At 68.8% G+C, this 115,343-nt stretch carries 97 protein-coding genes, 11 pseudogenes and 1 riboswitch (1 of these 109 running past the window's edge); of the genes and pseudogenes, 76 read left to right on the top strand and 32 right to left on the bottom strand.

Features of this window, described 5'->3' with window-relative positions; all coding sequences use genetic code 11:
- The 8 genes and pseudogenes from AC2W7K_RS07910 to AC2W7K_RS07875 form a co-directional block, all read left to right on the top strand.
- On the top strand, positions 1–542 hold the 3' portion of the coding sequence (locus AC2W7K_RS07910) for an HpcH/HpaI aldolase/citrate lyase family protein (RefSeq protein ID WP_198500703.1). 262 nt of this gene lie to the left of the window's left edge; 542 of the gene's 804 nt are visible here — the last part of the coding sequence; its start codon lies beyond the left edge, outside the window; the stop codon is at positions 540–542.
- A 23-nt stretch (positions 543–565) separates the two neighbouring features.
- A complete protein-coding gene (locus tag AC2W7K_RS07905) occupies positions 566–1,231 on the top strand; it encodes a peptide deformylase (RefSeq protein WP_198500704.1) in 666 nt (221 codons plus the stop codon).
- 80 nt (positions 1,232–1,311) lie between these two features.
- Positions 1,312–2,475 (top strand): hypothetical protein, encoded by a 1,164-nt coding sequence (locus AC2W7K_RS07900; protein ID WP_198500705.1) that lies wholly within the window; start codon positions 1,312–1,314, stop codon positions 2,473–2,475.
- 173 nt (positions 2,476–2,648) lie between these two features.
- Positions 2,649–3,179: a peptide-methionine (S)-S-oxide reductase MsrA gene (msrA, locus tag AC2W7K_RS07895; RefSeq protein WP_198500706.1), complete on the top strand. Its 531-nt coding sequence runs from the start codon at positions 2,649–2,651 to the stop codon at positions 3,177–3,179.
- Positions 3,180–4,028, top strand: a complete 849-nt coding sequence (locus AC2W7K_RS07890; RefSeq protein ID WP_232623853.1) for a nitroreductase family protein — start codon at positions 3,180–3,182, stop codon at positions 4,026–4,028. It begins immediately after the preceding gene.
- Between the two features lie 112 nt (positions 4,029–4,140).
- Positions 4,141–5,310, top strand: a complete 1,170-nt coding sequence (locus tag AC2W7K_RS07885) for an MFS transporter (RefSeq protein WP_486005965.1) — start codon at positions 4,141–4,143, stop codon at positions 5,308–5,310.
- 568 nt (positions 5,311–5,878) lie between these two features.
- Positions 5,879–9,609 (top strand): annotated as a pseudogene (locus tag AC2W7K_RS07880) (efflux RND transporter permease subunit).
- A gap of 29 nt (positions 9,610–9,638) precedes the next feature.
- Positions 9,639–10,400, top strand: coding sequence for a CPBP family intramembrane glutamic endopeptidase (locus AC2W7K_RS07875; protein ID WP_198500895.1), 762 nt, complete (start codon positions 9,639–9,641; stop codon positions 10,398–10,400).
- Between the two features lie 337 nt (positions 10,401–10,737).
- Here AC2W7K_RS07875 and AC2W7K_RS07870 read toward each other — a convergent pair whose 3' ends face one another.
- A complete protein-coding gene (locus AC2W7K_RS07870; RefSeq protein ID WP_486005964.1) occupies positions 10,738–11,382 on the bottom strand; it encodes a VOC family protein in 645 nt (214 codons plus the stop codon).
- A gap of 184 nt (positions 11,383–11,566) precedes the next feature.
- Here AC2W7K_RS07870 and AC2W7K_RS07865 point away from each other — a divergent pair, with 184 nt between their 5' ends.
- From AC2W7K_RS07865 to AC2W7K_RS07850, 4 genes are read left to right on the top strand one after another with little or no spacing between them, the layout of a single operon-like run.
- Complete coding sequence (locus tag AC2W7K_RS07865; protein WP_486005963.1) at positions 11,567–12,058, top strand: hypothetical protein; 492 nt, start codon at positions 11,567–11,569, stop codon at positions 12,056–12,058.
- A complete protein-coding gene (gene lysX, locus AC2W7K_RS07860) occupies positions 11,968–14,775 on the top strand; it encodes a bifunctional lysylphosphatidylglycerol synthetase/lysine--tRNA ligase LysX (RefSeq protein WP_486005962.1) in 2,808 nt (935 codons plus the stop codon). Before AC2W7K_RS07865 ends, lysX begins: the two co-directional genes overlap by 91 nt.
- Before the next feature lie 2 nt (positions 14,776–14,777).
- On the top strand, positions 14,778–15,482 hold the full coding sequence (locus AC2W7K_RS07855) for a DUF998 domain-containing protein (protein ID WP_486005961.1): 705 nt from the start codon (positions 14,778–14,780) through the stop codon (positions 15,480–15,482).
- The gene (locus tag AC2W7K_RS07850) at positions 15,472–16,365 is read left to right on the top strand and encodes an alpha/beta fold hydrolase (RefSeq protein ID WP_486005960.1); all 894 of its coding nucleotides are present in this window, start codon (positions 15,472–15,474) and stop codon (positions 16,363–16,365) included. Before AC2W7K_RS07855 ends, AC2W7K_RS07850 begins: the two co-directional genes overlap by 11 nt.
- Positions 16,366–16,412: 47 nt before the next feature.
- Here the strand turns inward: AC2W7K_RS07850 and AC2W7K_RS07845 are convergent.
- Positions 16,413–16,900: pseudogene (locus AC2W7K_RS07845) on the bottom strand (inorganic diphosphatase).
- 147 nt (positions 16,901–17,047) lie between these two features.
- Here AC2W7K_RS07845 and dacB point away from each other — a divergent pair.
- From dacB to tilS, 3 genes are all read left to right on the top strand, one after another.
- Positions 17,048–18,637 (top strand): D-alanyl-D-alanine carboxypeptidase/D-alanyl-D-alanine endopeptidase, encoded by a 1,590-nt coding sequence (gene dacB, locus AC2W7K_RS07840; RefSeq protein ID WP_486005959.1) that lies wholly within the window; start codon positions 17,048–17,050, stop codon positions 18,635–18,637.
- A complete protein-coding gene (locus AC2W7K_RS07835; RefSeq protein WP_198500713.1) occupies positions 18,634–19,650 on the top strand; it encodes a zinc-dependent metalloprotease in 1,017 nt (338 codons plus the stop codon). The genes dacB and AC2W7K_RS07835 overlap by 4 nt, the downstream gene beginning before the upstream one ends.
- A gap of 264 nt (positions 19,651–19,914) precedes the next feature.
- The gene (gene tilS, locus AC2W7K_RS07830) at positions 19,915–20,838 is read left to right on the top strand and encodes a tRNA lysidine(34) synthetase TilS (protein ID WP_486005958.1); all 924 of its coding nucleotides are present in this window, start codon (positions 19,915–19,917) and stop codon (positions 20,836–20,838) included.
- A 597-nt stretch (positions 20,839–21,435) separates the two neighbouring features.
- Here the strand turns inward: tilS and AC2W7K_RS07825 are convergent.
- The gene (locus AC2W7K_RS07825) at positions 21,436–22,776 is read right to left on the bottom strand and encodes an amidohydrolase family protein (protein ID WP_486005957.1); all 1,341 of its coding nucleotides are present in this window, start codon (positions 22,774–22,776) and stop codon (positions 21,436–21,438) included.
- A 304-nt stretch (positions 22,777–23,080) separates the two neighbouring features.
- Between AC2W7K_RS07825 and AC2W7K_RS07820 the strand changes: the two genes are divergently transcribed.
- The 14 genes and pseudogenes from AC2W7K_RS07820 to AC2W7K_RS07755 all read left to right on the top strand — a co-directional run bounded on the left by AC2W7K_RS07820 (position 23,081) and on the right by AC2W7K_RS07755 (position 39,728).
- A complete protein-coding gene (locus AC2W7K_RS07820; protein ID WP_486005956.1) occupies positions 23,081–24,340 on the top strand; it encodes an MFS transporter in 1,260 nt (419 codons plus the stop codon).
- A gap of 77 nt (positions 24,341–24,417) precedes the next feature.
- Positions 24,418–24,969: a hypoxanthine phosphoribosyltransferase gene (gene hpt, locus AC2W7K_RS07815; RefSeq protein ID WP_009380922.1), complete on the top strand. Its 552-nt coding sequence runs from the start codon at positions 24,418–24,420 to the stop codon at positions 24,967–24,969.
- Between the two features lie 171 nt (positions 24,970–25,140).
- Positions 25,141–27,213, top strand: coding sequence for an ATP-dependent zinc metalloprotease FtsH (gene ftsH / locus AC2W7K_RS07810; protein WP_486005955.1), 2,073 nt, complete (start codon positions 25,141–25,143; stop codon positions 27,211–27,213).
- Positions 27,214–27,303: 90 nt separating this feature from the next.
- The gene (gene folE, locus AC2W7K_RS07805) at positions 27,304–27,918 is read left to right on the top strand and encodes a GTP cyclohydrolase I FolE (protein WP_344251384.1); all 615 of its coding nucleotides are present in this window, start codon (positions 27,304–27,306) and stop codon (positions 27,916–27,918) included.
- A gap of 3 nt (positions 27,919–27,921) precedes the next feature.
- Complete coding sequence (folP, locus tag AC2W7K_RS07800; protein WP_486005954.1) at positions 27,922–29,742, top strand: dihydropteroate synthase; 1,821 nt, start codon at positions 27,922–27,924, stop codon at positions 29,740–29,742.
- Positions 29,743–29,755: 13 nt separating this feature from the next.
- A complete protein-coding gene (locus tag AC2W7K_RS07795; RefSeq protein WP_198500720.1) occupies positions 29,756–30,217 on the top strand; it encodes a DUF3180 domain-containing protein in 462 nt (153 codons plus the stop codon).
- Positions 30,214–30,684, top strand: a complete 471-nt coding sequence (locus tag AC2W7K_RS07790; protein WP_198500721.1) for a PH domain-containing protein — start codon at positions 30,214–30,216, stop codon at positions 30,682–30,684. Before AC2W7K_RS07795 ends, AC2W7K_RS07790 begins: the two co-directional genes overlap by 4 nt.
- 2 nt (positions 30,685–30,686) lie before the next feature.
- A complete protein-coding gene (locus AC2W7K_RS07785; protein ID WP_198500722.1) occupies positions 30,687–32,552 on the top strand; it encodes a PH domain-containing protein in 1,866 nt (621 codons plus the stop codon).
- Positions 32,549–33,445: a Rossmann-like and DUF2520 domain-containing protein gene (locus tag AC2W7K_RS07780; RefSeq protein ID WP_198500723.1), complete on the top strand. Its 897-nt coding sequence runs from the start codon at positions 32,549–32,551 to the stop codon at positions 33,443–33,445. Before AC2W7K_RS07785 ends, AC2W7K_RS07780 begins: the two co-directional genes overlap by 4 nt.
- A 114-nt stretch (positions 33,446–33,559) precedes the next feature.
- Positions 33,560–35,119, top strand: coding sequence for a lysine--tRNA ligase (gene lysS, locus AC2W7K_RS07775; protein WP_198500724.1), 1,560 nt, complete (start codon positions 33,560–33,562; stop codon positions 35,117–35,119).
- 4 nt (positions 35,120–35,123) lie between these two features.
- Positions 35,124–35,369: a hypothetical protein gene (locus AC2W7K_RS07770; RefSeq protein ID WP_171006995.1), complete on the top strand. Its 246-nt coding sequence runs from the start codon at positions 35,124–35,126 to the stop codon at positions 35,367–35,369.
- The gene (locus AC2W7K_RS07765) at positions 35,335–35,670 is read left to right on the top strand and encodes a histone-like nucleoid-structuring protein Lsr2 (RefSeq protein ID WP_137824891.1); all 336 of its coding nucleotides are present in this window, start codon (positions 35,335–35,337) and stop codon (positions 35,668–35,670) included. Before AC2W7K_RS07770 ends, AC2W7K_RS07765 begins: the two co-directional genes overlap by 35 nt.
- Positions 35,671–36,364: 694 nt before the next feature.
- A pseudogene (locus AC2W7K_RS07760) lies at positions 36,365–38,898 on the top strand (ATP-dependent Clp protease ATP-binding subunit).
- Positions 38,899–39,150: 252 nt separating this feature from the next.
- A pseudogene (locus AC2W7K_RS07755) lies at positions 39,151–39,728 on the top strand (amino-acid N-acetyltransferase).
- 35 nt (positions 39,729–39,763) lie between these two features.
- Here AC2W7K_RS07755 and AC2W7K_RS07750 read toward each other — a convergent pair.
- The gene (locus tag AC2W7K_RS07750; protein ID WP_332839544.1) at positions 39,764–40,855 is read right to left on the bottom strand and encodes an A/G-specific adenine glycosylase; all 1,092 of its coding nucleotides are present in this window, start codon (positions 40,853–40,855) and stop codon (positions 39,764–39,766) included.
- A gap of 195 nt (positions 40,856–41,050) precedes the next feature.
- On the opposite strand from AC2W7K_RS07750, the gene AC2W7K_RS07745 reads away from it, so the two are divergent.
- On the top strand, positions 41,051–41,725 hold the full coding sequence (locus AC2W7K_RS07745) for a hypothetical protein (protein ID WP_198500898.1): 675 nt from the start codon (positions 41,051–41,053) through the stop codon (positions 41,723–41,725).
- Between the two features lie 5 nt (positions 41,726–41,730).
- On the opposite strand, the gene AC2W7K_RS07740 is transcribed toward AC2W7K_RS07745, so the two are convergent.
- From AC2W7K_RS07740 to AC2W7K_RS07725, 4 genes and pseudogenes are all read right to left on the bottom strand, one after another.
- Positions 41,731–42,123 carry a VOC family protein gene (locus tag AC2W7K_RS07740; RefSeq protein ID WP_232623857.1) on the bottom strand — a complete coding sequence of 131 codons (393 nt, stop codon included), beginning with the start codon at positions 42,121–42,123 and terminating at the stop codon, positions 41,731–41,733.
- A gap of 152 nt (positions 42,124–42,275) precedes the next feature.
- A pseudogene (gene radA, locus AC2W7K_RS07735) lies at positions 42,276–43,633 on the bottom strand (DNA repair protein RadA).
- Positions 43,634–43,719: 86 nt separating this feature from the next.
- Complete coding sequence (gene map / locus AC2W7K_RS07730; RefSeq protein WP_198500728.1) at positions 43,720–44,487, bottom strand: type I methionyl aminopeptidase; 768 nt, start codon at positions 44,485–44,487, stop codon at positions 43,720–43,722.
- A 71-nt stretch (positions 44,488–44,558) separates the two neighbouring features.
- Positions 44,559–44,819, bottom strand: a complete 261-nt coding sequence (locus tag AC2W7K_RS07725) for a hypothetical protein (protein ID WP_198500729.1) — start codon at positions 44,817–44,819, stop codon at positions 44,559–44,561.
- On the opposite strand from AC2W7K_RS07725, the gene AC2W7K_RS07720 reads away from it, so the two are divergent.
- Positions 44,783–45,082, top strand: a complete 300-nt coding sequence (locus AC2W7K_RS07720; protein ID WP_198500900.1) for a MerR family transcriptional regulator — start codon at positions 44,783–44,785, stop codon at positions 45,080–45,082. The genes AC2W7K_RS07725 and AC2W7K_RS07720 overlap by 37 nt on opposite strands.
- 26 nt (positions 45,083–45,108) lie before the next feature.
- On the opposite strand, the gene amaB is transcribed toward AC2W7K_RS07720, so the two are convergent.
- Positions 45,109–46,665, bottom strand: coding sequence for an L-piperidine-6-carboxylate dehydrogenase (gene amaB, locus AC2W7K_RS07715; protein WP_198500901.1), 1,557 nt, complete (start codon positions 46,663–46,665; stop codon positions 45,109–45,111).
- 108 nt (positions 46,666–46,773) lie between these two features.
- On the bottom strand, positions 46,774–47,925 hold the full coding sequence (locus tag AC2W7K_RS07710; RefSeq protein WP_232623858.1) for an NAD(P)/FAD-dependent oxidoreductase: 1,152 nt from the start codon (positions 47,923–47,925) through the stop codon (positions 46,774–46,776).
- 134 nt (positions 47,926–48,059) lie between these two features.
- Between AC2W7K_RS07710 and AC2W7K_RS07705 the strand changes: the two genes are divergently transcribed.
- From AC2W7K_RS07705 to AC2W7K_RS07685, 5 genes are all read left to right on the top strand, one after another.
- Positions 48,060–48,995 carry a LysR family transcriptional regulator gene (locus AC2W7K_RS07705; RefSeq protein WP_486005953.1) on the top strand — a complete coding sequence of 312 codons (936 nt, stop codon included), beginning with the start codon at positions 48,060–48,062 and terminating at the stop codon, positions 48,993–48,995.
- A 6-nt stretch (positions 48,996–49,001) separates the two neighbouring features.
- On the top strand, positions 49,002–49,646 hold the full coding sequence (locus AC2W7K_RS07700; RefSeq protein ID WP_198500732.1) for a helix-turn-helix domain-containing protein: 645 nt from the start codon (positions 49,002–49,004) through the stop codon (positions 49,644–49,646).
- Positions 49,647–49,650: 4 nt separating this feature from the next.
- On the top strand, positions 49,651–50,253 hold the full coding sequence (locus AC2W7K_RS07695) for a class I SAM-dependent methyltransferase (protein ID WP_198500733.1): 603 nt from the start codon (positions 49,651–49,653) through the stop codon (positions 50,251–50,253).
- 298 nt (positions 50,254–50,551) lie between these two features.
- Positions 50,552–50,728: a cytochrome c-type biogenesis protein gene (locus AC2W7K_RS07690; protein WP_198500734.1), complete on the top strand. Its 177-nt coding sequence runs from the start codon at positions 50,552–50,554 to the stop codon at positions 50,726–50,728.
- A 165-nt stretch (positions 50,729–50,893) separates the two neighbouring features.
- Complete coding sequence (locus AC2W7K_RS07685; RefSeq protein WP_198500735.1) at positions 50,894–51,214, top strand: putative quinol monooxygenase; 321 nt, start codon at positions 50,894–50,896, stop codon at positions 51,212–51,214.
- A 10-nt stretch (positions 51,215–51,224) separates the two neighbouring features.
- Here the strand turns inward: AC2W7K_RS07685 and AC2W7K_RS07680 are convergent, their stop codons facing one another.
- On the bottom strand, positions 51,225–51,530 hold the full coding sequence (locus tag AC2W7K_RS07680) for a biopolymer transporter Tol (RefSeq protein WP_376871616.1): 306 nt from the start codon (positions 51,528–51,530) through the stop codon (positions 51,225–51,227).
- A gap of 72 nt (positions 51,531–51,602) precedes the next feature.
- Here AC2W7K_RS07680 and AC2W7K_RS07675 point away from each other — a divergent pair, with 72 nt between their 5' ends.
- Positions 51,603–52,145, top strand: coding sequence for a hypothetical protein (locus AC2W7K_RS07675; RefSeq protein WP_198500736.1), 543 nt, complete (start codon positions 51,603–51,605; stop codon positions 52,143–52,145).
- Positions 52,146–52,149: 4 nt separating this feature from the next.
- Here the strand turns inward: AC2W7K_RS07675 and AC2W7K_RS07670 are convergent, their stop codons facing one another.
- From AC2W7K_RS07670 to AC2W7K_RS07650, 5 genes are all read right to left on the bottom strand, one after another.
- Positions 52,150–52,998 (bottom strand): energy-coupling factor transporter transmembrane component T family protein, encoded by an 849-nt coding sequence (locus AC2W7K_RS07670; protein ID WP_232623859.1) that lies wholly within the window; start codon positions 52,996–52,998, stop codon positions 52,150–52,152.
- On the bottom strand, positions 52,982–54,484 hold the full coding sequence (locus AC2W7K_RS07665; protein ID WP_198500737.1) for an ABC transporter ATP-binding protein: 1,503 nt from the start codon (positions 54,482–54,484) through the stop codon (positions 52,982–52,984). Before AC2W7K_RS07665 ends, AC2W7K_RS07670 begins: the two co-directional genes overlap by 17 nt.
- Positions 54,484–55,113: an ECF transporter S component gene (locus AC2W7K_RS07660; protein ID WP_198500738.1), complete on the bottom strand. Its 630-nt coding sequence runs from the start codon at positions 55,111–55,113 to the stop codon at positions 54,484–54,486. The genes AC2W7K_RS07665 and AC2W7K_RS07660 overlap by 1 nt, the downstream gene beginning before the upstream one ends.
- A 25-nt stretch (positions 55,114–55,138) precedes the next feature.
- A riboswitch (TPP riboswitch) is annotated at positions 55,139–55,247 on the bottom strand.
- 72 nt (positions 55,248–55,319) lie between these two features.
- A complete protein-coding gene (locus AC2W7K_RS07655) occupies positions 55,320–56,282 on the bottom strand; it encodes a universal stress protein (protein ID WP_198500739.1) in 963 nt (320 codons plus the stop codon).
- 201 nt (positions 56,283–56,483) lie between these two features.
- Positions 56,484–57,023: a DUF4916 domain-containing protein gene (locus tag AC2W7K_RS07650; protein ID WP_198500740.1), complete on the bottom strand. Its 540-nt coding sequence runs from the start codon at positions 57,021–57,023 to the stop codon at positions 56,484–56,486.
- A 323-nt stretch (positions 57,024–57,346) separates the two neighbouring features.
- Between AC2W7K_RS07650 and AC2W7K_RS07645 the strand changes: the two genes are divergently transcribed.
- The 9 genes and pseudogenes from AC2W7K_RS07645 to glpK all read left to right on the top strand — a co-directional run bounded on the left by AC2W7K_RS07645 (position 57,347) and on the right by glpK (position 68,604).
- Positions 57,347–58,843: an MmgE/PrpD family protein gene (locus AC2W7K_RS07645; protein WP_198500741.1), complete on the top strand. Its 1,497-nt coding sequence runs from the start codon at positions 57,347–57,349 to the stop codon at positions 58,841–58,843.
- Positions 58,843–59,747, top strand: a pseudogene (prpB, locus tag AC2W7K_RS07640) (methylisocitrate lyase). Before AC2W7K_RS07645 ends, prpB begins: the two are co-directional and overlap by 1 nt.
- A complete protein-coding gene (locus AC2W7K_RS07635; RefSeq protein WP_198500743.1) occupies positions 59,744–60,865 on the top strand; it encodes a bifunctional 2-methylcitrate synthase/citrate synthase in 1,122 nt (373 codons plus the stop codon). Before prpB ends, AC2W7K_RS07635 begins: the two are co-directional and overlap by 4 nt.
- Positions 60,866–60,867: 2 nt before the next feature.
- A complete protein-coding gene (locus tag AC2W7K_RS07630; RefSeq protein ID WP_198500744.1) occupies positions 60,868–61,656 on the top strand; it encodes an enoyl-CoA hydratase/isomerase family protein in 789 nt (262 codons plus the stop codon).
- 901 nt (positions 61,657–62,557) lie between these two features.
- Complete coding sequence (locus AC2W7K_RS07625; RefSeq protein WP_198500746.1) at positions 62,558–63,319, top strand: hypothetical protein; 762 nt, start codon at positions 62,558–62,560, stop codon at positions 63,317–63,319.
- A 30-nt stretch (positions 63,320–63,349) separates the two neighbouring features.
- Entirely contained in the window at positions 63,350–64,315 is a 966-nt protein-coding gene (locus AC2W7K_RS07620) for a Ppx/GppA phosphatase family protein (protein WP_198500747.1), read from the top strand.
- A 148-nt stretch (positions 64,316–64,463) separates the two neighbouring features.
- Positions 64,464–66,196: pseudogene (locus AC2W7K_RS07615) on the top strand (glycerol-3-phosphate dehydrogenase/oxidase).
- 48 nt (positions 66,197–66,244) lie between these two features.
- Positions 66,245–66,967 (top strand): MIP/aquaporin family protein, encoded by a 723-nt coding sequence (locus AC2W7K_RS07610; RefSeq protein ID WP_198500905.1) that lies wholly within the window; start codon positions 66,245–66,247, stop codon positions 66,965–66,967.
- Positions 66,968–67,071: 104 nt separating this feature from the next.
- Positions 67,072–68,604: a glycerol kinase GlpK gene (glpK, locus tag AC2W7K_RS07605; protein WP_198500748.1), complete on the top strand. Its 1,533-nt coding sequence runs from the start codon at positions 67,072–67,074 to the stop codon at positions 68,602–68,604.
- 93 nt (positions 68,605–68,697) lie between these two features.
- Here glpK and AC2W7K_RS07600 read toward each other — a convergent pair whose 3' ends face one another.
- Positions 68,698–69,231: a GNAT family N-acetyltransferase gene (locus AC2W7K_RS07600; RefSeq protein ID WP_198500749.1), complete on the bottom strand. Its 534-nt coding sequence runs from the start codon at positions 69,229–69,231 to the stop codon at positions 68,698–68,700.
- Between the two features lie 104 nt (positions 69,232–69,335).
- Between AC2W7K_RS07600 and AC2W7K_RS07595 the strand changes: the two genes are divergently transcribed.
- Positions 69,336–70,397 (top strand): sugar phosphate isomerase/epimerase family protein, encoded by a 1,062-nt coding sequence (locus AC2W7K_RS07595; RefSeq protein WP_232623860.1) that lies wholly within the window; start codon positions 69,336–69,338, stop codon positions 70,395–70,397.
- Positions 70,398–70,499: 102 nt separating this feature from the next.
- On the top strand, positions 70,500–71,336 hold the full coding sequence (gene proC / locus AC2W7K_RS07590) for a pyrroline-5-carboxylate reductase (RefSeq protein WP_198500750.1): 837 nt from the start codon (positions 70,500–70,502) through the stop codon (positions 71,334–71,336).
- 6 nt (positions 71,337–71,342) lie between these two features.
- Here the strand turns inward: proC and AC2W7K_RS07585 are convergent, their stop codons facing one another.
- Positions 71,343–72,236 carry a helix-turn-helix transcriptional regulator gene (locus tag AC2W7K_RS07585; protein WP_198500751.1) on the bottom strand — a complete coding sequence of 298 codons (894 nt, stop codon included), beginning with the start codon at positions 72,234–72,236 and terminating at the stop codon, positions 71,343–71,345.
- Between the two features lie 111 nt (positions 72,237–72,347).
- On the opposite strand from AC2W7K_RS07585, the gene AC2W7K_RS07580 reads away from it, so the two are divergent.
- Both AC2W7K_RS07580 and AC2W7K_RS07575 read left to right on the top strand, forming a co-directional pair.
- Entirely contained in the window at positions 72,348–72,689 is a 342-nt protein-coding gene (locus tag AC2W7K_RS07580) for a DUF485 domain-containing protein (protein ID WP_198500752.1), read from the top strand.
- Positions 72,686–74,302: a solute symporter family protein gene (locus AC2W7K_RS07575; RefSeq protein WP_198500753.1), complete on the top strand. Its 1,617-nt coding sequence runs from the start codon at positions 72,686–72,688 to the stop codon at positions 74,300–74,302. The genes AC2W7K_RS07580 and AC2W7K_RS07575 overlap by 4 nt, the downstream gene beginning before the upstream one ends.
- A gap of 303 nt (positions 74,303–74,605) precedes the next feature.
- Here the strand turns inward: AC2W7K_RS07575 and AC2W7K_RS07570 are convergent, their stop codons facing one another.
- The 3 genes from AC2W7K_RS07570 to AC2W7K_RS07560 form a co-directional block, all read right to left on the bottom strand.
- Entirely contained in the window at positions 74,606–75,661 is a 1,056-nt protein-coding gene (locus AC2W7K_RS07570; RefSeq protein WP_486005952.1) for a DUF559 domain-containing protein, read from the bottom strand.
- Between the two features lie 628 nt (positions 75,662–76,289).
- Positions 76,290–76,952 (bottom strand): potassium channel family protein, encoded by a 663-nt coding sequence (locus AC2W7K_RS07565; RefSeq protein ID WP_198500755.1) that lies wholly within the window; start codon positions 76,950–76,952, stop codon positions 76,290–76,292.
- Complete coding sequence (locus AC2W7K_RS07560) at positions 76,945–78,348, bottom strand: TrkH family potassium uptake protein (RefSeq protein WP_232623861.1); 1,404 nt, start codon at positions 78,346–78,348, stop codon at positions 76,945–76,947. The genes AC2W7K_RS07565 and AC2W7K_RS07560 overlap by 8 nt, the downstream gene beginning before the upstream one ends.
- Positions 78,349–78,420: 72 nt before the next feature.
- Here AC2W7K_RS07560 and AC2W7K_RS07555 point away from each other — a divergent pair, with 72 nt between their 5' ends.
- The 16 genes and pseudogenes from AC2W7K_RS07555 to ccsB all read left to right on the top strand — a co-directional run bounded on the left by AC2W7K_RS07555 (position 78,421) and on the right by ccsB (position 92,751).
- Positions 78,421–79,617 (top strand): acetoin utilization protein AcuC, encoded by a 1,197-nt coding sequence (locus AC2W7K_RS07555; protein ID WP_198500756.1) that lies wholly within the window; start codon positions 78,421–78,423, stop codon positions 79,615–79,617.
- A 149-nt stretch (positions 79,618–79,766) separates the two neighbouring features.
- Positions 79,767–79,865: a 30S ribosomal protein bS22 gene (locus AC2W7K_RS07550; RefSeq protein WP_005504750.1), complete on the top strand. Its 99-nt coding sequence runs from the start codon at positions 79,767–79,769 to the stop codon at positions 79,863–79,865.
- Between the two features lie 76 nt (positions 79,866–79,941).
- Positions 79,942–80,187, top strand: coding sequence for a glutaredoxin family protein (locus AC2W7K_RS07545; protein WP_198500757.1), 246 nt, complete (start codon positions 79,942–79,944; stop codon positions 80,185–80,187).
- 62 nt (positions 80,188–80,249) lie between these two features.
- Positions 80,250–80,690: pseudogene (locus AC2W7K_RS07540) on the top strand (redox-sensing transcriptional repressor Rex); the annotation flags it as partial.
- An 11-nt stretch (positions 80,691–80,701) separates the two neighbouring features.
- Positions 80,702–80,941, top strand: coding sequence for a hypothetical protein (locus AC2W7K_RS07535; RefSeq protein WP_486005972.1), 240 nt, complete (start codon positions 80,702–80,704; stop codon positions 80,939–80,941).
- 44 nt (positions 80,942–80,985) lie between these two features.
- A pseudogene (gene hemA / locus AC2W7K_RS07530) lies at positions 80,986–82,919 on the top strand (glutamyl-tRNA reductase); the annotation flags it as partial.
- An 84-nt stretch (positions 82,920–83,003) separates the two neighbouring features.
- Positions 83,004–83,432 carry a hypothetical protein gene (locus AC2W7K_RS07525; protein WP_486005971.1) on the top strand — a complete coding sequence of 143 codons (429 nt, stop codon included), beginning with the start codon at positions 83,004–83,006 and terminating at the stop codon, positions 83,430–83,432.
- Positions 83,429–85,042 carry a bifunctional uroporphyrinogen-III C-methyltransferase/uroporphyrinogen-III synthase gene (locus tag AC2W7K_RS07520; protein WP_137825359.1) on the top strand — a complete coding sequence of 538 codons (1,614 nt, stop codon included), beginning with the start codon at positions 83,429–83,431 and terminating at the stop codon, positions 85,040–85,042. Before AC2W7K_RS07525 ends, AC2W7K_RS07520 begins: the two co-directional genes overlap by 4 nt.
- A gap of 1 nt (position 85,043) precedes the next feature.
- On the top strand, positions 85,044–86,027 hold the full coding sequence (hemB, locus tag AC2W7K_RS07515; protein WP_137825360.1) for a porphobilinogen synthase: 984 nt from the start codon (positions 85,044–85,046) through the stop codon (positions 86,025–86,027).
- A complete protein-coding gene (locus AC2W7K_RS07510; RefSeq protein WP_137825361.1) occupies positions 86,024–86,491 on the top strand; it encodes a MarR family winged helix-turn-helix transcriptional regulator in 468 nt (155 codons plus the stop codon). Before hemB ends, AC2W7K_RS07510 begins: the two co-directional genes overlap by 4 nt.
- On the top strand, positions 86,488–87,840 hold the full coding sequence (hemL, locus tag AC2W7K_RS07505) for a glutamate-1-semialdehyde 2,1-aminomutase (protein ID WP_198500759.1): 1,353 nt from the start codon (positions 86,488–86,490) through the stop codon (positions 87,838–87,840). Before AC2W7K_RS07510 ends, hemL begins: the two co-directional genes overlap by 4 nt.
- Positions 87,837–88,478: a histidine phosphatase family protein gene (locus tag AC2W7K_RS07500; RefSeq protein ID WP_137825363.1), complete on the top strand. Its 642-nt coding sequence runs from the start codon at positions 87,837–87,839 to the stop codon at positions 88,476–88,478. Before hemL ends, AC2W7K_RS07500 begins: the two co-directional genes overlap by 4 nt.
- Positions 88,475–88,954, top strand: a pseudogene (locus AC2W7K_RS07495) (TlpA family protein disulfide reductase); the annotation flags it as partial. The gene AC2W7K_RS07500 and the pseudogene AC2W7K_RS07495, both read left to right, overlap by 4 nt.
- 121 nt (positions 88,955–89,075) lie before the next feature.
- Positions 89,076–89,831, top strand: coding sequence for a cytochrome c biogenesis CcdA family protein (locus AC2W7K_RS07490; RefSeq protein WP_137825380.1), 756 nt, complete (start codon positions 89,076–89,078; stop codon positions 89,829–89,831).
- Positions 89,831–91,666, top strand: a complete 1,836-nt coding sequence (gene resB / locus AC2W7K_RS07485) for a cytochrome c biogenesis protein ResB (protein WP_486005951.1) — start codon at positions 89,831–89,833, stop codon at positions 91,664–91,666. Before AC2W7K_RS07490 ends, resB begins: the two co-directional genes overlap by 1 nt.
- Positions 91,667–91,725: 59 nt before the next feature.
- On the top strand, positions 91,726–92,751 hold the full coding sequence (gene ccsB, locus AC2W7K_RS07480; protein WP_140955508.1) for a c-type cytochrome biogenesis protein CcsB: 1,026 nt from the start codon (positions 91,726–91,728) through the stop codon (positions 92,749–92,751).
- A gap of 644 nt (positions 92,752–93,395) precedes the next feature.
- Here ccsB and AC2W7K_RS07475 read toward each other — a convergent pair.
- On the bottom strand, positions 93,396–93,830 hold the full coding sequence (locus tag AC2W7K_RS07475; RefSeq protein ID WP_140955509.1) for a PLDc N-terminal domain-containing protein: 435 nt from the start codon (positions 93,828–93,830) through the stop codon (positions 93,396–93,398).
- A 156-nt stretch (positions 93,831–93,986) separates the two neighbouring features.
- Between AC2W7K_RS07475 and AC2W7K_RS07470 the strand changes: the two genes are divergently transcribed.
- Positions 93,987–94,508: a DUF4229 domain-containing protein gene (locus AC2W7K_RS07470; RefSeq protein ID WP_232623864.1), complete on the top strand. Its 522-nt coding sequence runs from the start codon at positions 93,987–93,989 to the stop codon at positions 94,506–94,508.
- Positions 94,509–94,576: 68 nt separating this feature from the next.
- On the opposite strand, the gene AC2W7K_RS07465 is transcribed toward AC2W7K_RS07470, so the two are convergent.
- From AC2W7K_RS07465 to AC2W7K_RS07455, 3 genes are all read right to left on the bottom strand, one after another.
- Positions 94,577–95,509, bottom strand: a complete 933-nt coding sequence (locus tag AC2W7K_RS07465; protein WP_486005950.1) for a 1,4-dihydroxy-2-naphthoate polyprenyltransferase — start codon at positions 95,507–95,509, stop codon at positions 94,577–94,579.
- A 70-nt stretch (positions 95,510–95,579) separates the two neighbouring features.
- On the bottom strand, positions 95,580–96,779 hold the full coding sequence (locus AC2W7K_RS07460) for an AMP-binding protein (RefSeq protein ID WP_486005949.1): 1,200 nt from the start codon (positions 96,777–96,779) through the stop codon (positions 95,580–95,582).
- Positions 96,780–96,789: 10 nt separating this feature from the next.
- Positions 96,790–97,707: a 1,4-dihydroxy-2-naphthoyl-CoA synthase gene (locus AC2W7K_RS07455; RefSeq protein ID WP_486005948.1), complete on the bottom strand. Its 918-nt coding sequence runs from the start codon at positions 97,705–97,707 to the stop codon at positions 96,790–96,792.
- A gap of 91 nt (positions 97,708–97,798) precedes the next feature.
- On the opposite strand from AC2W7K_RS07455, the gene AC2W7K_RS07450 reads away from it, so the two are divergent.
- On the top strand, positions 97,799–98,884 hold the full coding sequence (locus AC2W7K_RS07450) for an o-succinylbenzoate synthase (protein WP_486005947.1): 1,086 nt from the start codon (positions 97,799–97,801) through the stop codon (positions 98,882–98,884).
- 6 nt (positions 98,885–98,890) lie between these two features.
- Here AC2W7K_RS07450 and AC2W7K_RS07445 read toward each other — a convergent pair whose 3' ends face one another.
- Positions 98,891–99,598, bottom strand: coding sequence for a hypothetical protein (locus AC2W7K_RS07445; protein WP_486005946.1), 708 nt, complete (start codon positions 99,596–99,598; stop codon positions 98,891–98,893).
- Between the two features lie 220 nt (positions 99,599–99,818).
- Positions 99,819–101,240 (bottom strand): alpha/beta hydrolase, encoded by a 1,422-nt coding sequence (locus AC2W7K_RS07440; protein ID WP_486005945.1) that lies wholly within the window; start codon positions 101,238–101,240, stop codon positions 99,819–99,821.
- Between the two features lie 59 nt (positions 101,241–101,299).
- Here AC2W7K_RS07440 and AC2W7K_RS07435 point away from each other — a divergent pair, with 59 nt between their 5' ends.
- Complete coding sequence (locus AC2W7K_RS07435) at positions 101,300–101,959, top strand: thiamine pyrophosphate-binding protein (RefSeq protein ID WP_486005944.1); 660 nt, start codon at positions 101,300–101,302, stop codon at positions 101,957–101,959.
- A 29-nt stretch (positions 101,960–101,988) separates the two neighbouring features.
- On the top strand, positions 101,989–103,080 hold the full coding sequence (locus AC2W7K_RS07430) for a thiamine pyrophosphate-dependent enzyme (RefSeq protein WP_486005943.1): 1,092 nt from the start codon (positions 101,989–101,991) through the stop codon (positions 103,078–103,080).
- A gap of 125 nt (positions 103,081–103,205) precedes the next feature.
- Here the strand turns inward: AC2W7K_RS07430 and AC2W7K_RS07425 are convergent, their stop codons facing one another.
- Complete coding sequence (locus tag AC2W7K_RS07425) at positions 103,206–104,693, bottom strand: HNH endonuclease (RefSeq protein ID WP_486005942.1); 1,488 nt, start codon at positions 104,691–104,693, stop codon at positions 103,206–103,208.
- 67 nt (positions 104,694–104,760) lie between these two features.
- Complete coding sequence (locus AC2W7K_RS07420; RefSeq protein WP_486005941.1) at positions 104,761–105,585, bottom strand: isochorismate synthase; 825 nt, start codon at positions 105,583–105,585, stop codon at positions 104,761–104,763.
- A gap of 676 nt (positions 105,586–106,261) precedes the next feature.
- Between AC2W7K_RS07420 and AC2W7K_RS07415 the strand changes: the two genes are divergently transcribed.
- From AC2W7K_RS07415 to AC2W7K_RS07405, 3 genes and pseudogenes are all read left to right on the top strand, one after another.
- Positions 106,262–106,954 (top strand): demethylmenaquinone methyltransferase, encoded by a 693-nt coding sequence (locus tag AC2W7K_RS07415; protein WP_137826845.1) that lies wholly within the window; start codon positions 106,262–106,264, stop codon positions 106,952–106,954.
- Positions 106,951–108,251: pseudogene (locus AC2W7K_RS07410) on the top strand (geranylgeranyl reductase family protein). The gene AC2W7K_RS07415 and the pseudogene AC2W7K_RS07410 overlap by 4 nt, the downstream one beginning before the upstream one ends.
- 44 nt (positions 108,252–108,295) lie before the next feature.
- Complete coding sequence (locus tag AC2W7K_RS07405; protein ID WP_486005940.1) at positions 108,296–109,306, top strand: polyprenyl synthetase family protein; 1,011 nt, start codon at positions 108,296–108,298, stop codon at positions 109,304–109,306.
- On the opposite strand, the gene rarD is transcribed toward AC2W7K_RS07405, so the two are convergent.
- The gene (gene rarD / locus AC2W7K_RS07400; protein ID WP_211978016.1) at positions 109,307–110,230 is read right to left on the bottom strand and encodes an EamA family transporter RarD; all 924 of its coding nucleotides are present in this window, start codon (positions 110,228–110,230) and stop codon (positions 109,307–109,309) included.
- Positions 110,231–110,405: 175 nt separating this feature from the next.
- On the opposite strand from rarD, the gene AC2W7K_RS07395 reads away from it, so the two are divergent.
- Positions 110,406–111,818 (top strand): FAD-dependent oxidoreductase, encoded by a 1,413-nt coding sequence (locus AC2W7K_RS07395; RefSeq protein WP_486005939.1) that lies wholly within the window; start codon positions 110,406–110,408, stop codon positions 111,816–111,818.
- 11 nt (positions 111,819–111,829) lie between these two features.
- The gene (locus AC2W7K_RS07390) at positions 111,830–112,759 is read left to right on the top strand and encodes a GTP pyrophosphokinase (RefSeq protein WP_486005938.1); all 930 of its coding nucleotides are present in this window, start codon (positions 111,830–111,832) and stop codon (positions 112,757–112,759) included.
- A 1-nt stretch (position 112,760) separates the two neighbouring features.
- Here AC2W7K_RS07390 and AC2W7K_RS07385 read toward each other — a convergent pair whose 3' ends face one another.
- Positions 112,761–113,546 carry an alpha/beta fold hydrolase gene (locus AC2W7K_RS07385; protein ID WP_486005937.1) on the bottom strand — a complete coding sequence of 262 codons (786 nt, stop codon included), beginning with the start codon at positions 113,544–113,546 and terminating at the stop codon, positions 112,761–112,763.
- 45 nt (positions 113,547–113,591) lie between these two features.
- On the opposite strand from AC2W7K_RS07385, the gene AC2W7K_RS07380 reads away from it, so the two are divergent.
- Positions 113,592–114,200, top strand: coding sequence for a TetR/AcrR family transcriptional regulator (locus AC2W7K_RS07380; RefSeq protein WP_486005936.1), 609 nt, complete (start codon positions 113,592–113,594; stop codon positions 114,198–114,200).
- Between the two features lie 18 nt (positions 114,201–114,218).
- Here AC2W7K_RS07380 and metE read toward each other — a convergent pair.
- A partial coding sequence (metE, locus tag AC2W7K_RS07375) for a 5-methyltetrahydropteroyltriglutamate--homocysteine S-methyltransferase (RefSeq protein ID WP_486005935.1) occupies positions 114,219–115,343 on the bottom strand: 1,125 nt, incomplete at its 5' end.

The raw sequence follows: 115,343 nt of genomic DNA, 5'->3' as shown, positions 1-115,343 counted from the left end.
TGCTGCCGAAGACGGAGTCGGCCGACGATCTGACGATCCTCGCCGGGTTCGAGGTCATCGCCCTCATCGAAACCGCGCTCGGCGCCCTGCACGTCGCCGAGATCGCCGCCGCCGACAACACCTACGGCCTGATGTGGGGCTCCGAGGACCTCATCGCCGACCTCGGCGGGGGCTCCTCCCGCCGGGCAGACGGGACGTGGCGTGACGTCGTCGCCCACGTGCGCAGCTCGACCCTGCTCGCCGCCCGCGCCCACGGGAAGTACGCGCTCGATTCGATCTGGGCCGACATCCCCGACCACGACGGTCTCGCCGCCGAAGCCGACGACGCCGTCGAATCCGGATTCAGCGGCAAGGTCTCCATCCACCCCAACCACGTGCCCGTCGTCCGCGAGGCCTTCCGCCCCAGCGACGACCAGCTCACCTGGGCCAACGCCGTCCTCGAGCGTGCGAAGACGGAGAAGGGCGCGTTCGCCTACGAGGGCAAGATGATCGACGCCCCGCTGCTCAAGCACGCCGAGCTCATCGTCGCCCGCGCCCGCTGACCCCACGCATTCAGGAGAACCCAGTGCAGCTCACCGACCGTCTCGTCGCCGACCAGATCCATGCCGTCCTCGCGGCCGCCGAGGCGGGCGGCGGCATCGCCCCCATCGTCGATGCCGGCGACCCGATCCTGCGGACCCCGGTGCTGCCGTTTACCGGACAGGTCGACGATGCGACGCTGGCCCGCCTCGCCGAGGTGATGCGAGCGACCATGCGCGCCGCCCCGGGCGTCGGACTCGCCGGCCCCCAGGTCGGTGTCGGGCTGTCCCTCTTCGTCGCCGAGGACCCCGCCGCCATCAGCCCCGAAGCCGCTGCGGTGCGCGAGCGGGAGCCGCTTCCGTTCCGCACCATTGTCAACGCCTCCTACGAGCCGTCTACGTCAGAGCGGGTCGCCTTCTACGAAGGCTGCCTGTCGATCCCCGGCTACCAGGCCGTCGTCGCCCGCCCGCGGACGATCGCCCTGCGCGGTGAAGAGCTCGACGGCACCCCCTTCGCCGAGGAGGTCACCGGCTGGTCAGCGCGCATCGTCGCCCACGAGACCGACCACCTCGGCGGGATCCTCTTCCTCGACAAGGCCGAGATGCGGTCGCTGGCGACGAACGAGGCGGTCGCGCGGCTGTGGAACCAGCCCTCGACGCAGACGGCCGCCGCGGAACTCGGATTCACCCTGCCGAGCTCGCTCGTGCTCTGAGCCTTCGCCGTCCGGCGAGCGTCGCCGTCCGGCCAGCGAGTTCACACCCGCGCTTCAGGTGCGCGTGATTCGATGTGGACATGCGCCTCCCCGATATCCCCCAACGCCATCGCCTCCTCGTCCGCGCCGTCTCCACGCTCGGCTCCGGAGCGCAGAGCATCGTCCGCCGCCGTGACTTCACCGCCGGTCAGGAACCCGTGGTCCGCGCCGCCTACGCAGTGGCCACGGCCGCCCTGACCTGGCTCGGAGGCACGAAGGCATTCGCCGACCAGGACTCCGCGTTCGCCGATGACGACACGGCATTCGGGCAGCTCGATGTCGACGGTGAGGATTCCGAGGCGTGGACGGTCGAGGCCGATACATGGAAGTCGCAGGCCGTGCTCAACGTTGCCGCCGCGGTCGCCGCCGGAGTCGCGAGCTGGGCCCTGTGGACGCCGATCCAGGACATCAAGGACCGCTGGGATGCGAAGCTGCCGACCGGCGTCGGCCGGGGGCTCAACGCCGCGGTGAACTCGACGGTCATGGCCGTCACCGCGTTCGCCCTCGACAAGGCCGAGGAGTTCGTCGCGGCCGAGGCGATCGACGGACACACCGCCTTCGCCCCCGTCGAGATCGAACTGCCCCCTCACATCCGGGCCTCCGTCGAGGCGATCCTCGACCAGCCGCACCCGCAGTCCCAGGACGTCGCCGAGGTGGTCCGGGCCCAACTCGAGCACGCCCGGTTCTTCGTGTGGGTGCCGTACTCGACGAAGCAGTTCCCCGGCAGCGATCCGATCGAGCTCAGTGACGAGGATCTGGCGGCACTGCTCGCCGAGGAGGACATCACGAGCATCGACGTCTACCTCGACTCGGACGCGCCCGCTGCGGTGCCCGCCACCCAGACCTACCCCGTCGTCGGCGTCGTCGAGGCCGGGGAGGCGCTGACCGGTGCGACCGGCGACGACGAACCCACGGGGCTCGAACTCAGCCTCGAGATCTCCGAGGGACTGCTCGCGCGCATCGAGCTCCTCGCCGCCGAGGACGGCGAGGACCTCGTCCTGGCTGCGGAGACCGCCGAGCGCCTCGACGCCTCAGCACCGGGGACCCTCCACCCCGACGGCGTGGAAGGCTACCCGGACACCTTCGATGACGAGGACCTCGACGGCGTTGCGGTGGTCGTCGACGACGCCCCGGAACCACCGCCGCTCACGCTCGCCGACTGGCCGCGACCGGCTGACCTGACGTTCCGCACCGACCGCAGCTGAGCGATCAGCACCGAGCCGTCGAGCACCGAGTCGTCGGGTCCCACGCCGTCGGACTCCACGTTCTCGAACCGCGGGCCGTCGAGCACCACGCCGTCGGCTACACTGCTGAACGATCCCGGGCGCCCCGAACGCGGGCCCGGGAATACGCTGAACCGAAAGCCGTTGTACCAACTATGAGCGAACTTCGCACCCTCACGCTCGGCGCCGGATGCTTCTGGTGCCTCGATGCCGTCTACCAGCGCACCAAGGGCGTCACCTCGGTGGTCTCCGGATACACCGGCGGCGACACCCCCGACCCGCACTACCGTGAAGTCGCCGGCGGAACGACCGGCCACGCGGAGGCCCTCCAGGTCACCTTCGATCCGGAAATCGTGCCCGAGAGCATCATCCTCGGCCTCTTCTTCACCGGTCACGACCCGACGAGCCTCAACCGCCAGGGCTACGACGTCGGCACCCAGTACCGGTCGGCGATGTTCTACCGCGACGACGAGGAGAAGGCCGAGTTCGAGAAGGCGATCGCCGAAGCCCAGGAGTACTTCGACGACCCGATCGTCACGACCCTCGAACCGCTCGGCACCTACTACCCGGCCGAGACCGTCCACCAGGACTTCTACACGAACAACCCCGACAACGGCTACTGCCGGGTGATCATCGACCCGAAGCTGTCGAAGGCGCGGAAGGCCTACGCGAACTGGGTGAGCTGAGTGGGGAGCAAGAAGAAGTCCGGCTGTGGGAAGAAGGCGGCCAAGAAGCCGAAGCGCTCGACCGCCGAGCGTGAGCTCGCGCGCACCCATTTCCTCGACGGAGAGACCGGTCCGTGGGCGAAGAGACTCGCCGCCCAGGCCGTGAGAACCGCCGCCGGACCGTCGGGCGAGACTATGCCCACCGATTCCGGGGATCCGTTCCCGACCGCGGTGGGGCCCACCCTCGCCGAGGCGGGGGAGGAGTCGCGCACGGGACCGGACTATTCGCAGCCGAGTTCGATCGACGCGCTCACCGACCCGGTCCTCCACGCCCTGGCGACACGGCGCTCGATCTCGAAGGTCGACTCGGAGACCCCGAGCGACTCCGATCTGCGGGAGATCATCCGCATCATCTCCTCCGTCGCCGACCACAAGGCGCTCAAGCCGTGGCGGTTCGTCATCATCCGCGGGGACGACCGCCTCCGCCTCGGCGCCGCCCTCGACGAGGCCGCGGGCGTCACCCGCGCGCCCGGTGAGGTCAACACGAAGCCCCTGCGCGCCGAACTCCTCCTCGCGCTCGTCGCCTCGCCGACACCGCACCCTAAGGTCCCCGAATGGGAGCAGCACGCGACCGCGGCCGGTGCCGGACACCTGCTCGAACTCGCCCTCTGGCAGGCCGGCTGGGGTGTGATGTGGCGCAGCGGCACCCTGACGAACGAACCCGCCGTCCGCCGCCTCCACCGGCTGACCGACAGTGAGCTGCTCATGGGCTGGTTCTACATCGGGGCCGTGCCCGAGCGCTATCGGGCCCGTCTGACGACGAGCACCCGCCCCCTGCCCGACCCCGATCAGTTCCTCGACACCCTGTGAGAGGCGAGGAGGGGCAGCGCGACGAGGCGGCCGCCGATCCGGACAGCGCCCCACTCGCTGCCGATCGCCGCCTGCCGAAGGAGATCTACGTCCTCGTCGCGCCGCGTTCATCGTGGCGCTGGGCTACGGCATCATCGCCCCCGTCCTCCCGCAGTTCGCGGCGAGCTTCGACTTCGGGGTGACGGCGGCGACGATCGTCGTCTCCTCCTTCGCGTTCTTCCGGTTCGTCTTCTCCCCGACCTCCGGCCGCCTCGTCGACGCCTTCGGGGAACGGCGAATCTACATCACCGGGCTCCTCGTCGTCGCCGCCTCCACGGCGGCGGTCGCGTTCGCCCAGAACTACTGGCAGCTGCTGATCTTCCGCGGCCTCGGCGGCATCGGCTCGACGATGTTCACCGTCTCCGCGATGGCGCTCATCATCCGTCTCGCCCCCGTCGATGCCAGGGCGAAGGCGTCGAGCACCTATGCCACCGCGTTCCTCGTCGGCGGCATCGCCGGCCCCGTGCTCGGCGGACTCATGGCCGGGTGGGGGATGCGCCTGCCCTTCCTCATCTACGCGATCGGCCTCGTCATCGCCGCCGGCGTCGTGCGCGTGTTCCTCGCCTCGACCGCCTCGGCGGGGTCGGCGACGAAGTCCGGGCGGGCCCGGCGCGAGGCCGCACAGGACGAGCGCGTTCAGGAGGTCATGACGTTCCGGCAGGCGTGGCGGGACTCCGCCTACCGTGCGGCGCTCGTCTCCGCGTTCGTCCAGGGCTGGTCGGCGATGGGCATCCGCGTGGCCATCTACCCGCTCTTCGCGATCCAGATCCTGCGCGCCGATACCGCCGTGGCGGGACTGGCGCTGACGATGTTCGCGATCGGCAACGCCTCGGCCGTCGCCGTCGTCGGCCGCTTCGCCGACACGTACGGCCGCAAGCCGTTCATCCTCTGGGGCCTCACCGTCCTCGGGGTCTCGACCGCGGCCCTGGCATTCACGGAGACGATCTGGCTCTTCTTCGTCCTCTCGATCATCGCAGGCATCGGCTCGGGTCTCGCCAATCCCGCCCAGCAGGCCGCGGTCGCCGACGTCATCGGCCGTGACCGCAAGGGCGGCCGGGTGCTCGCGAAGTACCAGATGGCCCTCGACGGCGGGGCGATCCTCGGCCCCGTCATCGCCGGCGTCGTCATCGACCACGCGAGCTATTCCGCCGCGTTCCTCCTCACCGGTGCCCTCGGCCTCATCGCCGCAGCCGTCTGGCTCACCGGCCGCGAGACCCGCCCGCGAACGACGGCCGCCGAGTAGGCGCGTTCGCGGTCTGCGCCGGCGCCCTCGCCGCCGCCATCGACGCCCCCAACCGACAAATACGCTCTCAACCGGCACCCTCGCCACCGTCGCCGCCGACACCGACGCCCCCAACCGACAGTTACGCGCTCAACCGACACCCTCGCCAGCGGCCCCGTCGCCATCGACGCCCCCAACCGACAAATACGCCCTGCACTAAGGGCGTATTTGCCGGTTCAGTGCGTCGGTGGGAATTCAGGGCGTCAGTGCAGGTTCACGGCGTTGGTGCGGCAGGGGCTGGTCGACGGCGTCGGCGGGGACTCAGCGTCGTCGCGCCACCGACGCCCTCACCCGACAAATACGCCCTCAACCACCACCCTCACTAGCGGCGCCATCGACATCGACGCCCTCAACCGACAAATACGCTCTGCGCTAACGGCGTATTTGTCGGTTCAGTGCGTCGGTGGGAACTCGGGGCGTCGGTGCGGATTCACGGCGTCGGAGCGGATTCGCGGGGTCGGCGCGGCGGGCCGGGCGACCTCGTCGGGCGAGCTCACAGTCCCGGTCACTAGGATGACCGTGGTGTCGTATGTCGCGGCTCCGGTCGGCTTCCCGAGAAGAAAGTCCACGAGTGAGTTTTCTGACCCGCCTGAGTCTGAAGAACCGTGCGCTCATCGCACTCATCTCCGTCGTCGCCGTGATCTTCGGCGTCATCGGGGCCGGAGCGCTCAAGCAGGAGCTCTTCCCCTCCCTCGACAATCCGCAGGCCACGGTCACCGCGACGTACGAAGGTGCGACCCCGCAGGCGGTCGAGTCCGAAGTCACCGACCCGCTCGAAGGAGCGCTCGCCCCGCTCTCCGAGGTCGAGGACATGACCTCGGTGTCCTCAGCCGGGTCGTCGACGATCACCGTGAGCACGAAATACGGGGTGAACTCCGACGACATCGTCCGCACCCTGCAGCGCGCCGTGTCCCAGGTGCAGTCGCAGCTGCCCGAGGGCGTCGAACCCAATGTGCTGACCCTGAGCACCGACGACATCCCCGTCCTCGCGCTGTCGGTGACCTCGGACGCCGATGAGGACCGGCTCGCCGCTGACCTCAACGACATCGTCGAACCCGAGCTGTCGAAGGTCGACGGCGTCTCCCAGGTCCAGATCGCCGGGGCCCGGACGAAGCAGGTCGACATCCGCATCCGCCAGGACGACCTCGAGGACGAGGGCGCCAGCGTCGACGAGATCGCCTCGCTTCTCCAGTCCAACGGCATCCCCACCTCGGCGGGTGACCTCAACAGCAGCCAGGGCACGGCACCGGTCGAGGTCGGCAGCCGCGTGCGCTCGGTCGAAGCGATCGAGAACCTCGCGATCAACGGCAGCGACGGACCGATCACACTCGGCGACGTCGCCGATGTCGCGATCGCCGACGCTCCCGTCGAATCGATCTCGCGGACCAACGGCCAGCCGTCGCTGTCGGTGTCGGTGATGAAGGAATCCGACGCGAACACCGTCGACGTCTCCCACGCGGTGGCGGAGCGGCTGCCCGACCTCGAGGGGACGATGGGCGACAACACGCAGTTCGTCTCCGCGTTCGATCAGGCCCCCTTCATCGAGCAGTCGATCGAGGACCTGCTCAACGAGGGCATGCTCGGCCTCATCTTCGCCGTCCTCGTCATCCTCGTCTTCCTCCTGTCCGTGCGCGCGACGATCATCACCGCGATCTCGATCCCGCTCTCCCTCCTCATCGCCCTCATCGGCCTGTGGATGGGCGGGGAGACGCTCAACATGCTCACCCTCGGTGCGCTGACGATCTCCGTCGGCCGCGTCGTCGACGATTCGATCGTCGTCATCGAGGCGATCCGTCGTCGGCATGCCGCCGGCGGTGACAAGTTCGCCAACATCCTCGCCGCCGTCGCCGAGGTGGCCGGAGCCATCACCGCCTCGACCCTGACGACGGTCGCCGTCTTCCTCCCGCTCGCGTTCGTCACCGGGCAGACGGGGGAGATGTTCCGTCCCTTCGCGCTCACCGCGACGATCGCCCTGCTCTCGAGCCTCTTCGTCGCGCTGACGATCGTGCCGGTCCTCGCGTACTGGTTCCTCCGGCAGCGGGAGTCGACCGTCAAGCTCACCCGGGAGGAGAAAGCGGAGATCCGCCGCAGCCGCAGGCAGATGCTCGGGCAGTGGCGCACCGAGCGGAGAGCGGCGCGCAAGGCGGCGAAGAAGCAGAGCATCCTCACCGCCGGACGCTACGACGCCGGCGGCGCCGTCGAGACCGACGACGGACTCGTGCCCGCGGGGTCGGGAGCCGTCGGTGGGGGATCGCGGGCGAGGTCAGGGTCCGGGGGAGTCTCCGCGTCCGGTGCCGCGGGGTCGGCATCGTCGGCCTCAGCGGGGCGCGAAGCGGCGGAGGTCGACGAACTCGCCGCCCTCCACTCCCCGGTCACGCGCCTGCAGAAGACGTACATGCCGGTGATCTCGTTCTCCACCAAGCATCCGGTCATCATGATCCTCGCCGCGGTCATCATCCTCGTCGGCACCGGATTCATGGTGCCGCAGCTGAAGACCGAGCTCTTCGGCGACACCGGCCAGGAGCAGCTGCAGGTGAGCCAGACCTTCGAACCCGGCACCGACCTCACCGAGGCCTCCGACCAGGCGCGGCAGGTCGAGGACATCCTCGCCGGTGATGAGAACATCGAGTCCTATCAGGTGTCGATCGGCGGGTCGAACTTCGGCTTCGTCGACGATTCGGGCCTGACGGGCACGTACATCGTCAACGCGAAGGACGGTGTCTCGGCGCAGTCGATCACGACCGAGCTGCAGAACGCGTTCGACGCCTCGAGGGCGTGGGGCAGGTCGAGGTCGAAGATCAGAGTTCGACACCGGGTGCGCAGACGATCGACGTCACCCTGACGTCGACCGACACGCAGGTCCTCGAGGAGACGACGCAGACCGTCGCCGACCGGCTCGAGCAGGTGCCCGGCACCCAGTCCGTGACGAGCGACGTCGAGGCCGTCCAACCGGTCATCGAGGTCACGATCGACTCGGAGCGGGCCGCCGAGGAGAACCTCACCGAGGCGGCGATCGGCCAGTACGTCCAGCGGGCGATGCGCGGGCAGACGATCGGCGACGTCGTCATCGACGACGTCACCCATTCCGTCCTCCTCTTCGACCGCGAGGCGACGACGGTCGACGAGCTGCGCAGCCTCGAGATCCCCGCCGCACCCGAGACGCCGACCGCCCCCGGTGGTGCCGGAGCTGGAGCCGGCGCCGGAGCGGGAACGGGAGCCGGTGCGGGCGCTGGCACCGATGCTGGTGCAGGCACCGGGGCGGCGGCGCCGGCCGAACCGCAGTACATCGAACTCGACGAGGTCGCCGACGTCAACGAGGTGAGGACCGCACCGAACATCCGCCACACGAACAGTCAGCGTTCGACGACGGTGTCGGTCACCCCCTCCGGAGACGACCTCGGCACGCTGTCCGCCGATGTGCAGGCGGCGCTCGGCGAGGTCGACATCCCCGACGGCGTCACCGTCGACACCGGCGGTGCCACCGAGGAGCAGGAGGACGCGTTCTCCCAGCTGGGGCTGGCGATGCTCGCAGCGATCCTCATCGTCTTCGTCATCATGGTCGCGACCTTCAAGTCGCTGCTCCAGCCGCTCATCCTCCTCGTCTCGATCCCGTTCGCGGCGACCGGTTCGATCGCGCTGCTCCTCCTCACCGACACCGCGATGGGGCTCACGGCGATGATCGGCCTGCTCATGCTCATCGGCATCGTCGTGACGAACGCGATCGTCCTCATCGACCTCATCAACCACTTCCGCGCCCGCGGGGTCGAGCTGCGGCCGGCGATCGTCGGCGGCGCGCGCCTGCGCTACCGGCCGATCCTCATGACCGCGGCGGCGACGATCTTCGCGCTCGTCCCGATGGCGCTCGGGCTCACCGGCGGGGGCGTGTTCATCTCGAAGCCGCTCGCGATCGTCGTCATCGGCGGACTCGTCAGCTCGACGATCCTCACGCTCATCCTCGTCCCCGTCCTCTACCTGCTCCTCGAAGGGGCCAAGGAGCGCCGGGCCGAGAAGCGGCACGTGAAGAACATGGCCCGCGGTCAGGTCCTCGACGTCGCCGAGGCGCGCGCCGCCGACCGTGAGACCGCGACGGTGGGCGCCCCGGCCGGGTCCTCGTCGGACGGTCCGCCATCGACCGGCTCGACGTCCGGCGGGTCAGCGTCAACCGGTTCCGCGCCGACAGACGCAGCGTCGACTGGATCCGAGTCCGAGGCGGGTCCGCAGGCGGGTCCCGCCGAGGGCCGCGACGAACCGAAGCACTGACAACGAGACGGAGGAGAACGACGGTGAGCATGGAGACCGCGACCGACCCGCGGGAGCGCAGGCGCCTGTGGATCGAGCTCGGGCTCGTCGCCGCCCTCTCCCTCGGCCAGTCCGCGGTCTACGCGGTCGTGCGGTTGGCCGACATCATCACCCGCGGCCCCATCAGCGACGCCGAGGCGAAGCTCAACACCTCCCTCAATCCGCGGCCGTTCTTCGACCTCGTCTACCAGCTCCTCGACATCGGGTTCTCCCTCGTCCCCGTCGCGCTCGCCCTCTACCTCCTCACCCGCGACTCCGACCGGCGGCCCCTGAGCGAACGCCTCGGCGTCCAGGGGCACCGAGTCCGCGACTTCGCTCAGGGTGCGGGCCTCCTCCTCGTCATCGGGATCGGGACCCTGGGGATTTACGCGGGCGGCAGGGCACTCGGGATCACCGCCGAGGTGCAGCCAGCCAACCTCGGCGACCATTGGTGGACGATCCCCGTGCTCATCCTCGCGGCGGCGAAGAACGGGATCCTCGAAGAGGTCCTCCTCTTCGGATTCGGCGCCGAGCGTCTCCGGGAACTCGGCTATCGGCCGTGGACGATCATCATCGCCCTCGCCCTCTTCCGCGCGAGCTACCACCTCTATCAGGGGATCGGGCCGTTCCTCGGGAACTTCGCGATGGGCATCATCTTCGGGTGGTTCTTCATGCGCACCGGCCGACTCATGCCGCTCGTGTGGGCCCACACCCTCATCGACGTCGTCGGATTCCTCGCCCCCGGGGTGCTCGCCCTCGTCGACCCTCGGTGATCCGGCGCGGATCCTGCGGCATCCACCTCGCGTTCGCCGTTGCGTCGGCTGGTCGTCGCGTCGGCTGAATGACGATCGGCGCTGGGGCCCCACCCCGGTCTGAGGACGCGTTCGTGATCACAGAACCGAGGGATTCGAGCCGATTCAGCGCAATCACCTCGGCGATGTGACCGCAAACGGGCAGCCGGACAGGCAGCGCGGCGGGGACATGACACAGCCGCGCACGGCCCGATCGGGGGCTGTGCGCGGCTGCTCTGTGGGGCGGGCAGACCTCTCTCATCGTCTGCTGAGTCTGCGGAGGTTCGGAAGCGCCCGGGGCGATGTCGAAGCGCCCGGGTCAGATCGTGACGAGGCCGTGCTTCTCGGTCTCGAACGTCACCGACATGATGCCGGGGGCGCCGTGCGGGGCCGACCAGTCGATGTGGATCTCCGGGATCGGCTTGGCATCGTCGGTGCCGAGCCAGTCGCGCAGGCGATCACGGTCGCCCGCGATCTGGAGGGTGTCGATCGAGACATCCTCATTGGTCTTGTACGAGGAGGGATGCTGAGACGAATCGGCGGACCACTTGATGAAGAACGGCAGCTGGGGATCGGCGATGAGCCCCTTGACTCCGATCTGCAGCCACTTGAGCTCTTCTCCCGACTCGGGCGTGCGATTGCCGTCGACGGCCTTGCGTTCGAGGCGCGTCTCGACCTCGGAGAGATCGTCGACGGACACGCACCAGCCCATCCAACCGCCGCCGAGTTCGGAGCGCGTCCGCACAGCTTGGCCGAAGGGGGTCGAGAGAGCGGCCGGGTGCTCCAAGGCTTCGACGACTTCGAGGTAATGGCCGCCCGCAAGCGGGAAGATGAGATTCCGGGTACCGAAACGCGGATGCACCCCGCCGTCGTAGGGAACCACACCGAGCTGGTCCGAGATGCGCTCGGCAGTCGCTCGATAGCCGTCAGGTTCACTGGCGAAGGACACATGGTCGAGTTTCATGTCACGAGAATTGCACACCCTGGCCCACACTTCTCATTAGGGTAACCTAATCTGAAAACTCACGGTCGTCCGTCACTGCAAGCGGGCTTTCCTGTGACACCATATGTGACCTGGGCAACAGGAGTGATGTGGTGCGGCTCGCACCTGAGGGTCCAGGTCGGAGCAGTGTGAAAGGATTCCCCCTATGCCCCCCTCAGACATCTCCTCGGCGAAGGGCACCCCGTTCTTCGTGCGCTGGCTGCCGCGCGTGCTCACCATCCTCGCCGTGCTCATGCTCATCAACCTCATCACTCCCGAGGACAGCTGGCTCGGCCGAGTCCTCAGCTTCGTCTTCGACTGGATCGTCCCGATCACCCCGGTCGACTTCGTCTCCTCGGTCATCCTCTTCCTCCTCGCGGCCGCCCTGAACATCCGCAAGCGCCTGGCGTGGTGGATCCTCCTCGTGTTCCTGGCCGTCATCCTCCTCCTCTACATCCTCATCGTCATCGCGGTGTACTTCACCGCCCCCGACCTCCTCGCCTGGGACCTCGCCACCGGCATCGCCGTGCCGGTGATCGTCATCATCACCCTCCTCGTCTACCGCCGGTGGTACGTCGCGAAGACCCAGCGCGCGGCTTCCTCAAGGCGCTCGTCGTCCTCGCCGCTGGCCTCGTCCTCACCGTGCTCATCGTGCTGACCTGCCAGTACGTCACCGGCGGCCTGACGATGATCCAAGCCCGCCAGATCCTCGCCGAGCTCTTCGGCGTCCGGCAGAACACCGCGTCGAGCTGGATGATCACCCTCTTCGGCTTCGGTTCCGGAGCGAGCATCATCCTCGCCTTCTGGACCCTGCTGCGGTCCTCGCGCGATGCCGAGCGCATCGACATCGACCAGGAGCGCCAGGTCCGCGAGGGCCTGGCCGACCATCCCTCGGACTCGCTCGGCTACTTCTCGACGCGGCGGGACCGGTCGGCGTTCTTCGCCGACGACTGCGTGCTCACCTACCGCGTCCAGGCCGGCGTCTGCCTCGTCGCGAGCGACCCGATCGGACCGCCCTCGCAGTGGGCGAGTGCCGCCCGCGGGTTCGTCAACTACGCCGAATCCTACGGCTGGGTGCCCGCCGTCCTCGCCGCCTCGAAGCAGGGTGCGCAGGCCTATCACGAGGCCGGACTCAAGGTCCTCCACGTCGGCGACGAGGCTGTGCTCTACACGAAGGACTTCATCCTCTCCTCGCTGCCCGAGGTGCAGCGGGCCGTCTCGAAGCTCTCCGGCCTCGGCTACACGCTCCGCATCCGCCGGCAGGGAGAGATCCCCGCCGACGAGCTCGCAGGCCTCTCCCGGTTCGCCGACGAATGGCGTGACGGGGACACCGAACGCGGCTTCTCGATGGCGCTCGGGCGCTTCGGCGACCCCGCCGACTCCGACGGGATCGTCGTCGAAGCGCTCTTCCCCGCCGACGCGGGAACGCTGGCCGAGACCACGGCGGGACTGCTCTGCTTCGTGCCGTGGGGCCGCTCGGGAGCCTCCCTCGACCTCATGCGCCGCCACCCGTTCGCGGAGAACGGCGTCACCGAGTTCATGGTCGCCGGCCTCATGCGCGAGGCACCCGATCAGGGGATCGCCGAGGTCTCACTCAACTTCGCCGTCTTCCGGTCCGCCTTCGAACAGGGCAAGGAACTCGGGGCCGGGCCGATCAAGCGGCTGTGGCGCAACGTCCTCCTCTACCTCTCCCGGTTCTGGCAGCTCGAGTCCCTCTACCGGTCCAACGAGAAGTACCACCCGACGTGGGTGCCCCGGATGCTCTGCTACCCGGAGGGCTCGGACCTCGCCCGCATCGGCCTCGCCGTGAGCATCGCCGAAGGGTTCCTCACCCCGCCGAAGATCTTCGGCAAAGGCCAGCACGAACAGCCGATCTACACACCCGAGGAAGCGGCCCCGCTGCTCGGGATCACCGCCTCGGCGCCGGCCTCGGACACCGCGTCGCGGATCCCCGATCAGGTCCGCCACCGTCTCGACGTGCGCGAGCGGATGCTCGCCTCCGGGGTCGAGCCCTATCCCGCCGAGGCGGCCGCCGACGCCGTGCCCGGCACCGTCATCGACGGGCGGGTGCTCGGCATCCGCGACCACGGCGGCGTCGTCTTCCTCGACCTGCGCACGCAGGGCCACGACGTCCAGCTCGTCTGCGAACGGGACAACCTCGGTGCGGAATCGCTCTCCCAGCTGCAGTCGTGGCTCTCCCGCGGTGACCGGATCTCCGTGACCGGCTACGACGGCGTCTCCCGCACCGGCACCCCGTCGTTCATCGTCACCGGGTGGACGATGACGGCGAAGTCGCTGCGCCCGTGGCCGAGCCTCCACGAGGGGCTGACCGACCCCGAGGCGAAGGTGCGCCAGCGCTACCTCGACTTCACGATGAACACCGGCCAGCGCGACCTCATGGTCGTCCGCTCGCTAGCGTTCCAGACGATCAGGGAGACCCTGCAGTCGCGTGACTTCCTCGAGGTCGAGACCCCGATCCTCCAGACCGTCCACGGCGGAGCGAACGCGCGACCGTTCCTCACCCACATCAACGCCTACAACCTCGATCTCTACCTCCGCATCGCCCCGGAGCTCTACCTCAAGAGGCTCCTCGTCGGCGGCTTCGACCGGGTGTTCGAGATCGGGCGGAACTTCCGCAACGAGGGCGTCGACGCGACCCACAACCCGGAGTTCTCGATGCTCGAGGCCTACCAGGCCGGTGGTGACTACACCACGATGCGCGAGCTCACCCGCACGATGGTCATCAACGCCGCCCAGGCGTCGCTCGGGACGACGATCGTGCGCGGGACCGTCGACGGCGTCGAACACGAGATCGACCTCGCCGACGAATGGACGACGATCTCGCTCACCGACGTCGTCTCGCAGACAATGGGCGAGGAGGTCACGACCGACACCTCGATCGAGGCGCTGCGCACCCTGGCGCGGAAGGCCGGGGTCACCGTCAACCCGAAGTGGGGGTGGGGCATGCTGCTCCAGGAGATCTACGAGGAGGTCGCGGAGTCCCAGACGGTCGCCCCGACCTTCTACACGGACTTCCCCGCCGAGACCTCACCGCTGACCCGGCAGCACCGGACGGACCCGATGCTCGCCGAGAAGTGGGACCTCATCATCTTCGGCTCCGAGCTCGGCACCGCGTACTCCGAACTCGTCGACCCCGTCGTCCAGCGGCAGCGGCTCACCGCACAGTCGCTGGCCGCGGCCGGCGGCGACCCCGAGGCGATGGAGCTCGACGAGGACTTCCTCCGGGCCCTCGAGTACGGCATGCCGCCGGCCGGTGGGCTCGGGATGGGGCTCGACAGGCTCGTCATGCTCTTCACGCAGCAGACGATCCGGTCGACGATCACCTTCCCGCTGGCCAAACCGCGCGGATACTGAGCATGCGCCGCACCCTTGCCGTCCTCCTCGCCGCGGCCGTCCTGCTGTCCTACGACTCGTGGGTCCTGCTGGCACTGAGCCCGCAGCCGTACCCGCTGGCCGGGTACGTCTCCGAACTCGCCGCGGCCGATCAGCCGTACTCTTGGGTCTTCCGCACCGGTGATGCGATCGCCGGGACCCTCATGGTCCTCATCGCGGGCCTCGGGGTGCGGGGGTGGCGGGCGCGCTTCGGGCGGATGTCGGTCTGGGTGGCGGTCGCCGTGGCGGTCACGGGGCTGGGCACGATCGGCGATTCCATCGCCGCGCTGCCGTGCGCGCAGAGCTTCGACGACGTCTGCTACGCCGAGTACACCGCGAACCCGCTGCGGCCCGACTTCCTCCTCCACACGATCGCGTCCTCCCTCGTCGCATTCGGGGCCATGGCGAGCATGGTGCTCGCCTTCCTCGCCCTGCGCCGGCAGGGGAGGGGGCGCACGGCGTACGCCCGCGGCGTCGTCATCATGCTCGCTGCCCTCTTTGCGACGAATGTGTCCTCGGTCGTCATCGAGACGCTGTGGCGGACCGGGCAGGGCTACGTCCAGGCCATCGCCGTGCTCCTCATCGCCGCGTGGGCCGCGCACCTCGGCTACGTCGCCGTCATCGACCGCGGCACGGCAGGGCAGAAGGGCGCCGAGGCGGTCGCCGGTGAGGGCAGCCGTGTCAGCTGAGAGCCGGTTCGCAGATCTCACGACGACCGTCATCGACGGGTACACGGTCTATCGGCGCCCGGGCACCGCCTCGGTGGGGGAGTCGGCTGCCGGGGCCGCCCTGCCGGTGCTGCTGCTCAACGGCTGCGCGATCGCGGCGGCGAGCTGGGTCCCGGTCATCGAGGCGATGCCCGACCGCGAGGTCATCGCCATCGACCGCCCGGGCTTCGCGGGCACGCCCTGGCCGGGTGTCCTGCCCGACCTCGCCACGGAGGTCGCTGCGATGGAGCGGGCGATCGGCGAGCACGACGAGGTCGTCATCGTCGCCCATTCGATGGCGTCGTTCCGCGCCGAGGCGTTCGCCCGGCTGCACCCGGAGCGCGTGGCCGGCATCGTCCTCGTCGACCCCTCGATCGAGGACTACCGGTACCGCGGCAGCGCCGGGGCGCTCTCACGGGCGACGCTGCTGCCCGTCCTCGGAGCACTGACGACGCGCAGCGAGATCGGACAGCTCGCCTCGCTGGTCTCCCACCGCGGATTCTCCAGGCAGTCGGGGTCGGGGCGCGCGCTCGACCAGGCGGCATTCAAGGACCCCTACGCCGACCCTGACACCCTCAAGGCCTCGCTGGCGGAATGGCTGAGCTACCGCAGCCAGGGGGCTGACCTGCAGGCCCTGCGGACGTCGACGGACCCGGTGGCCGCACCCACCTCGGCGCTCGAGGCACCTCCGCTGTCGAACCTGCGGCGCGAACGGATCCTCGGTCAGGCGTTTGCGGATCTGCGGAAGCGGGAGGTCCTCGACTCCCGGCACCTCATGATGATCGACCGCCCCGACGTGATCGTCGAGGCGGTCGATGAGGTCAGCCGTGAGGCGCGCGCCGCAGGGGCCGGTTCGAAGGACTGAGCCGCGGGGCTCAGTTCGAAAGGACTGAAGCCGCGGTCAGCGCCGACTCAGTGGTCGCTGGTCTTGAAGCGCTCGATCGAGGCGTTGACCTCGGCTTCGGCCTCGGCGCGGCCGACCCAGTTCGATCCCTTGACGAACTTGCCGGGCTCGAGGTCCTTGTAGCGGGTGAAGAAGTGCTCGATCTCGTCGAGGGTGAACTGATTGACATCGGCGATGTCCTGGTAGGAGTCCCAGCGCGGATCGCCTGCGGGCACGGCGAGAACCTTGTCGTCGCCACCGGCTTCGTCCTCCATCTGGAACATGCCGATCGGGCGGACGTCGACCTGCACACCCGGGAACAGGGGCTCGGTGAGCAGCACGAGCACATCGAGGGGATCCCCGTCGTTGCCGAGGGTGTCCTCGATGAAGCCGTAGTCCGCGGGGTACTGCATCGAGGTGAAGAGGTAGCGGTCGAGCTTGACCGGCCGGTCTCATGGTCGACTTCGTACTTGTTGCGCGAACCGCGGGGGATCTCGATCGTGGCCAAGAGTTCCATAGTGCTCCTTACGCGTTAGGGTGGCATCACTAGGATAGTGCCTATGCGTCCCCACCGCCGACACGCCTCGACCCTCCCCAGCAGGCCCCCGCGCCGGCACCAGATGCGAGGGCGGACGTGCCCGATGACACGAACAGGAGCCCGCGTTTGACCCCCACGACGCCGCAGGACTCTCAGCCCCAGGAGGAACCGCGGGCAGGTTCGGGATCGGCAGGTGCTGGTTCGACGAGCACGGGATCGACGGGCACGGGCGGTGCGGGTTCACGCGGTGAGCGGAAGCGGTCGGGCAAGCGGCTCGCCGCCGGCATCACCGCAGGCGTCCTCCTCGCCGGTGCCCTCGGGTACGGGGTCGCCGACGCCGCCGACGTCGTCCCCGGCTTCCTCACCACGGAACCGGCGATCGAGGTCGACCCGGTGCCGCAGCCGGTCGCGGCCGGACAGGACGTGCCCGCCCCCGCCTCGGCGCTCACCGACTCCGCCCCGATCCCGACGAACGCCGGCGGCGAACTCGAGCGCATCCTCGGCGAGTCCGAGGTCAAGGGATTCGGCGTCGAGGTCCGCGACGCCCTGACCGACCAGGTGCTCTTCGCCACCGACGAGAACCGCGCGCGGACACCGGCCTCGGTGACGAAGGTGCTCACCGCCTCGGCCGCGCTGCTCGCCATCGGCGGTGAGCAGCGACTGTCGACGACGACCGCCTTCGACCCGGCGACGTCGACGGTCACGCTCGTCGGCGGTGGGGACGCCCTCCTCGGCGCCGGCGAATCCCAGCCCGGTGCCGTCAACGGGCACGCGGGGCTTACGACCCTGGCGGAGGAGACCGCGGCGGCGCTCAAGGACCGGCAGGTCACCGAGGTGGCGCTCGCCGTGGACACGAGCCGCTACCCGGGCAATGACTTCAACCCGAGCTGGGAGCGGGCGGACATCGCCAAGGGCGTCATCACCCCGATCCAGCCGCTCATGGTCGACAGCGGATACGTCGGGGATCCGTCCGCGGCGTGGCGGGGCCGCAGCGAGAACCCGTCCGCGGACGCCCTCGCCGCGTTCCGCAACGCCCTTGAGACCGCGGGGATCACCGTCACCGATCAGCCGGCAACCCCCAGCGCCGCGGACACTGCGGGGACGACACCGAACCCGACGGACACCTCGGCGGCAGCGACGAACACCGAGGAACCCGCGACGCTCGCGGCGGTGGAATCGGCGACGATCTCCGAGATCGTCGAGTACGCCCTCGTCCACAGTGACAACGTCGTCGCCGAGGTGCTCGGCAATGAGGTCGCGATCGCCGAGGGCATGCCCGGCAGCCTCGAGAACGGACCGAAGGCCGTCGTCGCCGCTCTCGAGGACACCGTCGACCTCGGGCAGACGCAGCTCTATGACACCTCGGGACTCGACTACGGCAACCGGATCAGTCCGCACGATCTCACGACGGTCCTCCAGGCCTCGGTCGTCGCCAAGGACTCGCTCTCGAGCCTCATCAGCTATTTTCCCGTCGGCGGGCTGACCGGCACGCTCACCGACCGGTTCGGCAACGACCCCAACGCCGCGGGCGCCGTGCACGCGAAGACGGGAACCCTGTCGACGGTGACCTCGCTGGCCGGGGGAGTCCTCGACGCCGACGGCCGCTACCTCGTCTTCAGCCTCCAGATCGACGGGGTCGACCGGGCGAAGATCCTCGAGGCCCGCAAGACCGTCGACGACGCCGTGTCCGCGCTGGCAGATTGTGGGTGCTCATGATCATCGACGAGAACTTCGCCGTCCGCACGGCCCGCGAGGTCGTCTCCGCTCCGAAGCCGCCGGCGGCGGGCAGACTCGAGGAGCTCGTCGGCGGGATGAAGGACAATGCGCTGACCGCGCAGGACCTCGTCGTCGATTCGTTCCTGCTGGCCCCCGACCACGCCGACGACGTCCGCACCCGCCTGGCGGCAGGGTCCGTGCTCGTCCTCGACCAGGTCGGCTGGATCAAGGCGAACGCCGAGTCTCTCAACGGGATGGTCGACGTGACCGCCCTGCCGGGGGTCCCCGGTCCGGCCTCGCAGCGGGCCGCCGCCGTCGAGGTGGCGAGTGTCCTCTCCCTGCTCTCGACGCGCGTGCTCGGCCAGTTCGATCCCTTCGCCCGGGAGTCCGGGCGGCTGATGTTCATCGCCCCGTCGGTGCTCATCGCAGAAGAGGCGATGAAGGTCGACCCCCGGGACTTCCGGATGTGGGTCGCCCTCCACGAAGCCACCCACCAGGTCCAGTTCGCCACCGCGCCGTGGCTGCGCGAGCACATGCGCGGGCTGCTCTCGCAGTTCGTCTCGACCCCGCTCTCGACTCCGGGATGGTCGACCGTCGCCGAGGTGTTCGCCACCTTCGGACGCATCATCCGCGGTCAGGCGAGCATGGTCGACCTCATCACGAACGAGGGGATGAAGACGGCACTCACCGACGCCTCGGCGATCCTCAGCCTGCTCGAAGGCCATGCCGACGTCGTCATGGACGAGGTCGGCATCGGCGTCATCCCCAGCGTGCGCAAGCTGCGCCGCCGGTTCGAGGCGCGTCGGGACGCCGGACAGGGAGGGTTCCTCTCGAATCTGCTGGGGATGAACCTCAAGCTCGCGCAGTACCGGGACGGGGCGAAGTTCGTCCGCGAGGTCCGGTCCGCCGTCGGCCAGTCCGGGTTCGGCGCGGTCTACGCGAGCGCGGAGAACCTGCCCACGGCCCCGGAGATCCAGACGCCGAGGCTGTGGCTCGACCGCGTCCACGGGTGAGGGGGCGGCGAGAGTGACTCGAGTGAGTGGCGACGCGAGTGAGCCGGGGCGTTGGCGTGACTGAGGCAGGGCGACGCTGTGGCTGAAGCGGGGCATCGGCCGACGCTCGACTCGGCGAGTGCCGCGATCCGCGCCGCTGTGCGCGCGACGCTGGCAGGCGCAGGGGCTCGTGGGCGGTCTGGAGCGCGCGGGGAGTCACGTGAGTCCGGCGAATCGCTGGCTTCCGGGGAGTCGCATCTGTCCGGACAACCGCGCGGGTCAGCTGTGCCGCGTCTCATCGTCGCGGTCTCCGGGGGCGCCGATTCGATGGCGCTGCTCCACGCGTGCGCCTTCCTCCATCGCCGCGGCGAGGTCGAGGTGCTCGCCGTCACCGTCGACCACGGCCTGCAGGCGGAGTCCGCCGAGGTGACCGCGACCGTGACGGGCACCGCCGAGTCGTGGGGAGTGCCCGCGAGGATCGCCGCCGTCACCGTCACACCCGGAGCCGACGGCATCGAGGCCGCGGCGAGAGATGCCCGCTATGCCGCGCTCGAGACCGCCCGGGCAGCGCATGCGGCGGACTGGATCCTCACCGCCCACACCCGCAGCGATCAGGCCGAGACGGTGCTGCTCGGCCTGCTCCGCGGTTCGGGCACCCGGTCGCTGGCCGGCATGGCGGTGCGGTCCGGGCGTGTGCTGCGCCCCCTGCTCGACATCGACCGGGCCGCGACCGAAGCCGCGTGCCGGGCACAGGGGATCACCGTGTGGGACGATCCGATGAATGCCGATGCCGCGTTCGCCAGGGTGCGGGCGCGCAGTCTGCTCGGCACGCTCGAGTCCGAGCTCGGCCAGCCGGTCACCGACAATCTCGCCCGGACGGCGGAGCTCTGCCGCGCCGATGCAGACTTTCTCGACGCGACTGCCGCGGACGTCCTCGCCGAGATCCGGGGAGCGTCCGAGATTCCGCTCGACCGCCTCGGCGATCATCCCGATGCGATCCTCTCCCGCGTGCTGCGCGGGTGGCTGCTCTCACTCGGAGTGCCCGCGCAGTCCTTCGGGTCGACCCGGATCCGCGATCTCATGGCGCTCATCAGGGAGGATGCCGGGGCCGGTCGGGTGGGCCGTCTGTCCTTCCCGGGCGATACGGAGGTCGTCGTCAGTCGCGGCACCGTGCGCTTCGGCTTCGCCGCCAAGCACCCGGACTCGTAGCGTCCGTAACTCCACTGTGGACCGCCGCTGTCCCGCAGGTATTCCTGAGCCTCACGCACAACCTCGCGCTCCACCCGCAACCCGCAGCTCTGCAAACACAACCCCGAGCCTTGCGCACTACGTGCAGCTCCGCACGCACTACGCTCGGTCGCGAATCCGCCGCGTGCACAGGTTGTGCAACGAGCTGCGCGTGCGGGATTCGCGGCGACGGATCTCAGCACGCTGGTTTCGGGCGTGCTCACACTCCGCGGAGCGCGACATCGCCGGTGCGCCGGCACACACAACCCCGAGGCTCACGCACTACCCGCGAGCTCCGCACGCACTCCACTCAGTCGCTAATCCGCCGCGTGCACAGGTTGTGCAACGAGCTGCGTGTGTGGGATTCGCGGCTACGGATACCGGGACGCTGGTCTCGGGCGTGCTCGCACTCCGCGGAGCGCGATATCGCCGGTGCGGCGGCACGCACAACCCCGAGGCTTACGCACTACCCGCAGCTCCGCACGCACAACGCCCAGTCGCGAATCCGCCGCGTGCACGGGTTGTGCGTGACGCTCAAGGTGCCGGTGGGGGAGCGGCGACGCCAGTGGACGCCGCCGCTCAGCAGGGGAGTAGAGCGCGCGGCGGCGGATGGGGGAGAACGCCGCGCCGCTGGTGGGGAGTCGCCGTGTCAGCGGAGGCCGCCGAGGAGCTCACCGCCGGAGGCGACGAGCCTCCCGCCCTTGTAGACGTCGCGCTCGAGGGGCAGTCCATGATCGCCGAGGTGACCGTGTCGGCGTCGAGGAGCAGGAAGTCCGCAGGCGCCCCGACTCCGAGGCCGTGGATCGCATCGTCGGTGAGCGCGGTGCCGTCGGGCCGCGTCCCGGCCATCACCTGGGCACCTCCGCGGGAGGCGATGTCGAGGCAGTGCTCGATGTCCTCATCGCGACGGAAGCCGTTGGTGAACGCCAGCTGCCACGTCCGTCGCAGCAGGTCACCGTCACCGTAGGGACTCCAGTAGTCCCGCTGCCCGTCCTCGCCGAGGCCGATCGCCACCCGCTGCCTACCGAGGATGTCCTGCGGCAGGCTGCCCTTCTGCGGGGCCACGGTCGTCACGGAGATGCCCGCCTCGGCGAGGAGTTCGGCGAGGCGACGGACGACGGGTTCGGGGTTCGTGTTGAGGGCGAAGGCATGCGAGATCGTCACCTTCCCCTGCAGGCCGAGTGTCCGCGTCCGGTGCGCGATCTCCTCGAACGAGAAGACACCGGCCGTGCCGCCCTCGTGGAGGTGGATGTCGACGCCTTTGCCGTGCCTCTCGGCGAGGTCGAAGACGATGTCGAGATGCGTCTTCGGGTCGCGATCGTACTGGACGGGGTCGAGGCCGCCGACGAGATCAGCGCCCTCGGACAGGGCCGCATCGAGAAGATCCCGAACGCCCTTCTCCCGCACGATGCCCGCCTGCGGGAACGCGACGATCTGCGAATCGAGGACATCGGCATGAGCGGCGAGGGCATCGCGGACCCCGGTGAAGCGCTCGAGCCCGGTGTCGGAGTCGATCTGCGCGTGCGAGCGGATCCGCGACCCACCCGAGGCGATGATCGCGGCGATCGCGAAGCTCGCCTGGTCGCGCACCGACCGTTCGCCGCTGCGCCAGTTCGCGCGGTCGTTCATGATGTAGCCGTGCAGCGTGCCGTCGGCGGTGTGCGGGCGGAAGGTCTGCCCGAGGCGGTTCGAATCGAGGTGCGCATGGACATCCCCGAGCCCCGGCAGCAGCACTCGTCCGCGCCCCTCGACGACCTCGTCGGACGCTGCGGCGCCCGTCTCGCCGGCCCCGGCACCGGCGCCGCCGGCCTCGCCGGCAGGCGTGATCGCCGCGATCCGACCGCCGGCGACGACGACGTCGACGGCCGCCTCGTCCGGATAGCGCGGGAAGAGGCGGACATCGGTGAACGTGGTGGCCATGGGCTGCCTCGGCTTTCTCTCTGCTCTCCGACGATCGCGAAGAGCGCTCTGATGGTCGGGGAGAACACTCTGCGGGTGGGAGAGGTCTCTGCGGATGGGAGACGGTGAGCTGAGGGCCCGGTCGGAGCCCTCGACTCAAACGGTATACCATTGTTCGGGCGGCTGCCCACCCCGGCCCCACCCGTGAAGCCGCCCGCCCACCAGTGAACCCCCTTCCGGGACCCAGGAGTGAGAGACCGACGGGTGTGAGACCGAGGGGTGAGAGACCGACGAACGACGGCACACCGTCTGAGAGGATGACCGCATGAGCACGACTTCCGGGACCGCGAGCGCCACCGGCCCGCGGATGGGCCCGGGCCTCGACGTGCTCGCCCTCATCTGCCTCGTCCTCATCGCCTCCTCGCTGCGTCCCGCGGCCTCCTCACTCGGCCCCGTCCTCGCCGAGGTCAAGACCGCCTTCGGCCTCGCCGAATGGCAGACCGGCCTGCTCACCGCCCTGCCCGGTCTCATCTTCGCCGTCTGCGGCTTCCTCGCCGTCCCGCTCCTGCGGCGCGTCGGCCTCTTCACCTCGCTGACGATCGCCTGCGTGCTCATCGCCGGCGGCATCGGCGCCCGCGTCCTCGTCGACTCATGGGTGGCCTTCGCCGCCCTGACGATCGCCGCCCTGGCCGGGATGTCGTTCGGCAACGTCATCCTCCCCGTCTTCGTCAAGACCCGCTTCCCGCACCGGGCCCACCTCGGCGCGACCGCGTTCACCGTCTCCCTCGGCCTCGGCGCGATGTTCCCCGCCCTCCTCACCGCGCCCCTGACCGAGCACTTCGATGACTGGCGGGTCGGCCTCGGCGCCTGGGTGCTCGTCCCGCTCGCCGCCCTGGCCACATGGATCGTCCTGCGCGGCCTCGGCTCCGTGCCCGTCTTCCGCGCCCCCGGAACCGACCGCACCCCCGGAACCGAGCGCAGCGCGACACCGGCACCGAGGCGGCACATCCACACGACCGCGAAGGCGCGGTACATGGCGATGTTCTTCGGCCTCCAGTCCGTCAACGCCTACGTCCAGTTCGGGTGGCTGCCGCAGATCTACCGGGACGCCGGACTCGACCCCGTCGCCGCCGGCGTGATGCTCACGATCGTCACCCTCGGCGGTCTGCCCGGAGGCTTCCTCGCCCCGCAGATCATCATGCGCGGCATCGCACCCCGCGCATTCCTCGTCTCCTTCGCCGTCAGCGCCGTCGCCGGCTACACCGGCCTCCTCCTCGCCCCCGCCTCGGCGCCGGTGCTCTGGGCAGTGCTCCTCTCCTACGGCGGATTCGCATTCCCCGCCGCCCTGGCCCTCATCACCAGCCGCACGCGAGACGTCTCGGTCACCGCCCGCACCTCGGCGTTCGTCCAGTCCTCTGGCTATGTGCTCGCCGCCCTCGGCCCGCTCGCCGTCGGCGGACTGCTCGGCCTCAGCGGCGCCTGGACCCTGCCGCTCATCCTCATGATCGCCGTCTCCGTGCTCATGGGCATCACCGGCCACCTCTCCGCGGCACCGGGCACCGTCGACGACGAGCTGACCCGGTGACCGCGCGGGTGGCTCCGCGGCCGTCCCGTCGCCCATAATGGAGTCACAGCCACCCCACACGAGGAGAATCGACACCAGTGGACATCAACGATCTCGGCAATGACATCGAAGAAGTGCTCGTCTCGGAAGAACAGATAGCCGCCCGACTCGTTGAACTGGCCGCCGCCATCGATGAAGACTACAAGGACAAGGACATCCTCCTCGTCGGCGTCCTCAAAGGCGCGGTCATGGTCATGGCCGACCTCGCCCGCGCCCTGCACTCGCCGGTGACGATGGACTGGATGGCCGTCTCCTCCTACGGCTCGGGCACGAAGTCCTCCGGCGTCGTGCGGATCCTCAAAGACCTCGACACCGACCTCACCGGCCGCCACGTGCTCATCGTCGAGGACATCATCGACTCCGGGCTCACCCTGTCCTGGCTCGTGCAGAACCTGCGCTCGCGCGGGGCCGCCGACGTCGAGATCTGCACCATGCTGCGCAAACCCGAAGCCGTCAAGGTCGACATCGACGTCAAATACGTCGGCTTCGACGTCCCCAACGAGTTCGTCATCGGCTACGGACTCGACTACGCGGAGAAGTACCGCAACGTCCCGTTCGTCGCGACGCTGGCACAGCACGTCTACAGCTGAGCACCGGTGAGCTGAGCGCCCACCGCGCGTTGCCTGGAATTTGCTTCCGCCGGGGAACAAAACCTCTCTGATTCCCGCTATGCCACTGGTACGTACTAGGCTGTGGGGGATGCTCCCAGGCAGCCGCGGCGGCCTGCACGGGCTGCCCAGACTGAAATCCTGAGAGGATCTATGGCCGAGTCCAAAAAGCGACGTCCACTGCTCAACAAGGCGACGAGAGGTCCCTTGATCTGGATCGTCATGGCGCTCCTCGTGGTGTCCATCGGAGCGCTCCTCTTCAGCCGTGTGGGCTTCAGCCAGATCGACACCGAGCAGGGACTCCAACTGCTGGCCGACGACCAGGTCGAACAGGCCAAGATCGTCGACCGCGACCAGCGCGTCGACCTCACCCTCAAAGAGGACCTCACGGTCGACGGCCAGGAATACGGCAAGAAGGTCCAGTTCTACTACGTCGAACAGCGCGGCGACCAGATCGTCGAGGCTGTCACCGAGGCGAACCCCACTCAGGGCTACACCGACGAGGTGCCGCAGCAGAGCTGGCTGATGTCGCTGCTGGGCACCCTCATCCCGTTCGTCATCATCTTCGTCGTCTTCTGGTTCCTCATCTCGCAGATGAGCGGCGGGAAGATGATGAACTTCGGCAAGTCGAAGGCCAAGCTCGTCAACAAGGAGAACCCGGACGTCACGTTCAAGGACGTCGCCGGGGTCGACGAGGCGCTCGAAGAGCTCGAGGAGATCAAGGAGTTCCTCGCCGAACCCGAGAAGTTCAAGGCCGTCGGGGCGAAGATCCCCAAGGGCGTCCTCCTCTACGGTCAGCCGGGCACCGGCAAGACCCTGCTCGCGAAGGCCGTCGCCGGTGAGGCGGGCGTGCCGTTCTACTCGATCTCCGGTTCCGACTTCGTCGAGATGTACGTCGGAGTCGGCGCCTCCCGCGTGCGCGACCTCTTCGAACAGGCGAAGGCGAACGCCCCCTGCATCATCTTCATCGACGAGATCGACGCCGTCGGCCGCCAGCGCGGGGCCGGCATGGGCGGCGGGCACGACGAGCGCGAGCAGACGCTCAACCAGCTCCTCGTCGAGATGGACGGCTTCGACGTCAAGACCAATGTCATCCTCATCGCCGCGACCAACCGGCCCGACGTCCTCGACCCGGCGCTGCTGCGCCCGGGCCGCTTCGACCGGCAGATCCCGGTCGAGGCCCCGGACATGAAGGGCCGGAAGAAGATCCTCGAGGTCCACGCGAAGGACAAGCCGCTGGCCCCCGACGTCGACCTCGGCCAGATCGCCAAGCGCACCCCCGGATTCTCCGGCGCCGATCTCGCCAACGTCCTCAACGAGGCGGCCCTGCTCACCGCGCGTGAGAACGCGAAGGTCATCGACAACCGCATCCTCGACGAGGCGATCGACCGCGTCATCGCCGGACCGCAGAAGCGCACGCGCCTGATGAACGACAAGGAGCGCCTCGTCACCGCCTACCACGAGGGCGGCCACGCCCTCGTCGCTGCGGCGATGAACAACACCGACCCGGTGACGAAGGTGACGATCCTGCCCCGCGGCCGCGCCCTGGGCTACACGATGGTGCTGCCGAGTGAGGACAAGTACTCGACGACCCGCAACGAACTCCTCGACCAGCTCGCCTACGCGATGGGCGGACGCGTCGCCGAGGAGGTCGTGTTCCACGATCCGACGACCGGGGCGAGCAACGACATCGAGAAGGCGACGAACATCGCCCGGAAGATGGTCACGCAGTACGGCATGAGCGAGAAGCTCGGCATGGTCAAGATCGGCGACGACCAGTCCGAGCCCTTCGCCGGGCGCGGCTACGGCGCCGGCGACGAGTACGGCGATTCGACGCTGTCGGCCATCGACAAGGAGGTGCGCGCGCTCATCGACACCGCGCACGCCGATGCGTACTGGGTGCTCACCCACAACCGCGACATCCTCGACGCCCTGGCCTACCAGCTGCTCGAACGCGAGACGCTCGATCAGGCCGCCCTCGAGGAGATCTTCGCTCCCGTCCTCAAGCGGCCCCGCCGCGAGGTGTGGCTGGCCAACGACGAGCGCCCGGTCTCCGACCGCGGCCCGATCGTGCCTCCCGCCCCGCAGCGGCCGCAGCACCGGCGGCGATCAGGACGGCACCGGCCACTCCGGTGGTCCGGGTCCAGACACGACGGACCTGCCCGGTGCCGGACCGACCGGCACCCACGGCCCCGACGTGCCGCACAACCCGCCGGGACCCCGTGACCCCAACGGTCCGGTCGGACCCGCCGGTCCCACCGGACCGGCAGGACCGAACTCCGGTCTGTCCGGGGACGAACCGGGAGGCCAGCGCTGATGACCGATTACGTGTTCGACGACCTCGGCGAGACGACCGCGGACAAGCCCACGGTCGATCATGAGCGCATCGCCGCGGCAGTCCGGGAGATCCTGTTCGCCGTCGGGGAGGACCCCGACCGCGACGGTCTCATCGAGACCCCGGCCAGGGTGGCCCGCGCCTATGAGGAGTTCTTCGCCGGCCTCCACCACGACCCGGCCGAGATCCTCTCCGTGACGTTCGACATCAGCCACGAGGAGATGGTCCTCGTCCGCGACATCGACCTCTACTCGATGTGCGAACACCACCTCGTGCCGTTCCACGGCGTCGCCCACGTCGGCTACATCCCGGCGAAGAACGGCAAGGTCACCGGCCTGTCGAAGCTCGCCCGGCTCGTCGAGGTCTACGCCCGCCGTCCGCAGGTCCAGGAGCGGCTGACCTCGCAGATCGCCGACGCCCTGATGACCTACCTCGAGCCCCAGGGCGCGATCGTCGTCGTCGAGGCCGAGCACCTGTGCATGACGATGCGCGGGGTCCGCAAGCCCGGCGCCTCGACGATCACCTCAGCGGTGCGCGGTCAGCTGCGCGAACCGGCGTCCCGGGCGGAGGCGATGAGCCTCATCCTCCGAGGCTGAGCGATGACAGGGACGCCTGCTGTCGAACCGACCCCTGCCGCGGGTCAGCCGTCTGCCCTCGGGGATCCGGCGCGCACGCAGATCATGGGCGTCCTCAACGTCACGCCCGATTCCTTCTCCGACGGCGGCCGCTACTTCGATCACGCCAAGGCGATCGCCCACGGGCTCGCACTGACGACCGCGGGCGCGGACATCATCGACGTCGGCGGGGAATCGACTCGCCCCGGCGCGGTCCGCGTCGATGAGGACGAGGAGCTGCGCCGGGTCGTGCCCGTCGTCCGTGAACTCGCCGCTGCCGGCGTGCTCATCAGCGTCGACACGATGCGGGCGGCGGTGGCCTCGGCGGCCATCGACGCTGGGGCGCACATCATCAACGACGTCTCGGCCGGCCTGTCGGATCCCGGCATGCTCGCCGTCGCCGCGGACACCGGCGTCCCGATCGTCCTCATGCACTGGCGCGGTCATCTCGACCGTGCGGATGCGACGTTCCACTACGACGATGTCCTCGCCGAGGTGGTCGCCGAACTGCGCGAGCGCATCGACGCGGCCGTGGCCGCCGGCATCGACCCGGACGCGATCATCGTCGATCCGGGCCTGGGCTTCTCGAAGAACGCCGACCACAACTGGCAGATCCTCGCCGGGCTCGACGCGTTCTCCGCGTTCGACCAGCGCCTCCTCGTCGCCGCGAGCCGCAAGCGCTTCATCTCCTCCCTCGTCTCGCCGGAGGATCCGACGCGTGCCGCGGAGGCAGCGAAGGATCAGGCCACGGCCGTGATCTCGGCGTTCGCCGCGCAGGCAGGGGCCTGGGCGGTGCGCGTCCACGACCCGGCCGCCTCGGCGCTGGCCTGTCGGGTGGCGGCGGCCATCGCCGACCACGCTGCCCCCGGGCACCTCCCCCGTGGAAGCCGGCCGGGCATGAGCGGACAGCCGGACCGGATCGAGCTGCGCGGCCTGACGGTGCGCGGCAATCACGGCGTCTTCGACTTCGAGAAGCGCGAGGGTCAGGACTTCGTCGTCGACGTCGTCCTCCACACGTCGACGGCGGCTGCGGCCGGGACCGATGACATCGCCGACACCATCCACTACGGCGACCTCGCCGAGGCGGTCGCCCACATCGTCGAGGACACCACCTTCGACCTCATCGAGACCCTCGCCGAGGCGATCGCCGACCACTGCCTGACCCTGACCGACCATGTCGAGGTCGTCGTCCACAAGCCGAGCGCCCCGATCGAGCGGACCTTCGCCGACGTCACCGTCACCGTCGACCGGCACCGCGGGGACGCGGGTCCTGCCGAGGCACCAGCCGCGGTCGCCTACCTCAGCCTCGGGGCCAACCTCGGCGATCCCGCGGCCACGCTCGACGACGCCGTCGCCGCCCTCGACCGGCACCCGGCGATCACGGTCGTCGCCCGCTCCTCGCTCTACCGGACCGCGCCATGGGGCGGGGTCGAGCAGAACGACTTCCTCAACCTCGGCGTCCTCATCGAGACCACCCTGCCGGTCGACCAGCTCCTCGGGGTGGTCCAGGGCATCGAGGTCGCCGCCGGGCGGACCCGGGAGCTGCGGTGGGGACCGCGGACCCTCGACATCGACCTCATCAGCGTCACCACCGAGGCCGGGGAGGTTCGCGCAGCGACCCCGACGCTCACCCTGCCGCACCCGCGCGCTCACGAGCGGGCCTTCGTCCTCGTCCCGTGGGCGGAAATCGCACCGGAGACGACGGTCGCCACGGCGAGCGGGCGCCTGCCGATCGCCGAGGTCATCGCCGCAGTGGCCGATCAGGAAATCACCCGGGTTCCCTCCCCGCAGACGCCGGAGATCTGAAAGACTGAGGAGCATGCAGCGAACCTCCTCAGGCATGCTCGTCATCTGGGCGACCGCCGGCGTCGTCCTCGGCGTGCTCGTCGACGTGCTCCTCGAGAGCCAGGGGTTCGCGCTGCCGGGCCAGCCGTGGTTCCCGATCATCGGCATGCTCATCCTCGCCGCCGTCCTCCTCGTCCTCGGCTACCCGATCAAGAAGTGGAACGACGGGGACCGGACCCGCGAGATCGACCCGCTCCAGGCCGCCCGCGTGGCCGTCATGGCCAAGGCGAGCGCTCTGACCGGAGCCGGGCTGGCCGGCTGGTACCTCGGCAACGCCGCCTACTACTTCCTCTCGGCCCCGGGCATCCGCAACGACCTCGCCGCCGGCATGCTCTTCGCCGCGATCGCCGCCGCTGCCCTGATGATCGTCGGGATCATCGTCGAGATCTTCTGCACCCTCCCGCCCCACGACCCACCAGGAGCCGAAGCCGCATGACCGACCCGATCTACACCCGAGTCAGCCCGAAGTACTGGCGCAAGGAGACGATCTCGTCGCTGACGTTCTTCGTCCCGCTGCTCGCCGTGGCGATCGCACTCGCCGTGATCTTCCCGTCCCAGTGGTGGCTGCACCCGCTGTGGGCGGCGATCCTCGTCTGGGCCGTCGTCTACCTTGTCGTCCTCTACCGGCAGGCGAAGGTCATCGGGTACGCCGAACGCGATGACGACCTCCTCATCCGCCGCGGCATCATGTTCCGCCGCACCACCGTCGTGCCCTACGGCCGCCTCCAGTTCGTCGACGTCGACTCCGGCCCCATCGACCGGATGTTCGGACTGGCCACCGTCAAACTCCACACCGCCTCGGCGGCCACCGATGCGACGATCCCCGGCCTGCCGCGCCCCGACGCGGACCGTCTCCGTGACAGCCTCGCCGGTCGCGGACAGGCGAACCTGGCAGGGCTGTGACGATGAGCTCCGACCACGACATCACCGAGGAGACCGGGCAGTCCCAGCCGGCAGGGGAGCCCCAGCCGGCAGCGGAGCCCTCCGTCGCCGAGGTGGCCGCCCCGGAGGTCTGGCATCGGGTCCATCCGCTCACCCCGGTGCTTGAGAGCCTCGGCGTCATCGTCGTCCTCTTCGTCGTCGCCGGGTACGTCGGGCAGAACTTCATCCAGCAGGCGCTCAGCGACCTCGCCGCCGGTGACGGCGTCGACCTGTCGATGGCCGGCTGGGTCGGCGCGCATCCGCTCGTTATCCTCGCCGGCCTCGGCGGGGTCCTCCTCGTCCTCGCCGTCGCCGGCGTCTACAGCTGGCTCGCCTGGCGGGTCATGGGCTACCGCGTCGACGCCGAGGCGATCTACGCCCGCTCGGGCCTGCTCGCGAAGAAGCTGCGCAAGGCCCGCCTCGACCGGGTCCAGTCGATCGACCTCCAGCAGAAACTGGTGCCCCGCCTCCTCGGACTCGCCGAGCTCGTCTTCGACGTCGCCGGCGGCAAGGGCGCGAACGTGTCGCTGAAGTACCTCAGCCGGAAGAAGGCCGACGCCCTGCGCGATGAGCTCCTCGCCGCGGTGCGCGAAGTCAAGCAGGGCGGTGTCGTCGGCAGTGCCGCTGCTGCCGGTGTCGGTGATGCAGGGGTCCCGGGAGGGCCCGCTGGGCTCGGCAGCCCTGCCGGTTCCCCGGTCGGCCAGGCGGCCTGGGCAGGTGAGGACGGCACGGTCGACAGCCTCGGCGCGGGCCGGGGTCCAGGCGAGCCGATGGTCGATCTCAGCGCCCCCGAACGCGCCGGTGACAGCATCGGTGTGCGGCTGAGCAAGCGCCTGAGCCGGTACGCGGGGGAGGCGATCGGGGAGGCCGAGGACAGCCTCAACGACATGCTCGCCCCCTACGGCGTCTCGACCAGGCTGACGGAGGAGGGCGAGATCATCAGGGTGCCCGTCCACCGGGTCATCCTCTCCTCACTGCTCAAGACCGACTTCCTCATCGGCGTCCTCGTCTTCCTCGCCGTCATCGTCGCGGCCATCGTCCTCTTCCTCACCGGTGTCCGGGAGGCGGCGATGCCGATGCTCTTCGGCGTGCTGCCCGCCGGCATCGCGGCATTCGCCTCGGTGAAGAAGGACCTCGACAACGCGAACTTCGTCGTCCGCCTCACCGACTCGGGCCTCGCCGTAAGCCACGGCCTCGTCTCGACCTCGCGGAAGGTCATCCCCCTCGACCGGGTGCAGGCGGTGTGCCTGCACCAGCCGCTGCTGTGGCGCATCGGCGGCTGGTGGAAGGCCGAATACAACATCGCCAGTGCCGGCGACAAGGGCGAATCCAACCTGCTGCTGCCCGTCGGCGACATCGACCAGGCGCTGACGATGATCGGCCTCGCCCTGCCGGCACCGCAGGTCGACGACGAGGTCAGCGCCCGCAGCCTCACGCTCTCGGCGATGTACGACACCGACTCGCCCGACCCGCAGGCCGCGCGCGCCGAGGAGGCCTTCGACCCGCAGCCGCGCTCCTCCCGGTTCATCGACCCGCTCGTGTGGAAGCGGCGGGCGTACGCGATCACCGAGGCCCTCCTCATCATCCGCCTCGGCCGCCTCGAGCGCCGCGTCGACTTCGTCCCGCACGAACGCGTCCAGTCGATGGAGTACCGGCAGGGTCCGCTGCTGCGGTCACTCGGTCTCGCCTCGGTGGCGGTGCACTCGACGGCAGGGCCGATCACCCCGCAGGTCACCCACCAGGACGCCGAGGAGGCGCGGCGGTTCTTCGCCGAACACGCCGAACGCACCCGGCTGGCCCGTGAGCACTTCGACGAGCAGCGCCGCACCGGGAAGGGGATCGACGCATGACCGCACCGCCCCCGGACGCCCCGCGACTGGGCATCGGCATCATCGGCGCCGGCCGCGTCGGCGCCGTCATCGGAGCCGCCTGGCGAGCGGCCGGACATGCGATCATCGGGGTCAGCGCCACCTCGGCGGCCAGCCTCGAACGCGCCGAGGACATGCTGCCCGGCGTGCCCGTCCTCCCTCCCGACCAGATCGCCGAACGCGCCGAACTCCTCCTGCTCGCCGTGCCCGACGACGAGATCGGCTCGCTCGTCTCCGGTCTCGCCGCGCTCGGTCGGATCCACGCCGGTCAGATCGTCGTCCACGTCTCCGGACGCTACGGCACGGACATCCTCGAACCGGCGACCGGCGTCGGGGCGCTGCCGATCGCCCTGCATCCGTCACTGTCGTTCACCGGCACCGCCGTCGACCTTCCGCGCCTGCGACAGGCCACCGTCGCCGTCACCGCACCCGGACCGATCCGCCCGGTGGGCGAGGCCCTCGTCGTCGAGATGGGGGCCGAACCGCTCGAGATCGCCGAGGCCGACCGGCCGCTCTACCACGCCGCGATCACGCACGCGTCGAACCACTCGATCACGATCATCGCCGAGGCCCTCGAGATGCTCACCGAAGCCGGTGTCGAGGACCCCTCGCGGGTGCTCACCGCACTCGTCGACGCGAGTGTCGCCAACACCCTGCAGAACGGGGCGAAGGCGCTGACCGGACCGGTCGCCCGCGGCGACGTCGGGACGCTCGCCGCGCACCTGGCGGCCCTGAGCGAATACAGCCTTGCCGTCTCCCATCCGGGCACCCGCGACAGCTACATCGCACTGGCCCGGTCGACGACGGCGAAGGCGCTGGCCCTGGGGCGGATCACCGAGGCGCAGGCCCAGGAGATCCTCGCCCTCCTCGGATGAGCTGACAGGGGCGGGTCGGCCTGTCCTGCGACCCGCGACGCACGGGGTGTGGCGGGGGCCTCAGGACGGTTGCGCGAATTCCCCGCGGGTGGCTGGCGCGGTAGCCTTGAGGGCATGGCAGAAACTGAGTCGATCGCCCCTGACACCGCTGAGTCCGCACCGGAACACCTCGATCCCGAACAGATCAGGATCCGCAAGGACAAGCGGCAGCGGATGCTTGACTCCGACACCGAGGCCTACCCCGTCTCCGTGCCCCGCACGCACACTCTCGCGCAGGTCCATGCTGCCCACCCCGACCTCGAAGCCGGTGACGAGACCGACGATGTCGTCGGCGTCGTCGGCCGCGTCGTCTTCGTCCGGACCACCGGCAAGCTCGCCTTCGTCACCCTGCAGGCCGGTGACGGCACCCGCCTGCAGGGGATGCTCTCCCTGCGCGAGGTCGGCGAGGAGCGCCTGGCCGACTTCAAGGCCGACGTCGACCTCGGCGACTTCCTCTTCCTCCACGGCAGGGTCATCAAGTCCAAGCGCGGGGAGCTCTCCGTGCTCGCCGATGCGTGGCAGATGGCGTCGAAGGCCCTCCGCCCGCTGCCGGGCCTGCACACGGAACTCGCCGAGGACACCCGCGTGCGCCAGCGCTACCTCGACCTCATCACGCGGGAGGCCGCACGGACGACGATGCGCACCCGCGCCGAGGTGATGGCCTCGCTGCGGCGGACGTTCGCCGACCAGGACTTCATCGAGATCGAGACGCCGATGCTCCAGGTCATGCACGGGGGAGCGGCGGCCCGCCCGTTCAAGACGCACATGAACGCCTACGACATCGACATGTACCTGCGCATCGCCCCCGAGCTCTTCCTCAAGCGGGCCATCGTCGGCGGCATCGACAACGTCTTCGAGATCAACCGGAACTTCCGCAACGAAGGCGCCGACTCGACGCACTCGCCGGAGTTCGCGATGCTCGAGGCCTACCAGTCCTACGGGGACTACCATTCGATCGCGGAGCTGACGAAGACGCTCGTCCAGAACGCGGCCCAGGACGCGACGGGTTCGCTGCTCGTCACCCTCGACGACGGCACCGACTACGACTTCGGCGGCGACTGGGCGGTCGTGAGCATGTACGAGACGCTCTCGGCCGAATCCGGTGTCGAGGTCACGCCGCTGACCGGCATCGAGGAGCTCGAGAAGATCGCTGCGGACCACGACGTCGATCTGGGCGGAGTCTTCCGCTCGCACGGCAAGTACGTCGAGGAGCTGTGGGAGCACTTCTACAAGGACAAGCTGTGGGCGCCGACCTTCGTCACCGACTTCCCGGTCGACACCTCACCGCTCGTGCGCGAACACCGGGACAAGCCCGGCGTCGTCGAGAAGTGGGACCTCTACGTGCGCGGCTTCGAGCTGGCGACCGGATACTCCGAGCTCGTCGACCCCGTCATCCAGCGGCAGCGCTTCGAAGCCCAAGCCGCCGACGCCGCCCGCGGTGACGATGAGGCGATGGGCCTCGACGAGGAGTTCCTCACCGCGATGGAACACGGCATGCCCCCGACCGGGGGAATGGGCATGGGCCTCGACCGTCTGCTCATGGCGCTCACCGGTCTGGGAATTCGCGAAACCATTCTCTTCCCCTTCACCAAACCGATCGCCGCGGCGAATTCGGACTCCACAGAGGAAGGCTGAGACCGTGTTGGATCTCATCAAGGCGCTGCTTCCGTCGATCTGCATCGCATTGCTCTTCTGGTACGTGATGCGCGGCATTGTTCGCGCAGATCGGACAGAACGCGAGCAGATCGAGAAATTCTATTCCGAGCATGAAGTTAGCGAATTGGACGATAATGGGGATTCGGGTGTTATGCTTACACCCGTAAAGTCGTCTGAAAATGAAAAGAGTGAACATGGCACGGGAGATGCGACTCGTTCTCACGGATGATTTCGACGGTTCGGAAGCAGCCGAAACCGTTCGGTTCAGCCTCGACCAGGGGACTTATGAACTGGAACTGTCCACGAAGAATGCCGAAGAGCTGCGTGAGACCTTTGCTCCCTATATCGCCAAAGCCCGCCGTGTGGCCAACCCCGGTTCACGCGGACGCCGCGGAGGATCGACCGGCTCGGGCCCCAAGCGGGACACCGCGAAGATCCGCGAATGGGCGCAGGAGAACGGCTACCAGCTCGGTGATCGCGGACGGATCCCCCAGGAGATCGTCCAGGCCTACGAAGCCGCAGGGAACTGAGCACAGGCACAACTGAACGACAGCCCCCTGACAGGGGCGCCGATTCGCCGAGGGACCGATGACACAAGCATCGGTCCCTCGGTCTTTTCGTCGCCTGGGCTTGATCGGTGCGTGCGCTGCGCCGGATCGCGGGGTCCGCGCCTGCATCCGACCATCCGTGCAGGTGACCGCGAATCTGCGGCGGCGGTGGCGCGGTTAGCGATTAGCCGCGCAAAGCGACTTTCTTGAGAATTGTCTGAGCGTCGCGCGAGCCGATTTGTTTCTCCGCAGGCGGCTTTCCACGCGGCAATCCTGGTGGCGGAATATCGGCAACGCCGTGTGCGTTGCGTGTGGTGTTTGAGGGTGCCGTCACCGATTGCCGGGAGGATGACAATCGCCGAGGCGGTCAAAAGGACTTTGGAAGAGACCAGGTCCGCACCCATCCGGAAACCCGGGGACTCCGAATATACAGTGTAAGCACGGAAGCGCTCGGTTGGCGTTCGACGTGGGCGCGGTGCCACGTGCGCCGGTCGCGGCAGCGTCCGAACGGGGCGGCCGACCGGCCGCGGTGGACCGGGTTCCGACCGACCGCCTCGGCGCAGGATCAAGGGATTTCGCCCTGAGCCGAACGGTTTCGGCTGATGGCGAAACGTGCAATAGATCCCGAGGTTGGGTCGTTACGCTCTACAGATACCAGAACTCCAGGAGGGTGAATATGTTCGAGCGGTTCACTGACCGAGCCCGCCGAGTGGTGGTGCTCGCCCAGGAAGAGGCCAAACTCCTCAAGCATAACTACATCGGAACCGAGCACATCCTGCTCGGCCTCATCCACGAGGGTGAAGGCCTGGCGGCCAAGGCTCTCGAGGGGATGGACATCTCCCTCGAACAGGTTCGCGATCAGGTCCAGGAGATCATCGGGCAGGGACAGCAGGCGCCGAGCGGGCACATCCCGTTCACTCCGCGCGCGAAGAAGGTCCTCGAGCTCAGTCTCCGTGAGGCCCTGCAGTTGGGCCACAGCTACATCGGCACCGAGCACATCCTGCTCGGTCTCATCCGCGAGGGTGAGGGCGTGGCCGCTCAGGTCCTCGTCAAGCTCGGCGCGACCTCGGTCGGGTGCGCCAGGAAGTCATCAAGCTGCTCTCGGGCTACCAGGGCAAGGAGCCGGTCGCTGCCGGCGGTCGCGAAGAGGGCACGCCCTCGGGCTCGCTCGTCCTCGACCAGTTCGGCCGCAACCTCACCGCCGCCGCCCGTGAGGGCAAGCTCGATCCGGTCATCGGTCGGCACGAGCAGATGCAGCGCGTCATGCAGATCCTCTCCCGCCGCACGAAGAACAACCCGGTTCTCATCGGCGAGCCCGGCGTCGGCAAGACCGCCGTGGTCGAGGGTCTGGCGCAGGCGATCGTCAACGGCGAGGTTCCCGAGATCCTCACCGACAAGCAGCTCTACACGCTCGACCTCGGCTCCCTCGTCGCCGGCTCCCGGTACCGCGGTGACTTCGAGGAACGTCTGAAGAAGGTGCTCAAGGAGATCCGCACGCGCGGTGACATCATCCTCTTCATCGACGAGATCCACACGCTCGTGGGTGCCGGTGCCGCCGAAGGCGCCATCGACGCCGCATCGATCCTCAAGCCGATGCTCGCCCGCGGTGAGCTCCAGACGATCGGTGCGACGACCCTCGACGAGTACCGCAAGCACATCGAGAAGGACGCTGCGCTCGAGCGCCGCTTCCAGCCGATCCAGGTGCCCGAGCCCTCGCTCGCGCACTCGATCGAGATCCTCAAGGGCCTGCGCGACAAGTACGAGGCGCACCACAAGGTGACGATCACCGAGGGTGCTCTCGCGGCCGCCGTCAACATGTCCGATCGCTACATCAACGACCGGTACCTGCCGGACAAGGCGATCGACCTCATCGACGAAGCGGGAGCGAAGCTGCGCATCTCGCGGCTGTCGGTGCCGCAGGAGATCCGCGACCTCGAGGAGAAGATCCTTGAGGCCCGTCACCGCAAGGAAGCTGCGATCGACGCTCAGGACTTCGAGCTGGCTGCCTCTGAGCGGGACTCGGAGATGAAGCTCCAGCACGAGAAGGACGAGCAGACCGAGGCCTGGCGCAAGGGCGGCAAGGACACCTCCGCGACCGTTGACGCCGATCTCATCGCCGAGGTGCTCGCCTCTGCCACCGGCATTCCGATCTTCAAGCTCACCGAGGAGGAGTCCTCGCGTCTGCTGCGGATGGAAGACGAGCTGCACAAGCGCATCATCGGCCAGAACGATGCGGTCAAGTCGATCTCGCGGGCGATCCGCCGGACCCGTGCGGGTCTGAAGGATCCGAAGCGTCCGTCGGGTTCGTTCATCTTCGCCGGTCCCACCGGTGTGGGTAAGACCGAGCTCGCGAAGGCTCTCGCGGAGTTCCTCTTCGGCGACGAGGATTCCCTCATCAGCCTCGACATGTCGGAGTACTCGGAGAAGCACACCGTGTCGCGTCTCTTCGGTTCGCCTCCCGGCTACGTCGGCTACGAAGAGGGCGGTCAGCTCACGGAGAAGGTGCGTCGCAAGCCGTTCTCCGTCGTCCTCTTCGACGAGGTGGAGAAGGCCCACTCGGACATCTTCAACTCGCTGCTGCAGATCCTCGAGGACGGCCGACTCACTGACTCGCAGGGTCGTGAGGTCGACTTCAAGAACACGATCATCATCATGACGACCAACCTGGGTACGCGCGACGTCTCCAGCGGTCTGCAGATGGGATTCCAGGTCGAGGGTGACACCAAGACCAACTACGACCGGATGAAGCAGCGGGTCAACGAAGAGCTCAAGCAGCACTTCCGTCCTGAGTTCCTCAACCGCGTCGATGACACGATCGTGTTCCCGCAGCTGAACAAGGAAGAGATCATCGAGATCGTCGACCTGTTCCTCGAGCGCCTCGACACGCGTCTGGCGGATCAGGGCATGAAGGTCGAGCTCACCGATGCGGCCAAGAACCTGCTGGCCGATCGCGGCTACGATCCGGTGCTCGGTGCACGTCCGCTGCGCCGCACGATCCAGCTCGAGATCGAGGACCAGCTCTCGGAGAAGATCCTCTTCAAGGAGATCGGCCGCGGTCAGACGATCAAGGTCGACATCGAGGGCGAAGGCAAGGACGCGCAGTTCACCTTCGAAGGCGTCGAGACCGAAACGTTCCCGACCTCCGGATCCGACGATTCGTCCTCCGGCGGCGAGCTCGCCGGCGCCGGGTCGACCGGTTCGGCGTCCTGACCGGCAGCGGTCCGCTGACTGACAGCGGTCCGCTGAGCGAATAGTCACCCTCCGCAAGCGGCCCCGGGCCCGAGAACTTCGGTTCTCGCCCGGGGCCGCTTCGTGTTGTCCGGGCCGCCCCGCGTTCTGCGCCAGGTTCATGGCGATTTCAGGCTCGAGATCACCCTGGAGGCGGCGCACAATCGCCGTCACTGTGGCGCAGACCTGAGTGGACGCACCGTCGGCCTGCGCGCGATGGTGTTGAATGAGGGGATGAGCTCAGCCACCTTCGACCACGGACTCGTCGCCTCCGACCACCACCAGACCCACGGACTTCCCAGTGGGCTGCGGCTGCGACGGGCCCGGACGTCGACGTCAAGGGAATCGAAGCGCTCGTGGCCCCGTTGGCCGAAGAGCGCATCCTCCTCGCGAAGGACACGGTGACGTATTTCGAGTCGCTGCAGGAGTTCTGGCTCGTCGTCGACGAGCGACCCGACGGCAGCGAAGTCCTCGCCGGCTGCGCGGCCCTCCACATCATCTGGTCCGACCTCGCCGAGGCGCGCACCGTCGCGACGTCCCCTGACTACCGGGGCAGGGGAGTGGGCAAGGCCCTCATCCGCCAGCTCCTCGCCGACGCCGAGGAGATCGGGGTCGACAGGGTCTTCTGCCTGACGTTCGAAACCGGATTCTTCGGCTCCCTCGGCTTCGAGCCGATCAAGGGCATTCCCGTCTCACCGGAGGTCTACGTCGAACTCCTCCACTCTGCTGACGAAGGTGTGGCCGAGTTCCTCGACCTCGCCAGGGTCAAGCCGAACACTCTCGGCAACACGCGAATGATCAAGTACCTGTAGATCCGGCCGCCGGAATCGGGCCGGGTGCCCGGCCGTCACCGCGGCAGGCTGAGGCGGTCCCCGCTGCGGTGCGCCAACCCGTCGGTGACGAGATCGGCGATGAGTCGTGAGATGCGGTCGGCGTCCGCGCTGAGATCGCGCATCGTCGTCAGCTTCACCGAGGTGGCCGGGCCCAAGGCGGCGAGGCATTCGTCATCGAGGTCGGCAGTCGGTGCCGTGAAGAGATCGACCGCGACAGCATCGGTCGCGGCGGACCTGCGACCTGCGGCTGCGCTCGCCGCCCCTTCGACCACCGAGGACCCGTCGGCAGCCGATGAACTCTCGGCCACCGAGACCCCCTCGACGACCGAGGTCGACCGATCGCCCGCCTCGGCGGCTTCTGCATGCGCGGCCTTGAGCACGTCCATGATCGCGCCGCGCAGCTGTCGGTCCGTGCCGGCCCACTTCTGGGTCTTCGGTTTCGACGCTGAGACCGGGCGTCCGGCGAGGTTCCAGGCGCAGATGTCCGCGAGCGGGCATTCCTCGCACTTCGGACTGCGGGCGGTGCACACGAGGGCACCGAACTCCATGACCCCGGCGTTCCAGGCCACATGATCGGTCGCGGGAACGAACTGTTCGGCCCAGACGGTCTCCCTGCGGCTCGGTGACACCGTGGGCCGGTCGCGGCCGGCGAAGACGCGGATGAGGACCCGGCGCACATTCGTATCGAGGACAGTGGTGCGCTCGCCGTGGGCGAACGAGGCGACGGCTGCCGCCGTGTACGCGCCGATCCCCGGCAGCGCCTCGAGAGCGGCAGCAGTGTCCGGCACCTGGTTGTCGTGGTCGTCGGCGATGACTCTCGCGGCTTCCTGCAGTCGCAGCGCACGACGCGGGTAGCCGAGGCGATCCCACCGCTGGAGCACCTCGGCGGTGGGGGCTGCCGCAAGGTCAGCGGGGGTGGGCCAGCGCTCGAGCCATTCGCTCCAGCGTGGGGCGACGCGGGAGACCGGGGTCTGCTGGGACATGATCTCGCTGACGAGGACCGCCCACGCCGAGGTGCCTTCTGCCCGCCATGGCAGGGGTCGGGCGGTTGCCGCGAACCAGTCGATGATCGTCGTCTGGACGCGTTCGATCGCGGACTCGGACACGTCCGGAAAGCCCGGTGCTGTGGGGGTGATCCCAGTTTCGGCAGAGGTGCGGTGTGTCATTTGGATGCGCATTCGCAATTGCCTAGGCTCATTGCGATGACTCCTTCCGATCGTGGTTCGCAGCCGAAACAGCCCCGCCAGTCTAGCGGCAAGCTGCCTGCGCACGTTTACCGTCGGCGGAGGATCACCCTGGCGGTGCTCAGCCTCGTCGTCATCGGGCTCATCGTGCTCGGCGTCGTCGGCATCACGAAGGCGATCGGCGGTCTGTCCGATCAGGAGCCGACCGCCGCTGACGCTCCCACGAGCGCCTCGCCGACACCTCAGGCTCCGGTCCCCGACGCGCAGGCGGCCAGCGGTGCCTGCCCGCCGGACTCCGTCTCAGTGAGCGCGAAGGCCGACAAGAAGAGCTACGACGAGAACACGAAGCCGAAGTTCGAGATGGTCATCGGCAACACCCACACGGCGACCTGCCTCATCGAGGTCGGCACGAAGCAGCAGGAATTCGTCGTCGAGCAGGAAGGGGACGTCGTGTGGTCCTCGAAGTACTGCGCAGCCGACGACGATGAGAACGCCGAGGCGCCGACGGAGTTCGCACCGCAGTCCCAGAAGACCGCCCAGTTCGAATGGAACCGCGTCCGCGTCGACAAGAACTGCAACAAGGCGAGCAAGGGCTTCGAACCGGGCACGTACGATCTCATCGTCAAACTCGGCGACACAGAGAGCAAACCCGTGCCCTTCGAACTCGAGAAGGACGAGGCGACGAAGGCCAAGGAGAAGGAAGCCGCCGACAAGAAGAAGGCCGAGGAGGAGAAGAAGGCGACCGAGTCGCCGACTCCGAAGCCCACGGAGACCGAGAACTCCGACGGCTAGCCCGCTCAGACGCCGCGGTACGAGCCCACACCCCACGAATTGCCGTCGTGGTCGCGGAACGCGAACTCCCGTCCGCCGTAGGACTGCGTGGCCACCGGCCTCACAATCGCATGCCCGAGCTCGCGGATCTCACGGTAGAGCCGGTCGACCTCCCGTTCGGTGGGGACGACGACGTAGATCGCCGCCCCGCCGACGCTGTCGAGGGCCGAACCGTCATGGCGCACGGACCCGATCATCACTCCGCCGGTCTCACCGAGCGCGTATTCGGCATGGAGGACGAGGCTCGGGTCGTCCTCGTCCCGCACCGTGACGCGCTCGACGAAGCCGAGGGTGACGAGCATGGCGGTCGTCGCCGCGATGTCCGTCGTCCGCAGCGCCGGAAACACTGTCGTGGTCATCTTTCAAGCATGCCCTGTTTAGCTGCGGAAGTCTCGGATTTTCTCCCGTCCGCAGTCCGCGACATCACGCGCCGGCCACGCCGTCCGCGACATCACGCGCCGGGCGCAGCGGCCGCCCCGTCACGACCGGCGACCACCGCCCGGCCACCCGCTCACTTGTCCTTGTCGTTGAGGACGAGCTCGACCGCCTCGGCGACGTGCTCGCATTCCTTGACGACCATGCCGTCGGGGATCGAGACGTTGCGCAGCGCGCCCCGGGCGACGATCGCCCGCGTCATGCCCAACCGTGCCGCTTCGCTGAGCCGCTGGCCGAGGTTGGGCACATTGCGGATCTCACCCGAGAGGCTGATCTCGCCGATCGCGACGAACTTCGCGTAGAGGGCCCGCCCCAGTGCGGCCGAGGCCAGGGACAGGCAGATCGCCAGATCATTGGCCGGTTCGACGAGCTTGGCCCCGCCGACCGTGGCGACGAAGACATCGGACTTCGCGAACCCGGCCGCGGAGACCTTCTGGCTGAGCACGGCGATCATCATCGCCACCCGCGACGAGTCGACCCCCGACACCGAACGCCGCGTCTGACCTGCCGCGGCCTCGGTGACCAGGGACTGCACCTCGACGAGCAGCGGCCGTTTGCCCTCCTGATTGACCGTCAGGCACGTGCCGCCGGCGTGGACCCCGATGCGCGGGAGAGGAAGAGGCCGGAGGGGTCTTCGAGGCTCTTGATCCCGTTCTCCTCCATGTCGAAGCAGCCGACCTCGTCGGTGGGACCGAACCGGTTCTTGATCGCCCGCAGCATCCGCAGCCGGGAGTGCTTCTCGCCTTCGAACGTGCACACGACGTCGACGAGGTGCTCGAGGAGGCGGGGTCCGGCGATCGTGCCGTCCTTCGTGATGTGGCCGACGAGCACGGTCGACAGGGACCGGGACTTCGCTTCCCGGATGAGGGCGGCAGCGACCTCCCTGACCTGGGTGACCCCGCCGGGCACTCCGTCGACCTCCGAGGAGGCCAGCGTCTGGATCGAGTCGACGATGAGCAGGTCGGGGTTCTCGGCTTCGATGAGGCCGAGCACGGCGCCGAGGTCGGTCTCCGCGGCCAGCAGCAGGTTCTCCTCGAGGGCGTTGATCCGGTCGGCGCGCAGTCGCACCTGGCCGGCCGACTCCTCACCGGTGACGTAGAGGACCGTCGACTCGAACTTCGCGGCGCGCGCAGCGACGTCGAGGAGGAGAGTCGACTTCCCGACTCCGGGCTCCCCGGAGAGCAGGATGACCCCGCCGGGGACGATGCCGCCGCCGAGCACTCGGTCGAACTCGTCGACGAAGGTCCGCTTCGCCACCGCAAGGGTCGTGTCCACCTCGGTGATCGACTTCGCCCCGCTCGACTTCTTCACCTTCGTCTTCACCGACGTCGAACCGGCGCCCTTCTCCTCGAGAGTGCCCCAGGCCTGGCATTCGGGGCATCGCCCCAGCCACTTCACGGTCGAGTATCCGCATTCGGTGCAGGTGAAAGACATACGGCAAGTCTGGCATGCGCCACGGACATGACGTGTGCGCCACGGACATGACGCGCACCCCACGGACATGACGTCCGGGGCAGACCTCAGTCGGCGACGGTGAGCACCCGGGGGCCGTCCTCGGTGATGGCGATCGTGTTCTCCGAATGGGCGCCGTTCGAGCCGTCGGCCACCCGCAGGGTCCACCCGTCCTGGTCGACCTTGAGCTTCTTCGACGTGAACGACCACCACGGTTCGATCGCCAGCGTCAGGCCCGGCTTGAGCACCATGCCGCGCCCGCCCTTGCCGCGGTTGGCGACGTGCGGGTCCTCGTGCATCGTGTGCCCGAGGCCGTGACCGCCGAAATCGAGGTTGACCGGGATGCGCTCGGCATCGGCGACGTCGCCGATCGCCTGGGAGATGTCGCCGAGGCGGTTGCCGGCCTGCGCGGCACCGATCCCCGCCTCGAGGCCGGCCCACGTCGAGTCGATGAGGCGCTGGTCCTCCTCGGTGCCGGTGCCCACGATGACGGAGCGGGCGGCGTCGGCGACCCAGCCGTCGATGGACACGGCGAAGTCGAGGGTGAGGAGGTCACCGTCGGCCATGACGTAGTCGTGGGGTTTGCCGTGGAGGACGCCGTCGTTGACGGAGAGGCAGATGACGTTGCGGAACGGACCCGACCCGAACGAGGGAGCATAGTCCCAGTAGCAGGACTTCGCTCCGGCCTGCTCGATGAGCGTGCGAGCTCGCTTCTCCAGGTGCATGAGGTTCATGCCGGGTTCGGCGGTCTGAGACAGTTCGGCCAGCGTGTTCGCCACGAAGCGACCGGTCACCGCCATCTTGTCGATCTCGGCGGGTGTCTTCAGCTCAATCACGGGTGCTCTCCTCTGGGGTCTGGGCTCACCGGCCAGTCTAGTTCCCCGCGCCGGCCGGCGGACCTTCCGGGTCAGGTCACCGATGCCCTGCTGCTCGACCGTGAAGTCCCCGTGGTGGCGAGGATGAACGGCAGGGTGAGCACCGCGAGTCCCAGGCAGAGCAGCGGCGGAAGGGCGCCGGCGCCGAGGCTGACTCCACCGGCCCAGGTGCCTGCGACGATGCCGGCCTGGAAGGCGATGACATAGACGGCGGAGAGCACCGTGGCCTCGACTCCGCCGAGGCGCACGACGCTCGATCCGGCATTACGAGGACAGAGGTCTGCTGGTCTCATCGCGCACGTCGACAGGGTATCGCGAACACGGCGCCGAGGCGGTCGGCACGGTTGCGCGCATCCGCCGGCTGCTCGGTGCCGGGTTCAACCTCGACGCGATCGCGGTGATGCTGCCGTGCCTCGGTGAGCACCCGGATCTGCCGATCGGCATGTGCCCGCAGGTCGCGGCCCGGATCCGGGAGAACGTCGCCCGGATCGAGACTGAGTCGGCCGATCTCGCCCGGCGCAGAAGGGCCATCGAGAAGCTCATCGCATTGCGGTGAGGGGCCGGTGACCGCCGACTGCCGCCTCAGTGGAACTCGACGCCCTGGGCCAGGGGCAGCTCGCCGGAGTAGTTGATCGTGTTCGTCGCCTGCCGCATGTAGGCCTTCCACGCATCCGAACCGGATTCGCGGCCGCCGCCGGTCTCCTTCTCACCGCCGAACGCCCCGCCGATCTCCGCACCCGAGGTGCCGATATTGACGTTGGCGATGCCGCAGTCGGAACGGGAGAGGAAGGTCTCCGCCTCGGCGAGGTCGGAGGTGAAGATCGCCGAGGACAGCCCCTGCGGCACCCCGTTGTGGAGGGCGATCGCCTCGTCGAGGTCGCTGTAGGTGACGACGTAGAGGATCGGGGCGAAGGTCTCCGACTCCATCACCGAGGTCTGCGCGGGCATCCGCACGAGCGCGGGTTCGACGTAGTGGGCGTCGGGTCGCTCCTCGGCGAAGACGCGACCGCCGCCGGTGAGCACGGTTCCCCCTTCGGCCTCTGCCTGGCCCAGCGCCGACTGCATCGCCTCAAAGGCGCCTGAGTTGATGAGCGGCCCGACGAGCACCCCATCGTCCGTGGGCGAGCCGATGCTCAGGGTCGCGTAGGCGGCGACGATCCGCTCGACGAACTCCTCGGCGATCGACTCATGGACGATGAGGCGGCGCAGGGTCGTGCACCGCTGCCCGGCGGTGCCCGCGGCGGCGAAGACGACCCCGCGCAGCGCGAGGTCGATGTCCGCGCTCGGGGTGACGATCGCGGCATTGTTGCCGCCGAGTTCGAGCAGGACGCGTCCGAAGCGCTCGGCGACGACCGGACCGACCTCACGGCCCATGCGCACCGACCCCGTCGCCGAGACCAACGCCACGCGGTCGTCGCGGACCATGGCGTCGCCGATGTCGCGACCGCCGACGAGGACGGGCACGAGACCCTCCGGTGCCCCCACCTCGGCGGCGGCCCGGGCCAGCAGCGACTGCGCCCCGAGGGCGGCGAGCACGGCGTTCTCCGAGGGCTTCCACACCACGGCGTCTCCGGCGACGAGCGCGAGGGCGGTGTTCCACGAGTACACGGCGACGGGGAAGTTGAACGCGGAGATCACGCCGACGACTCCGAGCGGATGCCACGTCTCCATGAGTCGGTGACCCGGACGTTCGCTCGGCATCGTCTTGCCCCACAGCTGGCGGGACTGGCCGAGCGCGAACTCGCAGATGTCGATCATCTCCTGGACCTCGCCGGCGGCTTCGGAGGGAGTCTTGCCGGCCTCGACGGTGACGATCTTCGCCAGCTCCTCCTTGTGCTCGGCAAGCAGCTGACCCCAGCGGCTGACGAGCCGGCCGCGGACGGGAGCGGGGACGTCCCGCCAGGTCGCGAAGGCTGCGGCTGCCTGCCCGATCTTCGCCGCGGCGGTCTGCGGGGAGTCGGCGGCGATCGTCGCGAGCACCTGCCCGGTGATCGGGGAGCGAGCGGTCAGCGTCTGCCCGCTCGTCGAGTCGGGGGCGAGCACGGCGGCGTCGACGCCGCAGGCGCGCAGCCCCTCGTCGAGGAGGGCGGCGACGGTGTCATCGGTGGGAAGAGCGGTGGCGGTGGAGGTCGTGGTCATCATGGTCCTCACTGTGTCTCAGGCGGATGGGTGTGTCAGTGGCGGATGGGTGTGTCAGTGGCGGCGGCTAGGGTGCGAGCATCGAAGCGGGAGGAAGGGGAGTCATGGTCACACGATGTTGAGCTCCTTGCGCAGGCCCGTCAGGGAGAAGCGGTCCTTGTCGAGCGGGGAGACGTCGACGAACGGGGTGCGGCCGGTGAGGAGGTCGGCGACGACCTCGCCGACGGCCGGGCCCATGAGGAACCCGTGGCCGGAGAACCCGCACGCGTAGGTGAAGCCCTCGAGTTCGCGGGCCTGCCCGATGAGCGCGTTGTGGTCGGGGGTCATCTCGTAGAGGCCCGCCCAGCCGCGTCGGATGTCGACGTCGGCGAGGTCCGGGGTGCGCCGGTCGATGAGCTCGGAGAGCCGGAACAGCCACTCCGGGTCGCGGCGGTCGTCGAACCCCCACCGGTCCTCGGCATCGGGACAGCCGAAGAGGAGTCCGGGGCCTTCGGGGTGGACGTAGTAGCTGGTGGCGAAGTCGATGGTGAACGGCATCGCGGAGGTGTCGAACGCCACGGGTTCGCTCACCATGATCTCGCGCCGCAGAGGGGTGACGGGCAGGTCGACGCCTGCCATCTCGCCGATCAGCCCCGACCAGGCGCCGGCCGCGCAGACGACCTGTGAGCACGCGATCGGGCCCGCCGTCGTCTCCACCGAGGTGATCGTCCGCTTCCCGGCGGCGCCCTTCGTGAGGATGCCGGTGACCTCGCAGGACGTGAGCACGGTGACGCCGCGGTCACGGGCGGCGCCGATGTAGCCGGCGACGACGGACTCGGGGGTGCAGTGCCCGTCACCGGGGTTGAACGCCCCGGCGACGAGACCCGCGGTGTCGACGTAGGGGGCAAGGGCTGCGACCTCGGCGACGGTGAGCATCTGCGAATCGAGGCCGAGCGACCGCTGGAGGTCGACGTTGCCGGCGAACGTGCTCGCCGCCTCGGGGGAGTCGAGGAGGAAGAGGTAGCCGTTGGAGACGAGATCGATGTCGATGCCGAAGCGCGATTCGAAGTCGCGGAGGATCTCGAGGCTGCGCACGGACAGGGCGATGTTCACCTCGTCGGAGAACTGACAGCGCACCCCGCCGGCGGCCTTCGACGTCGACCCGGACCCCGGAACGTCGCGTTCGACGAGGACGACGCTCCCTGCCCCCGCGGCGGCGAGGTTGAAGGCGATCGACGCGCCCATGACGCCGCCGCCGATGATGACCACATCTGCGTTCACACTGCACCTCAGCTGGTTCGGGGCCGACACCGTTGTCGGCTTGTCCACCATTGTGCGACCGAACACATTTAAGGACAAGGCAGAGTCTGTGAAGACTGTTTTCACGATTCCTTAAAAACCGCTAGTCTGTGCCCATGACCTGGACGCTCGGGCAGCTGCAGACGTTCGTCGTCGTCGCCGAACGCGGTTCGATGACGCGTGCCGCCGAAGCGCTGGGCTACAGCATCGGGGCGGTCTCCCAGCACATGAGCGCGCTGCGGCGCACCGTCGGCTCCGACCTCGTCATCCGCCGGGGCCGCTCGCTCGTGCTCACCGAGGCCGGCCGCACCCTGCTCCCGCGCGCCCGGAGCATCCTCGCCGCCCAGGCGCAGGCGGAGCTCGCGATGCTCGGCCGCGACTTCGAGCGCGAGGCGATCGTCACCCTCGGGGTGTTCGGGTCGACGTCGACCATCGGCCTGCCGCTCATCGTCCGTCTGCTCGCCGAGCGCCACCCCGACATCGTCGTCCGCGCCCGGGAGGTCAACGTCGAGACGATGTCGGCCGCCGTCATCGACGGTGCCATCGACCTCGGCATCGGCATCGACTACCCGGCCGTGCCGCTGCCGCCGATGCGCGGCCTGACCTGGACGACGGTGGCCGCCGAGGACTTCGGCGTCGTCACCCCGCCGCCGGCCGCTGCCGTCACCGGGCGAGCTCGCCGAGGCGGACTGGATCCTGCCGCCGGCGACCGATCTCTTCGGGCGGGCGATGCGGCTGGCCACCTCGGCGCTGGGGATCCAGGCGAAGGAGAGCCACATCGTCACCGACACCGCCGTCGCCCTCGCGCTCGCCGGCACCGGCCTCGGCCTCACGCTCGCGACCCCGATCATGATGTCCCTCGGCGGACCCGACGTCGCCCTTCATCCCGTCACCGGGGCCGGCGGCCGGGAGATCATCGTGCTCACCGTGCCCGCCCCGAGCGCGCCGGTGGCCGCCGTCGCCGAGGTGGTCGCCGAGGTCTTCGCATGAGCGAGCCGGAGCGGTCGCGCCTCGCAGCGGACCGGGCCGCCGCCATGAGACCGCTACAGTGAGGAGCCATGGACAGTTCACCCCGCGACCCGCACGGCAGAGTCGATGTGCACGGCGCCGGCGGCTCGTCTCACGGCACCGACGGTGATGCGCTCGACCCCGTGCTCGAAGCGATCGGCCCGCGGCTGCGGGAGACCCGGACCGCGCGGGGACTGACCCTCGCCGAGGTGGCCGAGCAGATGGATGCGTCCGTGAGCACGCTCTCCCGCCTCGAATCGGGACGGCGGCGGCCCACCCTCGACCTGCTCATCGCGCTCGCCCGCATCTACCGGGTCGCCCTCGACGACCTCGTCGGAGCGCCGTCGACGGGCGACCCGCGGATCCGCCCGACCCCGATCCGCGCTCACGGCATGGTGTTCCTGCCGCTGACCAACCGGAATGCGCCGGTCGAGGCCGTCAAGATCGTCCTGCCCGGGCACCGGCCGGGGGATCCGATCACGCAGCGAGCGCACGGCGGGTACGAATGGCTCTACGTGCTCAGTGGAACCGTCGACCTCAAACTCGGGGCCACGGTGACCACTCTGGCCACGGGGGAGGCCGCCGAATTCGACACGCGGGAACCGCACGGGATCGCCAGTGCGACCACCTCGGCGGCGGAGGTGCTCACCCTCTTCTCCGCCGAGGGAGAGCGCATCCACGTGGGCCTAGACTGAGGCGATGAGCTTCGATCACCAGTGGAACCGCATCCGCGCGAACAACCCCGACCATTCGGCGAACTACGCCCAGCGCTGGCGCAACCTCGTCGATGCCGGCCATGACATCGGGGGAGAGGCGCGCTTCGTCGATGCGATGGCGCCCCGCGGCGGACGCATCCTCGACGCCGGCTGCGGCACCGGTCGTGTCGGCGGTCTGCTCATCGGCGCCGGGCACACGGTCTACGGCGTCGACCTCGACGAGTTCCTCATCGCCGTCGCCGAGGAGGACTTCCCGCGCGGCGAGTGGCACACCGGCGACCTCGCCGACTTCGACTTCGCCGCCGCCGGGATCACGGACATCGACGTCACGGTGTGCGCCGGCAACGTGCTGGCGTTCCTCGATCCGGCGTCGCGACGCCAGACACTGACCAACATCAAGTCGACGCTCAAGCACGGCGGGCGCTTCGTCGCCGGCTTCGGGGCCGGACGCGGCTACGACTTCGCCGACTTCATCGCCGACATCGAGGCAACAGGCATGATCGTCAGCCTCAAGCTCTCGACGTGGGAGATCCACCCCTTCGAACCCGACAGCGGCTTCCTCGTGCTCATCGCCGAACGCCCGTAGGTTTTGGCGCTGGATTCTGCACCATTGCCGGTCCGCAGTCGGCCTGCTGCTCCGCGATCGTTCGCCGCGCGCTGCGCGACTGAGCGCTCCAGCGAGGTGGATTCCGCTCGATTCTTCGGTGTTTCTCGAGCCGGATCCACCTCGCTGGGAAGCACACCGCTGTGCGCCAGTCGCTTCGCTGGGCCCGGTCGCCGCGCTTCGCGGCGGCCGCACCGTCGACCGTCGCGCTGCCTCCGCGCTCCGGCCTGTTGACCACAGGCGACGTTGCTCGATAGCGTCGAAGGAGAGAGGAGTGTCGATGACCCGACTGCTGATGGTGATCCTGCCGGTGCTGGCCGGTCTGTGCTTCGTCCTCGCGACTCTGCCGGCCGGTTCCGGGTATGCGCTCTGGCTGTGGGCTCTGGGCATCGTCCTGCTCATCGTCGCCCTGCTCATCGCCGTTCGTCGCGTCCGGCGCGGCGCCCCGCGCGACTGAGCGCGACTGACCGCCGGTGCGCCAGACGCAGCCCACCTCGATGAGCGCTCGGACTCGTCAAACCACGGTGATCGTGATTGGGTGGAGACACGGCCGATCGGCCCAGGCGACCGTACCTGCAACCCGGTGCGGTCGGACCACCGTCACCACGCGCAGAGGAGAATCATGATCTTCATCGTCGTCAAGTTCGACGTCAAGCCCGAGAACGCGGAGTCCTTCCCCGAGGTGGTGCGCGACTTCACCGAGGCGACCCGCGCCGAACCCGGCAACCTCTGGTTCGAATGGTCGCGCAGCCTCGAGAAGCCCAACGAGTACGTCCTGCTCGAAGCATTCACCGACGACGGCGCCGAGCCGCATGTCACCAGCGATCACTTCGCCGCCGCGCTCGAATCGATGCGCCCGCTGCTCGCCTCGACGCCGAAGATCGTCTCCCGCAAACTCGACGGCGACGGCTGGGACGAGATGGGCGAACTCGTCATCGACTGACGAGGTCAGCTCAGCGATCGAGTTCGCTCAGCGCCTCCTCGGCGCGGGCGAGCCGATCGGCACGCGGCATCTCCCACCACTTCTCGCCCCGCTCGCCGAGGCCTTGTTTGGCCACGCCGACGCGCTCTCGAGCCGCCCGCAGCGCTGTGTCGTCGGCTGCCGTCTTCGCCGCCCGCACCGCGTTGCGAGCCCGCCCGAGGTGGCTCTTCAGCCGCTCGACGAGAGCGTCGGGAAGTGCGGGATCGGTGCGCCGCCACCGGCGTCCGCGCACGACGAGCCACTTCTCGTCCTCCGTGTACCCATCCGCATCCGTCACGATCGCAGTCTAAGCCGCGCAGTCTAGGCTGCTCGGCCGGATCACCGCGCCCGGGCTGGCTACACTGACACCATGGCGACGCGAGCACAGAACATCGAGTCCATCGAGAAGGCCCTCGGCGAGCCCTGGTCGCAGACCAGGCAGCGGCTTGAGAAAGCCGGGGGCAAGGACGCGAGCCACAAGGAACTCGCCGATGCGCTCTACCCGCAGTTCGACGGCGTCGTCGACAACCACGGCTGGTGGGTCCAGGGTGCCGTCGTCGCCTACGAGCAGGAGATCGGCCGCCGGGTTCCCGGCCAGCGCGCCGACGGCACCTTCGACGTCGCCGTCTCCCGCACCGTGACCGGACAGCGCGGAGACGTCATCGACCGCTTCGCCGCCCTCGTCGACGGCTCACTGGGCGGAGTCGACCTCGCCGGTGAGCCCCGCCCGTCGACGACGGCAAAGCGCTCGTTCTGGCGGGCCGACCTCGCCGACGGGACGAAGATCGAAGCCGCCGCCGAACCGAAGGACGACGAGCGCACGCGTCTCACCCTCACCGCCGCGAAGCTGCCGAGCGCCGAGGCGCTCGAGGAGTGGCGCGCCCACCTCAAGGACCTCATCGCCGAGGTCTGAGACGTCAGCCCGGAATGATCGGGTTCCACGTTCCGAGCACCAGCGCCGAGGCGACCGCGACGACTGCGACGACGACGGCGAGGACGAGGACGACCGCATCAGCGGTGCCGAACCTCGAGCGCCTGCGCCACGTCCTGCCCGGCCGCCCGAACGCCCGCCCCTCCATCGCCATCGCCAGGGTCGTGCCACGGCGGATCGACTGGACGAGGAGGACGAAGATGCCTGCGAAGAGACTGCGGGTGCGCCGCAGCACCGACCCGCCGGCGAGTCCTCTGGCCCGTCTGGCCATCGACAGGGTCTGCCATTCGAGGACGAGGAGTCCGAGCAGGCGACTGGCCGCGAGGATCGAGATGACGACGGTCTCGGGCAGACGCAGATGCTGGACGAGGGCATCCGAGAGGTCCCTGGGATCGATCGTCGAGGCGAGGACGACGAGCGGGATCGCCAGTGCCAGGGCGCGCACGAAGATCGCCGCAGCCGACTCCAGCGACCCGGTCGTCATGAGGATCGGACCGACGTCGACGACGGTGGCGCCCGTCTTCTCGGCGAGGATCGCCGTGCCCCACGCGGCGAGGAGCGCGCCGACCGGCAGGAACCACAGCCGTCTGAGCGCCGCCTTGAGGTCGAGGCCGGTCAGCGGCAGGGCGAGGAGTGAGAAGCCGAGGATGATCCCCGCGGAGACGACGTCGATGCTCAGCAGAGCTCCGACCATGAGGATGAGCGCGACAGCGATCTTCGTCAGCGGGTTGCAGCGCACGAGCGCCGTGCGGCGCACCACCGGGATGAGCTGACCCGGATCCTCGACGGTGACGCGCTCACGAGTCAGGGTCGTCCGCTCACTCAACGCGCTCACCCCGCAGAGGCTGCGCCGACGTGCCGAGGGTGAAGCGGCGGGCTCCAATCGCGTCGAGGAAGTCGAGGTCGTGGCTGACGGCGATGACCGCGCTGCCGTGGTCGAGGACGTCGAGGAACAGTGCGACGAGTCCCGCCCACGTCAGCGCGTCCTGCCCGAACGTCGGCTCATCGACGATGAGGACCTGGGGGCGCGGAGCGATCATCGCCGCCACCGACAGGCGACGCTTCTCCCCGCCGGAGAGACCCTGCGGGTGGGCCTCGGCGATGTCGGACAGTCCCAGCGTCTCCAGCAGGTCGGTCACCCGAGCGTCGACCTCGGCCGCCGACCAGCCGGCCAGTCGCGGACCGAGGGCGAGCTCCTCGGCGACGCTGGGTTTGAGGAACTGATGCTCGGGTTCCTGGAAGACCATGCCGATGCGCGGGGCGAGGAACTTCGAGGGCCAGGTGTACGGCCGCGCCTCCTTCGCCCCGGCGGCAAGCGGCCCCGCTGCGCGCACCTCACCGGAGAACTCGGGGATGAGGCCGGCCAGGGTCAGCGCTGTCGTCGACTTCCCGGCCCCGTTGGCGCCGACGATGCCGAGCGCCTCACCCGCCCGCACCTCGAGGTCGAGATCGGTCGCTGCGGGCACGGCTGCCCGCGGCCGGGCGACGCCCAGGCGCTCGCCGACGAGCACGGGGGACCCGAGTCGGTCCTGCGCTCCAGTTCTGCCCGGCATCGTCCAGCGGTCGGGGGCGGTGCGGGACCCGGATTCGGGCAGCCAGATCCCGGTGGTCCTGAGCACCTCGGCGAGTGCGGGGTCACCGAAGACCTCGTCCGGGGTGCCGTGGGCGACGACGCCTGTGCGGCCGAGGACGATGACGGTGTCGACCTCGTCGCTCCACAGGCTCACCCGGTGCTCGACGACGATCATCGTCGCCGCAGTGGACTCCTGGACCGTGAGGACGGCATCGCGGACCGCCCTCGCCGAGGCGGGGTCGATGTTGGCCGTCGGCTCGTCGAGGACGATCACCTCGGGTGCCATCGCGTGGATCCCGGCGAGCGCGAGGCGCTGCTTCTGGCCCCCGGACAGCGCCGCCGTCGGGTGGGACTGGGGAAGGTCGAGGCCCATGGCGGCCAGGGAGGCGTCGATCCGCGCGTCGACCACCTCGGCGGGCAGACCGAGGTTCTCCATTCCGAACGCGACATCGTCACCGATGCGGGAGAAGATCACCTGCGAATCGGGGTCCTGGAGGACGAGCCCGGTGACGCCTCGGCGGGGGTCGGGTGGGGCGTCGCCGACGAGGAGATCACCGGCTGACTCCCCGGCCTCAGTGGGAAGGACCCCGGCGATCGCATGGAGGAGCGTCGACTTACCCGCCCCCGACGGCCCCAAGAGGAGAACCTTCTCACCTGGGGCGATGTCGAGGTCGACGGGGCCGACGGCGAGGCTGTCCCGATCGGCGTGCCGCCACGAGTATCCGTGGGCGCGGATCGGCAGGCCCATCAGCGCACGCGGCCGGAGGCGAAGGAGCTCAGCGCCCCGGTCTTCGCGATCGCGCGGTAGGCGTACCAGGCGCCGATGCCGGAGATGACGACGCCGGAGATCATCGCGCACACCGCGTAGGCGAGCTGGAAGTCGAACTGCCATTCGGCGTTGTAGAGGATGTTCTCGCTCACGGCCATGAAGGTCGCGGCGACGAGTCCGGACAGCGCGGTCACCCACAGGGTGAACTTCCGGTAGCCGAAGGCGGCGAAGACGAGTTCGGCGCCGAGGCCCTGGAGGAAGCCCGACAGCAGCACGGTCGCCCCGAAGTGGGAGCCGAGGACGCCTTCGACGGCGGCGGCGAGGAGTTCGCACAGCAGCGCGGCTCCGGGTTTGCGGATGATCGCCCCGGCGAGCGGACCGGCGAGCACCCAGAGGCCGGCGATGAGGCCGATCGAGGGCGGGAAGGCCTGGAAGGCGAGCTCGATGCCCTTCCAGCTGGCGGCGAGCACCCAGAAGATCAGGCCCACGGCGATGCCGAGGACCGCGGTGACGACGTAGTCGACGACCCGCCACTTCTTCGTCGGCGGGGCCTGGGTGAATGCCGGTGCCGTCGTCGAGCGGGAACCGGGCGTGGTCGTGTTCGGCATAGCGCCTCCTCGTGTCTCAAGGAGGGGTAGAAGAGTCTCGACTTCCTTCGGCGGTGCTAGCCGCATCAGGTTCGAGGGTCTGCAGCGTCATCTGCACTCTCAGCGCCCTTGGCGGCGCTCCCCTGTCGTGTGCGCTCCACTGTACAACACCTGACGATCCCCGGCACCGCACGTCCGCGGGGCCGGGGATCTGGTGCGAACGGGACTCAGGCCGGAACGACCATGACCGGACCCTCGGCATGGTGGAGGACCCCGCGGGAGACCGATCCGAGCAGCGCGGACTTCACGGCCCCGCGGCCCCGGGTGCCGAGGACGGTGAGCTGCGCGGTCTTCGTCGCCGCGGACAGCAGCGCGGTGGCATCGCCGATGAGCGCCGAGGTGGACACCTGGAGCCCGGGGAACTGACTGCGCAGCTCTTCGGCGTCCTTGTCGAGTTCGGCTTCGATCTGCTGCTGCCGGCGGTCGGCGACGTCACCGCCGAGTTCGAGCTCCGGGTACCAGTAGAGCCATTCCTCCCCGGCCGGCAGCACCGTGACGATCTCGAGGTCGGCGTTGCGCGAAGCGGCCGCCTCGGCGGCGGTGAACATCGCGATCCGCGCGCCCTCGGACCCGTCGACGGCGACGACTACCGGGCCGGTCGTGTCCCCGCGGTGCGCCGAATGGCGGGGGACGACGATCGTCGGGCAGTGGGCGTGCGGCGGCAGCGCGGTCGAGACCGACCCGAGCATGCGGCCCATGAAGCCGCCGCGTCCACGCGCCCCGACGATGATGACATCGGCGTTGGCGCTGAGGTTGACGAGCACACCGGCGGCGTCACCGGATTCGACGGCGTACGTCACCGGTCCGGGATGATCGGCGAGGAGTTCGGCCGCCTCGGCGAGGGTCTTCTCCGCTGCCCGCATCGCGGCTTCGTCCTCGGGTTCGGACGGGATCGAGGCCATGTTCGGGTAGATCATCAGGGGCATCGTGAAGGCCGTGACGACGGTGAGGGGAACGTCTCGGTGCAGCGCCTCGGCGGCACCGTAGCGCAGGGCAAGGGCTGCGAGCTCGGATCCGTCGAAGCCGACGAGGACGCCGAGGTTGTCGGTGAGTCCGGAATCGGAGGCGCGGGTGTCGGTCGGGCGGGCCTCGGCCGGGTTCGCGGCGGACGAGCGGGAGTCAGCAGTCATGGCAGTCCTTCCATCGGGGCCTGACCAACCCTGACGGGGACGACGGCCCCGAAAACCGTGTGCCGTCCTCGTCGCCCTCAGTGTACCCAAGTGTTTTCTACAACGTGTAGAAGACCGCGAGGCGGACGGATTCCTCTCGCGTGCGGCGCGTGCCCACGGCCTCGGCGCGTGCTCACGGCCTGCGCCAGGGGGAGGGGTGCGTCAGACGGCGAAGCCGAGGTAGCTCAGGGCTGAGCGGATGATGTGCTCCTGGCCGTGGGAGAGCTCGGCGACGATGTCGGAGCGCAGCGCCTCGGTGGGGGTGAGCCAGTCGAGGCTGAGCGCATCGGCGCGCGGGGTGCATTCGCCGCGGACCTCCATGACGAAGCACATCGAGATCGCGTGCTGGCGCGGGTCGTGGAGGAGCGAGGTGCCCTCGGTGGGGAAGTACTCGGCGATGTGGAACGGGGCGATGGCCGGCGGGACGACGGGCAGCGCCATCGGGCCGAGGTCGTTCTCGGCATGCCGGAGCAGGGCCTGGCGGATGCTCTCGTGGTAGCGGATGCGTCCGCCGACGACCTCGCGGCCCAGGGTGCCGTCGTCGAGGCGGCGCAGCAGGAGGCCGATCTGCTCGACGTCCCCGGCCTCGCCGACGCGGACCGGAATGGCATTGACATAGGGGATGGGGAGACGGCGGCGAAGCTGGGCGAACTCGTTGTCGTCGAACCAGTTCTCGTCGAAGTCGAGGGCAGTGCGGGTCATATCCCGATTGTGTCACAGTTCACCTGCCCGGGCGGCGGTCGCGGGCCTGCTCGGTCAGCGGTCGCGGGCCGGCTCGGGCAGGGGCGTCACCACGGCTTCCAGCGTCCCGGCACGGCCCGCCCACCTCGGCGTTCGTCTGCCCGCCCACCCGGGGTGGTGTCGGGCGTCACCGCTCGGGTAAAGTATCTTGATGTCAAGATAAAACTCTGGCCGGGCCCGCGGACGCAGCAGTGACGTGGCCTACAGTTGAGACAACCATTCCCCAGGCCTGCAGCGGTCGCGACATGGCCAGCGGCGGTCAAGGACGATTGAAGGGATTGCCCATGATTGATCATGAAGTCCGTACCCACAAGAGCTCAGAGAACCTGGCTCGTGAAGACCAGCTCGCCTGGAAGATCGCAGAAGTCGCCTCCGACACCACCCCGGTTGATGCCGATGTCACTGAGATGGTCATCAACCGCGTCATCGACAACGCCGCCGTCGCGGCCGCCTCGGTCAACCGGTCGGCGCCCACCCACGCCCGCGAACAGGCGCAGGCGCATCCGTTCAGCCCCGGCGCCACGATCTTCGGTCTGCCGCTGGGCGACCGCTTCTCCCCGGAATGGGCGGCCTGGGCCAACGGCGTGGCCGTGCGCGAACTCGACTTCCACGACACCTTCCTCGCCGCCGAGTACTCCCACCCCGGTGACAACATCCCGCCGGTCCTCGCTGTCGCCCAGCACATGGGCATCGCCGGTCCCGACCTCATCAACGGCATCGCCACCGGATACGAGATCCAGGTCGACCTCGTCAAGGGCATGAGCCTGCACCAGCACAAGATCGACCACGTCGCCCACCTCGGGCCCTCGGCCGCCGCCGGCATCGGCGCGATGCTCCACCTGCCCACCGAGGTGACCTTCCAGGCGATTCAGCAGGCCCTGCATGTGACGACGGCGACCCGCCAGTCGCGCAAGGGCGAGATCTCCTCGTGGAAGGCCCACGCTCCGGCGTTCGCGGGCAAGATGGCCGTCGAAGCCGTCGACCGCGCGATGCGCGGCGAGGGTGCCCCCAACCCCATCTACGAAGGCGAGGACGGCTTCATCGCCTGGATCCTCTCCGGCCCCGAGGCCCGCTACACGATCCCGCTGCCGGCCAAGGGCGAGGCCAAGCGCGCGATCCTCGACACGTACACGAAGGAGCACTCCGCCGAATACCAGGCGCAGGCGCTCATCGACCTCGCGCGCAAGCTCGGCGGGGAGATCGAGGATCTCACGAAGATCAAGCGGATCGTCATCCACACCTCCCACCACACCCACAACGTCATCGGCACCGGCGCCAACGATCCGCAGAAGATGGATCCGCAGGCCAGCCGTGAGACCCTCGACCACTCGATCATGTACATCTTCGCCGTCGCGCTCGAGGACCGCGGCTGGCACCACGAGGACTCCTACACCCCCGAGCGCGCCGCGCGCCCGGAGACGGTCAAGCTCTGGCACAAGATCGAGACGACCGAGGACCCCGAGTGGACCCGCCGCTACCACTCGACCGATCCGAACGAGAAGGCCTTCGGCGGTCGCGTGGAGATCGAGTTCGAGGACGGCTCGACGCTGACCGACGAGATCGCCGTCGCCGACGCCCACCCGCTCGGCGCTCGCCCGTTCGTCCGCGAGAACTACGTCGAGAAGTTCCGCACCCTGTCCGAGGGCATCCTCACCGACTCCGAGCAGACCCGCTTCCTCGACCTCGCCGAGAACCTCGAGAGCCTCGACGCCGCCGGCGTCGGCCAGCTCAGCTTCACCGTCGAGGGCCTCACCCACAGCGGTTCGAAGGGGATCTTCTGATGCTCGGCGCGACCGCGACCCCGGCCGAGCGCCGGAAGCAGTTCCGCGACCTCCTCGCCGGCAGCGAGATCGTCCAGTTCCCCGGCGCGATCAACCCGCTCAACGCGCAGATCATCGAGCAGACCGGGTTCGAGGGCGTCTACATCTCCGGAGGCGCGTTCTCCGCGGCCATGGGACTGCCCGACATCGGACTGACCACCCTCACCGAGGTGGCCGATCACGGCCGGGCGATCGCGCGGGTGACGAACCTGCCGACGTTCATCGACGCCGACACCGGGTGGGGCGAGGCGATGAACGTCGCCCGCACCGTCCAGGAGTTCGAGGATGCCGGTCTCTCCGGCATGCACCTCGAGGATCAGGTCAACCCGAAGCGGTGCGGCCACCTCGACGGCAAGGAGGTCGTGACGACGGCCGAGATGAACCAGCGCATCGCCGCCGCCGTCCGGGGCCGCCGGGACGAGAACTTCGTCATCTGCGCCCGCACCGACTCCCGCGCCGGTGAGGGTCTCGACCGGGCGATCGACCGGGCGAAAGCCTACGCCGACGCCGGGGCCGACATGATCTTCCCCGAGGCCATGCGGGACCTCAGCGAATTCGAGCGCTTCGTCGCGAGCGTCGACGTGCCGATCCTGGCGAACATGACGGAGTTCGGCAAGAGCGAGCTCTTCACGACCCAGCAGCTCGCCGACGTCGGGGTGAAGATGGTGATCTACCCGGTCACGACCCTGCGTCTGGCCATGGGTGCGATCACGGCGGGGCTGCAGACGATTCGGGACGAGGGGACTCAGGTCAGCCTCGTCGACCGGATGCAGACCGCGCGGACCTCTACGACACCATCGACTACGCCGCGTACAACGAATTCGACTCGGCCGTATTCAACTTCTCACAGGAGGGTCACCAGTGACCGAAGAAATCAAGAAGGGACTCGCCGGCGTCGTCGTCGACACCACCGCGGTCTCGAAGGTAGTCCAGGAAACGAACTCGCTCACCTACCGGGGCTACCCGGTGCAGGAGCTGGCGGCCAAGCGCAATTTCGAGGACGTCGCCTACCTCATCTGGAACGGCGAACTGCCCACCGAGGAGCAGCTGGCGGAGTTCAAGGCCCGCGAGCACGCCCAGCGTGAGATCTCGCCCGAGCTCGTCGACATCATCCTCGGCCTGCCCAAGGACGCCCACCCGATGCACGTCGTCCAGACCGCGGTCGCCTACCTCGGCGCCGTCGACCCGGATGCGGACACGGAAGGGGAGGAGGCCAACCTCGAAAAGGCGGAGCGCCTCTACGCGCAGCTGCCGACGATCGTCGCGATCGACCACCGGCGCCGGCACGGCCTCGACCCGGTCGCCCCGACCACCGACCTCGACTACGCCGCGAACTTCTTCAAGATGGTCTTCGACGAGGTGCCCGCCGAGGAGGTCGTGCGCAGCTTCGACATCTCGATGATCCTCTACGCCGAGCACTCGTTCAACGCCTCGACGTTCACCGCCCGCGTCATCACCTCGACGACCTCCGACCTCTACTCCGCGGTCGCCGGAGCCATCGGGGCGCTCAAGGGGCCGCTGCACGGCGGGGCGAACGAAGCGGTCATGGCGATGCTCGAAGAGGTCGGCACCGCCGACCGGGCGTCGGCGTGGATCGACGATGCGCTGGCGCGCAAGGCGAAGATCATGGGCTTCGGCCACCGCGTCTACAAGAACGGCGACTCGCGCGTGCCGACGATGCGCAAGGCGTTCGAGGACATGGCGGCGGTCAAGGGCGCGAACGATCTGCTCGACCTCTACAACACCTTCGAAGAGGACTTCGTCTCCCGCAAGGGCATCTACCCCAACCTCGACTACCCCTCGGGGCCGGCGTACCACCTCATGGGCTTCGACACCGATCAGTTCACGCCGATCTTCGTCATGTCCCGCATCACCGGGTGGACGGCGCACATCCTCGAGCAGCAGGCGAACAACGCCCTCATCCGTCCGCTGAGCGCGTACGACGGCGAGCCGCAGCGCGAAGTCCCCGACGCCAGGGGCTGAGCATGAGCGCGGACGAGCCCTATCGTCCGACCGCACTCGAGGGTTTCGACTTCACCGTCAGCGGTGGGGTCGGAACCCTCGTTCTCACTCGGACGGACAAGCGCAATGCGCTCTCGCGCGCGATGTGGCGCGCGCTGCCGGAGATCATTGCAGGCGTCGACGCCGATGATTCGATCGGCGCGCTCATCATCACCGGTGCCGGTGGTCACTTCTCCGCGGGCTCCGACATCGCCGACCTCGACGTGCCCATCGCCGATTTCTGGCAGCTCAATTCCGCCGCCGAGGCGGCCGTGGCGGGCTCCCGGACCGTGACGATCGCGGCGATCGAAGGCAACTGCGTGGGCGGGGGCACGGAGATCGCCGCGGCCTGCGACATCCGCATCGCCGCCCCCGGGTCGAAGTACGGGGTGACCGCGGCCAAGCTCGGTCTCGTCTACCCGCCCGGACCCACCGAGAGCCTCGCCCGGGTCCTCGGGGACGCGTGGGCCAGGTACCTGCTGCTCACCGCCTCGATCGTCGACTTCGACCAGATGCACCGGCTCGGGTTCTTCCATGAGGTCGCCGAGGCGCCGCTGCGTGCCGCGCAGGCGCTGGGGGAGCGGGTCGCCGGTCTCTCCCGGCTCAGCCAGCTCGGGGCGAAGTCCGTCCTCGGCGGCACGCTCTCCGACGACGTCGCGCCGCCTCGGTGGCTCGATGAGGCGTACCGGGCGGAGATCGCGCGCGGACAGGAGGCGTTCTTCGCCAAACGCGCCCCCGAGTTCGGGTTCGGCGCCGGCGACTGGCAGGACTGAGGACGCGGGCGCTGCGAGGGGCCAGCACAGGCTGATCCGCGGGCCGTCAATTCCTTTCATGGTTCCACCAGAGAATCGCTTTACCTGGCCCGGAGTTCAACCAGCTGTCAGTGAGTCTGCTCGCCCAATCTCCCGGTGATTTGACAGTGAAGGCTACCTGACTACCGTGCGCTGCGGACAGCGTGCTGTCGATTCCGGTGATCTCCCGGCATGAGGCGATCCAGCCTCCAACGGAGATGACCAGTGGGATCGTCGCACCTGCCAGTGCTGCCTGCTCTACGATCTGCCGATTACGCAGCGTAACCGGCCAGAACATCCGAGTAGCGTTGTCTTGTGCGGCGCGTTTGCGGGGTCGGTCGAACGATCGAAGAGGCGGTCGAATCCATACCAACTGCGTTCGACGGAGTCTTGGCGTCGAGGAGCGGCTTGGCGAAGCACAACGGTCGGTAGGGCGGGAAACTCCGGGGCAGTCACTTGCAATAAGTCATGCTTGTCGAGCCGTGGTGCGCGCGAAAGTTCATCGATATCTGATCGCAGGTAGTACGTGGTTCCACTGGAAGTGGTGAACGACCGGCCGAGCAAGTGTGCGCCGGACATCATCTGCATTTGCGCCAGCGGACGCCTGAGCAGTTCCGCCGCCTCGCGAATTGAACAGATGCGTAGAGGCTCGTCTTCATCCGAGTGAAGCAATACCGCGCTGAGATCGTGGCTCTCGAATGGCAAATCGTGTGCCGAAGTGGGCATGTTCGACTTTCCTTCCGGGCTCCCTGAAGTCTGGGTCCATCAGTTCATAACCTATAGCTTCAACATGTCTGGTCAAATTGACTAGACATAGTTTCCCTATCTTGCGAGACTGTTCAGCAGATGCGGGTTGAGTCACCTTGAAGGAAGAGGAACTGGGATGAGCACGTATCTGTATATCTACGAGAGTTCGGATAGGCGCGAGGTCTATATCGGCATCGCCGACAGCATGCGTCGTGTCTGGGAGCCGCATAACGAGAACGCGCAGGCGTTGCGTGGTCGAGCAGGCTCGCGCATTCTGCAGACAGTCGAGCCGTTTTCGACCCGGGAGGATGCTCGTAAGGCGGAAGCCATAGCCATCTACATCGCCGCTCGCGCTGGGCAAACTGTGCGCCACTCAGACGAGACGGACGGTCGGTCAGGAGTGATTGGCATCGAGGTGCAAGACAACGGTCTCTCCTACACGAACCGCGCGGGCACTAAGTCAACGACTGTGCTCGGCCCGGCGATCTATTACAGGCCGGGGGAAACCGTTGACTACGAAGACTTGACGAATACCGCCATCGTTCGAATTGCCGCAGACTCGATTGACGATCGGCCATCGCCATTCGGTGGACTGGGAGGGGCCCAGTTTGCCGATCGTGCGCGAAAATGGTGGCCGCTCGGCGCGGCCAGTCGCGAGCACCGTCCAGTCCGGAGGCTCTTGGCAGTGCTGAAAGGTGAACAGACGGTTCTTGGTCACTGGCGACTGGCAGCCCCTTGGTTCACAGAGGAGGAACGAGGGTGGAGCTTCGTACTCGAAGATGCCGGAGATGATGACGTCGACGGTCTCAAAGGGAGGAAATTGACGTTTGACGAGCCTTACAAGTTCCAGCTTGTAGGGTTCTCGCCAGATCTGCGACCGGATCCCGCACACGACTGAGGCGAGCGATCCGCGGGATACACTGAGCGAATGCGCCTCGCAGTCCTCGATATCGGTTCCAACAGCGTCCACCTCCTCGTCGTCGACGCTCATGTCGGGGCACCCCCGCTGCCGGCGACCTCGCACAAGGAGGTCCTCCGGCTCGCCGAGTACCTCCGGCCCGACGGGTCGATCGACGACGCCGGTCAGCAGCGGCTGCGGGACTTCGTCGCCGAGGCGGTCGAGATCGCCGAGGACCAGGGCGCCGAGCAGATCCTCGCGTTCGCCACCTCGGCGGTCCGCGACGCCCCCAACGGGGAGGCGCTCATCGACTCGATCAGCGCGCAGCTCGGGGTCACGCTCAACGTCATGTCCGGCAGGGACGAGGCGCGCGTGACGTTCCTCGCCGCCCGCCGCTGGTTCGGCTGGTCGGCCGGCAAGATCCTCCTCCTCGACATCGGCGGCGGTTCGCTCGAGATCGCGGCGGGCCAGGACGAGTACCCGCAGGCGGCCGTGTCCGTGCCGCTGGGCGCCGGACGCACGTACGCCGACTTCATCCCCGACCCGATCCCGACGGCCGAGGAGATCCACCGGCTGCGGAAGTACGCGCGCTCCCAGATCGGCCGGATCGCCGGAGACATCAACCGCGTCGGCACGCCCGACCACGTCGTCGGGTCCTCGAAGACGTTCCGCTCGCTCGCCCGGATCGCCGGCGCCGCCCCGAGCGGCGACGGGATCTACGTGCCCCGCAAGCTCTTCCGCCGCGACCTGCCCGGCATCATCGACACCCTGTCCAGCCGCACCCCCGAGCAGCGGGCGACACTGCCCGGCGTCTCGGAGGCCCGTGCCGGTCAGGTGCTCGCCGGAGCCATCGTCGCCGAGGCGGCCTTCACGATCTTCGACGTCTCCGTCATGAGCATCTCCCCGTGGGCGCTGCGCGAGGGCATCATCATGCGCAAACTCGACTTGCTGGATTCCGCCGAGGCCACCTCGGCGATGCGCGCAGCCGCGGATTAGGTCACGGTTCGACACCGCTTTCGACAATGGCCGGAATCACCCTCGCAGCGGTTCACATTTGTCTCCGCCGCCTGCTAGCTTGAGATTACCGGCCGGTCACCTCTCGGCCGTATCTCGAACGGGGCCTCTCGCCCCGAGCTCTGGAGGCATGACGGCAATGCGAAACGGCGAGCTATCCCCCTCGTTCCGTGAAGAGTCCCTGTCCGCGATGGCGGCCACGACGCCCGAGGATCCGCTCGACGTCTTCGTCGTCGGCGGCGGGGTCACCGGGGCCGGCGCCGCCTTCGACGCGGCCACCCGCGGACTCAAGGTCGGCGTCGTCGACGCCCATGACTGGGCCTCGGGCACGTCGTCCCGCTCGTCGAAGCTCATGCACGGCGGTCTGCGCTACCTCGAGATGCTCGACTTCAAACTCGTCGCCGAGGCGCTCAAGGAACGCGACCTGCTGCTCACGCACACCGCACCCCACCTCGTCGAACCCGTCGCCTTCGTCTTCCCGTTCGAACACCGCCTCATCGACCGGGCCTTCATCGGCTCCGGCGTCCTCCTCTACGACACGATGGCGACCCGGCCCGGCCGCAAGCGCGCCGTGCCCATGCACCGCCACCTGGGCAAGAAGACGCTGAGCGCGCACTTCCCGGGACTCGCCGACGACGCCGCGGTGGGCGCGCTCGAATACTACGACGCGAAGGTCGACGACGCCCGCTTCGTCATGACCCTCGTGCGCTCGGCGGCGAGCTTCGGGGCCGCGGCGGCCAACCACGTCTCCGTCATCGACTACCTCCACGACGGCGACCGCGTCATCGGCGTGCGCGCCCGCGACGGCATCTCCGGCCGCGAGTTCGACGTCTACGCCCGCCGCACCATCCTCGCCGGGGGAGTGTGGACCGAACAGCAGCAGGACCTCGCGAAGGCCGACGCCGGGCTCAAGGTGCTCGCCTCGAAGGGCGTGCACATCACCGTCGACCAGGACAAGATCAAGGCCGACCCGGACACCGGCATCATCTCGAAGACGGAGAAGTCCGTCCTCTTCGTCATCCCCTGGGATGGCTACTGGGTCATCGGCACCACCGACACCCCGTGGAAGGAGGACGTCGCGGCCCCCGTGGCGACCTCCGACGACATCGACTATCTCCTCGAGCACGCGAACGCGATCCTCGAGAACAAGCTCACCCGCGACGACGTCATCGGCGTGTACTCGGGTCTGCGCCCGCTCCTGCAGCCGGTGCAGAAGGACGGCGAGGCCTCGACGAAGGTCTCCCGCGAGCACACCGTCATGGAGGTCGAGCCCGGGCTGTCGGCGATCGCGGCGGCAAATTCACGACCTACCGGGTGATGGCCGAGGACGTCGTCGACTTCGCCCTCGGCGAGGACGCGAAGGACCGGACGTCCCTGACGGAGTCCGTGCCGCTCATCGGCGCCCAGGGCGTCGGCGCGGTGCGCCGCGGCCAGGCGAGCATCGCCGAGCGCTACGGCTGGGACGAGACCCGGGTCAAGCGGCTCATCCGCCGCTACGGCACCCTGCTCGAAGACCTCCTCGACCTCATCGACGACAACCCCGAACTCGGGCAGCCGCTGCCGGGAGCCGACCGCTACCTCGGCGTCGAAGCCCACTACGCCGCCAGCTGCGAAGGCGTCGTCCACCTCGACGACGTCCTCGAACGTCGGATGCGGCTCAACTACGAGGTCCGCGACCGGGGGCGGGCCGCCGCCGCACCGGTGGCCGAGATCGTCGCTGAGGTCCTCGGCTGGGACGCCGAGCGCGTCGCCTCAGAGATCGCCGCCTTCAACGCCCACGTCGACGCCCAGGTCGCCGCCGAGTCGACGCACGACGACGCCGCGGCCGCAGCCCTGGTCGAAGCCAGCTGGGGGACCCGCTAGCCCGTTCCATCCCCATCTCAACAAAGGAGTTCACACACAATGGGACAGATAGGCACAATCCTCCTCCATGAGACGGCGGGCACGGCAATGCTGCTGCTGCTCGGCGTCGGCGTCGTCGCGAACGCCATCCTCGCGAAGACGAAGGGCAACGGCGGCGGCTGGCTGATGATCTCGTTCGGCTGGGGCCTCGCGGTTTTCGCCGGCGTCTACGTCGCCTACAAATCCGGCGCGCACCTCAACCCGGCAGTGACGCTGGGCATCCTCGCCAGCGGCGCCGACCAGTACGCCCCGGGCATCGACATCACGGTCGGCACGACGTTCGCCTACCTCATCGCGCAGCTCGTCGGCGCCACCATCGGTGCGATCCTCGCGTGGCTCGTCTACAAGAAGCACTACGACGCAGAGGGCGAACCGGGCAACATCCTCGGCACCTTCTCCACCGGCCCCGAGGTCCGCAGCTACGGCTGGAACGTCGTCGCCGAGGTGATCGGCACCTTCGTCCTCGTCTTCATCATCCTCCTCTTCGGCGGCACGCCGAGCGGACTGGGACCCCTGGCCGTGGCCCTCGTCGTCGTCGTCATCGGCGCCTCCCTCGGCGGCCCCACCGGCTACGCGATCAACCCGGCCCGCGACCTCGGACCGCGCATCGCGCACACGATCCTGCCGATCCCGAACAAGGGCAGCTCCGACTGGGGCTACGCGTGGGTGCCGATCGTCGGCCCCATCCTCGGCGGTGTCATCGCGGGCCTCGTCTCGCAGGCATTCATCTGAAGCCGTGCCCAACCGCGCCAGGCCGTGACATGCTAGAGGGCAACTGGTGCACCCACCCACTCAAGAGCGGTGCCCACCGGCACTGATCGGACACAGGAGTCTCCATGAGCCAGGACAAGTACATCCTCGCGATCGACCAGGGAACCACCTCGTCCCGGGCGATCGTCTTCAACCACGACGGGCAGATCGTCTCGAGCGGCCAGCTCGAGCACGAGCAGATCTTCCCCCGCGCCGGCTGGGTCGAGCACGACCCGAAAGAGATCATCCGCAACACCACCGAGGCGATCGGCCAGGCGCTCTCGCGGGCCAACATCAACCGCCACCAGCTCGAAGGCGTCGGCATCACCAACCAGCGCGAGACGACCCTGGTGTGGAACAAGAACACCGGCGAGCCCGTCTACAACGCGATCGTCTGGCAGGACACGCGCACCCAGAAGATCGCCGACGAACTCGGCGGCGAGGAGGGCGCCGACAAGTACAAGGACCGCGTGGGCCTGCCGCTGGCGACGTACTTCGCGGGACCGAAGGCGAAGTGGATCCTCGACAACGTCGAGGGTGCCCGGGAGGCCGCCGAAGCCGGTGACCTCCTCTTCGGCACGATGGACACGTGGGTGCTGTGGAACCTCACCGGCGGAGTCAACGGCGGCGTCCACGTCACCGACGTCACGAACGCCTCGCGGACGATGCTGATGAACATCGACACCCTCGACTGGAACGAGGAGATCGCCGCGGACATGGGCATTCCGATGTCGATGCTGCCGGAGATCAAGTCGTGCTCGGAGATCTACGGCTACGGCGCGAAGAACACGCTGCTCATCGACACCCCGATCTGCGGCATCCTCGGCGACCAGCAGGCGGCGACGTTCGGGCAGGCCTGCTTCGAGAAGGGGCAGGCGAAGAACACGTACGGCACCGGCAACTTCATGCTCATCAACACCGGCACCGAGCCGGTGGCGAGCAAGAACGGCCTGCTCACGACCGTGGCCTACAAGATCGGCGAGGACGACGCCGTCTACGCCCTCGAGGGCTCGGTGGCCGTGACCGGCTCGCTCGTTCAGTGGATCCGCGACAACCTCGGACTCATCAAGGACGCCCCCGAGGTCGAGGTGCTCGCCAAGCAGGTCGAGGACAACGGCGGCTGCTACATCGTGCCCGCGTTCTCCGGCCTCTTCGCCCCGCACTGGGAATCCGACGCCCGCGGCGTCATCGTCGGCCTCACCCGGTACGTCAACAAGAACCACATCGCCCGGGCCGCGCTCGAATCGGTGGCGTTCCAGTCCCGTGAGGTCCTCGACGCGATGAACCTCGACTCCGGTGTCGAGCTCACCGAGCTCAAGGTCGACGGCGGCATGGTCGCGAACGAGACGCTCATGCAGTTCCAGGCCGACCTCCTGGGCGTGCCCGTCATCCGTCCCGAGGTCATCGAGACCACGGCACTGGGCGCCGCGTACGCCGCGGGCATCGCCGTGAAGTTCTGGAACGGCGAAGAGGACGTGAAGAAGAACTGGCACGAGGACAAGCGCTGGGTGCCGGAGATGGACGACGAGACCGTCGCCCGCGTCTACCGTCTGTGGAACAAGGCCGTCGACAAGTCGAAGGGCTGGGTCGACGAGGACGTCGAGGAGCTCTACGGCTGATAGCCGCGCCGTCTGAGCCGCTATCCGGGCGCTCAGTCACCCCGCTGCGGGTGGCTGGGCGCCCTTCGCATTGCCGCGCCGAGGCGGTCGGGCTCAGAGCTCGGCGATGAAGACCCGTTCGGGGAGCGGGGGAGCGCCGTACGTGTGGGTGACATCCGTGCGCTGCCACCCGTGCTTGGCGTAGAAGCGCATGGCCCGCTCGTTGCCCTCGGCGACCATGAGGTAGGCGCGGACGAAGCCGTCGGCCCGCAGCTCGTCCTCGAGCCGTTGGAAGAGCACCGAGGCGACCCCGGTGCCGAAGGCGGCCGGGTCGAGATTGATGTGGGCGAGCTGGCCGAGACGGTCGGTGGTCGGGAGGCGATCGAGCACCTCGGCGGGGTCCCGGGGCGCACTGACGCCGCCGAACCCGAGGACCCGACCCGCAGCCTCGACGACGAAGTTCCGGACGCGGTTGTCGGGCGTGCTCAGCGCCTGCACCCAGTTCGCCGCGAAGTCGGCCGGATCGAGCCCGGCGAGGAACTCCGCCGACATGATCCCGGGGTAGGCGGCGCGCCACGCGGCGACGTGGATCTCGCCGAGGCGGGGCGCATCGTCGAGATGCGCCGGGCGCACGATCGGTTCGCTCATGCGCTCACCCTAGCCGAGCGGCGCGACGCGGACGGGGAGGGGCGCAACCGACTGTGAGGGAAACCGGAGCCGCAGGCGCGGCGATGAGGACTAGACTGACGAGAGTGAGCAAGGCGAAGAAGACGAAGCCGGGACGAAAGGTCCTCACCGCGAAGAACTCTGCGCGGTCGAACTCTCGGCGGCACCGGGAGTACTTCGCGACGAACGCGGTCTACGACCACGACACCCACCATGTCTCCGACCATCCCATCCGGGTGGGCCTCTCGTCGTCCTCGGTCTCCCCGATGACCGTCGAGGAGACGTTCACGCAGGCCGCCGCGATCGGCTACGACGGCGTCGAGATCATGGTCACCCACAATGCCGAGACCCGCGACGTCGACCTCATCAACGGCCTCGCCGCCGACACCGGCCTCGAGGTGATGTCGCTCCACGCGCCCACCCTGCTCTTCCTGCCGCGCGTGCTCCACAAGGACCATTGGGAGAAGCTGCGGATCACGGCGAACCTCGCCCGTGAGGTCGGCGCGACCACCGTCGTCCTCCACCCGCCCTTCCGCTGGCAGGGCGCCTACGCCCGCGGCTTCGTCGACGGCGTCCGCAAGGTCACCGAGGAGACCGGTGTCGTCCTCGCCGTGGAGAACATGTACCCGTGGCGGGCCGGGGTCAGGGAGATCCTCGTCTACTACCCCGACTGGAACCCGCTCGACGAGGACTACGACGCTCTGACCTTCGACTTCTCCCATGCCTCGACGGCGGGTATGAACGCTCGCGACACCGTCGCCGAGATCTTCCCCCGCCTGCGCCACGTCCACCTCACCGACGGATCCGGATCGCTCAAGGACGAGCACCTCGTGCCCGGCGCCGGAACGATGCCCGTGGCCGAGACGCTCCAGTACCTCGCGAAGCACAACTGGTCCGGCGATGTCGTCCTCGAGGTCAACACGCGATTCGTCGCGAAGAAGTCGACGCGGGAGCAGATGCTCGCCGATTCGCTCGCCTTCGCCCGGCAGCACCTCGGCCTCAACGGCGCGAACGGAAAGAACCCGGCGAGCCCGATCGGACCGGAGCGCACCGGCTCGGGGTCGGACTCAGCCCCCGCAACCGGGACCGGACGCCGTGACGGCGGGGCCGCCTCGGCGCGGGACAACGTCCGTGAAGACGCCCGCTGACACAGCCCGCTGACCCTGCGGTTCTCCCTGCCGGGACCGTGCCCGGTACGATACTCAGCGGCACGAATGCCCGCACCAGCACCGCACGAAAGGCAGGTCCTCATGACCACGATCGCATCCATCGGCACGGGAAACATGGGCACGGCGCTCATCACGGGGATCCTCACCGCGGACCCGAGCATCGAGGTGCGGGCGACGACGCAGTCGGCCGCCTCGGCGCAGACGCTCGCTGCGGCCCTGCCGGACGCCGTGGTCACCTCCGTCGAGGAGAACCCCGAGGCCAATCGGGAGGCGGTCGCCGGCGCGGACTTCGTCTTCCTCGGCGTCAAGCCGTGGATGATGGCCGAGACCCTGCGAGAGCTCGCCCCCGCCCTGTCCCCGGACTCGGTGCTCGTGTCGATGGCCGCGGGCGTGGCCGCCGCCGACCTTAAGAAGCTGGCACCCGGCAGTCCGATCGTGCGGATCATGCCGAACACCCCGAGCTCGATCGGGTACGGCGTCATCGCGCTCGCCCCTGCCCCCGGCGTCGACCCGACGGCCACGGCCACCCTGCGCACGCTGCTGTCCGGAGCCGGCCTCGTCGTGCCGCTGGCAGAAGCGGAGATCCCCGCGATGACCGGGATCTCCGGGTCCGGCGTCGCGTACTTCTTCCTCCTCGCCGAGGCGATGATCGAGGCCGGAGTCACGCTCGGTCTCACCGCGGAGACGGCGGCGAAGATGGTCGTCGCCACCGCCGACGGCGCCGGCCGGCTGCTCGCGGACAACCCGGACCCCGCCGTCCTGCGTCAGGCCGTGAGCAGCAAGGGCGGGACGACGCTGGCGGCGCTCAACACATTCATCGACGCCGGGATCTTCGACATCACCGAGGCGGCCGTGACCGCCGCCGCGGACCGGTCGCTGGAGATGGAGCGGGAGAACGCCGCCGCGATCGACGGCTGAGACCCTTTACGGCAGCGCGCCCGCCGAGCGGGCGATCGACACCGCCTCGTGCCTGCTGCGGGCCGAGAGCTTGACCATCGCCGTGTTGAGATAGGACTTCACGGTCGACTCCCGCAGTCCGAGCGCCTCGGCGATCCGCGCATTCGACCACCCGAGCGCGACGTGGGAGAGGATGTCGGTCTCCCGCGGGGCGAGCGTCACCGCGGGGGCCGGCGTCGGCGCGGACTCCGGACTGTGGCCGGAGAGGATGTCGGCGAGCCTGGCCTCGATCGTCGTCAGCCGCTCCCGCGTCACCTCGTCGGAGACGTCCGAGCGGAGCGCCCGCAGCTCGGCGAACGTATGGCGCAGAGCCTCCCGGCTCGAGGCGTCGAGGTCGGCATACGGCGCCGGCGCGGGAGCCGCCGGGACGGCCGGTTCGGCACGCAGCGCCCCGTGGCCGATGCGCCCGAGGTCGACGGACAGCTGGCGCACCCGACGCACGAGGTCACCGGTCTGCGGGGCCGCCTCGGTGAAGGCCTTCCGGTGTCCGCAGTAGACCATGCCCGTCACCTCGCCGCCGAGCAGGGTCGGCACCGCGATGAGGACCTGGATGCCCTCGCCGAGGATGACCTCGTCGTAATGGTGGGTGATGAACGGATCGATCTCGTAGTCGCGGGTCAGCTGGGGTGTGCCCTCGGTCAGGGCACGTCCGCCGAGGCCCCGACCGGTGCTGACGATGAGCGAGGCGAGACCGTTCTCGCCCGCCCCGGCGACCGCTTCGACGGTGACGGCACCCTCCTCGACGAGCCCGCCGAACACGACGTCGCCGGTGCCGTTCGCGTGGAGGGAGTCGACCGCCTCGGCGAAGAGACGGCGGGATTCGGATCTGCGCGCCCGAGCTTCCTTGGCCATGACGTTCATGGGAATACGCTACCAACTTTCGGTGGTATTACCCAGGACCGAGCGGACGATAGGTTGACAATGTGTGATTCAGACCACTGACGCTCGAACCACATCTGAAATGGAGAAACGATGTCCGATCCGACGCCGACTCGGGTGGATTTCCTCGCTGAAGAGGACAATCCCGAATTCAAGGCCCTCAAGCGCAAACGATTCTCAGTGGTGATCCCGCTGTCGATCGCCTTCCTCGCGTGGTATTTCCTCTACGTCATCCTCAGCACGTACGCGCACGACTTCATGTCGACGAAGGTGATCGGGGAGATCAACATCGGACTCGTGCTCGGGCTTCTGCAGTTCGTCACGACCTTCGCGATCACGATGTTCTACGTCTCGTTCGCCAACAACAAGCTCGACCCACCGGCCGCTGCCATCCGTGAGCGCCTCGAGCAGGAATCGGAAGGAGCGAAACGATGATCGAGTTCCTCGCCCAAGCGACCACCGAGGTGGAGAACAACCCCGTCCTCAACATCACGATCTTCGCCGCGTTCGTCGCGGTCACGCTCTTCATCGTGCTGCGGGCCAGCCGCAACAACAAGACCGCCTCGGACTACTACGCCGGCGGCCGGTCCTTCAGCGGGCCGCAGAACGGCTTCGCGATCTCCGGCGACTACCTCTCGGCGGCGTCGTTCCTCGGCATCTGCGGGGCGATCGCCGTCAACGGCTACGACGGGTTCCTCTACTCGATCGGCTTCCTCGTCGCGTGGCTCGTCGCCCTCCTCCTCGTCGCCGAGCTGATGCGCAACACCGGCAAGTTCACGATGGCCGATGTGCTCTCGTTCCGTCTCAAACAGCGTCCGGTGCGGATGGCCGCGGCGATCTCGACGCTCGCCGTGTGCTTCTTCTACCTGCTCGCGCAGATGGCCGGCGCCGGCGGACTCGTCTCCCTGCTCATGGGCATCGACGGGAAGCTCGGGCAGTCGCTCGTCATCGCCGTCGTCGGGGCGCTGATGATCCTCTACGTCCTCGTCGGCGGCATGAAGGGCACGACGTGGGTGCAGATCGTCAAGGCGGTCCTCCTCATCGCCGGTGCCGGAGCGATGACGATCTGGGTGCTCGCACTCAACGGGTTCAACCTCTCGACGCTGCTGTCGAACGCCGTCGACAATGCCGCGGCCGGCGTGGGAGAGGGGATCCTCAATCCCGGGCTGCAGTACGGGGCGAACCCGCTCGACTTCATCTCGCTCGCACTCGCCCTCGTCCTCGGCACCGCGGGTCTGCCGCACGTGCTCATGCGCTTCTACACCGTGCCCACCGCGCGGGAGGCTCGGAGGTCCGTGGTCTGGGCGATCTGGCTCATCGGCGCATTCTACCTCTTCACGCTCGTCCTCGGCTACGGGGCGGCGGCGATCGTCGGCGCCGATGCGATCCAGAACGCGCCGGGCGGCGTGAACTCGGCTGCGCCGCTGCTCGCCCTGCAGCTCGGTGGGCCGCTGCTCATGGGCTTCATCTCCGCGGTGGCGTTCGCGACGATCCTCGCCGTCGTCGCCGGTCTCGCGATCACTGCAGCGGCTTCGTTCGCCCATGACATCTACGCGAGCGTCATCAAGAAGGGCAAGGTCGAAGACCCCGACGCCGAGGTGAAGATCGCCCGCCGCACCGTCGTCGTCATCGGCGCGGTCGCCATCCTCGGCGGCATCGGGGTGCAGGGTCAGAACATCGCGTTCCTCGTCGCCCTCGCGTTCGCCGTGGCCGCGAGCGCGAACCTGCCGACGATCATCTATTCGCTGTTCTGGCGTCGGTTCACCACCCGCGGTGCCGTGTGGTCGATCTACGGCGGGCTCGGTTCGGCGATCATCCTCATCGCGTTCTCACCCGTTGTCTCCGGGTCCGAGACCGCGATGATCCCGGGCGCCGACTTCGCGATCTTCCCCCTGTCGAACCCCGGCATCATCTCGATCCCGCTCGGGTTCATCCTCGGATGGCTCGGCTCGATCACCGACAAGACGGTGGAGAGTCCGGAGCTGGCAGCGGAGATGGACGTCCGCGCCCACACCGGATTCGGCGCCGAGGCGGCCGTCGAGCACTGACGGTCCGTCCGCTGGGCACGCGCTCAGTCCGAAACGCGGTGCGCCGCCCCACAAGTGGGGCGGCGCGCTGGCGTCGCTGGTCGGTGGCTCGGCCTCGCAGAAGTGCTCCGGCGCACTCAACGTCGTCATGCAGGCCGAAAGTGCACGCGCGGGCGAGACGTTCGCACTGCCTCGGCGACACGCGCCCTCTGTCGGCGAGAAGTGAATCTGCAGGCAACCAGTCGATGGGCAATTCGATCTTTGGCCGTCACCTGGGGTGTGTCGCCTCCGGGCTCGACGTGCCGCGCCGCTGGACTGCGGCGGTCATCGGGTGACGAAGCTGCGCAGCGCGGGACATTGCCCGAACAGTTTGGTCGCGAAGGCCTCGAGGTCGAGGACCTCCTGGAAATTCACGCGGATGACGGTGTAGCCGAGCGCGGTCAGCCGGTTCTGCTGCTCGGTCTCCTTCTTCATCAGCGCAAAGCCGTGGTCGACGTACTTCGAGACACCGTCGATGAGGACGATGACTTTCGCTTCACGGTGCATGAAATCGACGCGGGCGACGAACCGATCGCCGTCCCAGACCACCACCTGGGGTTCGAACCCCTCGATGCGAAGGATGAGGAAGTTGTGCCGACCGCGGCTCTCGGCGTAGCTCTCGGACAGCGCGCTGACCTGGTCGACGAGTCGGATCGCCCGCGAACGGTGGGTGGTCATGCGCTCGGCGGTGGGTCGCAGAATCGTGTCGATGACCTGTTGGCTGCGGTCGGCGATGTCCGGCGGATAGCCGAACCGCGCGGCCGCGTCGGCGGCGTTGTCCGAACCGAAGACTGCCTGGCGGACGACCGTGTCCAAGGCGGCCAGTGCCGCGGACTCGCCCATCTGCGGGATGAGTTCGAGGGCGGCTCGCGCAGGGCTGGTGAGAATCAGCTTGCCGATCGTTACGGTGTCGCCAACGGGGACTGTGCGGGCGACGCGGGTGAGCAGCGGACCCCGATGGCGCGCCGACGGGTGGGCGACGACGATGCGGTTGAGGTGCGGCCGGTAGAGGGGGAGGTTGTGGAAGACCGCGGATGACACCCCGATGAGCACATCCTCGGCGCCGAAATGCGGATACGACGAGATCCGAATCTTTCCCATCAGCACGGCGAACTCCGGGTCGTCAGCAAGGGAACCCTGTCGACGGTCGTCGTTGCGCTGGATCCACTCGTCATCGGTGATGAGCGTTCGGATCCGCGCATGGCGGGGTTCGGCACAGCGCCGCACGATCGTGTAGACGCCGAATGACAGTTTGGTGAGGCAGCAGGACTGCGCCTCCTTGACGAGCGGACTGGTCAATCCGGCGGCTCTGAGCTGGGCGGTGCGAACGACGTTGTACATGCGCATCAGGGTTGCGCCTCTCCGCTCTCACGACAAGGGTGGATTTTCAGGCTGTGGACAGCGTTCGGGCGTCCACAGGAGAATGCGCTGAAGTCCGGACCTTGTGATACTCCCTCCTATGCCACCCAGTCGCTTGGGGCCGAAATCCCATCTGCAGTCGCAATTCCCCTTCACAGAGCGGAACGCGCGGCTTACAGGAGTGAGGAATTGCGCAACGATCAGAATGCGAAGCGCATTCCGTGCGCCGTGGAATAGCCGAAACAGGGGCGAATAGGGACACGTTGTCCACAGGCCGGTGAACGCGAGATCGGGTGTCGGTGTCGTGTGACAGGCGCCGATCGTCCGCGGTGCGACACGCGTTGTCGCATAGGTTGTGTCGGCCAGAAATCCTGACGTGCTCGACTAGTTCCCGCGCAATTTCACTTTTGGCAGACAATTGCGGAAGCCGCGAAATTTCTCGCCCGCGCCAGTGCTTTTGGCAGGCAGAATGACGTTTCGTCACCGGCACCGCCGCGCAGAGCAGTCGATGGCAGCGCCACCCGTCGAATGGTCGACGGCAACCGACGCCGCCACCGTTTCAGGCAGCCAGCGCCACCCGGCACGCAACCGTTGCCACCAGCCCCGCCCCCTACGGCCGCCCGGCGAAGCGGCTGAGGAGTTCGACGTTGCCGGCGACGATGAGGAGGTCCTGTTTGCCGACGCGGGTCGTCGGTTCGGCGTAGGTGAAGTCGCGGCCGGGGCTCTTGATGCCGACGATCGTCACGCCGTACTTCTCGCGGACCTTCGCCTCGGCGAGGGTGAAGCCCTGGATCTCCCGCGGGGGACGCATCTTCACCACCGCGAAGTGGCCCTCGTCGAACTCGATGTACTCCATCATCCGGGAGCTCACGAGGTGCGCGACGCGGATGCCGGCATCGGACTCCGGGTAGAGCACATGGTGGGCGCCGATGCGGTGGAGGATCTTGCCGTGGGCGGGCGAGATCGCCTTCGCCCAGACCTGCGCGACCCCGAGGTCGACGAGGTTCGCCGTCGTCAGCACGCTCGCCTCGATCGACGTGCCGATGCCGACGACCGCGGTCTGGAAGTCCGCGGCACCGACCTGGCGGAGGGCGTCGATGTTCGTCGAATCGGCCTCGACGACGTGGGTGAGCTTTCCGCTCCAGTCCTTGACGAGCTCCGGGTTGTGCTCGATCGCCATGACCTCACGCCCCAGACGGGTGAGCGTGACCGCGGTCGCCGACCCGAAGCGTCCGAGTCCGATGACGAGGATTGCGGAGTTCTCGTTAGCCAACGACGGGCCTTTCTTCGGGGTAGCGGTAGAGGCGCACGGAGTCCTGCATCGACAGGGCTGCGGCCAGTGTAATCGTACCGAGGCGTCCGATGAGCATGAGCACGGACAGACAGTACAGCGCCGGTTCCGACGCCGAGGCGGACACCCCGGCGCTCAAGCCCACGGTGCCGAACGCGGAGATCACCTCGAAGAGCACCCGGTCGAGCGGCTCATCGGTGATCTGGAGCATGACGAGCGTGCCGACGAAGACGATCGCGGCGCCGGTGAGGAGGACGGAGATCGAGAGCTTGATCGTCGAGGCGGTCAGCCGGCGGTTGAAGACGTTGACCTCGGCGAGACCGCGCGCCTCGGCGAAGGCGGCGAGGAAGAGGACGGCGACGGTCGTGACCTTGATGCCGCCGGCCGTCGACGACGACCCGCCGCCGATGAACATCATGACGTCCATGAGCAGGTGCGAGGCCTGGCTCATGTCGGCGATCTCCATCGTCGCGAACCCGCCCGAGCGCGGCATCACCGCCATGAAGAGGACCTCGACGAAGGTGTGGCCGGCGTTCTTGTCCCCGAGCGTCGCCGGATTCGCCGACTCGAAGAGGAGGAGGAAGAGGAACCCGACGGCGAGGACGATCGTCGTCGTCGTCAGCGTGAGCTTCGTGTGCAGGTCCCATTTGCTCGGCTTGTTCCAGTTCATCGCGATCATCAGCACGACGGGGAACCCGAGCGCCCCGACGAACACGCCGATCATGATGAGCGAGAGGATCCACGGGTCCTCCGCGAAGTAGGCGGCCCCGCCCGGGTGGATCGTGAAGCCGGCGTTGTTGAACGCGGAGATCGCGTAGAACACGGAGTACCACAGCGAGTCCCCGACGCTGTCGCCGCGCATGAGGAAGCGGGGGAAGAGGAGGACCGCGAGCACCGCCTCGGCGGTGAGGATGGTGATGAACACCGTCTTGAGGAGGGTGCCGACCTGACCCAGATTGAGCGCCGAGGTGGCCTGCTGGGCGATGAGGCGCTGCCGGACCCCCAGCCGCCGCGAGACCGCCATGCCCAGCAGCGAGGCGAGGGTGAGGATGCCGAGACCGCCGACCTGGATGCCGGCGGTGATGACGGAGATGCCGAAGTCCGACCAGTAGTCCTCGGTGACGACCGGGGTCAGTCCGGTCACGCAGACGGCGGAGACGGCGACGAAGATCGCGTTGGCGATGTGCTCCGAGGTCGAGACCGACCCGGGTTCGCGCATGCTCGCCGGGAGCATGAGGAGGAGGGCGAAGACTGCCACGACGGCGATGAACGAGACGATCGCCAGGCGGGCCGGCGAGGCGACGGCGATGTCATCGACGAAGTCGCGGACCCAGCGCCCCGGACGCAGAAATCGGTCGAGGCGCTGCGGAGAATTCATGGACACAACCTCCATGGTAGGACGGACCGGGGCGAATCTCCGGAAGTGAGCCGCGCCATATAGCATTGGCCCATGGCCGATAGCGATGTCTATGTCGTCTGGGACGAGGCGGTGACCGGGTACAACTTCGGTCCCAGCCATCCCATGCACCCCCTGAGGCTCGACCTCACCGCGAAGCTCGCGATCGACTTCGAGCTCTTCGACGCCCCCCACGTCCACGTCAACCCGATCGGCGACCTCGACGAGGCGGCCCTCTCCCGCGTCCACGACGACGACTACATCGCCGCGGTCAAGGCCGCCGGCAGCCCCGAAGGCGCCGACCCCGAGGTCGCCGAGCGCCACGGTCTGGGCACCGACGACGTCCCCGTGTTCGAGAACATGCACGCCGCCTCGGCGATGCTCTTCCAGGGCTCCGTCGACGCCGCCCGCGCGATCATCTCCGGCGACTACCGGCGGGCGGTGAACTTCTCCGGCGGCATGCACCACGCGATGGCCGACAAGGCGAGCGGGTTCTGCGTCTACAACGACGTCGCCGGGGCGATCAACGAATTCCTCGACGCGGGATACGAGCGCATCGCCTACATCGATCTCGACGCTCACCACGGCGACGGCGTCGAGCAGCTCTTCTGGGACGACCCGCGCGTGCTGACGATCTCCATCCACGAGTCCGGGAAGTACCTCTTCCCGGGCACCGGCTACCCGGCCGACATCGGGGGACTGCGCGCGGCCGCCTCGGCGGCGAACATCGCCCTGCCCCCGCGGACGACCGACGAGGACTGGCTGCGGGCCTTCGACGGCACCGTGCCTGCGCTCATCGCCGCGTTCTCCCCGCAGATCATCGTCTCCCAGCACGGATGCGACGGGCACCGGATGGACCCGCTCACCCACATGCGCCTGTCCGTCGACGGGATGCGGGTGGCGACCGAACGCGTCCGGGCGCTCGCCGAGGAGCACGCCGAGGGCCGGTGGCTCTCGACCGGGGGAGGGGGCTACGCGATCATCGACGTCGTCCCCCGCGCATGGACGAACCTCATCGCGATCGCCGCCGACGCCGACCTCGACCCAACCGCCCGGATCCCCGGCCGCTGGGCCCACTACGCGCAGACGAAGACCGGACGCGAGGCCCCGCTGTCGATGACCGACGGCTTCGACGGGACGTTCACCCCGTGGTCGCACGGCTTCGACCCGGAATCCGAGCTCGACCGCGCGGTCATGGGCACCCGGAAGAACCTCTTCCCGTTCTTCGGTCTCGACCCGTACTTCGACTGATCCGCGCCCTGCCGGGCACAGTTGAGGCCCCGCTGTGGATCTCGACACAGTTTTGGGAAAGAACGGGCCGGGGCGATAGAATTGCACGGTTAGTTCAAAGGGTGGGCACCTGACGTTCACCTCCACCGACGATCACAAGGGGTACCCGCGTGGGCTCAGTCATCAAGAAGCGCCGGAAGCGTATGTCGAAGAAGAAGCACCGCAAGCTGCTTCGCAAGACTCGTCACCAGCGTCGCAACAAGAAGTAAGACCGCACGGTCCTACGCCCCCGCTCGAATCCCATTTCGGCGGGGTTTGTTGTCACCTTCGACTCAGGAGTGTGCCGTGGTCGGACTGACCTTCCTCACGCGCGCCGGATGCCATCTCTGCGAGACCGCGCAGGCGACCATCGCCGAGGTGGTGGCCGGCCGGGACGTCACCGTCACCGAGATCGACATCGACACCGATGAGGATCTGGCCGCGCAGTACGGCTGGGATGTTCCCGTGGTGCTCCTCGAAGGACGACAGCACAGCTTCCACCGGGTCGACCGGGACAGGCTGTCGCAGGCCCTGACCGCGCTGGGCGCCTGAGGCGCCCAACCGGTTCGCAGGCCTGAGGCAGCACGAGCAGATTGAAGGAGTGACACGTTCACGTGAGCGAGATTCTCTCCGCCGGCAGCATCGAGGGTGTCGTTCGCAAGGACGTCCCCGAGCGCGTCATCTCTCGACTCCCGATCTACCTGCAGGCGGTCGAGACGATCGCCGCGATCGGCCAGACCACTGTCTCCTCGGAGACCCTGGCGGCCCAGAGCGGCGTGTCTCCCGCGATCCTGCGCAAGGATCTCTCCCAGCTCGGCCGCTCCGGACGCCGCGGGGTCGGCTACTCGGCGCAGGACCTCGCCGCGACCCTGCGATCGTTCCTCGGCCTCGACCGGGCGCAGAACGTCGCGATCATCGGCGCCGGACGCCTCGGCTCGGCTCTGGCCGACTATGCCGGCTTCCAGCGGCGCGGTCTGCGCCTGACGGCGATCTTCGACAGCGACGAGGGCAAGGTCGGCACGACGATCGGCGATCTCACCGTCTCCGCGATCGCCGACCTCGCCACGTGGGCCGACCCCATCGACCTCGTCGTCATGGCCGTGCCCGCCTCCGCGCGCCCGCGGCCGCCCGCATCGCCGCCGAGGCGGGAGTCCGCGGCATACTCAACTTCGCGCCCACCGTGCTCGACACCCCGGAGACCGTGCGGGTCCAGCAGGTCGACCTGGCCAGTGAGCTCCAGGTCCTCGCGTACTACTCGGCGCTCGAAACGGCTACGGCCACTCCAGTGGAGGAGCACAGCAATTGACTCTCTTGGTTCTCGGCATCTCCCACCAGTCGGCGCCGATCGACATGCTCGACGCGCTCGCGTTCGGGGCCGACGACGTCGACCGTCTGCGCACCGACGCCCTCGACGGGGCGAGCGTCGACGGACTCGCCGTCCTCTCGACGTGCAACCGGCTTGAGCTCATCGCCGACGTCTCCGCCTTCCACGGGGGACTCGCCGACCTCGGCAACGCGCTCGTGTCCTCGATCGGACGCGACTGGCAGGACATCGCCGGGCACTTCTACGCCCACTACGACAACCAGGCGCTCGGCCACCTCCTCAAGGTCGCGTGCGGGCTCGACTCGATGGCGATCGGCGAAGCCCAGATACTCGGCCAGCTGCGCTCGACGTTCACCGATTCGATGAGCGCCGGAGCCCTGACCTCCGACCTCTCCCACGCCCTGCAGCAGAGCCTGCGGGTGGGCAAGCGCGCCCACTCGGAGACCGGACTCGACGAGGTCGCCCGCTCCCTCTTCGGCGCCGCCCTCGAAGCCTCCCAGGCCCACATCGGGCCGCTGCACGCCGCGAACGCGCTCGTCATCGGCGCCGGCGCGATGTCAGGCCTCGTCGTCGCGACCCTCCACCGAGAGGGCGTCAACCACATCACCGTGCTCAACCGGACCCTGGAGAAGGCGGAGCGCCTCATCGCCGAGGTGGGCGGTCGGGCCCGCGAGCTCACCCCCCGGTCGCTCGCCGAGGAGATCGCCGACGCCGACCTCATCGTCTCCTCCACCGGCGCCCGCGGCGTCGTCGTCACCCGCGACGACATCGTCGCCGGTCTCTCGCAGAACTCCAAGAGCGCGGCGAACAAGGCGTTCGTCGACCTCGCCCTGCCCCACGACATCGATCCGAGCGTGCGCGAGTTCGAACACGTCGCCCTCTTCGGACTCGGCGACATCCGGAAGCTGCTGTCGACCTCGTCGAACCAGCGCGACGCCGCCGTCGTCGAGACCGTCGAAGCGGTGCGCGCGATCATCGCCGAGGAGACGGAGAAGCTCGAGTCCGGCGCCAAGGAGCGGGCGGTGGCCCCCACGGTCACCGCGCTGCGCACCCACGCCAAGGACGTGCTCGCCGCGGAGACCGAGCGCCTGCAGCGCAAGATCGGCGACCACGTCGACGACAAGGTCTTCGCCGAGGTCCGCAAGTCCCTCCACCGGGTCGCGGAGAAGCTCATCCACACCCCGACGGTCAAGGTCAAGGAGCTCGCGGTCTCCGACTCCGACGTCGACTACGCGCAGGCGCTCATCCAGCTCTTCGACCTGCCGACGATCAAGACCCCGCACGCCGTGCCGACCCCGGAGGCGAAGGTCGCCAAGGCCGCGAGCCCCGACCACATCGAGGCCGACGGTCTCCGGCCGGTCGCCGACCACACCCTCGACGTCGTCGAACCCGAGCACCCGACGGGCCGCACGGTGCGCCTGGGCACCCGGCGCTCCCAGCTCGCCCGCTCGCAGTCGACGGCGATCGCCCACCAGATCGCGGCCCTGACCGGCTGGCGCGTCGAGATCGTCGAGGTCGTCACCGAAGGCGACGTCAACATGTCCCCGCTCGCGGGCTTCGGCGGCACCGGCGTCTTCGTCTCCGCCGTCCGGCAGGCCCTGCACCAGGGCCAGATCGACATCGCCGTCCACTCGCTCAAGGACCTCCCGACGACCCCGGAGCCGGGCATCCAGCTCGCGGCCATTCCGCCGCGCGTCGATCCCGCCGACGTCCTCATCGGCCGTGACGGCCTCAGCCTCGCCCAGCTGCCCGCCGGCAGCGTCGTCGGCACCGGGTCGCCGCGCGCGCCGTCCAGCTGCGCGCCGCCCGCCCCGACATCGAGGTGCGCGGGGTCCGCGGCAACGTCGACACCCGCATCGCCCACGTCCGCGACGGCCGCCTCGACGCCGTCGTCCTCGCCGCCGCCGGTGTCCGTCGGATCGGGCGGCTCGCCGAGGCGACCGACCTCCTCGACTTCGACACCATGCTTCCCGCTCCCGGCCAGGGGGCGCTCGCGGTGGAGACGCGCGGAGCCGACAGCCCGTACACGCAGGACGAGGCTCTGATGGCCGGTGACGTCGAGATCCGCGCGGCCCTGCGCCGACTCCACGACGAGGCGACCGACCTCGCCGTGACGTGCGAACGGGCGATCCTCTCCCGCGCCGAGGCCGGCTGCTCGGCTCCGATCGGGGCCCTGGCGACGATCACCGGGACGCAGCTCGTCGTCGCGGCGATGATGGCCGACGACGACGGGAGAATCGCCCGCACCCACATGAGCGCGCCGCTGCCGCTCATCGACGACGCCGATCTCAGCTCCCGCGACGATCACGCCCTGCCGATCGCCGGCAAGGAGATCGCCCGGGTCGCCGACGAACTCGGCACCGCCGCGGCCGAGGATCTGCTGCGCCGCCTCGACATCGACCCCGCGCGCTCCGCCGACCACCTCACCCCGGTCAAGGCCGCCGCCCGGTCCCGGTCCGAAGGACAGTCATGAGCGAGCAGCCTGAGACCCAGGGCACCGGCCAGGTCCAGCCCCGGCGGCTCCTGCCGGTGGGCCCGCGCGTCGTCTTCATCGGCTCCGGTCCCGGTGAGGCGGGACTGATGACCGCCCGCGGCGCCGACATCCTCGCCGACGCCGCGCTCGTCGTCTACGACGCCCACGTCCACTCCGAGATCGTCACCGCCTACGTCCCGCAGGCCGCCGAGGTCATCGACGCCGCCGAACTCGGCCAGTCGCCCTCGACCCGCGGCCGCCGGCTCGCCGAGCTCGCCCGCCCCGACAAGACCGTGGTGCGGCTGAGTTCCGACGACGGTCTCCTCTTCACGACGACGACCACCGAGGCGGCCGTGTGCCGCAAGGCGGGCATCGACGTCGAGATCGTGCCCGGGGTCGGTCTCTCCGCGGCGACCGCCGCCTACACCGGCACCGCGCTGACGACGAACCGGGTCCGCTCGGTGCGCTTCATCGAAGCCGGACCGCAGACCCACGTCGACGTCTCCAAGCACCGCAACACCACGCACGTGCTCACCGGCACCGCCGCGCAGGTCGAGGAGGCCTTCCGGGCCCTGCTCGACGACGGCTGGGACGCGGAGACGAAGGTGCTGCTGGGCTGGGGCATCTCGACGACCGAGCAGACGAGCGTCGAGACCACCCTCGGGCAGGCCCCGGGGCTGTGCCGCAATGCCGGGGACCGCCTCGTCGTCATCATGGGCCAGGGCGTCGACTCCCGCGGCGAGCTCGCGTGGTTCGAGACGAAGCCGCTCTTCGGCTGGCAGGTGCTCATTCCCCGGACGAAGGAGCAGGGCACGTCGACGGCCGAGGCGCTCGCCGAACTCGGCGCCGTCGGCACCGTCGTCCCGACGATCGCCGTGCAGCCCCCGCGCACGCCGACGCAGATGGAGAAGGCGATCCGCGGACTCGTCGACGGCTCCTACGAATGGGTGGGCTTCACCTCCGTCAACGCGGTGCGCGCCGTGCGCATGTGGTTCGAGGACTTCGGTCTCGACGCCCGCTCCCTGTCCGGGGTCAAGGTCGCCGCCGTCGGCGGTCGCACCGCCGCGGCGCTGACCGACTGGGGCATCACCCCCGACCTCATCCCCGACGGCGAGCACTCGGCCCGGGGTCTGGCCGCGGCGTGGCCGGACTACGTCGACGACATCGACCCGATGAACACCGTCCTCCTGCCGCGTGCCGACATCGCCACCGAGGTGCTCGTGGCCGGACTGCTCGAGAAGGGCTGGGACGTCGACGACGTCACCGCCTACCGCACCGTGCGCGCCTCCCCGCCGCCGGCGCCGATCCGCGAGGCGATCAAGGCCGGTGACTTCGACGCGTTCCTCTTCACCTCGTCCTCGACCGTGCGCAACCTCGTCGGGATCGCCGGGAAGCCGGCAGCCACCTCGGTGATCTGCTGCATCGGCCCGGCCACGGCGAACACCGCGGAGGAGCACGGCCTGCGGGTCGACGTCCTCGCGGAGGAAGCGAACCTCACCTCACTCATCGACGGTCTCGTCGCGTACGCCACGCGCATGCGCGAGGCAGACCTCACCGCCGGGGTCACCCCGGTGCGCCCCAGCCAGAAGCGTCGCAGAAAGAAGGCCTGACATGGCTCCCATCGTCCGTCCCCGTCGCCTGCGGTCGACCGCGGCCCTCCGCCGCCTCGTCTCCGAGGTCCACCTCACCCCCGCCGACCTCATCCTGCCGATGTTCGTCAAGGAGTCACTCGAGGAGCCCGCGCCGCTGACCGGGATGCCCGGCGTCGTCCAGCACACGCTGACGTCGCTGCGGGAGGCCGCCCGCGAGGCCGTCGACGCCGGCGTCGGGGGACTCATGCTCTTCGGCATCCCCACCGTCCGCGACGAACGCGGCTCGGCCGCCGATGACCCCGAGGGCATCCTCAACCGGGCGCTGCGGATGCTGCGCGACGAGTTCGGCGACGACACCGTCATCATGGCCGACCTCTGCCTCGACGAGTTCACCTCGCACGGCCACTGCGGCGTGCTCGACGAGGCCGGCCGCGTCGACAACGATGCGACGCTCGAACGATACGCTTCGATGGCCGTCGCGCAGGCCCGCGCCGGTGCCCACGTCCTCGGGCTCTCAGGCATGATGGACGGACAGGTCGGCGTGTGCCGGGAGGCGCTCGACGACCACGGCTTCACCGACGTCGTCGTCATGGGCTACACCGCGAAGTACGCCTCGGCGTTCTACGGACCTTTCCGCGAAGCCGTCGACTCCGAGCTCGTCGGGGACCGCAAGACCTACCAGCAGGATCCGGCGAACGGGCGCGAGGCGATGCACGAACTCGACCTCGACCTCGCCGAGGGCGCGGACATCGTCATGGTCAAACCCGGCCTGCCCTATCTCGACGTCCTCGCCGAGGTGGCCGCGGAGTCCCCGGTGCCCGTGTGGACGTACCAGGTGTCGGGGGAGTACGCGATGATCGAATTCGCGGCCGCCGCCGGGGCCATCGACCGCGACCGCGCGATCGAGGAGTCCCTCATCGCGTTCAAACGGGCCGGCGCCGATGCGATCCTCACGTACTGGGCGACCGAGGTCAGCCGGTGGCTGAGCGGAGGTCGGCGATGAGCGAGACACGTTGGCTGTCCCCGCCGGACCAGCGCGCCTGGCGCTCCTACCTCACCGGCAGCTCCCTGCTCGGGGCGAAGCTCGAGGCCGATCTGCGGGAGAACTTCGGCATCGGCCTGCCCGAATACGAGATCCTCGTGCGGCTGAGCGAACACGAGGGACGATCGATGCGCATGGCCCTGCTCGCCTCGGACACGACGATGTCGCGCTCGCGCCTGACCCACAGCGTCGCCCGGATGGAGAAGAAGGGCCTGCTGTCGCGCTGCCCGATCCCCGAGGACGGCCGCGGCGTCAACTGTGCGATGACCGACGCCGGCTGGGACCTCCTCGTCGCCGCCGCCCCCACCCATGTCGAGAGCGTGCGCAGCAACCTCGTCGACCTCCTCACCCCTGAGGAGATGGCGACGCTCGGCGTCGCGTTCGGCAAGGTCGCCCGCCACCTCACCGCGAAGGAGAACTCATGACCGACGCCTCACCCACCCAGAACTCGGCCGCCCTCTTCGCACGGGCGGAGCGCGTCATCCCCGGCGGAGTGAACTCCCCGGTCAGGGCGTTCCGGGCGGTCGGCGGGACCCCGCGCTTCATCACCTCGGCGACCGGGGCGTGGCTGCGCGACGCCGACGGCAACGACTACATCGACCTCATCGGGTCGTGGGGTCCGATGATCATGGGCCACTCCCGCCCCGAGGTCGTCGCCGCCGTCCAGGAGGCCGCGGTCAAGGGCTTCTCGTTCGGCACCCCGTCGGTCGGCGAGGTCGAACTCGCCGAGGAGATCGTCTCCCGCATCGACCCCGTCGACGAGGTGCGCCTCGTCTCGTCGGGCACCGAGGCGACGATGAGCGCGATCCGCCTCGCCCGCGGCTACACCGGCCGGAACAAGGTCGTGAAGTTCGCCGGCAACTACCACGGTCACGTCGACTCCCTGCTCGCCCAGGCCGGTTCGGGGCTCGCGACGTTCTCCCTGCCCGACACCCCGGGGGTCACCGGGGCGCAGGCCGAGGACACGATCGTCGTCGCCTACAACGACGCTGAGGCGCTGCGGGCGGTCTTCGCCGAGCACGGCGAGTCGATCGCCTGCGTCATCACCGAGGCGAGCCCCGGCAACATGGGGGTCGTGCCCCCGCGCGACGGCTTCACGAACACGATCCGCGAACTCACGAAGGCCCACGGGGCGCTGATGATCAGCGACGAGGTGATGACCGGCTTCCGCGTCTCCGCCGCCGGCTGGTACGGCTACGAGTCCGAGACCCTGGGCTACCCGCACGGGCCCGCCGATCTCTTCACCTTCGGCAAGGTCATGGGCGGCGGGTTCCCGGCCGCGGCGTTCGGCGGTCGCGCCGACGTCATGGCCCACCTCGCCCCCGCCGGACCCGTCTACCAGGCGGGCACGCTCTCGGGCAATCCCGTCGCCACCGCCGCCGGACTCGCCACGCTCAAGCTCACGACCGAGCTCGACGTCTACTCGCACCTCGGGCGGGCAGCGGACATCCTCCGGCCCGCCGTCGCCTCGGCGCTCGAGGCCGAAGGGGTCGCGCACACGATCCAGTCGGCGAACTCGATGTTCTCCGTCTTCTTCACCGACGGCGAGGTCGTCGACTACGACGATGCCCGCGCGCAGAACGTCGACCGGTACTCCGCGTTCTTCAATGCGATGCTCGACTCGGGCATCCACATGCCGCCGAGCGCATTCGAGGCGTGGTTCCTCTCCTACGCCCACACCGATGAGATCCTCGAGCGGATCATCGCAGCGCTGCCGGCGGCTGCGAAGGCCGCTGCCGCCGTCCCCGATGCGAACGGAGAGTCGAGCCGATGACCACGATCCACCTCGTCCGCCACGGCGAAGTCGACAACCCCGAGGGCATCCTCTACGGCCGGATCCCCGGCTTCGGGCTGACCGAGCGCGGGCATGAGATGGCCCGCCGGGTCGGCGAGCACTTCGCGCAGGAGGACAATGCCCCCGACGCGCTTGTGGCCTCACCGCTGCTGCGCGCGCAACAGACGATCGCGCCCCTGGCGGAGAACCTCGACATGCCCGTCTTCACCGACGACCGCGTCATCGAGGCGGCGAACTCCTTCGAAGGGCAGACGATGAACGCCCGCACGCTCGCGCAGCCGCGGAACCTCGTGCGCCTCTACAACCCGCTGGTGCCCTCGTGGGGTGAGCCGTACCGCCAGATCGCCCTGCGCACGCAGGCGGCGATGGCGAGCCTGCGCGCCCGCCTCGAGGGACACGGGCCCGAGGCGAGCGGCGTCATCGTCTCCCACCAGCTGCCGATCTGGATGGCGCGCCTGGCCGGCGAAGGGCGACCGCTGGCCCATGACCCGCGCAAACGGGAGTGCGCGCTCGCGTCTGTCACGAGTTTCACATTTGAGAAGTCCACACTGGTGTCCGTGAGCTATGAGAATCTCTGCGCGGATCTGCAGCCGGGCCACGCGGTGGCGGGAGCATGATCGGCGGCAACGGACAGTACGGTCGCCGGGCGGTCCTCACGGGCATCATCGCCGGCACGGCAGTCGTCCTCAGCGCATGCACCCAGAACGATGAGCTCGCCGCACAGGCGGGCTCCGACCAGGGCTACGTCTCGGGTTCCGGCGTCGTCTCCCAGGTCGCGGTCAAGGATCGCGGCGAACCCCTCGACCTGACCTTCGAGACCCTCGACGGCTCGCAGCTCTCGCTCGCCGATATGCGGCCGACCCCGGTCGTCATCAACCTCTGGTATGCGGCGTGCCCGCCGTGCCGCGTCGAGGCCCCCGACCTCAAGGAGGTCTCCGAGGAGTTCGGCGACTCCGCCCAGTTCATCGGCGTCAACGTCCGTGACCAGGCGGCGGAGGCCAACGCCTTCATCTCGAACTACCAGATCCCCTACCCGAACATGCTCGACACGAACGGCGACATGGTCGCCCTGCTCTCGGGCGTCCTGCCCCCGCAGGCGACGCCCTCGACCGTCATCCTCGACGCGCAGGGACGGGCCGCGGCCGTGTCGTCGGCGCCGTCGACAAGTCGACCCTGCAGGGACTCATCGAGGACGTGCAGGCGGAGTGAGCGGCATCGGGGCGGAGTTCGCCCAGGCGGTGCTCAGTGGTCCCCTCCTGCTCGCAGCCGGGGCCGCGGCACTCGCCGGGCTCGTCTCTTTCGTCTCCCCGTGCGTGCTGCCGCTCGTGCCCGGCTACGTCGGCTACGTCACGGGCCTGAGCGGCTCGTCGCTGCGAGACAAGGCGACGTGGCGGGTGATCACGGGCATCACGCTCTTCGTGCTCGGCTTCACCGTCGTCTTCGTCATCCTCGGCACGGGCTTCTCCGCCCTCGGGGCGATGTTCTCCCAGTTCCAGGACATCCTCATCCGCATCCTCGGTGTCGGGGTGATGATCGCCGGACTGGTGTTCATGGGCGCGTTCGGCTTCCTCCAGAAGGAACGGCGCATCCACGCCCGGCCCAAGGCGGGACTGTGGGGTGCTCCCGTGCTCGGGGCGACGTTCGCCATCGGCTGGGCCCCGTGCGTGGGCCCCACCCTGTCGGCGGTGCTGACGATGTCGCTGAGCTTCGGCTCCGACGGCACCCTGTGGCGGGGCGCGTTCCTCGCCTTCGTCTACTGCCTCGGGCTCGGCATTCCCTTCATCCTCCTGGCGATCGCCATCCACAAGGGTGCCGGTCGGCTGAACTGGGTGCGCGAGCACCAGACGACGATCGTCCGCATCGGCGGAGTCATGCTCATCGCACTCGGCTTCGTCATGGCCATCGGACTGTGGAACCAGTGGATGAACTCGCTGCAGGGTCTCATCTCCGGATTTGAAGTGGTGATCTAGTGGCAGACAAGACTGCTGGCAACACGACGGACGCAGCCCCCGAGCAGGCTGCCGACACCTCGGGCACCGCCGAGGCGCAGCCTCGCCGGGAGCAGCCGGCCGCGGACCGCGCGAAGGCCGCGCCTGCCGGGAAGGCCGGCGCCGCCTCGAAGGCAGGGACCGCCTCGGCGAAGGGAGCGGGCAAGCCCGATCGGTCGGAGGTGACGCAGCCGCAGCTCGGCTTCATCGGCATGTGCCGGTGGGCATGGCGGCAGCTGACGACGATGCGGGTGGCCCTCATCCTCCTCCTCGTCCTCGCGCTCGCCTCGATCCCCGGCTCCCTGCTCCCGCAGCGGATCCAGGACCCGGCCCGCGTCAACACCTTCCTCGAGGAGAACGGGGCGTGGGGAGCGTTCCTCGATACGATCGGCATGTTCGACGTGTACTCGTCGATCTGGTTCTCCGCGGTCTATCTCCTCCTCATGATCTCGCTCGTCGGGTGCATCGTCCCGCGCACCTCCCAGCACTGGAAGGCGATGCGCTCGGCTCCGCCCAAGGCGCCGAGGCGGCTGGGACGGATGCCCGGATACGTGGCGTTCACCTCGGCGGAGGTCAAGGACGGGGAGCTTGACGATGAGGAGTTCCTCGACGCCGCGCAGGCCCGCCTGAAGAAGCTCGGGTACCGCACCTCGCGCCACGGCGACCATGTCGCGGCCGAACGCGGCTACCTGCGCGAGACCGGCAACCTCGTCTTCCACATCGCGATCCTCATGACGACGCTGACGATCTCGATCGGGTCGCTCTTCGGCTACGAGGGGCAGCGCATCCTCGTCGAAGGCGACACGTTCACGAATTCGCTCGTCGCCTACGACTCGTTCGACCCGGGCACGTACTACAACGCGGACAACCTGCCGCAGTTCCGCCTCACCCTCGACCAGTTCACCTCGAGCTTCGACGATGCCGCGCCGGGCAACCAGTTCGGTCAGCCCCGCACCTTCGAGGCCACGGTGACGACCTCGGCGGACGGGGTGGAGAAGACCGAGCAGCTCAAGGTCAACGAGCCCATCCGCGTCGCCGACACCGGCGTCTACCTCACCGGCAACGGGTACGCCCCCGAGGTGACGGTGCGGGATGCGACCGGCCAGGTCGTCCGGTCCGGGCCGCAGGTCTTCATCCCCGCGAACGGGGACCCCGGGTACACCTCCGAGGGTGCGATCAAGGTGCCCGATGCCGCGGGCACGCAGATGGGCTTCGTCGGGGTGCTGCTGCCGACGGCCACGCAGAACGAGCAGGGCGACCTCGTGTCGAACTTCGCCGAGCTGCGCAACCCCTACCTCGTGATGAGCGGGTACACCGGCGACCTCGGCCTCGACTCGGGGGAGCCGCAGTCGGTCTACACCCTCGATGCCTCGAATATGACGGAGATGACGGATGCCGCCGGCAACCCGCTCGTCATCCAGCTCGTGCCGGGGGAGACCCAGGAGCTGCCCAACGGCGGTTCGGTGACCTTCGACGGGGTCAAGCGGTTCATCGCCGTCGACATCTCGCAGGATCCGACGCAGCTGCTCATGTTCGTCAGCTCCGTCCTCGTCCTCCTCGGACTCGGACTGTCCCTGTTCATCGCCGCGCGCGCGTGTGGGTGCGGGTCAAGGACGGCGAGGTCGAGGTGGCGGCCCTGGCCCGCGGTGAGGATCCGATGGTCGAGCGCGCGGCGACGGAACTCGCGAAGGACCTCGGCAGTGAGAGTGCCGAGGATGAGGAGAAGAAGGACTGAGCGGCCGCAGTGCGGGCCTGCATGGTCGTCGCGGCTTCAAACTGGGGTACTACACGGAGTAGAATCGGGGACGTGCGCCTGAGACGGGCACGCAGATTCACTGACGCAAGGAATTGAGCACCCTCACGGTGCGGAGGATACATGGACGTCAACACCGACCTGGCGATGTGGTCGAATCAGCTCATCGTCTCCGCGATGATCGTCTACGCGGTCGCGATGATCTTCTCGGCCTTCGATCTCTTCGGGGGGCGGGAGCTGAAGAAGTCGAAGTCCGACACGGTGGCGGCCGGCGCGAAGTCGAGCACGGTGCGCCGCACCAACCGGAAGACCGCGACGGCGCTCCTCGACCGTCCCGGCGCTGATGACCACGCCGGAGACAACGGCACCGGCGAGGAGCTGTCGGCCTCCGATGCCAAACGGCGCCGCGCGGCGCGCATCGGCACGTCGCTCATCGTGCTCGCCGTCGTCCTCCACATCGGCTCGGTCATCACCCGCACCCTCTCGGTGATGCGCGTGCCGTGGGGCAACATGATGGAGTACGTCCTCACCGCCACGGCGATCACCGTCCTCGTCTACCTCATCGTGCTCACCCGCAAGGACATCCGCTACCTCGGCACGTTCGTCTCCGGCGGCGTCCTGCTGTGCCTGGGTCTCGCGATCACGGTCTTCTACACTCCGGCCGCCCAGCTCATTCCCGCCCTCGATTCGTACTGGATCGCCATCCATGTGCCGATCGCGATCCTCTCGACGGCGCTGCTGTCGATCTCGGCGATCCTCGCGGTCTTCCAGATCCTCAAGACCGTGAGCGAGACGAAGGACCCGAAGTGGCTGCGATTCATGCGCCGTCTGCCCTCGAGCACCGAGCTCGAGCGGTTCTCGTACACGATCGCGGCCGTCGGCTTCATCACGTGGACGTTCACCCTCATCGCCGGCGCCATCTGGGCCGAGGTCGCCTGGAGCCGCTACTGGGGCTGGGACACGAAGGAGATCTGGACGTTCGTCGTCTGGGTCGTCTACGCCGCGTACCTCCACGCGCGGGCGACCCGCGGGTGGGGCCCGACGAAGGTGGCCGTGCTCAACCTCATCGGCATCGCCACGGTGTTCTTCAACTTCACCGTCGTCAACGTCTACTTCAACGGCCTGCACTCGTACTCCGGCCTCGGCTGACGGTCGTGGGCGGACGGTGATCGGGCCGACGGCCTGACGTCCGCTGTGGGGCGCCGCCCGCCGGCCTGACCGCCTGACCTCAGTTGCGCGGCCCCTGCTGTGCAGTCCCGCCCATCGGTCCTTGAGCAGTGACGTCCCCGGGTCTTCAGCGCGTCGGATGTTTCGCAGTTCCGCCTGGCCTCTGCTGTGCAGTGCCGAATGTGGTCACAGAACCGAGGAGATCGTGCCGATCCGGCGCTTCTCCCTCGGTTCTGTGACCACATTTCGCTGTCTGCCGCGCGACGGGGACCGCTGTGCCCGTCGGCGCGCGACGGGGAACATCACCGGTCAGGCGGGCGGCCGCTGGCGCTCGAAACCGGAACCGCACACGAGACCATGCTGCGACTGAGCCTCTGACCGAAGCGGGTGGATGCGAAGCTGTATCCGGAACGACCGGACTGCGCGGAGAACAACGGCGCGCTGATGCGTGCCTGCTCACGGCAACGGAGGATCTGCGCAGTGATTTGCTCACGCCGTCAGACTCGGTTCGCCCGCAGGATCGTCAGCGGTGTTGTACGCGGGAAGCCTAAGGACTCTACGTCGGGTCACGGACCTGCGACCGGTTCGGGCTGAGCCAGCCGTCTTCTCGAGCAGGCCGTCAGTGCTCAGTTCGAGTGGCCGCGGCCCTCGCCCTTGCTGCCTTCCGAGCCGTGCTCGTCGCCGGACTCCTGGTCATCGGGGCGGTCCTCGGGATCGAGGGTGTCACCCGGGGGAGGGGTCTCGGAGTCCGTGGGTTCGTCGTCCCGGGGACGATGCTTGCCGAGCTTGACCTCGCGGTCGACCTGGCGGAGGTAGTCCTCATCGTCGTCGGGAGCGGTCGGGCCGCTGCGCCTCGGTGACGGGTCGGGCTTGGCCTCGGAACCGCGTCCGAAGATGTACCAGAGGACGAAGCCGATGATCGGAATGAGGAGGATGATGAGCGCCCAGACAGGCTTGGGCAGGACTCGGACGAGACTCCGATCGCGCAGCAGACAGTCGAAGAGTCCGTACAGTGTGATCGCTGCCGCTAGGACTATCCCGGCAATGAGTACTCGAGCCATGCATCAAGGATAGTCGACTAACCTGAAGACCAGCTCAGTCGCAGGGCGACGGGTTTCGACAGGCAGTGTTGCCATTTCGTCGGGCCTCGTCCTCGTCGCCGATGCCGGCCCGAGTTCTGAGAATCCATGCAGACAGACCCGACTAGAATAGGTGCAATGCGCAGCTTCTGGATCTACACCCTCGCCCGGCTGGGAATCATCGTCGCCGTCGGGCTCGTTCTCCAACCCTTCCTCGGGTTCACACTCGTCATGGCCGTCGCGGCGATCTTCATCGGCGCGCTCATCAGCTACCTTGTGCTCGGCGGAATGCGGGCGAAGGTCGCAGGCGACATCGAGAACCGGCTGGCTAAGCGCGCGAAGACGAAGAAGCGCAAGGGCCAGGACGAGTCGTTCGAGGACACCCTCGTCGACGAGAACGTCTCCGCCCAGGACGCCGTCTCCGCCCAGGATGCCGAGACGGCTGAATCGGTGACGAAGCCGAACTCGGCAAAGAAGTCCGCAGCTGACTCCTCGGCTGAGGCCGCCGAGGCGAAGGCCGAGACCCAGAACCCCGCCGAGACCCAGCGTCCCGCAGAGTCGGGGAATACCACTGACACCCAGACCGCCGCAGGCTCAACCAAAGCGCCGACCCCCGACCGCACGACCGATGCCGAGGCTCCCGACGCCAAACGGCGCTGATCCTCATCCAACGCAGTCGCCGTGTCCCGCGGGACACCGGCCGACTGCGTTTGGGGGCACGCCCCGATCTACAGCGCCAACCCGAGCGCCATGAGCGCGGCGAAGCACAGGGCCGTCAGTCCCGTCGACTTGATCGTCGGAATGAGACCGGCACCCGTCGTGCCTCCCAGCACCGTCTTCAGCGGTGAGAGCGCGGGCACGAGCGCGAGGATCGCCAGCGCCGCTGCGGGATGTCCGTCGAGGATCGCGAGCGCCAGCAGCGCGAACGGTGCGAGGACGAGCACGGCGTAGGAGACGCGTGCCCGCTGGTCGCCGAGGCGCACGGCCAGGGTGATCTTGCCCGCCTCGGTGTCGGTGGGGATGTCACGGAGGTTGTTGACCATGAGCACCGCCGAGGCGAGCAGCCCCATCGACACGGCGCCGGCCCATCCGCTCAGGCTCAGCGTCCCCACCTGCATCCACATCGTCCCGAGCGTCGCGACGAGCCCGAAGAAGATGAAGACGAACACCTCGCCGAGGCCCATGTACCCGTACGGTCGCTTCCCGCCGGTGTAGAACCACGCCGCGGCCACCGCGGCGGCGCCGACGACGAGGAACCACCACGCCTGGGAGATGAGCACGAGGGCGATGCCGACGACCGCGGCGATGCCGAAGCAGAGGAACGCGGCCCGCTTGACCGTCGCCGGCTCCGCCAGTCCGGTGGCGGTCAGCCGCACGGGACCGACGCGCACATCGTCGGTGCCGCGGATCCCGTCGGAGTAGTCGTTGGCGAAGTTCGAGCCGATCTGCAGGCAGAGCGAGACGATGAGGGCGAGGAGGCCCTTGAAGAGGATCGACGACAGCGACACGTCGGGACCGCTCGTCGAGTAGTCGCCGATGATGAACGAGGTGAAGCCCCCGACCGAGCCGATCGCCGCTCCGGTGCCGATGAGCACGGGGGCGACGGCGAGCGGCAGCGTCCGCAGTCGCGCTCCGGAGATCCATTGCGCGGCAGTTGCCATAGGGGTCGAGTGCCTTCCTAGCGATTCGGTGAACCGTCTCATATTACCGAGAGATCATTTGATGCGAAATTCAACTATGGGGTCGGGCAAGCAGGCTTTCGGCCACCTCGGCGGCCCTTCTGCGGTCGGGTTTGCCGATCGAGCGGGCCGGGATCTCCTCGACGACGATGACCTCGCGGGGAAGCATCGTCCCCGCCTCGGCGGGCGCCAGGGCGCGCAGGTGCCGGCCGCGTTCGGTCGGGGAGAGGCCGCGCAGCTGCCCGGCACCGGCGGCGTCGTCGAGGCGGACGAGGGCGACGATGCGCCGCCCCCACTCCGCGTCCGCGACCGCGGTGACGAGCACCTCGGCGACACCGTGGGGCTGCCACACCGGCAGCAGTGCCGTCTCGAGCGCGTGCGGGGAGACGTTCTCCCCACCGGAGACGATGACGTCGTCGACCCGGCCGAGGACGCTGAGGACACCGTCGTCGAGGTGCCCGAGATCACTCGTGTGGATCGTCCGCCGGCCCACCGGGCCGGTCAGGGCGGGGGAGTCGCGGGGGACGATGGTCCCGTCCGCTGTGACGTCGACGTAGGCGTCGGCGACGACGGGTCCGGTGAGGTCGATCGTGCCGGCCTCGGTGATCGTCACGGTAACCCCGTCGAAGGCGACGCCGTCGTAGACGCAGCCGCCCGCGGTCTCCGACATCCCGTACGTCCGCACGATCCGCAGGTCCGCGGCCGCTGCCGCGTCGAGGAGAGCGGGCGAGATCGCGGATCCGCCGAGGAGGATGGCCGTGAACGTCGCCGCCGCCGAGGTGGCGGCCGGGTCGGCGAGGACCCGGTGCAGCTGCGTGGGCACGAGGGAGGTGTAGCGGGGGCGGTCGTCACCGCAGGAGACGAGCTCGGCGACCTCCGCGGCGAAGGCTTGTGCGGTGAACGGGCCCGCAGCCGCGCGCACCGGATCCTCGCCGGCCAGTCGGGCGCGGAGTTCGACCTGGAAGCCGGCGATGTGGTTGACCGGCAGCGTGAGGTGCCAGCGGCCGGGTCCGGAGAGGAAGCGTTCGGTGGCCCGCGCCGAGGCGGTCAGGGCGTGAGCGGAGAGCGCGACGGCCTTCGCGGGCCCCGTCGACCCCGAGGTGAAGAGGACGAGCGCGGGGGCGTCACCGGGGCCCTGCCAACAGTCGGGGGCCACCTCGGTGACGTCACCGGTCCGGGCCTGCGGGAGGATGAGGATCGACTCCCCGGCCAGGGCCCGGTCGATCGCGTCCGGAAGGTCGAGCGGGGTCATCGGCAGCGGTTCAGTAGTACCACGGGTAGGGCGACCAGTCGGGGTCGCGCTTCTCGAGGAACGCGTCCCGGCCTTCGACGGCTTCGTCGGTCATGTAGCCCAGGCGCGTGGCCTCACCGGCGAAGACCTGCTGGCCCATGAGGCCGTCATCGACGAGGTTGAAGGCGAACTTGAGCATCCGCTGCGCGTTCGGGGACTTGCCGAGGATCTCGTTCGCCATGTCCAGTGCCGCGGTCTCGAGGTCGGCGTGGTCGACGACCTCGTTGACCGCGCCCATGTCGGCCATCTCCTGGGCCGAGTAGGTGCGGCCGAGGAAGAAGATCTCGCGGGCCTTCTTCTGCCCGACCATCTTCGCGAGGTAGGCCGAGCCGTAGCCGGCATCGTAGGATCCGACGTCGGCGTCGGTCTGCTTGAACTTCGCCTGCTCGCGTGAGGCGATCGTCATGTCGCACACGACGTGGAGGCTGTGCCCGCCGCCGGCGGCCCAGCCCGAGACGACGGCGATGACGACCTTGGGCATCGTGCGGATGAGGCGCTGGACCTCGAGGATGTGGAGGCGTCCGGCACGGGCCGGGTCGACGGTCTCACGGGTCTCGCCCTCGGCGTACTGGTAGCCGGAGCGGCCGCGGATGCGCTGGTCGCCGCCGGAGCAGAACGCCCAGCCGCCGTCCTTCTGACTCGGGCCGTTGCCGGTGAGGAGGACGGCGCCGACGTCGGGGGTCTGGCGGGCGTGGTCGAGGGCCCGGTAGAGCTCGTCGACGGTGTGGGGGCGGAAGGCGTTGCGCACCTCGGGCCGGTCGAAGGCGATGCGGACGGCCCCGATGTCCGTGCCGTCCGCGTCGATCGCCCGGTGGTAGGTGATGTCGGTGAAGTCGAAGCCGGAGACCTCGCGCCACCGGGTGGGATCGAAGATGTCAGAGACGGTCATGACCTCAAGCCTAACGCGGCCGCGGGCATCGCCCGGACGGGGGCGGGGAAGGTTCCCACCGCCGAGGTGGACTCCCGGATAGGCTGGGCGCATGACCGCCCTTCCCGCCTCCTTCGCCGACCTCGTGCCCAGCGTCCATGTCCTGCGGCTGCCGATGGTCACGCGCTTCCGGGGCATCACCGAACGCGAGATCCTCCTCTTCGAGGGGCCCCTGGGATGGGCGGAGTTCTCCCCGTTCGTCGAATACGATGCCCGCGAATCCGCCCGCTGGCTGCAGGCGGCCCTCGAGTTCGCCGGACTCCCGGTGCCGGGACGGGACCCGATTCACGGTGCCCCCGGCGATGTTCCCGAATATCGTGCCGATGAGCCTGCGTTCGTCGAGGTCAATGCCACCCTGCCGGCCGCCGGCGTCGCTGAGGTCGAGCCGATCCTCTCCCGCTTTGGGGCCGTGAGCACGGTCAAGGCGAAGGTCGCCGAGCACGGTCTCGCCTCGCTGCCGGAGGATCTCGCGCGGCTGCGCGAGCTGCGACGGCTCTTCCCCGATGTCGTCCTCCGGCTCGATGCGAATGCGAAGTACACCCTCGCCGAGGCGGTCGCGGCGAGCGAGGCGTTCGCGGAGTTCGATCTCCAGTACTTCGAACAGCCCGTCCCCGGGGTCGAGGACCTCGCCCGGCTGCGGGAGCGGCTCGCCGCCCGGGACCTGCCGGTGCGGTTGGCGGCCGACGAGTCGATCCGCAAGGCCGAGGACCCGTTGCGGGTCGCGGCCCTCGGGGCGGCCGAGGTCGTCATCGTCAAGGTCCAGCCGCTCGGCGGGGTCGCCGCTGCCGCGGAGATCGTTCAGCGGTCCGGACTGCCGGCCGTCGTGTCCTCGGCACTCGAGTCCTCGGTCGGACTGGCCGCCGGGGCCGAACTCGCCGCCCGGCTGCCGCGCACGCCGAGCAGCCGGGACATCCTCGGTGAGCACCCCGCCTGCGGGCTGGGCACGGCGCGTCTCTTCACGACCGATGTCGTCGCCGACGGGCTGGTGCCGGTCGACGGGCGGATCCCGGTGACGCGAATCGCCCCGGACCCGCAGCGCCTGACGGCGATGGCTGCGGATCCGGGGCGATCGGCGTGGTGGGCTGCTCGAGCTCAGGAGTGCTGGGACGTCCTGCGCTCGGTCAGCCTCAACGGCTGAGGCTCGTCAACCGGCGGCCTGGACGGCCTTGACGGCTTCCTCGGCGACCTTGACGGCGTCCTGCTCGTCACCGTTGGGCGACATGTTCGCCGCGGTGACGACGGTGTTGCCGACGCGGGCGACGACGGTCTGAGTCGACATCGCCGACTGGCCGCCGGCCTCCATCGACGTCGTCGTGCCCACGGCTTCGTCGGCACCGGGGACGGTGGCGTCGAAGGTCTCGGACTTCATGTTCATCTCCATGCCCGACATCGTCATCGTCACGTCACCGCAGGTCTCGGCCATCGTGCTCGAGGTCGAGAACTGGTCGGTGGTGGCCGCTTCGTCGGGGAAGCTCGAGAGGCCGACACTCATGGTGTTGTCGGAGGCGACGCCGACGACGGTCGTGCCGTCGGTCGCCTGTGCGGCGTTGAGTCCGGCCATCGCGAGGTCCTTGCACTCGGCGGGGTCGAACTCGGCCTGCTCGAGGGCCTTCGCGGCCTCTCCGCTCGAGATCGCGCCGGTGTCGACCGTCTTGAAGGTCTTGCCGTCGAACTGGGTGGTGTCGATGATGTTCTTCAGAGCAGCCTCGTCGAGCTGGGTGGACTGCTGGGTCTCCTCAGCGGCCGGCTGCGAGCCGGAGCCGGAGTCGGCGGAGTCGGACGAACTCCCGCTGGTGCAGCCGGTCAGGGCGAGTCCGGCGGCGAGTGCGATGACGGGCAGTGCGCGTTTCATTGGTCGACCTTTCGAGTCAAAGTTCGGCCAGCACGTTCGGCTGGAGGGGGTAGTAGCTGGGAAACCGCTGGGTGGTGCGGTTGAGTTCAAGCGTAGTCGAGGCCTCAGCGCGCATTCCCGCGCGATTGTGCCGGATCAGGCACATCCGTCGCCGGGTCGGACACATCTGCCATCCGGGCCTGGCGGTCGGTTGAGTCAGGACCAGCTGTGTCTGCGCTGGTCACCTCCGTCTCCGGTTCCGGCGCCGAGGCGATCCGGACCGTCGTGATCTCCTCCTGCCCGTGGGTGGCGAAGTGCTGCGTGCGCTTGCCGGGGATGATCGGGTCGTGCATCGCGCGGCGAGGCGACCGGTGAACGTCAGCCGCCCCTTCTTGTCCGCCCGCTGCGGATACTCGTTGATCCCGGTCGGGCCCGTCACCGTGATGTCGTACTTGCGTCCCGGTTGGAAGAGGTCGGGGGTGCGCACGCGGAAGCTGCCGGTCCCCGTGAGGGAGAAGCCGGCGGCCGACACCGAGCCGAAGCGCACGATCTGTGCGCGGCGCCGGGAGATCTCGACCCGCCATCCGTGGATGTCGAAGAGGGCGTGGCCGGTGAGGTAGGAGAACTCGCCGCCGTCGGCGACGCGCGAGCTCTCGTTCCCGCGGCGTCGGGAGGTCTGCGAGCTCTCATAGTTCCGGTGCCGGTCGAGGGTCGTCAGCCATGCTCCGAGTTCGCGCTGCCAGCTCGTCCAATTGTGCAGACCGGTGCTGCGGGGGAACCACGAATGCCGGATGCCCAGGGCGTTGAGGCGGGCGGAGAAGCGCTCGCCCTGCTGGTTGACGAGCGTTTCGAGGAGGTCCCGGTCCTTCGTCTCCTCGAGACTGCCGGATCCGGCGCTGAACCACAGGTCGATGTCGCGGAGGTTCTCGGCCAGTCCGTAGGGCGAGTTCGCGATCCATTCGCTGCGGTCGGCGTCGCGATCGCCGAAGACCGACATCGACCGGGCGCCCTCGCGCATCGCGATGATGTCGAAGGCCGGCACCGCGGTGAGCGGGTCGAGCGGGGAGGAGAACGCCGCGGCCGCGCCGTAGCGGTCGGGATGCCAGGCGGCGTACTTCATCGCCCCGTACCCGCCCATCGACAGGCCGGCGAGCAGCTGGGACTCCCGGTCGGCGTCGATCGAATAGGTCTTGGCGAGGAACTCGGGGATCTCGGTGGTGTGGAACGTCGGCCAGTCGTGGACCTCGCTGCCGACGGCGACCCGCGAATAGGTGCCGGCACCGCCGTCGGGCATGACGACGAGGTAGGGGGTGTCGGCGGTGAGCTCCTCGGCGGCACCGAAGTCCGTCCACGACCGGAAGTCGTCGCCGCCGCCGTGGAAGAGGTGGATGACGGGACTGACCTCGGCGGGGATGCCCGGCAGGAGGACGCGGACTCCGACGGTGCGGCCGAGGGCGGGGGAGTAGAGGAAGAATTCGCGCAGCCGCGGTGAGAGTTTCCGCTTGTCGCGGATGTGCCATCTGCGGGCGTCCTTGCCCCGGGGCTCGGGACCGAGGAAGGCACTGTTCTGGTCGCGGACGGGGAAGCGGCCGCGGTACGAGCGGGCGGCCGTGAGCGATCGGACGGCGCGTGCTCCAACCGCTAAGAGGATCGATCGGCGCATGGAGCGAGCCTAGAGGGTCAACGTGAACCGCAGGTGGGTAAGTGGTTGAATATCGGGTGATGTCGAATTCGAGCGCAGTGGCGCAGCAGATCGCCCGCAGTCTGGTCGCAGCCGGAGTCAGGGAGGTCGTCCTCGCCCCCGGGTCCCGGTCCGCACCGCTCGTCTACGCGCTCGCCCCCCTCGCCGAGGCGGGGCTCATCCGCACGCACGTCCGTCTCGATGAGCGCGACGCCGGGTTCCTCGCGCTCGGTCTTGCGCGGGGTCTGCGGGTGCGCGGTGCGCAGACCGGAGAAGTCGCGTCTGCCGTGGCGCTCGTGACGACGTCGGGGTCGGCGGTGGCCAACCTCCATCCTGCTGTCCTCGAGGCGGCGTACGGGCACCTGCCGCTCATCGCCCTGACCGCCGACCGTCCCGCCAGGCTCCGAGGGACCGGCGCGAATCAGACCATCGATGACCAGTCGCAGGTGCTCAGCGATGTCCGCGCCCGTATCGATGTCCCCGCCGGCGAGGACACGGACGTCGTCGATCGGGTGGTGACGGGAGCGGTGCGCACGCGGTGGGTCCGGTCGGTGGGACCGGCACCGAGGCGGCCGGACCGGTCCAGGTCAACGTCCAGTTCGACACCCCGCTGGTCCCGACGCCCGACGAACTGCGTGCGTGGACCGATGAGATCGCGGGATGGGATGGTGCCGGGACAGATGCTGCAGGGACGACGGTAGTTGCGCAAACTGAGGCTCCCTCGTTCGAGGTGACTGTCACCGAGGGAACCGTCATCGTCGCCGGCGATGCCGGCGGCCACTCTGCCGACCTGCTGCGAGCGCTCGCCGCCGATCGTCATCTGCCGGTGCTCGCCGAACCGTCGAGTCCGCTGACACGGCCCATGGCGGGTGTCGCGACCTTCGTCCCCGCACACGCTCGGGTGCTCAGCGAACGGGCGGACCTGAGAGATGCGATCCGGACGGTCATCGTCCACGGCAAACCGACCCTGACGAGGCCGGTGGCCGCATTGCTCGCCGACGACTCCGTGTCTGTGCAGCGCCTCCCCGATGACATCGATGCGACCGTGCTGACCGTGGCGGACGACAAGAGAGACGACGACACGGGAGCCGACGACAAACGAGCTGACGACAACAGCGTCGACGGCAAGAGAACCGACGAGGCGGCCTGGCTGCGCGCCTGGGTCGAGGCGGGAGAGGCCTTCGTCTCCTCCGCTGTGGAAAGCCCGTCGGCCGCGCAGGCGAACCCTCTGTCGACCCCGCAGGCGAATCCTCAGTCGACCGCTCGGGCGATCACCGAGCACCTCGCAGCCGAGGACATCACCCTTTTCGTCGCGAGTTCGAACTCGGTGCGCTACCTCAGCGACGCCACCGATCTCCGCGCCCGCATCCATGCGTCGCGGGGCTTGGCGGGCATCGACGGGCTCGTCTCCACGGCGACAGGGCTGTCTCTCGGGCTGGGGGAGCGGGTCGTCCTCCTCATCGGCGATATCGCGCTGCTCCACGACGTCGGCGGCCTGCTCACCCCGTCGCACGAGCAGGCCGGCGACGTCTTCATCGTCGTCCTCAACGATGACGGCGGTGCGATCTTCTCAGGACTCGAGCACTCGCAGGACCACGTCGTCGACCACCTCGAGCGCTACTTCACCGTGCCCCACGGCAGACGCTTCGCCGACCTCGCCGCAGCGTACGGATGGGACCATGCGCAGGTGTCCACGCTCGAGGACTTCTTCGCCGTCTTCGCCGACGTCCAGGCCTGCTCGCAGTCCGCCGGCGGACACGGGGCCCGACGGACGATCATCGAAGTCGCTCTCGCCTCACCGTCGACCGATCACGACGTCTGACGCACCGGGCAGAGTTGTCGTCTTCACCCCGCACGGCAGCAACGGTGGCCACCATGCACAGCTGACCCGGCATCGCCGAGAACTTGTCCGGCGTCGCACAGAGCTCGTCAAGCGTCGCCGAGACCTCACCCAGTGTCCCGCAATATCAACTCGCGATAGACCGACTCGACGGTGCTCGGCGCCTCGACTGTGCTCGGCGCCTTGGCGTCGACACTGTCCGGCCTGATGGGAACAACTTCGACGGTCGGGACCTCATCTCCGGGCCGCCTCGGTGGGCCGTCTCGATTGCTCGCCGTGCTCCGGCCTCGGGCGCGCAGCTTCGTCACGAGCGGCGGAGTGTCCGTCCGGTAGCGCTCCCCGGTCGGGGTGGTGACGATGAGCGTGCCCGGAGTGGCCTCATGCTTCCAGCCGGCCTTCTCCTTCGCGTAATTGCAGGCCGCACACAGTCCGGACGCGTTCTCCCACTCCGTGGGGCCGCCGTCGGCCACTGACTGCGCATGGTCGACGTGCTTGATCGGAGCGTCGCATCCCGGGGACCGGCACACGTCGTCGCGGAAGATCACCATCTTCCGCAGCTGACCGGTGAACTTCCGCGACTTCGAGTCCATGCCGACCAGCTGCCCGGTCGTGGGGGAGGTGAAGACCCGCCGGAGGAAGGTCTGTGCGTCGGATGCCGCGAGGAACTCCCGCGCCGTCTTCGCCGGCAGGGGACCATAGCCCGGCAGCCAGGCGGGCACCCGCCCGTCGGAGAAGAGGCTTTCGGCCTCCATGACCACGGCGACCTCGACCGGCACGTCGCCGGCTGCGCCCTGCCCGGTCAGCCGTTCGACGAAGAGGTCGGCCATGAGCTGCTTCTCATTGCGGCCCTCGGCCTCGCCGTCGGCGATTCGACTCAGGGCGGACTGGCGGAGATGATCGACGACGGCGATGCCTTCGACCATGGGCAGCACGGCACTGATGCGGGCCATACCGTCCTCGAGGTCGGCGAAGGACACGTGCCGGTCCGCCACGGCGACGTTGGAACTCTCCCATTCGTAGGCGGGATCGTCGTCGACGCGGGCCTCATACGCGAGTGCCCGCACCTCACGGCTCAGGCGTCTGTTTCCGGCGTGGGTGAGGCGGTCCTTGAGCTCGTCATCGATGCGGATCCGCTGCTCGTGGGTGAGACCGGCGGTGCGCTCGGCGACGGTTCGGGCACGACTCTGCGGGATGTCCCCGCGGGCGAGGGCGGCGAAGGTGTGCGGGAGATCGTCGACGAGCGCATGGGCGGTCGAGAGGAATCTCCGCCCCGAGGCCGGTGCCGTGTACTTCGCATAGGCGACTTCGTGCCCGGCATACGTGCCGCGTTGGTGCGCAGGCACCTGATTCGCAGTGTCCTCGGCGACCCGATGCGCGTGCAGTGCGACGGCCTCGCTGGCTTGGACGGCGGCGATCGTCGCGGTGAGACGCTCGAGAAGACGGATGCGGTCCTGAGCCTCGCAGGCATTGGCCGAGGCGGCCAGATCGAGGAGCATCGAAGTGAAATCACGGACGTCACCGGCGAACTTCGGCGCGGCGAAGGTCAGGTCGGCATCGCCGCCAGTCGCCGTGTCCGAAGGTTCCTTCGCGTCCATACGACAACGCTACAGACCGGTCCTGACACGACATCAGAACTGACACGAGCTCAGAACCGAACCACCCCTACTCCAACCCGAGCGCCCTCCGCATCGGGGCGAACTTCGCCTCTGTCTCGGCCACCTCGGTGGCGGGATCGGAATCGGGCATGATCCCGGCCCCGGCGAAGAGACGGATTCGGTTGCGGTCCTCGAGCTGTCCGCAGCGCAGCGCGATGCCGAACTGCCCGTTGCCGCGATCGTCCATCCAGCCCACCGGACCGGAGTAGCGGCCGCGGTCGAGCGGTTCGAGTTCGTCGACGCGGGCGACGGCGCTGGCCTGCGGGTATCCGCCGACGGCGGCGGTCGGGTGGACGGCGGCAGCGACGTCGAGGGCGTTGAGCCCGGAGTCCGCCGGCAGCTGCCCGGTGGCATCGGAGGCGGAGTGGATGACGTTGGCCAGGGGCAGCAGGTGGGGACGTTCGTCGACGGAGACCTCGTCGGCGACGGATCCCAGGCTGCGCTGCAGGGAGGCGATCGCGAAGGCGTGCTCGGTGCTGTCCTTGTGCGCGCTGAGCACCTGGCGGGCCGCGGCCATCTCCGTCGTCGGGTCCTTCTCGACTCGGTACGTGCCGGCGAGCACCCGGGAGGTCACGCGGCCGTGGTCGACGCCGATGAGCAGCTCCGGGGTCGCGCCGATGAGCCCGGCGACGTCGAACGTCCAGCAGCTCGGGTAGCTGCGGTTGAGCGCACCGAGCACGGAGCGCACGTCGATCTCCTCGTCGGTGGTGACGACTTCGTCGCGGGCGAGGACGACCTTGCGCAGGGTCGGGTCATCGGAGTCGGCATCGACTTCGGCGGCCCCGTCGACGGGGTGAGCATGGCCGAGACGGTGGCGACGAGACGTGCCCACGTGTCCTCGTCGAGGTCGCCGGGGGAGGCCTGCGCCGAGGTGACCGGTCGCAGCGGCTGTTCGCGCAGGACCGGGGGTGTCGGGGTCGCGTCCTCGGTCGCGATCGTCGTCATCCACACGCGACCGCCTCGGCGCCCGATGACGAATTCGGGGATGTGGATGAGGGAGTCGACGGCGGAGTCCTGCGAGTACGTCACCGTCGCGAAGCACATCAGCCCCGACCCGAGGAGGTCGACCTCGTCCTCGATCACCGCGGCCGCGGTGATCGCCTTCCACGCGTCCGAGAGCTGCCGGAACCGGTCGCGCCCGCGCGCCCGGATGCGCAGGGTGCGGCCGAAGCCGATGAGTCCGGAGGTGTCCCTGACCCAGCAGGAGAACGCCGAGGTGGGCAGCAGTGCCAGCGTCTGCTCGACGGTCGTGGGCAGGTCGGATCCGAAGGGGAAGCCGGGGCCGGGGTCGACGTCGTCGACGAAGCGGGAGCGGACCTGCAGACGCGGGGTCGCGGTGGCGATGTCGGAGGCGGAGAGCGTCGTAGTCATGGCATGGCCACTGTATCCGAGCCCGCTCGCCGACGGCGGCACAGGGTCCGGCCCGGGTGCGCGGCCCGGCGCCGGGTGTGTGCAGGTGCACAGCGACTGATTCGCCCGCGGGCACCTCGTGTTGAGAGAATGAGGACATGAACCGTGCCCAGCTGGACAAGCAGCCCGCTGACGTCGCCTCGATGTTCGACGACGTCGCCTCCCGTTACGACATCACCAACGACGTCCTCTCGCTCGGGCAGGCACGTGCGTGGCGGCGCAGCGTCTCCTACGCCGTGGCCGCAGGGCCGGGGGAGCGGGTCCTCGATCTCGCCGCCGGCACCGGCACCTCGTCGATGTCGTTCACCCATCACGGCGCCGAGGTGGTCGCCGGTGACATCTCCGAGGGCATGCTCGCCGAGGGCCGCCGCCGGCACCCGAAGATCGACTTCGTCTATGCCGATGCCCTCGATCTGCCGTTCGAGGATGAGAGCTTCGACGTCGTGACGATCTCCTTCGGCATCCGCAACGTCCATGACGTCGATCGGGCGCTGGCCGAGATGCTGCGCGTGCTCCGGCCCGGCGGCCGACTCATCGTCTGCGAATTCTCCACTCCGACGTTCTCGCCGTTCGCCCGCGTCTACAAGGAGTACCTCATGCGGGCGCTGCCGCCCGTGGCCACCGCGGTGTCGTCGAACCCTGAGGCGTATGTCTACCTCGCCGAGTCGATCCGCGCGTGGCCCGACCAGGACGAGTTCGCCATCCAGATCTTACGAGCCGGATTCGACCAGGTGAAGTACCGCAACCTCTCCGGCGGCATCGTCGCCGTCCACCACGCGCTCAAGCCGTGAACGAGTTCGACGCCGACGTCATCGTCGTCGGGGCGGGACCTGCGGGGTCGGCCCTCGGCACGTATCTCGCCCAGGCCGGACACGATGTCGTCATCCTCGAGAAGTCGGGGTTCCCGCGGGACAAGATCTGCGGTGACGCGCTCACCCCGCGGGCGGTCAAGGAGGTCGGCTTCCTCGGCCTCGAGACTCCGGAGGACGAGGGCTGGCACCGCAACCGGGGACTGCGCCTCATCGGCGGAGGCCACCGGCTCGAGATCGCCTGGCCCGATATCGACGGAACGCCGAACTACGGACTGACCGCCCGCGGATGAGCATGGACGAGGCCTTCGCCCGGCATGCCCAGCGCTCGGGTGCCCGCCTGTTCGAGCAGATCAAGGCCCTGAGCCCGGACATCGACGAGGACGGATGGATCCGCGGAGTCCATGCCGCCGGAACCGATCATCGCGGTCGGCGGGTCGGACCCGACGCCCACTTCCGGGCGCCGATCGTCGTCGCCGCCGACGGCGTCTCCTCCCGCCTGGCCGTGGCGATGGGTCTGGAGAAGCGCGACGACCGGCCGATGGGAGTGGCGGTGCGCGCCTACCATTCCTCGCCCCGGCATGCCGATGACTTCATCGAGAGCTGGGTCGAGATGCGGTCGACGAACGCCGACGGTCAGTCCGAGGTGCTGCCCGGCTACGGGTGGCTCTTCCCGATGGGCGACGGCACGATCAACATCGGCGCCGGTCTCCTCGACACCTCACCGCAGTTCGGCTCCGTCGACCTGCGGGCGGTGATCGAACGGTGGATCGCCGACATGGGCGGCGAATGGGGGATCGACGAGACGACGGCGCTCGGGCCGATCAAGTCCGCGGCCCTGCCGATGGCGTTCAACCGCACCCCGCACTTCCACAAGGGTCTCCTCCTCATCGGCGATGCCGGGGGAATGGTCAATCCGTTCAACGGGGAGGGCATCGACTACGCCCTCGAATCCGCCCGCACCGCCGCCGAGGTGATCTCGACCTATGCCCGCTACCCGGAGCGGATCATGCGCAGCAAGCTCACCGAGTACCCGGCGCTCATCGGGGATTCCCTGGGCGGTTACTTCACGTTGGGCAGGGTATTCGCTGCGATCATCGGCCATCCGGCACTGATGCACTTCGGAATCAAGTACGGTATGGGTGTTGACGTTGTGATGGAGTTCGTCGTCAGACTGCTGGCGAACCTCTACCGCGACCCCTCGATGACCGAGGCCGATCTCATCGACCGGGTGATTGCCACTCTCACCCGGATCGTCCCGGCCACGAGCAACGCGTGAGCCCTGCAAGGTACCCTGCGATAACTATGACGAATGACGAGGACATGAGCCACCTAGCCTCTCCGGTGACTTTCATCGGTGCCGATGCCCAGCTCGCGGCCGACATCGCCGCACAGCTCGACATCGTCGAGCGGCGTCTCTACGCGGTCACCGACCAGACGCGGAAGCTGCCCGACACCGCTTCGAAGCATCTGCTCGCCGCCGGCGGCAAACGTGCCCGCCCGAACCTCGTCCTCCTCACCGCCCGCCTCGGGCAGCCGCAGTGCGACGAGGTCATCGAGGCCGCCGTCGCCGTCGAGCTCATCCACCTCGCCTCCCTCTACCATGACGATGTCATGGACGACGCCCCCGTGCGCCGGGGTGCGCCGGCCGCCCACGAGGTGTGGGGCAATTCCGTGGCGATCCTCACCGGCGACCTCCTCTTCTCCAAGGCCTCGCTCGTCACGGCGGGTCTCGGCCCGGAGGCCGTGAAGATCGAATCGGAGACCTTCGAGCGCCTCGTCCTCGGGCAGCTCGCCGAGTTCGCCGGTCCCACCGAGGACGAGGATCCGATCGCGCACTACATCGACGTCCTGGCGGACAAGACGGGGTCGCTCATCGCCGCCTCGGCGCAGTTCGGCGTGATGTTCTCCGGTGCCGATCCGGCGCTCATCGAACCGGTGCGGATCTTCGGGGAGAAGGTCGGCATCGCCTTCCAGCTCGCCGATGACATCATCGACCTCACGACGACCGGTTCCCAGTCGGGGAAGACGCCGGGCACCGACCTGCGCGAGCGCGTCCCGACCCTGCCCGTGCTCTACGTGCGTGCCGCGGCGGAGAAGGGCGACGCCGAGGCGGTGCGCATCGTCGGTCTCCTCGACGCCGATCTCAGCTCGGACGAGGCGCTCGAGACCGCCCGGGCCGCGCTCGCCGCTCATCCGGTGACGGATGAGGCCCGCGCCGAGGCGGTGCGCTGGTCGCAGGCGGCCAAGGATGCCCTCGCCCCGCTGCCCGAAGGGATCGTCAAGGACTCCCTCTTCGAGTTCGCCGACTCCGTGGTCTCCCGCTCGCGCTGATCACCCCGTCGTCGGCGGCCGGCGGCTCTGCCGGATCATGTCCGTGCACAGGAGGATGACGGCGATCCAGATGATGAGGAATCCGATCCAGCGCGTCACCGACATCGACTCGCCGAGGATGGTGATGCCGATGATGAACTGCAGCGTCGGCGCGATGTACTGGAGCATGCCGATCCACGACAGGGGGATCCGTCTGGCGGCGGCACCGAAGAGGATGAGCGGAATCGCCGTCGCCGGTCCCGTCGCGAGGACGATGACGACGTGGAGGGCGCCGAAGCCGGTGAACGTCTGCGTGCCGGCCGCGGCGAGGAAGCCGAGATAGGCGAGGCTGGGGATGGCGAGGATCGCCGTCTCGACCGTCATCCCCTCGAGCGCGCCGATCCTGCCGCCCACCTTGTTCTTCACGAGCCCGTAGAACCCGAACGACAGGGCCACGGAGAACGCCAGGTAGGGCACGCGGCCGAGCCCGAGACCGACGATGATGACGGCGACGAGCCCGAAGCCGACGGCCGCCCACTGCAGGGGCCGCAGCCGCTCCCCGAGGAAGACGACGCCGAGGCCGATCGAGATGAGCGGATTGAGGTAGTAGCCCAGGGAGATCTCGACGAGGTGGCCGGTGTCGATGCCGTAGATGAACGTCGTCCAGTTGATCGCGATGAGCACCGCGGCCAGCGCGAGCAGCCAGAACGTCCTGCCCGAGCGCATGATCGCCCACGTCCGGGCGAAGCCGCGGGCGAAGACGAGGAGGATCGCGCAGAAGATGAGTGCCCAGATCACCCGGTTGGCGACGAGTTCGAGCGCGCTCGTCGGAGCCGCGGCGGCGAAGAGCAGCGGGAGCAGACCCCAGAGCAGGTACGCCGACGAGCCGTAGATGAGTCCGAGGCGCCGGAAGGCGCTCTCGTCAGGAGCGGCAGGAGTGTTCACAACGAAAGTCTAGGGTTCTCTCAGAAATTCGGTGACCACCGTCTGCTCGACGGACGGGCCCTGCTCTGCCGGGGCCGAGTCCGTCGTGACCAGGCGTGCGAGGTTCGTCACGTGAGTGTTAGGAGAACCTATATAGGCGATAGAATCGTATCCGAATGTCTAGAGAGGTGTGAGAATGACTCGTCCGTTCCGTGTGGCCATTGTGGGTGCTGGTCCTGCCGGTATCTATGCGGCTGATCTGCTGACGAAGGCTGAGCGTGATTTCGACGTCAGCATTGATCTCTTCGAGCGTCTGCCGACGCCGTTCGGGTTGGTCCGGTACGGGGTGGCGCCGGATCATCCGCGGATCAAGGGCATCATCAACGCCCTGATCAAGGTCCTCGACAGGGGAGACATCCGGATGTTCTCCAACGTCGAGTACGGAGTCGACATCGCCCTGGACGAGCTCACCGATCGCTACGACGCCGTGATCTTCTCCACCGGCTGCTTCGTCGATGCCCCGCTCGACATCCCCGGCGTCGACCTCCCCGGTTCCTACGGTGCTGCGGATTTCGTCAACTGGTATGACGCACACCCCGATGTGAGCCAGGACTGGCCGCTCGAGGCTGAGCAGGTCGCGGTCATCGGCAATGGCAACGTCGCACTCGACGTCGCTCGCGTGCTCGCCAAGCAGGCCGATGACATGCATGTCACGGAGATCCCCGACCACGTCTACGAGGGTCTGAAGTCCTCGAAGGTCACCGACGTCCATGTGTTCGGGCGCAGGGGCCCGGCGCAGGCGAAGTTCACCCCGCTCGAGCTGCGAGAGCTGGGCCATGTCGCCGACGTCGATGTCATCGTCTATCCGGAGGACTTCGAGTTCGATGAGGGGTCGATGGCAGCGATCGAGTCATCGAATCAGGTCAAGCAGGTCGCGAAGACGCTGACCGATTTCACGATGCGCGAACCCACCGGGGCGAAGCGCCGTCTGCATCTGCACTTCCTTCACGCACCCGCGGAGATCCTCGGCGATGGGAAGGTCGAGGCTATGCGCACGGAGCGTCAGGAGCTCGATGGGACGGGGAACGTCCGGGGCACGGGCGAGTTCGTCGACTGGCCGGTCCAGGCGGTCTACCGCGCCGTCGGCTATGCCGGCTCCGCACTGCCGCAGCTGCCGTTCGATCCGCGCCGCGGGGTGATCCCGAACCATGAGGGTCGCGTCGTCGACGCCGTGGATCAGAGCGAGGCGGCCGAGTCCGATGTCGTCGCCGGCGTCTACAGCACCGGGTGGATCAAGCGGGGCCCGGTCGGCCTGATCGGGCACACGAAGGGCGATGCCCTCGAGACGATCTCCCACATCCTCGCCGACCGCGCCGCCGGCGTGCTCGCCGAGCCGGTCGCTCCCGCCGAGGACTCGATCGTCGAACTGCTGCAGGCCAAGGGCGTCGAGTTCGTCGACTGGCAGGGCTACCACCGGCTCGATGCCGCCGAACGGGCCGCCGGAGCCGTCGAGGGCCGTGAAAGGGTGAAGATCGCCACCCGCGAGGGCATGCTGGCCGCCGCCCGCGACCACGCTGCAACCGCCTCGGCGCCCGTCTCCGGTCACTGAGCCGACCCCGCGTGAACGCCGATTCCGACCTCCGACGACACGTCGATGCCGCCTACGCTGAGCGGCTCGACGTGTGGGAGGCGACGGCGACGCGGATCAAGGTCTGGCTCAAGGAGCAGCAGCGGGGCCTGCTCAAGGACAAGGACATCTCGCGACTCGACGTCGACGGTCACCGGATCAAGGATCCGGCGCGCACCCTCGCCAAGCTCGCAGAGAAGGTCGCTGCCGAACCGGACGTCACGGTCACCTCGGCGATCGATGTCGAAGACCAGATCAGGGACATCGTCGGTGTCAAGGTCCTCTGCAAGTCCCCGCGGGACCAGAAGATGATGTTCACCTCCCTCTGCGACCCTGCGCAGCTGGGAGCGTTCGAACTCATCGAAGAGAAGAACTACGTCGATCACCCCAAGGCTAGCGGCTACCGCGCGTGCCACGTCACCCTGCGCATCCCCTCCGACCACGGGGAGCCGGTGTACGCGGAGGTCCAGGTGAAGACGCGGCTGCAGGATGCGTGGGGCGAGCTCACGCACGAGGACATGTACAAGCCGGGCGCGGCGATGAAGCCGAGCGAGCTCCACGGCGAGTTCGCCCGCGCCATGGCGAACATGCTCGCAACCGTCGACGAGATGGCCGACACCCTGGCCGTCGAACTCTCGGCGCTGACGAATCCGGAGCCCGAGACCGGTGTGCTCGCCGGGGCCGAGGAACGCCGTGCCGTCGACGTACGGGTCCGGGCGACCGGCCCGAAGTACGCTCTCGCCGTCGACTCCGACGGCCGCCAGGGCCTCATCCCCGCGTTCGCCGTGCGCGAGCTCAGCGGGGAGAAGGGCACGATCAAGGTCAGCGACTTCGTCCGCGTCGACGATCGCCTCCACGTCAGCGTCGAAGAGGACTCGAAGGGCCTCTACTACATTCCCACCGAGCTGCCGCGCGGAGCGTAGCTCACCGCAGGGCGTCGACGAGGGCCGCGAGACCGCTGGGATCCTCGAGATGCGCCATGTGCCCCTGGCCGGGCACGGTGTGGGTGCGTGCCCGCGGGGTGAGGCTGAGGACGTCGGCGACGCTCGTCCCATAGGGGGCGGCGCCGAGGTCGTCCTCCCCGACGAGGACATCGATGCGGTGCGCGCGGGCCCCGAATTCGGCCGGCACTGAGGCGGTGGCGATCGCGCGCAGCTCCGGGTAGAGGGGGTGTGCGAGCTCCTCGAGCATCCGCCACGCGCGTTCGTTCGCGCGCAGGCCCGCGACATGGCCGGCGTCGAATCCCGAGACGTCGACGTTGATGATCTCGACGGCCGCATCCCAGTCCGCCGCCTCATGGGCTGCCTTGAGTGCAGACAGTGCGTGCTCACCGAAGGGCGCCATGACGGGTTCGTAGGCGATGACATGGTCGAGGCGGCGGTCGTTGGCCGCGTGCAGGCCGACGAGTCCGCCGAAGCTCCACGCGAAGAGCTGCCGGGCAGCGAAGGTATCGAGGACTGCACCGAGGTCGGCCACCTCGGTGAGGAGCGAATGACCCTCCGGCAGCTCCGACGATGGGGCCCGCCCGCGCCGATTGACGACGATGACGCGCGCCCAGGCGGTGAGGGCTGCGGCGAACCGGCGCCACGCCCGCGCATCGCTCATCACCCCGGGCAGAACGACGAGCGAGTCGGCCGGTTCGCCCTCGGGATCGCCGTAGACGTCGACCGTGAGATGGCCGTCGGCAAGAGGAATCGTTTTCTGAATCATCTGCTCCATAAATCAATTATGGACCGACTGCTCTAGAATTCAAGGATGATGCGTGGACGACCTCCGGCCTTCGAGCGGGACCAGGCGCTGCTCGAGGCGGCGCGGCTGTTCTGGCGTCACGGGTATTCCGGCACGTCGACGCGGGCGCTCACCTCGGCGATCGGCATCTCGAGTTCGAGCCTCTACGCCGCATTCGGGAGCAAGGCCGGTCTCTTCGCCGAGGCGGTCGAGGTCTACGCTCAGCGCTATGCCGAGATCTACCGGCGAGCCGTCGCCGCGGATGCGATCGGCGAGGTCGTCGAGACGCTGCTGCGGGAATCGATCATCGAGTTCACGCAGGATCCCGCGGTCAATCCCGGGTGCATGGTGACGAGCGCGATCATCACGGACTCGGCGGATGCGAGCGATGCGGGAGAGATCATCAGCGCCATGCAGGCGGAGAACGCGCGGCTGCTCCACGCCCGATTCACCCGGGCCGTCGAGGACGGCGAGCTGCCGGCCGACGCGTCCCCGACAGCGCTCACCGACGCCGTGCAGACCGTGTGGCTGGGACTCTCCGCCCAATCGAACCAGGGCATGAGCCGCGAGCGGCTGCTGCGCGCAGCCGATCTCGCCGCCCATGCCCTGTGGGGGACCCGCACCGCCGAAGCGTGAGCGCGACTCAGCCCGGGATCACCCGGAGGCCTGGCCTGCCCGCACGCCGGTCAGCACCGCATCCCGTGCCGCCACGAGGTTCGCCAAAGCCGGTTCCACCTCGGCGTACCCGCGGGTCTTGAGGCCGCAGTCGGGGTTGATCCACAGCCGCCTGGCGTCGACGGACTCGAGTGCGGTCTCGATGAGCTCGGTGAGCTCGACGACGCTCGGCACCCTGGGGGAGTGGATGTCGTAGATGCCCGGCCCGATGCCGCGGGCGAAGTCCGCCGCGGCGATGTCGGCGAGCACCTCCATGCGCGAGCGGGCGGCTTCGATGCTCGTGACGTCGGCGTCGAGGGCGTCGATCGCCTCGATGATCTCCCCGAACTCCGAATAGCACAGATGGGTGTGGATCTGCGTGGCCGGCGCCGCCTGTGCTGCGACGAGGCGGAACGAGCGGACCGACCAGTCGAGGTAGGCCGCGCGATCGGCCCGGCGCAGGGGCAGGAGTTCACGCAGCGCTGGTTCGTCGACCTGGATGATGCCGATGCCCGCGGCTTCGAGGTCAGCGACCTCATCGGCCAGCGCCAGCCCGATCTGATCCGCGGACTCCTGGAGGCTGACGTCCTCGCGAGCGAACGACCACGCGAGGATCGTCACCGGGCCGGTGAGCATGCCCTTGACCGGCTTCGTCGTCCGGGACGCCGCGTACGTCGACCAGGCGACGGTGATCGGCTCCGGGCGGGAGACGTCACCGAAGAGGATCGGCGGCCTCGTGCAGCGGGATCCGTAGGACTGGACCCAGCCGTTCTCCGTCGTCGCGAACCCGTCGAGGTGCTCGGCGAAGTACTGGACCATGTCGTTGCGCTCGGGTTCGCCGTGGACGATGACATCGAGTCCGAGGCGCTCCTGGAGGTCGACGGCACGGTCGATCTCCGCGCGCATCGCCGCTTCGTAGGCCTCGGCGTCGATCCGCCCCGCACGATGGTCGGCTCGGGCCCGCCGCACCTCGGCGGTCTGGGGGAACGAACCGATCGTCGTCGTCGGCAGCACCGGCACGGCGATGGCCTCCTGGGCGAGGGCCCGGTCGGCTGCCGCGCCGCGGCGACCGTCGTGGCCGGCCACCGCGGACACGCGTGCCGCCACGGCCGGGTTGTGGACCCG

The organism is Brevibacterium sp. LAARM2_SD2 (genome assembly GCF_057364785.1).
The sequence above is the reverse complement of the archived record's forward strand: the minus strand, read 5'-3'. Positions and strand labels throughout refer to the sequence as shown.

What these genes read in the sequence shown, in the direction of transcription:
- AC2W7K_RS07465 (WP_486005950.1), bottom strand. Translation starts at nt 95,509, where the DNA reads ATGGCAACTGCCGCGCAATGGATCTCCGGAGCGCGACTGCGGACGCTG.
- AC2W7K_RS07525 (WP_486005971.1), top strand. Translation starts at nt 83,004, where the DNA reads ATGGCCGGTGACGTCGAGATCCGCGCGGCCCTGCGCCGACTCCACGAC.
- AC2W7K_RS07425 (WP_486005942.1), bottom strand. Translation starts at nt 104,693, where the DNA reads ATGGACGCGAAGGAACCTTCGGACACGGCGACTGGCGGCGATGCCGAC.
- AC2W7K_RS07445 (WP_486005946.1), bottom strand. Translation starts at nt 99,598, where the DNA reads ATGAAACGCGCACTGCCCGTCATCGCACTCGCCGCCGGACTCGCCCTG.
- AC2W7K_RS07455 (WP_486005948.1), bottom strand. Translation starts at nt 97,707, where the DNA reads ATGACCGTCTCTGACATCTTCGATCCCACCCGGTGGCGCGAGGTCTCC.
- msrA (WP_198500706.1), top strand. Translation starts at nt 2,649, where the DNA reads ATGAGCGAACTTCGCACCCTCACGCTCGGCGCCGGATGCTTCTGGTGC.
- folP (WP_486005954.1), top strand. Translation starts at nt 27,922, where the DNA reads ATGACAGGGACGCCTGCTGTCGAACCGACCCCTGCCGCGGGTCAGCCG.
- AC2W7K_RS07795 (WP_198500720.1), top strand. Translation starts at nt 29,756, where the DNA reads ATGCAGCGAACCTCCTCAGGCATGCTCGTCATCTGGGCGACCGCCGGC.
- AC2W7K_RS07665 (WP_198500737.1), bottom strand. Translation starts at nt 54,484, where the DNA reads ATGGGCCTGCCGATCCGCGCCCACGGATACTCGTGGCGGCACGCCGAT.
- folE (WP_344251384.1), top strand. Translation starts at nt 27,304, where the DNA reads ATGACCGATTACGTGTTCGACGACCTCGGCGAGACGACCGCGGACAAG.
- AC2W7K_RS07500 (WP_137825363.1), top strand. Translation starts at nt 87,837, where the DNA reads ATGACCACGATCCACCTCGTCCGCCACGGCGAAGTCGACAACCCCGAG.
- AC2W7K_RS07740 (WP_232623857.1), bottom strand. Translation starts at nt 42,123, where the DNA reads ATGACCACGACAGTGTTTCCGGCGCTGCGGACGACGGACATCGCGGCG.
- AC2W7K_RS07725 (WP_198500729.1), bottom strand. Translation starts at nt 44,819, where the DNA reads ATGAGACCAGCAGACCTCTGTCCTCGTAATGCCGGATCGAGCGTCGTG.
- AC2W7K_RS07705 (WP_486005953.1), top strand. Translation starts at nt 48,060, where the DNA reads ATGACCTGGACGCTCGGGCAGCTGCAGACGTTCGTCGTCGTCGCCGAA.
- AC2W7K_RS07820 (WP_486005956.1), top strand. Translation starts at nt 23,081, where the DNA reads ATGAGCACGACTTCCGGGACCGCGAGCGCCACCGGCCCGCGGATGGGC.
- AC2W7K_RS07385 (WP_486005937.1), bottom strand. Translation starts at nt 113,546, where the DNA reads ATGATTCAGAAAACGATTCCTCTTGCCGACGGCCATCTCACGGTCGAC.
- AC2W7K_RS07560 (WP_232623861.1), bottom strand. Translation starts at nt 78,348, where the DNA reads ATGAATTCTCCGCAGCGCCTCGACCGATTTCTGCGTCCGGGGCGCTGG.
- AC2W7K_RS07870 (WP_486005964.1), bottom strand. Translation starts at nt 11,382, where the DNA reads ATGAAACTCGACCATGTGTCCTTCGCCAGTGAACCTGACGGCTATCGA.
- AC2W7K_RS07620 (WP_198500747.1), top strand. Translation starts at nt 63,350, where the DNA reads ATGCGCCTCGCAGTCCTCGATATCGGTTCCAACAGCGTCCACCTCCTC.
- AC2W7K_RS07700 (WP_198500732.1), top strand. Translation starts at nt 49,002, where the DNA reads ATGGACAGTTCACCCCGCGACCCGCACGGCAGAGTCGATGTGCACGGC.
- AC2W7K_RS07585 (WP_198500751.1), bottom strand. Translation starts at nt 72,236, where the DNA reads ATGAACGTCATGGCCAAGGAAGCTCGGGCGCGCAGATCCGAATCCCGC.
- AC2W7K_RS07475 (WP_140955509.1), bottom strand. Translation starts at nt 93,830, where the DNA reads ATGGCTCGAGTACTCATTGCCGGGATAGTCCTAGCGGCAGCGATCACA.
- hemB (WP_137825360.1), top strand. Translation starts at nt 85,044, where the DNA reads ATGGCTCCCATCGTCCGTCCCCGTCGCCTGCGGTCGACCGCGGCCCTC.
- hemL (WP_198500759.1), top strand. Translation starts at nt 86,488, where the DNA reads ATGACCGACGCCTCACCCACCCAGAACTCGGCCGCCCTCTTCGCACGG.
- AC2W7K_RS07660 (WP_198500738.1), bottom strand. Translation starts at nt 55,113, where the DNA reads ATGCCGAACACGACCACGCCCGGTTCCCGCTCGACGACGGCACCGGCA.
- AC2W7K_RS07395 (WP_486005939.1), top strand. Translation starts at nt 110,406, where the DNA reads ATGACTCGTCCGTTCCGTGTGGCCATTGTGGGTGCTGGTCCTGCCGGT.
- AC2W7K_RS07415 (WP_137826845.1), top strand. Translation starts at nt 106,262, where the DNA reads ATGAACCGTGCCCAGCTGGACAAGCAGCCCGCTGACGTCGCCTCGATG.
- ftsH (WP_486005955.1), top strand. Translation starts at nt 25,141, where the DNA reads ATGGCCGAGTCCAAAAAGCGACGTCCACTGCTCAACAAGGCGACGAGA.
- AC2W7K_RS07675 (WP_198500736.1), top strand. Translation starts at nt 51,603, where the DNA reads ATGGCGACGCGAGCACAGAACATCGAGTCCATCGAGAAGGCCCTCGGC.
- proC (WP_198500750.1), top strand. Translation starts at nt 70,500, where the DNA reads ATGACCACGATCGCATCCATCGGCACGGGAAACATGGGCACGGCGCTC.
- lysS (WP_198500724.1), top strand. Translation starts at nt 33,560, where the DNA reads ATGGCAGAAACTGAGTCGATCGCCCCTGACACCGCTGAGTCCGCACCG.
- amaB (WP_198500901.1), bottom strand. Translation starts at nt 46,665, where the DNA reads ATGACCACGACCTCCACCGCCACCGCTCTTCCCACCGATGACACCGTC.
- AC2W7K_RS07450 (WP_486005947.1), top strand. Translation starts at nt 97,799, where the DNA reads ATGACCGCCCTTCCCGCCTCCTTCGCCGACCTCGTGCCCAGCGTCCAT.
- AC2W7K_RS07900 (WP_198500705.1), top strand. Translation starts at nt 1,312, where the DNA reads ATGCGCCTCCCCGATATCCCCCAACGCCATCGCCTCCTCGTCCGCGCC.
- AC2W7K_RS07855 (WP_486005961.1), top strand. Translation starts at nt 14,778, where the DNA reads ATGCGCCGCACCCTTGCCGTCCTCCTCGCCGCGGCCGTCCTGCTGTCC.
- AC2W7K_RS07470 (WP_232623864.1), top strand. Translation starts at nt 93,987, where the DNA reads ATGCGCAGCTTCTGGATCTACACCCTCGCCCGGCTGGGAATCATCGTC.
- AC2W7K_RS07655 (WP_198500739.1), bottom strand. Translation starts at nt 56,282, where the DNA reads ATGACTGCTGACTCCCGCTCGTCCGCCGCGAACCCGGCCGAGGCCCGC.
- AC2W7K_RS07440 (WP_486005945.1), bottom strand. Translation starts at nt 101,240, where the DNA reads ATGCGCCGATCGATCCTCTTAGCGGTTGGAGCACGCGCCGTCCGATCG.
- AC2W7K_RS07690 (WP_198500734.1), top strand. Translation starts at nt 50,552, where the DNA reads ATGACCCGACTGCTGATGGTGATCCTGCCGGTGCTGGCCGGTCTGTGC.
- AC2W7K_RS07630 (WP_198500744.1), top strand. Translation starts at nt 60,868, where the DNA reads ATGAGCGCGGACGAGCCCTATCGTCCGACCGCACTCGAGGGTTTCGAC.
- AC2W7K_RS07685 (WP_198500735.1), top strand. Translation starts at nt 50,894, where the DNA reads ATGATCTTCATCGTCGTCAAGTTCGACGTCAAGCCCGAGAACGCGGAG.
- AC2W7K_RS07825 (WP_486005957.1), bottom strand. Translation starts at nt 22,776, where the DNA reads ATGGCCACCACGTTCACCGATGTCCGCCTCTTCCCGCGCTATCCGGAC.
- AC2W7K_RS07575 (WP_198500753.1), top strand. Translation starts at nt 72,686, where the DNA reads ATGATCGAGTTCCTCGCCCAAGCGACCACCGAGGTGGAGAACAACCCC.
- AC2W7K_RS07380 (WP_486005936.1), top strand. Translation starts at nt 113,592, where the DNA reads ATGATGCGTGGACGACCTCCGGCCTTCGAGCGGGACCAGGCGCTGCTC.
- AC2W7K_RS07780 (WP_198500723.1), top strand. Translation starts at nt 32,549, where the DNA reads ATGACCGCACCGCCCCCGGACGCCCCGCGACTGGGCATCGGCATCATC.
- glpK (WP_198500748.1), top strand. Translation starts at nt 67,072, where the DNA reads ATGAGCCAGGACAAGTACATCCTCGCGATCGACCAGGGAACCACCTCG.
- AC2W7K_RS07580 (WP_198500752.1), top strand. Translation starts at nt 72,348, where the DNA reads ATGTCCGATCCGACGCCGACTCGGGTGGATTTCCTCGCTGAAGAGGAC.
- AC2W7K_RS07695 (WP_198500733.1), top strand. Translation starts at nt 49,651, where the DNA reads ATGAGCTTCGATCACCAGTGGAACCGCATCCGCGCGAACAACCCCGAC.
- AC2W7K_RS07600 (WP_198500749.1), bottom strand. Translation starts at nt 69,231, where the DNA reads ATGAGCGAACCGATCGTGCGCCCGGCGCATCTCGACGATGCGCCCCGC.
- AC2W7K_RS07435 (WP_486005944.1), top strand. Translation starts at nt 101,300, where the DNA reads ATGTCGAATTCGAGCGCAGTGGCGCAGCAGATCGCCCGCAGTCTGGTC.
- ccsB (WP_140955508.1), top strand. Translation starts at nt 91,726, where the DNA reads ATGGACGTCAACACCGACCTGGCGATGTGGTCGAATCAGCTCATCGTC.
- AC2W7K_RS07835 (WP_198500713.1), top strand. Translation starts at nt 18,634, where the DNA reads ATGATCATCGACGAGAACTTCGCCGTCCGCACGGCCCGCGAGGTCGTC.
- AC2W7K_RS07405 (WP_486005940.1), top strand. Translation starts at nt 108,296, where the DNA reads ATGAGCCACCTAGCCTCTCCGGTGACTTTCATCGGTGCCGATGCCCAG.
- AC2W7K_RS07510 (WP_137825361.1), top strand. Translation starts at nt 86,024, where the DNA reads ATGAGCGAGACACGTTGGCTGTCCCCGCCGGACCAGCGCGCCTGGCGC.
- AC2W7K_RS07460 (WP_486005949.1), bottom strand. Translation starts at nt 96,779, where the DNA reads ATGACCCCGCTCGACCTTCCGGACGCGATCGACCGGGCCCTGGCCGGG.
- AC2W7K_RS07865 (WP_486005963.1), top strand. Translation starts at nt 11,567, where the DNA reads ATGCCCCCCTCAGACATCTCCTCGGCGAAGGGCACCCCGTTCTTCGTG.
- AC2W7K_RS07785 (WP_198500722.1), top strand. Translation starts at nt 30,687, where the DNA reads ATGAGCTCCGACCACGACATCACCGAGGAGACCGGGCAGTCCCAGCCG.
- AC2W7K_RS07765 (WP_137824891.1), top strand. Translation starts at nt 35,335, where the DNA reads ATGGCACGGGAGATGCGACTCGTTCTCACGGATGATTTCGACGGTTCG.
- AC2W7K_RS07625 (WP_198500746.1), top strand. Translation starts at nt 62,558, where the DNA reads ATGAGCACGTATCTGTATATCTACGAGAGTTCGGATAGGCGCGAGGTC.
- AC2W7K_RS07790 (WP_198500721.1), top strand. Translation starts at nt 30,214, where the DNA reads ATGACCGACCCGATCTACACCCGAGTCAGCCCGAAGTACTGGCGCAAG.
- AC2W7K_RS07875 (WP_198500895.1), top strand. Translation starts at nt 9,639, where the DNA reads ATGGAGACCGCGACCGACCCGCGGGAGCGCAGGCGCCTGTGGATCGAG.
- AC2W7K_RS07650 (WP_198500740.1), bottom strand. Translation starts at nt 57,023, where the DNA reads ATGACCCGCACTGCCCTCGACTTCGACGAGAACTGGTTCGACGACAAC.
- AC2W7K_RS07570 (WP_486005952.1), bottom strand. Translation starts at nt 75,661, where the DNA reads ATGTACAACGTCGTTCGCACCGCCCAGCTCAGAGCCGCCGGATTGACC.
- AC2W7K_RS07520 (WP_137825359.1), top strand. Translation starts at nt 83,429, where the DNA reads ATGAGCGAGCAGCCTGAGACCCAGGGCACCGGCCAGGTCCAGCCCCGG.
- AC2W7K_RS07645 (WP_198500741.1), top strand. Translation starts at nt 57,347, where the DNA reads ATGATTGATCATGAAGTCCGTACCCACAAGAGCTCAGAGAACCTGGCT.
- AC2W7K_RS07555 (WP_198500756.1), top strand. Translation starts at nt 78,421, where the DNA reads ATGGCCGATAGCGATGTCTATGTCGTCTGGGACGAGGCGGTGACCGGG.